The sequence below is a fragment of the Microvirgula sp. AG722 genome (genome assembly GCF_003269145.1).
Classification (GTDB): Bacteria; Pseudomonadota; Gammaproteobacteria; order Burkholderiales; family Aquaspirillaceae; genus Microvirgula; species Microvirgula aerodenitrificans.
In genome coordinates this window covers 57672-171331 of record NZ_QLTJ01000001.1, presented here as the reverse complement: position 1 = coordinate 171331, position 113660 = coordinate 57672, and the positions used below count along the sequence as shown (strand labels likewise).

The following is a 113660-nucleotide window of genomic DNA, read 5'->3' as shown; positions in this document are numbered from 1 at the left end:
GGCTGGATGTGGTGACCGAGCTGTGCGACCGGCTGCTGTCGAATGGCGCGCCGGGCCTGCACTTCTATACGCTGAATGCTGCCGGCAGCGTATCGACGCTGTGCCAGCGGCTCGGGCTGTAGCCCGGTTGATACCGGTCAACGCAATGACATGAAACCGGTCCGGCTGCGACGCTATGTCGCAGGGATGAACGGCCGCATGGGCTTACCATGCGGCCGTTCTTATTCGGATTGATGTCGTCATGTTTTTACGGAATCAGACTATTCTTATCGGCTTGGCTGTTTCGCCGGCTGTTTTTGCAAATTCCCCCGAGGCGGGGGCGGCGACGCAACTGGACGAGGTCGTGGTGACGGCTGCGCCAACCACGGCACCGCTGACGGTGACGCTGGACCCGCGAGCGACCTATCAGCCGGCGCCGGCGGCAGATGGCGCCGGCCTGCTGAAAGCGATTCCCGGCTTCAATGTCACCCGCAAGGGCGGCAGCGGCGGTGACCCGCTGTTTCGCGGCCTTGGTGGCGGGCGGCTGGATATCCAGGCCGACGGTACCGGCCTGTATGGCGGCTGCGGCGGTCGCATGGACCCGCCGACCGCGTACCTGAATCCGGAAACCTTCGATCGCGTGACGCTGCTGAAAGGGCCGCAGACGGTCAAGCACGGGCCGGTCGCCTTTGCCGGTACGGTGCTGTTCGAGCGCGAGGCCCCGGCTTTCGTCGAGCCGGGCATCGAAGGGCAGGCCAGCCTGCTGATCGGTCGTGACGGGCGGGTCGACTCCGGGCTGAACTTCTCCGCCGGCAGCTCGCAGGCCTATGTGCGCATCAGCACCCAGACCAATGACAGCGACGATTATCACGACGGCAACGGCAATGCGGTGCACAGCGAGAGCAAGCGCCGCGCCGGTTCGCTGACGATCGGCATCACACCGACCGAGAACACCACGCTGGAAGCCAGCTACGACATCAGTCGCGCCGAGGCCGCCTATGCCGATCGTGGCATGGACGGCAGCAAGTTCGATCGCAATGCGTGGAATCTCAAGTTCGAACAGCGCAACCTCACCAGCTGGCTGAACAAGGTCGGGGTGCAGGTATTCCGCAGCTACGTCGACCACGTGATGGACAACTACACTTTCCGCAGCACGCCGAAGATGAAGCAGGCGGCGATGAATCCGGACCGCACCGTGACCGGTGGCCGCGCCTATACCCAGTTTGCCGTTGGCGATGGCGAACTGGATGTCGGTTTCGACTGGCAGGATGACCAGCACCGCAGCCGCATGGGCATGATGGGCGCCGACTACCACGACAAGCCGTACGCGGCCGACATGTCGCTGGAACGGCGCGGCGTGTATGGCGAGCTGTCGTACCCGCTGGCCACCCGGACCCGGCTGATCGCCGGCCTGCGCCGTGATCGCGACGAGGCTCGCGACGACAAGCAGCTTGTGAATGGCACGGCCAATCCGAACTACGGGGTGACCCAGCGCAACAATCTGGACAGCGGCTTCATTCGTCTCGAACAGCGCTTCACCGATCCGCTGACGCTGTATGCCGGCTTTGGTCACGCCGAGCGCGGCGCCGACTACTGGGAACGCAATGCGCGCTTCAACCTGAAGCCGGAAACGCTGAACCAGCTCGACGTGGGCGCCTTGTGGCAGGGCGAGAGCCTGTCCGCGTCGCTGTCGCTGTTTGCCGGCCGCATCGATGACTACATCCTGGTCGACTATCGCGCGGCCAAGACCACGGCACGCAATGTCGACGCCAACCGTCGTGGCGGTGAGGCCGATGTGAAATGGCGCTTCCTGCCCGGCTGGACGCTGGGTGGTGCGCTGGCCTATGTCTGGGCCGAGAACGACAGCGAAGGCCGCCCGCTGGGGCAGACGCCGCCGCTGGAAGGCCGGGTGACGCTGAACTACGACAATGACCGCTGGTCGGCCGGTGGCCTGTGGCGGGTAGTGGCAGCGCAGGACCGGGTCGACATCGGTACCGGCAATATCATCGGTCGCGACCTGGGCACGACGCCGGGCTTTGCCACGCTGTCGATCAATGCCGGCTACAAGCCGCTGAAGAACCTGCAGCTGACCGCCGGCATCGACAACCTGTTCGACCGCACTTATGCCGAGTCGGTCAGCAAGGCCGGTGCCATGGTGGCCGGCTATGAGCAGACCAGCCGTGTCAATGAGCCGGGCCGGACCTGGTGGGTCAAGGGCCAGTACCGGTTTTGACTGCCGCCTTTGATGAGCGCGGGGGAGGGGAGTGGCGTCGGTGCACGCCCGACTGATTGCGGGGGCGGTGGAGCACGGCAGTCCCCTGTTTCACCCCGCCACCCTCCGCCCTCGCCGCCGCGAGGGGACCTCGCTGCGCTCGTCCGTTCTTCGTGGTGACCTTTCGGGTACCTGCGCCGTGAGAAGCGTCGGTGCCCGTCCGGCTGACTGCGGCGGCTGCGGTGCCGGGTTTCTAGGCCTGCTCGCAGGGGCGGGGGCACCCGGGGTGTCTCGCTGTCCTGCCGGGGGCAAAGAGGATGAGGCTGCCCAGTGACAGCAGGAAGGCGCTGCCGGCGCCATAGCTCATGACCCAGCCGAAGCCGGATGCCAGGGCGGCGTGGACTGCGTCGCCCGGAACCGTCGACTGCGCCAGCAGGGCTGCCTGTGCCGTCGGGTCGGCGGCCGCAATGATCTTTTCCGCGAACAGGCGCAGTCCGGCGCCATCCTGCATTTTCAGCGTGTCGCGCAGGCTGGCCATGGTGCCTTCCACCAGAATGAACCCTATCAGGGCAATGTTGAAGGCGAGTGAGGTCATGCGCGCACTCATGTCCATGCCGGACGCCATGCCCGCGCGTTCGCTGCATACCGCGGCGGTAATGGTGTTGCTGACCGGTGTGTTGGTCAGGCCAAGACCGATGCCGGCGAGCACGCAGCCGGGCAGGATCAGCCATCCAGGTTGTGCCGACTCGCTGCCAATTTTCATCAACACGAAGCCCAGACCAATGATCGACAGTCCGGCGGGAATCACGATCCCCGGCTGGTAGCGCAGCGACAGGCGCTCTGCCAGCGGCGGAATGAACAGTGTCGGCAGGGTATAGGCCAGCAGGGCAAGCCCGGTCTGCACACTGTCGTAGCCCAGCCCGGCATGGAAATAGATCGGCAGGTAGATGATGAATGGCCAGAAGCTGAAGTTCATCCCCATCGAGCCCAGCAGGGCGCCGGAAAAATTGCGCACCCTGAACACCGCGAAGTCGATCATGGGTCGGCGGCTGGTCCTTTCCGCCAGGACGAAGCCGGCGAGACTCGCGACCGACAGGCTGATGATGCCGAGGGCGGCCGGGCTGTCGAAGCCGAGCACCGGTCCCTGGGTAATGAACAGCACCAGGCAGAAAATGGCGACCGACAGGGTGAGGATGCCGGCCAGGTCCAGACTGTGGGCATGCGGGTCGCGCGATTCGCGCACGCCGGCCCGGGCCAGGAACAGCGTGACAACGGCCAGAACGACATGGACCAGGAAGACCCATCGCCAGTTTGCCAGCGCCAGAATGGCACTGCCGATAATCGGGCCGAAGCCCAGACCGATGCCGAAAATGATGCCCCACCAGGCGAAGGCCCGGCCGCGCTCGCGCCCGGCCCGGAACTGGCTGGACAGGATGGTGACCTGGCAGATCAGCATCAGCGCCGCACTCAGGCCCTGAAGGAAGCGCGCGGCAATCAGGACCGGGGCGCTTTCAGTCAGACCGCATACCAGCGATGTCGCGGCAAAGGCGACGATGCCGGTCAGGAACAGGCGCTTGCGGCCATAGCGGTCGGCCAGCGTCCCGGCGGCCATCAGGATGGTGGTCATGGCGAGGGTGTAGGCCGCCATGACCCACTGGAGCTGCCTGAAGCCGGCATGCATGACCTGCTCGATGATGGGCAGGATGGGCGGTACGCTGGAGATTTCCAGCCCCAGCATGAGGGCGGACAGGCAAACCGAGGCCAGGGCAAGTCGCTCCTGGTGGTGGGGGGCGGGGTTCATGAACAGTCTTCCGGTGAGTGGCTACGGACAAATGGCTCGGAAGTGCATGGTAGAAAGAAGCAAGCTATCGGTAAATGCTATGATTGAGCATATCAGTGACAACAATTCCGGATGGTTGATGAGCAAGCTGACGCTGGATGTGGATGCCGTGCAGGCCTTCGTGACCATTGCCGACTTCCAGAGTTTCACCAAGGGGGCCGAAGTCCTGGGAACGACGCAGGGCGCCATCAGCGTGAAACTGAAACGGCTGGAACAACGGCTGGGCTGCAAACTGATCGAACGGACGCCGCGTCTGGTGCGGCTGTCAGCGCAGGGCGCGGTCTTCATTCACGCCGCCCGCGACTTTATTGCCGCGCACGAGCGCGCCGTGACCGCGCTTGGGTCCGAATGCCGTCATTTCAGGCTGGGTATTGCCGAGCATGTGGCGGGGCCGGAAATCCCGATGCTGCTGGCCCGTCTGAATGCCCGTGATCCGGCGTTGATCATCGAGGTCCGGCTGGAAAATTCCCGCAGCCTGCTGGATGCTTTTGACGGTGGCGAACTGGATGCGGTGATCGTCCGCCAGGAGGACGACCGCCGTGACGGCGAAGACCTCGGGCCGGAATACTTCGGCTGGTTTGCCGCACCGGATTACGAGCAACGGGAGGGAGAGCCATTGAGACTGGCCGCGCTGGCGACCTGCTGCGGTGTGCGCGATGTGTCCACCCGGGCGCTGATCCAGGCTGGTATCGAATGGAACGAGGTGTTCGTCGGCGGTGGCCACGCCGCCGTCATGGCCGCCGTGTCGGCGGGCCTGGCGGTTGCCGCCTGTTCCTGCCGTCTTGCCCCGGCCGACAGCATCGAGGTCAGCCAGCGCCTCGGGCTGCCGCCCTTGCCGTCATCCAGGATCATGCTGCACACGACCCTGTCCGACAGCCGCTCGCGCGAAGTGCTGCGGACACTGGCCGCCATCTATCGCGAGCATCGCCCGGTCAAGCGCCGCGAGGCCGGGCACTGAGCCGTCCGTCACCGCACAAAATGAAAACCGCCCGCGCATCGCTGCAGGGGCGGTTTTTCTTACCCGACCGGCCGGGCAATTCCCAACGAATGGGCGTGACCTGCCGAGAGGTGGTGTGAGCCGAATCCACTCGGCAACCCGCTCAATTACTTGAGCTTGGTTTCCTTGTAGATCACATGCTTGCGCGCAACCGGATCGAATTTCTTGATTTCCATCTTTTCCGGCATGGTGCGCTTGTTTTTGGTCGTGGTGTAGAAATGACCGGTACCAGCGGTCGATTCCAGCTTGATCTTGTCACGCATGATGGTGGCGTTCCTTAACTAAACTTGGGGAGAGGCGAAATCAGAATTCGCCGCGAGCGCGCAGATCGGCCAGCACGACTTCGATGCCGACCTTGTCGATGGTGCGCAGCGCAGCGTTCGACACGCGCAGGCGAACCCAGCGGTTCTCGCTCTCAACCCAGAAGCGACGGTACTGCAGGTTCGGCAGGAACCGACGCTTGGTCTTGTTATTGGCGTGGGAAACATTGTTGCCCACCATCGGACGCTTGCCGGTCACTTTGCAAACTCGCGCCATGATGTTAAATCTCCAGAATCCGGTAAAAGCGGGCTTTATAGCATAAAAAGACCTGCCTGCTCAAGCCTTTGCCAGAGCAGGTGTTGCGGCGGGGGGCTCGGGACGGGGACTGCAGCCCGGCGGTTCGCAACACGACGCGCGGGCGGTTCCGATTGTCGTCTAAAGTCAATGTGTTGACCAGCTGTCAATTGAGTGGCCCGCGCTTTACGGCTACAATCCCGGATTCCGTTGAGTCTGTATTCCCATGACCAAGTTCATCTTTGTTACCGGCGGCGTTGTCTCCTCACTGGGTAAAGGCATCGCCGCCGCGTCCATTGCGGCTATCCTCGAATCGCGTGGTCTCAAAGTCACCATGCTGAAGCTGGACCCCTACATCAACGTCGACCCGGGCACGATGAGCCCGTTCCAGCACGGCGAAGTGTTCGTGACCGAGGACGGGGCCGAAACCGACCTTGATCTGGGCCACTACGAGCGCTTCATCAAGTCGAAGATGCGCAAGTCGAACAACTTCACCACCGGGCAGGTGTACGAGGCCGTCATCGGCAAGGAACGCCGCGGTGACTATCTCGGCGGGACCGTGCAGGTGATCCCGCACATCACCGACGAGATCAAGCTCAAGGTGCGCGAAGGCGCCGGCAATGTCGACGTCGCCATCGTCGAAATCGGCGGCACGGTCGGCGACATCGAGTCGCTGCCGTTCCTGGAAGCCATCCGCCAGATGCGCTCGAATCTCGGCCGCAAGAACACGCTGTACGTCCACCTGTCGTACGTGCCGTTCATTGCCACCGCCGGCGAAATCAAGACCAAGCCGACCCAGCACTCGGTGAAGGAACTGCGCGAGATCGGCATCCAGCCGGACATCCTGCTGTGCCGGATGGACCGCGAGCTGCCGGACGACGAAAAGCGCAAGATCGCGCTGTTCTGCAATGTGGAAGAAAACGCCGTCATCGGCTGCTACGACTCCGATTCGATCTACAAGGTGCCGGCGATGCTGCATGCCCAGGGCATCGACGACATCATCTGTGAGCACATGCAGCTCGATCTGCCGAAGGCCGACCTGTCGGCCTGGGACCGCATCATCGATGCGATCGAGCACCCGTCGCGTTCGGTCAATATTGCCATGGTCGGCAAGTACGTCGACCTGACCGAATCGTACAAGTCGCTGTCCGAAGCGCTGAAGCATGCCGGCATCCACACCCGCAGCGAAGTGAACATCAACTACATCGACTCCGAAGAAGTCGAGCGCGACGGCTGCGCCGCACTGCGCGGCATGGATGCGATCCTGGTGCCGGGCGGCTTCGGCAAGCGCGGCGTCGAAGGCAAGATCAAGGCGGTCCGTTACGCCCGCGAGCACAACATCCCGTATCTCGGCATCTGTCTCGGCATGCAGATCGCGCTGATCGAATACGCACGCGACAAGGCCGGCCTGGCCGGTGCCAATTCGACCGAGTTCGATCCGGAAACGGAATACCCGGTTGTGGCGCTGATCGACGAATGGGTGAACCACGACGGCAAGGTCGAAACCCGCGACGAAAACTCGAACCTCGGCGGCACCATGCGTCTGGGCGGGCAGGAATGCCGGCTGGAGCAGGGCTCGCTGGCGGCACGGGTGTACGGCGCCGACACCATTGTCGAACGTCATCGCCACCGCTACGAAGTGAACAACTACTACGTGCCGCGCCTCGAAGCCGCCGGGTTGAAGATCAGTGGCCGTTCGACCGGTGCCGAGCAACTGGTGGAAACCGTCGAGTTGCCGGATCACCGCTGGTTCTTCGCCTGCCAGTTCCACCCCGAGTTCACCTCGACCCCGCGTGACGGCCACCCGCTGTTCACCGCGTACATCGAAGCCGCACTGGCCTACCAGGCGGAAAAGAACCGCTAATCCGGCACCCCGGGGCCGCTCTCGACTGCGAGGCGGCCGTGCCGTACCGACAAGGACGCTATCCATGAAACTGTGCGGATTCGAAACTGGCCTCGACCAGCCGTTGTTCCTGATTGCCGGGCCGTGTGTGATCGAGGGCGAGCAGTTCGCCATCGACACCGCCGGGCAGATCAAGGAAATTGCCGACAGCCTCGGCATTCCGTTCATCTACAAGTCGAGCTACGACAAGGCCAACCGCAGTTCGGACCAGTCGTTCCGCGGTTACGGCATCGACGAAGGGCTGCGCATTCTGGAGAAGGTCCGCAAGCAGGTTGGCGTGCCGATCCTGACCGATGTGCATACCGAAGCCGAGGCGCCGATCGCCGCCAGCGTGGTCGACGTGCTGCAGACGCCGGCCTTCCTGTGCCGGCAGACCGACTTCATTCGCGCCGTTGCTGCGACCGGCAAGCCGGTAAACATCAAGAAGGGGCAGTTCCTTGCCCCGGGCGACATGCTGAATGTGGTGGCCAAGGCCCGTCACGCGGCGCGTGAAGCCGGCCATGACGGCGATACGGTGATGGTGTGCGAACGCGGTGCGTCGTTCGGCTACAACAACCTGGTATCCGACATGCGCGGGCTGGCGATCATGCGCAATACCGGTTGCCCGGTCGTGTATGACGCGACCCACTCGGTGCAGTTGCCGGGCGGGCAGGGTACCAGTTCCGGCGGTCAGCGCGAGTTCGTGCCGGTGCTGGCGCGTGCCGCCGTTGCGGCCGGCATCTCCGGGCTGTTCATGGAAACCCATCCGGAGCCGTCCAGGGCAATGTCGGACGGGCCGAACGCCTGGCCGCTGCCGCGGCTGTATGAACTGCTGGCCACGCTGGTCGAGCTTGACCGCCTGGTCAAGTCCCGTCCGCTGGCCGAGACCGGTCTGTAATCGGGTATCAGGGTGTTGCCGGTCGGCAATACCGGAACGGGCCGGCGTCATGCCGGCCGGTTTGTATTCTCCGCCTTCGCGTTTGCGAGGGCGTTTGCTGATGCGGCAGCCTGTACCACTCCGGGTGGGCGGCTGCCGCAAATACTGTGTTGCTCTACAACTACGTCCGAAATTGAAGGGGAGTCTTGATGAGTTCGATCGTTGATGTGATCGCCCGGGAAGTGCTGGATTCGCGCGGCAATCCGACTGTCGAGTGCGATGTATGGCTCGACAGCGGCGTGATGGGCCGTGCGGCGGTGCCGTCCGGTGCCTCGACCGGCGAGAAGGAAGCGCTCGAACTGCGCGACGGTGACGGAGGACGCTACCTCGGCCGCGGCGTGCTGAAGGCGGTTGAGCATGTCAACGGTGAAATCTGCGAAGCGCTGATCGGCCTCGATCCCGCCGACCAGGGCTATATCGACCAGACCATGCTGGCGCTGGACGGCACCGACAACAAGGGTCGCCTCGGCGCGAACGCGATCCTGGCCGTCTCGGTGGCGACCGCCAAGGCCGCAGCCCAGGAAGCCGGGCTGCCGCTGTACCGCTACCTCGGCGGCGCCGGTCCGATGAGCCTGCCGGTGCCGATGATGAACGTCATCAATGGCGGCGCGCACGCGAACAACACGCTCGACATCCAGGAATTCATGATCATGCCGGTGGGCGCCGGCAGCTTCCGCGAAGCGCTGCGCTGCGGCGCCGAAGTGTTCCATGCGCTGAAGAAGCTGTGCAACAAGGCCGGCCATTCGACCGCCGTTGGCGACGAAGGCGGTTTTGCACCGAACCTGGCCCGCAATGAAGACGCGCTGAAGATGGTGCTCGACGCGATCGATGCGGCCGGCTATGTGCCGGGCGAAGACGTGCTGCTGGCACTCGACTGCGCCAGCTCCGAGTTCTACAAGGACGGCAAGTACCATCTGGCCAGCGAAGGGCTGCAACTGAGCAGCGAAGGCTTCGCCGACTACCTGGCCACCCTGGCATCGAACTACCCGATCATCTCGATCGAGGACGGCATGAGCGAGCACGACTGGGCCGGCTGGAAGATCCTGACCGACAAGCTGGGCCGTGACGTGCAACTGGTCGGCGACGACGTGTTCGTCACCAACCCGAAGATCCTCGGCGAAGGCATCCGCCAGGGCATCGCCAACAGCCTGCTGGTCAAGATCAACCAGATCGGCTCGCTGACCGAAACGCTGAAGGCGGTGGATCTGGCCAAGCGTTCGGGTTACACCAGCGTGATGAGCCATCGCTCGGGTGAAACCGAAGACAGCACCATTGCCGATCTGGCGGTGGCGACCAACTGCATGCAGATCAAGACCGGCTCGCTGTCGCGCTCCGATCGCATGGCGAAATACAATCAGTTGCTGCGCATCGAAGAGGAACTCGGTGCTGCCGCGTACTACCCGGGCCGCGCCGCGTTCTATCATCTGAAGTAATGTCACTGCAGGCACCACCGGAATACGGTGGTGCCTCTTCAACGCCCATGCGCTCCGTCACCCTCATTCTTGTCGTCGGCATCCTCGTCCTGCAGTGGCCCATGTGGTTCGGCAAGGGCAGCTGGATCCGCGTCATGCAGATCGAAAGCCAGCTGTCCGAGCAACGGACGGTGAACGAGCGGCTGCTCGCGCGCAATACGGCGATGGCGGCCGATGTCCGCGACCTCAAACAGGGGCACGAAGCCGTCGAGGAACGTGCCCGCAACGAGCTGGGCATGGTCAAGCCCGGCGAAGTCTTTTTCCAGGTGCTGGGCCGTCCGTCCGGACGTTGAGTCTCTTGCTGCAGTCCGTCGCGCCAGAGTGTTTTTCGCTGTCGGAAACCGCTTTGCATGAAGACACTCCCCTATAATCGTCTGTCCACATGCTTGTGAAATTTTCCGTTAATGACGCCTACCGAGCTAGCCCGTGAAACCCTGCTGACGCTTGCTGCGCGCAAGCTTCCGCCCACGCCGGAAAACTATCAGCGCGTCTACGACGAAATCGGCGAGTTTCCGGCGCCGGTGGCTCCGCTGTCGGCGCCATTGCTGGCCCGCATGGAGTTGTTGCCCGGTGCCATCGATCTGGCGCCGCGCTTCAGCCGCCTGCAGCAGCAGATCGAACGGCAGCAGTGGGATGAAGCAGCAGACCAGTTGCTCGAACTGATGCAGATGCTGATCGAGCAGCAACTGGCCGGCCAGGACTGGAGCGCGCTGCTGCGCGGTCTGATCCGGGCCTGGGACATGCCGCTGGCGGTGACCCAGAGTCACAAGCGCGATACGCTGGACCGGGTGCTGGCCAGCCGTGGCGCGCGGCCGGCGCAGCTGTATGACAAGCTGCAGGGACTGGTCAGCAGCTGGAGCATGGGCGCGGCAGTGCAGAGCGCCGATGGCGACCTGCTGTTCGACGCCATCGATGCGGTGCCGGCTGCCGGCGGAGCGGCCACCGAGGCGAGCCCGGCCGTGCAGGCCTGTCTGGCCGCGCTGCGCGAAGCGCTGACGCTGGGGGTGCATCCGCGCCTGGCCGGTTATCCGGAGCTGCAGCATGAACTGGTCCAGCTGGCGCAGGGACTGGACAGTGGCGAGCGCGACGAGGATCTGGTCATGGTGTCGCGCCGGCTCAAGCGTTTCTGGATCCGGCTGGAACTGGCGACCCAGCAGGACGAGCGGCTGACCACCGCCATTACCCGCATTCTGGACCTGCTGCTGGAAAATCTGGTCGACTTTATCGGCTCTGACGCGCACGTGCAGGGCCAGATCAGCGCCGTGCGTGCGCTGCTGGCCGATTCGCCGGTGTCGATGCGCAAGCTGTATCAGGTCGAGGCCGGACTGAAGGAAGCGGTCTATCGCCAGGGCCTGCTGCGCCACAGCCTCGACGAGGCGACCGATTCGATGCGGCACATGCTCGACAGCTTTATCCACCGCGTCAGCCTGCTGTCCGAAAACACTGATGAATACCAGACCCGCTTCAGCGGCTATGCCGAAGCGATCAATGCCAGCCGGGACCCGCTGGCGCTGCATGGCATCGTCGACAGCCTGATGGCCGACACGCGTGCTGTCCACCTCGACCTGGTCAATGCCCGTGACGAGCTGGTGGACGCCAGGCTGCAGGTCGGCGTGGTCAACGAACGCATCCGCCAGCTGGAAAGCGAGCTGGTCGAAGCCAGTGCCCGGGTCAAGGAAGACCAGTTGACCGGCGCCCTGAACCGGCGCGGGCTGGATGAGCTGTTCTCGCGAGAAAGTGACCGGGCGCAGCGCGAACGCTCGCCGCTGTCGCTGGCGCTGATCGATATCGACAATTTCAAGCAGCTGAACGACCACTACGGCCACCTGGTCGGCGATGATGCGCTGCGACATGTGGTATCGGTGGTGCAGTCGCGCGTGCGCCCCAGTGACGGGGTGGCGCGCTTCGGCGGTGAGGAATTCATCATCCTGATGCCGGGGACTGACGCGGAAAGCGGCTGTGAAATCATCGAGCGCCTGCAGCGCGAACTGACCAAGACCTTCTTCATGGCCCATGAAGACCATGTGGTGATCACCTTCTCGGCCGGCGTCGCCCGCTGGATGCCGGGTGAAAACGAGCTCGACCTGATCGAGCGCGCCGACCATGCCATGTACAAGGCCAAGGTCGGCGGCAAGAATCAGGTGATGCTGGCGCCGGACGTGCTGCCGACGCTGGACTGAGGCGGGCGCGTCAGCCGGCGGCCATCAACCCGGCCAGGGTCTTGCGCGCAAAGCACAGGTCCTGCCAGGCGCGGGCCTTGTCCGGCAGGTTGCGCAGCAGATAGGCCGGGTGGTAGCTGACGATCAGCGGCACGCCGTGCCAGTGGTGAACCTGTCCGCGCAGCCGCGAGATCGCCTGTTCGCTGTCCAGCAGTGCCTGGGTGGCAATGCGGCCGACGCACAGGATCAGCTTCGGCCGGACCAGCCGCAACTGGTCGGCCAGATAATCGACACAGGCAACCATTTCCGCCTGCTGCGGGTTGCGGTTGCCTGGCGGCCGGCACTTCAGCACGTTGGCGATATAGACATCCCGCTCCGGGTCCCAGCCAGTGGCGGTCAGCATGGCGTCCAGCAGCTTGCCGGCCGGACCGACGAACGGCTGGCCAAGGCGGTCTTCCTGCTCGCCGGGCGCTTCACCGACAATCATCAACGCAGCCTGCCGATTGCCGCGCTCGAGCGCGGTCCGGGTGCGGGTTTCGTTCAGTGAACAGCGCTGGCATGCCGGCACCTGTTGCTCCAGCTCTGCCCAGTCGCGCAGGGCCGGCGCTTCGTGCCGGGTTTCCGGCATGACCGGGAGGTCGGGGACCTCTGCGGGCGCGGCGGGCATGGCGGTTTCAGCGGCCGTAACGACCGGCGCGGGCGTGCCGATGGCGTCCGGCTGCACGTCGTCATCCGGCTCGGCAGCGGTGGCGGCACGGCCGGGGCGCTGGCGCCACACAGTCAGTCCCAGTTCCTTCAACAGCAAGTCGCGGCGGCTCACAGGGCGATCTCCATCAGGATGGCGTCTTCACGGCCGTTATCGGTACGGTAGTAGTCGCGGCGCACACCACAGCGGACAAAGCCGCGGGCGGTGTACAGCGCCAGTGCCGCACCGTTGCCGGCGCGGACTTCAAGCAGCAGTCGGGTCGCCCCTGCCGTGCGGGCTGCGGCGAGTACGGTATCGAGCAGCTGACGACCGAGACCGCGGCGCTGCCAGTCACGGGCAATGACTATGTCATGCAGCTCGGCGTCGTCGAGCACGGTCTGCAGCACGGCGAAACCGACAATGTCGGCGTCAATCTGTGCCACCAGCACCTGGCTGCCACCGTGCAGCGAGCCGGCGATCTGACCGCGCGTCCAGGCGCCGTCCCGGGCGCCGGCGGCAATGGCTGCCAGCCGCTCAGTGTCGGCATCGGTCGCCGGCCGGAACTGCGGATTCATCGCGCTTCCCGTTCGCGGGTGGTCAGTGCCACCTTGTTGCGCAGGTACAGCAGTTCGGCCCGCTCGGGCGGAACCAGCGGATAGCGGCCACTGTCGGCCAGTGCCAGCATGGCCAGCGCCGATGGCTGACGCCCGGGCTCGACGGCCGCCAGCGTGTTGCCAAGCCGGCTTGCCAGCGCTTCGGCATGGGCATCGAAACCACTGCCGGCGCCGACCCAGCGAATGCCGTCGATCACCGGCAGGGCCTCCGGGGCATACAGGCCCATCGGGATCGGCTGGCTGCCGTCGCGGCGGTCGTAACCGGCCGCATAGACTTCGCCCATCCGCGCATCCAGACAGGCCAGCACGCACGGCGTGTCGACCGTTGCCGCCAGTGCGTCGAGCGTCGGAATGCCGATCAGCGATTTGGCACAGGAAAAGGCCAGTCCCTGCGCGAGGCCGCAGCCGATGCGCAGTCCGGTAAACGAGCCCGGTCCCTGACCGAACACGATGGCATCGACGTCGGCCAGCGGCCGTCCGGCTTCGGCCAGCAGTTCGGCCAGTTGCGGCAGGGTTGCTTCGGCGTGTTTCTGGCCGACATGGCTGTGGTGGGCGTGGACCACGCCGTCAAAACGGACGGCGATGGACAGGTATTCGGTCGAGGTATCGAGCGCGATCAGATTCATTATCGGGGCAGCTGAACAGAACGCCGCCGGTCGGGCCGGCCGCGTGGAAACGAAAACGTCCCGCAGGGCACAGGGACGTGTGTGTGGCGATGACGGACAGCGCGTAGCGTAGCACATTGCCGGCCCGGCTCGCCGGCCCCGGCACCTGTCCGGTTAAATCCGCAGCTCTTCCACCCAGCCCAGCGCGGCGACATGGGCGCTGTTCAGGGTCTGGGCCGACAGGCCGAGCGCTTCGGCCAGCACCTGCACATCGCGCAGCGCCGGATCTTCGCAGGCAATGACCAGCTGCAGCAGCTGACCCAGCCAGCCGGACTGTTCCAGCAGCGCATGGCGGGCGATTTCCGGCAGCAGCAGATTGTCGAGTGCCGACTCGAGCGGCATTTCCAGCAGGACATGGATCAGCGAGAACATGCCGACGATAAAGCCGTTGTCGCTTTCATGACCGTGGCCGATATTGCGCGTCAGCAGCTCCATGAAACGGCCGCGGGTGACAGCGGTTTTCAGCAGGGCCGACGGGGCGCCGACTTCCTCGCTGGCCGTGACCAGCAGCAATGTCAGCCAGCGGTAGAGCTTCTGGTAGCCGAGCAGGGTGACGGCCTGGCGGAACGAGGCGACTTCGTTGACCAGTGCGAAGCCGGCCGAATTGATGTAGTGGAACAGCTTGTAGCTCATTGCCACGTCCTGGCGGAAACCGAGTTCGATTTCGTCCAGGTCGGCGTTGCCGCGCAGCATGTTCAGCAGGTTGATGATATTGGCCAGCTGCGGGTGGACGCTGCGGTTGTTAAGGGTTTCGGCGCGGGTGAAGTAGTGGCCCTGGAAACCGTCGATGCCGATCGAGCGACACCAGCGGAAGTCATCATGGCTCTCGACCTGCTCGGCGATCAGGATCACCGGGTGCTGTCGCAGCGTGGCGGCGGTCTTTTCCAGCCGCTCCTGGCCAAGCCTCGCCAGGTTCAGCTTTACATAGTTGATGGCCGGCAGGAAGCTGTCCTGCTCGCCGCCGGGCTGATAGTCGTCCAGTGCCAGCCCGAAGCCGTGCTGCCGCAGATGTATGACGCGGCGGCGCATTTCGGCGCTGGCCGGCAGCGACGGGCACAGCTCGAGAATGACGCGGCGCGGGTGCAGCAGTTCGAGGAATTCGCTGACCAGCAGACCCTGTCCGACCTTGATGAAGGCGAACTTGTTGCCGATCAGTGCCGCCGCATCCATGCTGGACAGGGTGTTGACCAGCACGTGGGCACCATTGGCCGGTTCGTCGTCGGCCGCCGGCATCGGCCCGGTTGCTGCCGGGCGGAACAGCAACTGGTAACCGATGATCTGCTGGTTCCGGTTCAGGACCGGCTGGCGACCGATAAAGGCCGGGGAGGGTTGCATGGCGACTCTGCTGAAATCACTGGAAGGCAAACGACAGCGTCCCGCAGCGGTGCGGGACGGGGAAACGGCCGGGAGATCGCCGGCGAAGCGGTGATCTCCCGGGGCCGGTCAGATGGCCAGGTCGAGCAGGGCCGGGCTCAGATGGCCGCCCTTTTCCTTGGACTCGGCCGACAGCAGACCTTCCATGTCCAGCACCAGCACCACGGCTCCATCGCCGGACAGCGTGGCACCGGCCACCCCCTTCGGACGGATGTTCTGCAGCGGCTTGATCACCACATCGTCCCGACCGACGAAAGCGTCGATGGCGAGGATGAAGGTCTTCTCCGCCGACTGCATCAGTACGCCGAATGCCGGCTCCTGGGTTGCCGGCCAGCCGAGCAGGTCGGCCAGACCGCGCACCGGCAGGATCTCGTCGCGGACGACGATGGTCGGGCGGGCCGAGACTTCCTGGATGCTGTTCGGGTCGATCGGGATGATCTCGCGCACCATGGCCAGCGGCACGGCAAAGGCCTGCTGGCAGACCTTGACCACCAGCACCGGCAGGATGGCCAGCGTCAGCGGCAGCGAGACGCTGAGGCGGGTGCCTTCGCCCGGCACCGAGGTGATGTCGATGCGGCCGTTCAGGCGCTGGATGTTGGTCCGCACCACGTCCATGCCGACGCCACGACCGGAGACGCTGGAAATCTGGTCCTTGGTCGAGAAACCGGGCAGGAAAATCAGTTGCAGTGCCTGCTTGTCGTCCAGTGCCTGTGCGGTTTCGCTGTCGATCAGGCCCTTGTCGACGGCCTTCTTGCGCAGCATGTCGGCACGCATGCCGCGACCGTCGTCGACGATTTCGATGACGATGTGGTCACCGACCTGACGGGCGGACAACTGCACGATACTCTTGACCGGCTTGCCGGCGGCAATGCGCTCCTCGGTGGATTCGGTACCGTGGTCGACCGCGTTGCGCACCAGGTGGACCAGCGGATCGTTCAGATCCTCGATCATGGTCTTGTCGAGTTCGGTTTCCTCACCGGACAGCACCAGTTCCACTTCCTTGCCGAGCTGGCGGGCCAGATCGCGGGCCAGTCGCGGGTACTTCTGGAACAGGCGGCCGATCGGCTGCATCCGCGTCTTCATGACCGCGTTCTGCAGGTCGCCGACCAGCAGGTCGAGCTGGCTGACCGCTTCGTCAAGTGCACGCAGCGTGTTCGTGCCAAGGTTGCCCTGCATGATCTCGGTACGGATCGTGGTCAGGCGGTTCTTGGTCAGGCCGATTTCACCGGACAGGTTCAGCACCTGGTCGAGACGGTGGGTATCGATCCGGATGGTGGTTTCCTGCGGTGCGGCGACCTGGGTATTGGCCTTGGCCGGCGCACGATCGCGGGCGGCCGGCACCGGGGCTGGTGCCGGAGCGGGGGCTGGCGCCACCGGGGCCGAGGTCGGCACGACAGCCGTACCGCCACCGGCAATCTGCGCGACGCTGTCTGCCGGTACGACGACGGCCTGGTACAGCTGCTGCCAGTTCGGCTCGCCCGGGGCGGCCGGGGCGGCCGGCGCTGCCGGGGCCGCTGCCGCAACGGCAGGCGTCTGTCCGGCCAGTGCGGCGTCGAGATTGGACAGGATGGCCGGATCGGCCGGCGACGGCATGCGGCCCTGCGCCATGTAGCTGAACATGTCGCGAACCACGCCGGTGGCGTCGAGGATCACGTCCATGATCTCGCTGGACAGCGTCAGCTCGCCATTGCGCAGCTTGTCGAACAGGTTTTCCGTGCGGTGGCACAGATTCACCAGCGGGGTGGCGTTCAGGAAACCGCCACCGCCCTTGATGGTATGGAAGCCCCGGAAAATGTCGTTCAGCAGTCCCTTGTCGTTGGGACGCTTTTCCAGTTCAACCAGTTTGTTGTCCACATCGGACAGCAATTCGAGAGACTCTGTCAGGAAATCCTGAAGCAGTTCTTCCATTCCGGCGAAGTCGCTCATGACAGCCTCTGCGAGAAAAGTGTTGTGTATGCAGTATGCATCAGAAACCCAGACTTGCCAGCAGGTCGTCGACCTGCTTCTGGTCGGTTACCACGTCGGTGCGGTTGGCCGGATTGACGACCGGGCCGTTTTCCAGCGAGTGGAGCTCGGTCGGGTCCGGCTTGATTTCCGGCTGGTATTCCATCAGGAACGACAGCAGTTCCTGCTCCATGTGCTGGACCATCTCCACGACCTTCTTGATCACCTGACCCGTCAGATCCTGGAAGTCCTGCGCCATGACGATTTCCATCAGCTCGGAAGACGTGGCATGCGTATGTTCGGGCACTTCGGCCAGGTAGCCGCGCGTCGACTTCGCCAGTGCCTTGAAGGCTTCCAGCGACGACTGGTTGGCAAACACCTTGTCCCAGTCGCTGGCGAGGGCAGCGGCGCCGCTCTCCAGACGGGTCTGGTGCGGTTGCGCGCGGTCGGTGGCGTTCAGCACGCGCTCGGCGGCGTTTTCCGTCAGCGTGGCGATATAGGACAGCCGGTCTTTCGCGTCGGGAATGGCACTGGCGGCGCGTTCGAGGGATTTGTCGTAGCCGAGTTCGTGCAGCGCATCATGCAGCTTGCGGGTCAGCTGGCCCACTCGCGAATACATGTTGTCAGCGGAGGCAACGGGTGCCGCAGCGGCTGGCGCGTCTGCGCTGACCGCGGCCTGGCTGGCCACGCTGTCGAACAGCGCCTCGAGTTCCGGGCTGTCGCCGGCGGCGGTCACCTGCGCGACGACCGGGGGCGGGGGCGCGACCGGGGCCACGCTGGCGGCCACGCTGTCGAACAGCGCTTCGAGTTCCGGGCTGTCGCCGGCGGCACTCAGGTCGGGGGCGGGCGTCGGTACGACGGGTGGCGCAACGGGTGCGGCGGCGACACTGTCAAACAGTGCCTGCAATTCGGCGCTGTCGCCATCTGCTGATGGGGCGGGCACGACGGCAGCGATCGGCGCGGCCGGGGCTTCCTGTACATGCGTGTCGTGAGCGACACGATCGAACAGGGCCTCGAGTTCGGGCGAATCGCCGTTTTCCAAGTGATTATCCGGCACGTAGCCTCCCTCGGTTTTCTGCTTACTTGGCCACGCTCTGGAAGACTTTGCCCAGCTTTTCTTCCAATGTGGCAGCGGTAAAGGGTTTGACGATGTAGCCCGAAGCGCCGGCCTGGGCCGCTTCGATGATGTTCTCGCGCTTCGCCTCCGCCGTAATCATCAGGAAGGGGAGATGCTTGAGCTGGGCGTCGGCGCGTACATTGCGCAGAAGCTCGATGCCAGTCATGTTCGGCATGTTCCAGTCGGACACGACGAAATCGAATGTCTGGCTTCTGAGCTTGTGCAGCGCGGCCTGGCCGTCCTCGGCTTCATCGACGTTGGTGAAACCCAACTCCTTGAGCAGATTGCGGAGGATGCGTCGCATCGTCGAGAAATCGTCGACGACCAGAAAGCGTGTGTTCTTGTCTGCTGCCTCGATCATGGGGCGTTGTCCTGCGTATGTGTGGCTTTGTCAAAGCTGCCGGTCATGGGCCCGGAGCCGGTTCTGTCTGGTAGACCGTGGGTCGAGCCGGATCGTAACGATGGCGGCGCTCACTGCGAATGCTGCGCTCAGCGTTGCAGGTACGGCAACATCGTTTCCGCCAGCAGCGCGGGTTCGAACTTGGCGACGTAGTTGTCGACGCCGACGCTCGAGCCCATCGCCCGGTTGGCATTGGACGACAGCGACGAGTGCATGACCACCGGAATATTGGCGAAGCGCTTGTCGCCCTTGATGTGCCGGGTCAGAACGTAGCCATCCATTTCCGGCATTTCGGCATCGACCAGGATCAGTTTCAGTGTGTCGTGCAGCGTGGCGCCATCCATCCACGGACGGTTGGCGAAGGCCTGCAGTCGTTCCCAGGCCTCGCGGCCATTGGTGGCCTGATGGTATTTGACTTCCATCTTGTCGAGCACCTGGGTGATTTCCTTGCGGGCGACCACCGAGTCGTCGACGAAGAAAATGAATTCATCGCTGCCGGTGCCGGCCTTGGGAATGTCGGGGATGCGGGTTTCACCGACGACGCTGGCCAGGATCTGCTCGACGTCGAGGATGGAAACCAGTTTGCCGTCGTCCAGTTCGGAGACGGCGGTAATCATGGCCTGTCCCTGCGGCATCATGTTGTCCGGCGCCTTCATCCGGTCCCAGTCGATGCGGATGATGCGGTCGACCGACTCCACCAGGAACGCTTGCGTGCTCTTGTTGAATTCGGTGACGATCATCGATTCGTACTTGTGGGTGTCCGCATCCTGCGCGCCGGTAAAGCGGGCCAGCGAGATGACCGGGATGATGTTGCCGCGCAGGGAAATCACGCCCTCGACACCGAACGGCATGTTCGGCGACTTGGTGATTTCCGGCGTCTGCGACACTTCGCGCACCTTGAACACGTTGATGCCGAAGGTTTCGCGGGTGCCGAGCGAGAACAGGAGGACTTCCATCTTGTTCGAGCCGGCGAGCTTGGTGCGCGCATCGATGTTATCGATCAGGGATATGTCTTGCATGGCCATTATTCTCGTAGCAGGGTCAGAGCTTCAGCAATTCGCGCATCTTCAGCGACAGCTTCTGCGGCTCGAATTTCGACACATAGTCGTCGACACCGACCGACTGGCCTAAACGCTGGTTCGACTGACCAGACAGCGACGAGTGCATCAGCACCGGAATGCCGGCGAAGCGCGGGTCGCTCTTGATCATCTTGGTCAGCAGGAACCCGTCCATTTCCGGCATTTCAACGTCGGTCAGCACCAGGTTCACCATATCCTTCAACGGCTTCTCTGCCTGCTCGGCCTGACTGGCCATGCGCTGCAGCTCTTCCCAGGCGCGGCGACCGTTGATTGCGTATGCGTAATTCACGTTCATCGCCTGCAGCGTCTTCTCGATCTGCTTGCGGGCCACGGCGGAGTCGTCGGCGAAGAACACCATCCGCGATTCCTTGATCGGCTCGATATTGACGAACTGGAACGAGTCGTCGATATCGGTGGTCTCGGCCAGTACGCGCTCGACGTCAATCATCATCACCAGATTATTGTTGTCGAGCTCGGTCACGGCGGTGACCAGACCGCCCATGCGGTTCGAGATCATTTCCGGCGGCACGCGCATCGCCGACCAGTCCAGGCGCAGGATGGTATCGACCGCCTCGACCAGGAAGCCCTGGGTGTGGCCGTTGTACTCGGTCACGATCATGACTTCCGGGGTCTTCTCGGTGATCACGCCGGTATACTTCGCCAGGTCGATGACCGGAACGAGGTGACCGCGCAGGCTGACCATGCCTTCGACCGAGCTGGCCATTTCCGGCGCCGTCGTGATCTCGGGGGTGCGCATCACTTCACGGACCTTGAATACATTGATGCCGTAAGTTTCCTTACGGCCGGTCCGCTGGTCGACCCCTAGCGAGAAAAGCAGGATCTCCAGCTTGTTTGCACCCGCGAGTTTGGTTCGCGCGTCAATGCTTTTCAGTAGTTCAGACACAAGGTGCTCCGCTCATCTTTGCAAATTCAAATCGCCAGCCCGGGGGGCTGTCAGGAATACTATCGACAACAACTGCAGAATCATAAGTGACTCTAGACGTTCGTTAGGATTTTTCTCGCAGTTGTGCGGAACATTTCCTGAGTAGATTACTACCACATTTCCCTTAGTGCTGTCATAGGGGCTGCCATGAGCCATGAGAATCATCAACTCGGTCCACAGGAGAATTCTCCTGACGTGCAGCAGCTGAAAGAGGCGTTCGGTCTGTTCAGCCGCGCGTCCGGTGAACTGATCCACGCGTACTCCGATCTGCAGAAGCAACTGGCGACCCTGTCGGCGCAACTGGAGATGGCCAATCTGGCGCTGGCCAGCCAGAGCGCGCAGCGTGCCAGCCTGGCCGAGCGGCTGGCGCTGCTGCTCGACGCGCTGCCGGCCGGCGTGGTCGAGCTGGCGGCAGACGGCACCGTGCTGCGGCAGAATCCGGCGGCGCAGGACATGGCCGGGGCCGACTGGACCGGACTGGACTGGGCGCAGGTATCGGCCGCGATGACACCGGCGGATGTCGGCGACGCCTGGCTGCTGCCATCCGGGGCCGCGCCGCGTGAAGTCATTGTCGAGCAGCGTCCGCTGCCGGACGGTTCGACCATCGTGCTGCTGCACGACATCTCGCGCCAGCAGGCGCTGGCGCGGCAACTGGCCGATCAGGAGCGACTGGTGGCGATGGGGCAGATGGCGGCATCGCTGGCGCATCAGCTGCGCACGCCGCTGGCCACCGCCATGCTCTACACCGCCAATCTGGCCCGCGAACCACTGGGCCGGGAAGACCGGGAACGCTTTGCCGGCAAGGCGCTGGACCGTCTGCGCCAGCTCGAAGGCCTGATCCGCGACACGCTCGGCTATGTGCGCGGCGAGGCGTTCGAGTTGCACGACGTCGCCGTGGCCGACGTGCTGGACGAGGTCGAGCATGCGGTGCTGGCCGGAGCCCGCGCCCGCGCCGTGACGTTTGCCTGCCGGCAGGACACGGGCGTGACGCGGGTACGGGCCGATGCCAGGGCGCTGGTCAGCGCTCTGGTCAGCCTGATCGAGAATGCGTTCGCCTACTCGTCCCCGGGCAGCGAGGTCTCACTGGCGGTCCGCCGCGGAGAGGCCGGCGTCGAATTCGCCGTCAGCGACCAGGGACCGGGCGTGCCGGCCGAGATCGCCTCGCGCATTTTCGAGCCGTTCTTTACCACGCGCAGCGAGGGTACCGGTCTCGGGCTGGCCATTGCTGCCCGGGTGGCGCAGCAGCAGGGCGGACAGTTGCGGCTGGATGCGCGCCATGCACCGGGGGCGTGTTTCGTGCTGTCCCTGCCGCTGGCCGACGACTGAATGCAAGCGGGCACCGCGAAGGGATCGCGCAGCGGGATTCCACTGGTCTATATCTAGACAAGCCATACGGATGTCATTGCCTTGCCGGCAGGGCGGCAGTGACCGTTCTTCCCGCAGCCGCGGACCGGTCTCCGGCCCGGTGTCCGCTTGCGGCCACATGCGAGACCACCATGAACACAGGCAATACCAAGACCAGTGCAGCCATGCCAGGAGCCTCCTACTACGACGCCAATTTCCAGCTCGAGGCGGCCAAGGTGCTGCCGGGCGAGTTCATTGCCACCAATCGCGACATGCTGCTGGTGACGGTGCTGGGGTCCTGCGTGTCGGTGTGCCTGCGCGATCCGGTGGCCGGCGTGGCCGGGCTGAATCACTTTTCGTTGCCCGATGGCGTGTCCGATCAGGACGCGCTGACCAATCTGCCCGAACGCTATGGCCAGCATGCGATGGAAGTGCTGATCGACGAAATGGTGCGGCTCGGCGGCGACCGGCGGCGCTTCGAGGCCAAGGTATTCGGCGGCGGCAGCGTGCTGCGCGGGATGCTGAAATCCAATATCGGCGAGCGCAATGTCGATTTCGTCCGGCGCTTTCTTGCCGAGGAGAGCGTTCCGGTGCTGGCGGAGGACCTGCTCGACTGCTATCCGCGCAAGGTCTACTACTTCACCCTCAGCGGCCGCGTGCTGGTGAAGAAGATCAAGGACGTCCACAACCGCACCATCTACGAGCGCGAATGCGCTTACCGCGACCGCTTGCGGCGCCAGCCGTTCAAGGGCTTCCCGTCCTAGCCCCCTGATCGATCGTTCCGGAACCGCGCCACCCTTTTGCACAATTTGGCGAACGGGGGCGTGTGCTGCACTGCGCGACATGCCCAATGTGTGGCATATTCGGCGACTATTCCCGGAACATACAATCGATAGCAGGAGTGACGATGAAGCCGATCAATGTAGGCATCATGGGCGTCGGCACGGTCGGCGGCGGCACCGCGACCGTTCTCAAACGCAATGCGGAAGAAATCAGCCGGCGTGCCGGGCGTGCGATCGTGCTGAAAATGGCGGCCAATCTCGATATTGCCAGGGCGCGCGAAATTGTCGGCGACGGCATCGAGATCGTCAGCGATGCCCGCGTGGTCGCGACCCATCCGGATATCGACATCGTGATCGAACTGATCGGCGGTACCGGCATCGCCAAGGACCTGGTGCTGACCGCCATCGATCATGGCAAGCACGTGGTCACGGCCAACAAGAAGCTGCTGGCCGAGCACGGCAACGAAATCTTTGCCCGGGCGCGCGAAAAGGGCGTGATGGTCGCGTTCGAGGCCGCGGTGGCCGGCGGCATCCCGATCATCAAGGCGCTGCGCGAAGGGCTGGCGGCAAACCATATCGAATGGATCGCCGGCATCATCAACGGGACCTCCAACTACATCCTGACCGAGATGCGCGAGAAGGGGCTGCCGTTCGCCGATGCGCTGGCCGAGGCACAGCGCCTCGGCTATGCCGAAGCCGACCCGACTTTCGATATCGAGGGCCATGACGCCGGCCACAAGCTGACCATCATGGCGGCGCTGGCCTTCGGCATCCCGATGCAGTTCGACAAGTGCTATCTCGAAGGCATCAGCACGCTGACCGCGCAGGACATCCGCTACGCCGAGGAACTCGGCTACCGGGTCAAGCTGCTGGGGATCACCCGCCGTACCGCTGCCGGCATCGAGCTGCGCGTGCACCCGACGCTGATTCCGGAAAGCGTACTGATCGCCAACGTCAATGGCGTGATGAACGCGGTGCTGGTCAAGGGTGATGCAGTCGGCCCGACCCTGTACTACGGCGCCGGCGCCGGCGCCCTGCCGACCGCAAGCGCGGTGGTGGCGGATATCGTCGACATCGCCCGCCTGGCCACGGCCGACCCGGAACACCGCGTCCCGTACCTGGCCTTCCAGCCGGACCGGATCGCCGACCTGCCGCTGCTGCCGATCGAGGCTGTCGAAAGCAGCTATTACCTGCGCGTGTGCGTGATCGACAAGCCGGGCGTGCTGGCCGAACTGACCCATATCCTTGCCGACGAGTCGATCTCGATCGAAGCGCTGATCCAGAAGGGCAGCGAGCGTGACGGCCAGGCGGAGATCGTGCTGCTGACCCATCGCGTGGTCGAACGACGCGTGCAGTCGGCGATTGCGCGCATCGAGGCGCTCGCCAGCGTGACCGACAAGGTGGTGCGGCTGCGCATGGAGGCGCTCAATGGCTGACACCGGCGCCGGGATGCGTGTCCGGCACGCGGTGCGTGCCGACCTTCCCGGCATCGTTGACATCTACAACAGCACGGTGCCGTCCCGCCAGGTGACGGCGGATACCGAGCCGGTGACGGTCGCATCGCGCGAGCCGTGGTTCGACGCCCATTCGCCGGCGCGTTATCCGCTGTGGGTGCTGGAGGACGCCGCCGGCGTCATGCTGGGCTGGATCAGCCTCAGCGCGTTCTACGGCCGGCCGGCCTACGCGGCGACGGCCGAGGTCAGCATCTATCTGGCCGAAAGCGCGCGCGGCCGCGGTCTCGGCCGGCTGGCGCTCGACTACGCGCTCGAAGCCTGTCCGGCGCTCGGCATCCGCACGCTGCTCGGCTTCATCTTCGCGCACAATACCCCCAGCATGGCGCTGTTCGAGCGCCGGGGCTTCAGTACCTGGGGTCACTTTCCCGATGTGGCGGAACTCGATGGTGTCCGCCGTTCGCTCGTCATCCTCGGGCTGGCGCTGCCGCAGCCCAAACCTTAGTCAGACATCATGAAATATATCAGCACCCGTGGCGGCATGGCGCCGGCCCCTTTCTCCGACATCCTGCTGATGGGCCTGGCCCCGGATGGCGGGCTGGTCCTGCCGGAAAGCTACCCGCAAGTGGACCGGGCGACGCTCGACACATGGCGTGCGCTGTCCTACCCGGAACTGGCCTTCGAGATCATCCGCCTGTTTGCCGACGACATTCCGGCCGACGACCTGCGCCGCCTCGTGTTCGACACCTACCGCGAAGACGTGTTCGGCTCGGCCGACATCACGCCGCTGAAAGTGCTGGAACCGGGCCTGTGCATTCTCGAACTGTCCAACGGCCCGACTCTGGCGTTCAAGGACATGGCGATGCAGTTCCTCGGCAACCTGTTCGAGTACGTGCTCGGCCAGCGCGGCGAGTCGCTGAACATTCTCGGCGCCACCAGCGGTGACACCGGTTCGGCCGCCGAGTACGCGATGCGCGGCAAGCACAATATCCGCGTGTTCATGCTCAGCCCGTACGGTCTGATGAGCCCGTTCCAGCAGGCGCAGATGTACAGCCTGCAGGATGACAACATTCACAATCTGGCGGTGCGCGGCGTGTTCGACGATTGCCAGGATATCGTCAAGGCCGTCAGCCGGGATCACGTGTTCAAGGCCCGGCGCAAGATCGGCACGGTCAATTCGATCAACTGGGCGCGGGTCGTGGCGCAGGTGGTGTACTACTTCAAGGGCTATTTCGCTGCCACGGCCGGCAACGACGAGCAGGTCAGCTTCAGCGTGCCGTCGGGCAACTTCGGCAATGTCTGCGCCGGTCACATTGCGCGGATGATGGGGCTGCCGATCCGCCATCTGGTGGTTGCCACCAACGAAAACGACGTGCTGGACGAATTCTTCCGTACCGGCCGCTACCGCCCGCGCGGCACGGCCGATACCCATATCACTTCCAGTCCGTCGATGGACATTTCCAAGGCCAGCAACTTCGAGCGCTTCGTGTTCGATCTGGTCGGCCGCGATCCGAAGGCCGTAGCCGGGATGTGGGCGCGGGTGGATGCCGGTGAAGGGTTCGATCTGGCCGGCACACCGGCATTCGCCCGCATTGCCGACTTCGGCTTCCAGTCCGGCAAGAGCACGCATGCCGACCGGCTGGAGACCATTCGTCGCACCGATGCCCGCTATGGCGTGGTGATCGACACCCATACCGCCGACGGGCTGAAGGTCGGCGAGGAATGGCGGGAGGACGGCGTGCCGATGGTGTGCCTGGAAACCGCGCAGGCGGCGAAGTTCGAGGACACCATCGTCGAGGCGCTGGGGCGCAAGCCGGCTCGACCGGCCGGACTGGACAATATCGAAGCCCTGCCGAAGCGGGTCGAGGTGGTCGATGCCAGTGCCGAGCTGATCAAGCGCTACCTGTCCGAACACATCGACGCCTGACCGGCCGTCGCGGGTTTGAGTCTGCGGCGGCTCGAACGCTACAATCCGCGCATGTCCAGATTGTCGCTGTTTCTGTTGTTGTCGGTTTTCCCGGCACTTCCGGTCCTGGCCTCGCGCCAGGACATCGCCCTGATCGAGGCGCAGGCGCGCGCGTTCGCGCTGCAGGGCTGGCAGGGCGCGGCGGTGCGGCTCAGCTACGGTCAGCTTGACCGCAGGCTGGGCCTGCCTGCCTGCCCGTCGCCGGTCTATGCCTGGGATGGTCCCGGCCGCGAGGCCGCCCGCGGAGTGAAAATTTCCTGCGTGTCACCGAAGTGGTCGATCCGGCTGCCGGTGCGGGCGATTCCGAGCCAGACCGTGGTCATGATCAAGCGCACGGTGGCCACCGGGCAGAAGCTGGTCGCCGAGGACCTGGAGCTGGTCGAATCGCGCGACGGCAATGTGCCGCTCGGCGCGTTCGCCCGGATCGAGGACGTGGTCGGCAAGCCGATGGCGCGCACGGTCGTGCCGGGCCTCATGCTGCGGCGGGAAATGCTGGCCCTGCCGCTGGTCGTTCGCCAGGGGCAGCCGGTCCGCATCGTGGCGGACAACCCGGCATTCAATGTGTCCGCGCAGGGGGTGGCAATGACCGCCGGCAGCGAGGGCCAGTCGGTCGGCGTGCGCATGCCGAACGGCCGGATTCTGCGCGGGACGGCACGCGCGGACGGCAGCGTTGCCATCAGGTATTGAAGAAATGATCTACTGTGTAACGGCAAGACAATAAAGGCTAAAGCTGGATGACAATCCGTCGATAACTGCTGTAACAAGGGCGATACACGGACTCAATGCGATGAAAATCCAATCCAACATGGTGCATACTGCACCCCCGAGCGGCAACGCCGGAAGCAAGCCGGTCAAGCCGTCGCTGACGACGCCGTCTGCTGCCGGCGAGAGTGTGGCCATCAACCCGCTTGCCAGCCAGATTCAGTCGCTGGCCCAGGACGGCGCCGGCGAAATGACTTTTGATGCTGCGAAGGTTGCGTCGCTGAAAGCCGCCATTTCGAATGGCGAGTACAAGATCAATCCGGAAGGCATCGCCGACGGTCTGGTCCGCAGCTCGCAGGAACTGCTGTCCACGCAGAGTCAGGGCTGACAGCGTTCCGTTTTTTGTAAGTTGTCCACTTCATGACCGATACCCAGATCCAGTCACTGACCGAGTTGGTCGTTGCCGAAACCCGGCAGTTCGAACAGATGCTCGAACTGCTGGATGAAGAGCAGCGTGCGCTGATCGGCGGCAACATCGCCGATATCGAGAAGTTCGCCTCCGGCAAGCTGGAGCTGCTTGAGCAGATCGATCACAGTGCCCGTCTGCGTGCCGAGGCACTGCGCGCCTTCGGCATCGACAGCCGTACGGCACTGTACCGCTGGCTGTCCGACCGGCTGGAACTGCTGTCGATCTGGCAGCACCTGGAACTGGTGTCGGAAAAAGCCCGTGCCGCCAATGACCTGAACGGCAAGCTGATCTCGGATCGCCTGCTGAATGTCAATCAGGCGCTTTCGGCGCTGATGTCGTCCGAGGGCAGCACGCTGTCCTATGGCCGCGATGGCGGCAAGCAGAGCATTGTCGGCGGTGGCCGCAACCTCGGCGCCGCCTGATCCCGTCTCACCGAACGCCGCCGTCTATGGCATGATGGCGGCTGTTTTCATTTTGGGCTGCCCCCGATGAACTGGAACGTTGTCGCGCTGCTGCTGGTTGCCTTTCTGGCGGCGAATCTTCCCTTTGTCTCCAGGAAACTGTTCGGCGTCGTGACGCTGGCCAGGGCCAAGCATGCCGGCTGGCAGGCGCTGGAACTGCTGGTGATGTTCGGTGTGGTCGCCGTGCTGGCCTACGGTCTCGAGGCCCGGCAATCGGCCGTGCATCCGCAGAACTGGCAGTTCTATGTAACCAATCTGGCGCTGTTCCTGGTGTTCGCTTTCCCGGGCTTTGTCGGTCGCCATTTCTGGCACCGCCGTGGCATGCGCCTGGGCTGACCCGTCCGCCTCTGGCGGAATTGAAAAAAGCGCCCCGCGGGGCGCTTTTTCCGTGACTGCGTTTCAGATCTTCGACTGCAGATAGTTTTCCAGACCCATCTGGTCGATATGGCGCAGCTGCTGTTCCAGCCAGCGGGCATGGTCCATTTCGGTATCGTCGAGCATCTTCAGCAGAATGTCGCGGCTCACGTAATCATGTTCCTGTTCACAGGTCCCCATGGCTGCGCGGACATCGCGGACGACCTGATATTCGAGTTCGAGGTCGCTTTTCATCATCGACGGCACATCGCTGCCGATATTCAGTGCCGACGGCACCATGGCCGGCGTGCCGCCAAGGAACAGGATGCGGCGGATCAGCCAGGCCGCATGCTCGGTTTCTTCCTGCATTTCGTGCTCGATGCGCTCGAACAGCTTGCCGTAGCCCCAGTCCTCATACATGCGGGAGTGAATGAAGTACTGGTCGCGAGCGGCGAGCTCGCCAACCAGAAGGTGGTTGAGGGCGCCAATGACTTTTGCACTGCCTTGCATGGTGTTCTCCTTATTCGTTGTCGCCGGTCAGGCTTTGCAGGAAGTTCGGCAGGCCGACGGCGCCGATCAGGCCCAGATGGGTTTCGGTCCAGTCCAGCTGCTCTTCTTCGCTTTCCAGCAGCTCGGTCACGATGTCGCGGGTCACGTAGTCCTGCTCGCTTTCCGCCAGTGCGATCGCCTTGCGCATGTCGGCCAGGCCGCCGTGGATCAGCTTCTCGTCACAGGACAGCATTTCCGGCACGGTTTCACCGATGAACAGCTTGCCGAGTTCCTGCAGGTTGGGCAGGCCGTCGAGGAACAGGATGCGTTCGATCACTTCGTCGGCGTGCTTCATCGCCTTGATCGACCACTTGTATTCGGCGCGGTCGAGGAGCTTGTAGCCCCAGTTGCGGCCCATGCGGGCATGCAGGAATGACTGATTGATCGCCGTGAGCTGGTACTTGAGCACGCCGTTGAGGGCGGCAATGACTTGCGGGTTGCCTTGCATAGTGTTCTCCCATCCGGAAATCCAGCATGCATTATCAGTCATTACGGCACACACAGCCATGCCCGCACTCACGAAGGGTCAGTGCGGGCACAGGAATGGGGGGGGGGGGGGGGATCAGGCAGCCAGTGGCAGGCGGGCGCCCATGGGCTGCAGCAGAACAGTCTGGCGTGACGATTGCTGTTGCGCTTTCGCTTCGCACAGCACCGAATGGGCGCATTTCGCGCATTTTCCACACTGGGTGGCGACGCCGAGATCCTGGGCCAGTTCGCGCAAGGTGGACGCACCGTTCTCGACTGCCCTGTGTATCTGGCGATCGGTTACCGCTTTGCACACGCACACGTACATGGAGGCCACCCAGTGAATGAAATACGTTCTCATTCTTGCATGAGTGAGAACGGTTTTCAATAGCCACTTATCGGGTTTGAATACAAGAGCTAACGGGCGGGATTCACCTTTTCGGCCAGGGCGTAGGCACGGGCCGTGGCCGGTCGGGCGGCGATGGCGTCAAACCAGCGCTGCACGTGCGGATAGTCGGCCAGATCGATGTGCTGCTTCTGGTGCGGCACGGCCCACGGGTAGCAGGCGATGTCGGCGATCGAGAACTCGTCGGCCAGAAACTCGTGCAGTGCCAGACGCCGGTTGAGAACGCCGTACAGGCGCTCGGTTTCCTTCTGGTAGCGCTCGATGGCGTACGGCACTTTCTCGGGTGCGAACTGGCTGAAATGGTGATTCTGTCCAAGCATCGGCCCGAAGCCGCCCATCTGCCAGAACAGCCATTCGGTCGCGGCGAGCCGCCGGTGCGGGTCGGCCGGCAGCAGCTGGCCGGTTTTCTCCGCCAGGTACATCAGGATCGCACCGGATTCGAACACGCTGACCGGGCCGCGGCCGAAGGCCGGTGCGTGGTCGACAATGGCCGGAATGCGGTTGTTCGGGGCGATGGCGAGGAAGTCGGGCGCGAACTGCTCACCGGCGCCGATGTTGATCGGCTTGATGGTGTAGTCGAGACCGGTTTCCTCGAGGAACAGGGTGATCTTGTGGCCGTTCGGGGTGGTCCAGTAGTACAGGTCGATCATGGCGGCTTCCGTTTCGCGGGGCGTGATGTCAGTAGAACGGCTTGTCGCCGTCCGGCCGGGTCTTGAAGCGCTTGTGCAGCCAGAAGTACTGCTCCGGCTGCTCGCGGACGCGCGCTTCGATAAACGCATTCATGCGGGCGGCGTCCTCGGTCTCGTCGCCGCACGGGAAGTCGTCCCACGGCGGGAAGACTTCCAGTTCGTACCGGTCCGGCGAGACCCGGCGCGGGATGACCGGCACGATCCTGGCCCGGGTCAGGCGGGCGATGCGGCTCATCGCGGTAATGGTGGCTGCCGGTACGCCGAAGAATGGCACGAAAACCGCTTCCTTGGCGCCCATGTCCTGATCGGGCAGGTACAGCAGTGGCGTGTGGTCCTTCATCGCCTTCAGCAGCGGGCGCAGCCCTTCGGTGCGGGAAATGATCTTGGCGTTGCTGAAGCGCTGCCGGCCCTGGTAGATGCGCCGGTCGAGCACTTCGTTCTTCTGCCGCGCGTAGATGCTGACCAGCGGCACATCCTGGTTCAGCCGGTAGACGCACATTTCAAAACCGACAAAGTGCGGGTACAGGATGATGACGTTCTCGTCCTTCAGGTCGGTCAGGTAGTGCAGGTTCTTGTAGCTGACCAGTTCCCTGAAGCGTGCATCGGGGGAGTACCAGACGATGCCGTATTCGAGCATGAAGCGCGCCATGGCGTGGAAGTGATCGCGCAGCAGGCGGTCGCGTGCAGCCGGGGTCCAGTCGGGAAAGCAGGCCTCCAGGTTGCGGCGGCCGACGCGGCGACGCGGCGCGACCAGGTGGTAGGCAAGCCAGCCGACCGGCCGGGCGATGGCATTGATGGCGGACAGCGGCAGAAAATGCAGCAGCCAGAGAATGAAAAAGGCAAAACGCACGTGGCGGTTACTCCAGAGGGACGTCCGTGGTCGGGCGCTCGTCGGCGCCGGCCGGGTGTTTGAAACGACTGTAGCCCCACAAATATTGTTCGGGCGCTTCACGCACCAGCGCCTCGACCTCGGCATTGATGCGGCGGGTGTCCTGGTAGCGGTCGCCGGTGAACGGCACGCTCAGCGGCCGGATGCGGACCTCGAAGCCTTCGCCGATCTGCAGCCGGCGACCGTAGAAGAAATAGGTGTCGACGTCTTTCATCTCGCCGAGGCGCGAGGCCAGCGTCATGGTGTAGGCCCACTGGCCGAAGAACGGCACCCACAGACCTTCGCCGCTGCCAGGCACCTGGTCCGGCAGCACGATGGTCGCCTCGCCGTGCTTCAGCGCCTTCATGATCTGGCGCACGCCGGCCGGCGTGGCCGGTGCGGTATTGCCGTTGTCGCGGATCCGGCCACGCTGCATCAGCGGCTGCAGCCACTTGACCTTGGGCGGGCGGAACATGGCGGTCAGCGGCACCGGCAGCCGGCTGGCCAGATAGCGGCCGGCGATGTCGTAGGCGCCGAGGTGCGGGGTGATGAACAGCAGACCGCGACCGGCGGCGATCGACGCCTCGACCGCGTCCCAGCCCTGGCACGCACGGACCATGCCGGCGACCCGGCGCGTGTCCTGGCACCAGGCCGCTGCCAGCTCCAGCGCCGACATGCCGGTATGGGCTGCACTGTCGCGAATTAAACGCCTATAATCGGGCGCATTTTCTGCGAAACCCGCCAGTTTCAGACTGTTGCGGGTTTTCTGTCCGAAGCGCGGAGAGAGGACGAGTGCCAGTCTTCCGCTGACCCAACCGATGCGCTGAAGCGCACCCAGCGGGAGACGGCTGATCAGCCAGACCAGGGCAGAGAGCAGGTTTGACATGATAGGGGAGCGTGACGGATACGAATCAAACCACGTATTCTAAACGTTCCGATCTCCCGATTTCAGGAAATCCTTGTGAGCGAATACCTCTTTACCTCTGAATCCGTTTCCGAAGGACACCCGGACAAAGTCGCCGACCAGATTTCCGATGCGATCCTGGACGCGATCTTTACCCAGGACCGTCACGCGCGTGTCGCGGCCGAAACCCTGGTCAATACCGGGCTGGTAGTGCTGGCCGGCGAGATCACCACGCATGCGAACATCGACTATATCCAGGTCGCCCGCGACACCATCCGTCGCATCGGCTACAACAGCTCGGACCTCGGCTTCGATGCCAAGGGGTGCGCGGTGCTGGTCGCCTACGACAAGCAGTCGCCCGATATCGCCCAGGGCGTGAATGAAGGCCAGGGCCTCGATCTCGACCAGGGTGCCGGTGACCAGGGACTGATGTTCGGCTATGCCTGCGACGAAACGCCAACGCTGATGCCGTTCCCGATCTACTACGCGCACCGTCTGGTGCAGCGTCAGGCCGAACTGCGCAAGGACGGCCGCCTGTCGTGGCTGCGTCCGGATGCCAAGAGCCAGATCACTTGCGTCTATGACAGCGAGACCGGCCTGCCGAAGTCGATCGACACCGTGGTGCTGTCGACCCAGCACTCGCCGGATATCGATCATGCCATGCTGACCGAAGCGGTTATCGAGGATATCGTCAAGCCGGTGCTGCCGGCTGAAATGCTGACCCGCGACACCAAATTCCTGATCAACCCGACCGGCCGTTTCGTCATTGGCGGCCCGATGGGCGATTGCGGCCTGACCGGCCGCAAGATCATCGTCGATACCTATGGCGGCGCTGCGCCGCACGGTGGCGGCGCGTTCTCGGGCAAGGATCCGTCCAAGGTCGACCGCTCGGCCGCCTATGCCGGCCGCTACGTGGCGAAGAACATCGTCGCCGCCGGTCTGGCCCGCCAGTGCCAGGTCCAGGTGTCCTACGCGATCGGCATCGCCCAGCCGACGTCGATTTCGGTCGACACCTTTGGCACCAGCCGCATTCCGAACGAGCAGATCGTCGAACTGGTCAAGCGCCACTTCGACCTGCGCCCGAAGGGCATCGTGCAGATGCTGGACCTGCTGCGCCCGATCTACACCAAGACCGCCGCTTATGGTCACTTCGGCCGTGAAGAGCCGGAATTCACCTGGGAAGCGACCGACAAGGCCGCCGCGCTGCGCGCCGACGCCGGCCTGTAAGCGGATAAAGGCGGGCGCCGGGGGCACCGTGACCCCGGCACCCTCCGCCCCCGCTTCGCCCGTCCGCTCTTCATCGCGGGAGGTGCGGGCAGACTGACGGCACCCTTTGTGGTGCCGTTTGCCTTGACGGCGTGCGTCCGCAGCCGTTGACAGCAGCGCATGCCATGATAGGCTCGGCCGTTTTCTTCAGGGCCTGCCATCGTGGATGAGGACATGCTGCTTACCCGTTCTCTGCCGGCCGTGCCGGACCTGCTCGCGCTGACCGCTGGCGCACCGCAGTCATTTCCTTTCCTGCTGCAGTCGTCCGCCGACAGCGGCTTCGATATTCTGTTCGCATTGCCGCAGGCGCAGCAGTTGTATTTTGATGGTGACGGCGCCCGCCTGCTCGCCGATCTGGCCGCGCTGGAATTGCGGGCGATCGAACGGCCGGACCCGCGCCTGCCGTTTGTCGGCGGCTGGTTCGTCTATCTCGGCTACGAAATGCTGCACACCTTCGAGCCCCGCGTGCCGGCACCGATTGCCGATGCCTTCCCGCTGGCAGCGCTGGTGCGTGTGCCTGCCGCCATCGTGGTCGACCGTGCCGCCGGCACGGCGACGCTGGTGGCGGAAACTGCTGCGCAACTGGCCGAGCTGGCCGCACAGGTCGACGCGGCGCCGGCCTGGCAGCCCGCCCCGCTGCAGTTGCTGGCGCTGGAGGAGGATGCGCCGGGGCGTTATGTCGATGCGGTCGAACGCATCAAACACTATATTCGTGAAGGCGATGTCTTCCAGGTCAATGTGTCGCGCGAGTGGCGCGCCCGCCTGAATGCTGACGCCAGTGCCGCCGATGTGTTCGCCGCGCTGCGCCAGGCCAATCCGGCACCATTCTCGGCACTGGCCGATTTTGGCGACTGGCAGATCGTCAGCTCGTCACCGGAACGGCTGGCCCGGGTGTCGCCGCAACGGGTCATCGACACCCGGCCGATTGCCGGCACCCATCCGCGCGCGACCGATCCGGTCGAGGACGCCGCGCTGAAGGCGCGGCTGATTGCCGACCGCAAGGAGCGCGCCGAGCATGTGATGCTGATTGACCTCGAACGCAACGACCTGGGCCGGGTCTGCGTGCCGGGCAGTGTCGAGGTCGACGAGTTGATGAGCGTGGCCAGTTACGCGACTGTCCACCATATTGAATCCAGCGTGCGCGGCCGCCTGCGTGATGCGGTCGGACCGGCCGGCGTATTTCGCGCCCTGTTTCCCGGCGGCACCATCACCGGTTGCCCGAAAGTGCGCTGCATGCAGATCATCCGCGAACTGGAAACCGCGCCGCGCCGCGCCTATACCGGCAGTCTCGGCTACATCAATCGTGACGGCAGCCTCGACTGCAATATCCTGATCCGCAGCTTCATGCGCGAAGGCGACCGGCTGCGCTTCCGGGCCGGCGGCGGCATCGTCACCGATTCCGATCCGGAACGTGAATTGAACGAGACGCGGCACAAGGCGCGCGGCCTGTTGCGCGCACTGGGGATTGAATCATGAGCGCCTTCGCCACCCGTCTTGTTGACTGGCAGCGCCGGCACGGCCGCAGCGGGCTGCCATGGCAGGTCGCCGACCCGTACCGGGTCTGGGTGTCGGAAATCATGCTGCAGCAGACCCAGGTTGCAACCGTACTCGATTACTACCCGCGTTTCATGGCGCGCTTCCCGACCGTGGGCGAGCTGGGCCGTGCGGCACTGGACGAAGTGCTGGCGCTGTGGAGCGGACTCGGCTACTACAGCCGCGCACGCAATCTGCACAAGGCGGCGCAGCGCATCGTGACCGAACATGATGGCGTGTTTCCCCAGCGCTTCGAGCAGGTGCTCGATCTGCCGGGCATCGGCCGTTCGACCGCGGCGGCGATCTGCGCGTTTGCCCGGGGTGAGCGGCGCGCGATTCTGGACGGCAACGTTCGTCGCGTGCTGGCACGCTGGGGCGGCATCGAAGGCTTTACCGGCGGGAAGGCGGTCGAAAACCGGCTGTGGACGCTGGCGGAGTCGCTGCTGCCTGCGGCATCGGCCGATATGGTGGCCTATACCCAGGGCCTGATGGACCTGGGCAGCCTGGTCTGCACCCGGGGCAAGCCGGCCTGTGGCCGCTGTCCGCTGGCGGCCGACTGTGTCGCACTGCGGGATGACCGGGTCGGCAGCCTGCCGACGCCCAGACCGAAGAAAGCGCAGCCGACACGGGATGCGGTGTGGCTGCTGGCGCGGGACAGCCGCGGACGCGTTCTGCTGGAACGGCGGCCTGAAAGCGGCATCTGGGGCGGGCTGTGGAGTCTGCCGGAGCTGGCGTCCAGCGATGCCGTCGACGCAGCCTCCGCGCAGTATGATTTTAAAGTCGACCAGATCGAACCGGCCTGGCACGAAATCGAGCATGTGTTCACCCATTTCCGCCTGCTGGCCTTGCCGCTGCCGGTACGGGTTGCCGCACACGGAGAACGGCAGGATGGGCGGCAGGGCTGGTTCCTGCCGGCGGAAGCGCTGACCATGGGCCTGCCGGCGCCGGTACGCCGCCTGCTTGATGCGCCATCCGGCACGCTGTTTTGACACCGTCTGGCGTGGTGCGGGCCATGAACCGCCAAAGGGATTAAACTGCCGGAAGCGGGATTCCCGTCCTACAATGGCAACCTTTTTTACCTAACGTGGTGGGCTTGCGGCGCGACCGGAAACGGCGCCCGCACCGGCCGGCTGCGTTGTACCCAGGGCCAATGCCTGACTTGCGCAGGATACGCATAAGCACTCTATGGTTTCCGTCACACGCCCGCTTGCAGATTCTTTAGCCGATGCCGCCGATCCCAACGCCTGGCTGGCCGGAGTCAAGTCCGGACTGTCTCCCGACGAGCTGGTGGTCCTCGAACGCGCCTTCCGCGCCGCCCGCGAGTTGTACGCCGGCAAAATCATCCCGCTGACCGGTGAGGATGCCTTTGGTCATGCGGTGTCGTCCGCCGCGATCATCGCCGACCTCAACCTGCCGGCCTCGACCATCGCCGCCACCCTGCTGGCCGGTGCACCCCAGTATCGCGACGATTGCCTGCCATGGCTGACCCGGGAATTCGGCAAGGAGATTGCCGATCTGGTCGACGGTGTCGGCCGCCTGTCGCGCATTGCCGAGCTGGGCCGCCGCGACGAGCACGTGTCGCCCGAGGCGCGCTCGCAGCAGGCCGAGGTCATGCGCAAGATGCTGCTGGCGATGGTAGCCGACATCCGCATCGTGCTGATCAAGCTGGCCTGGCGCACCCAGACCATGCACTGGCTGTCCAAAGTGGCGGACGAACGTTCCCGCCGGCTGATCGCCCAGGAAACCTACGATATCTTCGCGCCGCTGGCCAACCGCCTCGGGGTCTGGCAGATCAAGTGGGAACTGGAAGATCTGGCTTTCCGTCACCTGGAACCGGACAACTACAAGAAGATCGCCCGGCTGCTCGACGAGCGCCGGGTCGAGCGCATCCAGTATATCGAGGATGTGCTGTCGACCCTGCGGCAGGAACTGCAGAAGGCCGGCATTACCCATTCCGACGTCGCCGGGCGGCCGAAGCACATCTATTCGATCTGGAAGAAGATGCGCAAGAAGCATCTGGATTTCAGCGAGCTGTACGATATCCGCGCCGTGCGGGTGCTGGTCGACCGTACCGTCGACTGCTATACCGTGCTCGGTCTTATTCACAGTATCTGGCAGCCGATTCCCGGCGAGTTCGACGACTACATCTCCCACCCGAAGGCGAACGACTACAAGAGCCTGCATACCGCCGTGATCGGCCCGCAGGACAAGGTGGTCGAAGTGCAGATCCGGACCTTCGACATGCACGAGCATGCCGAGTTCGGTGTGGCTGCGCACTGGCGCTACAAGGAGGGCGGGCAGGGCGATGCGCAGTACGAGGCCAAGATCGCCTGGCTGCGCCAGCTGCTCGACTGGCGGGAAGAAGTCGGCGAGAAGGAAGAAGGGCTGGCCAATGCCTTCCAGACTGCGCTGTTCTCCGACACCATCTATGTGATGACCCCGCAGGGGCGGGTGCTGAGCCTGCCGGCCGGTGCGACGCCGATCGACTTTGCCTATGCCGTGCATTCGGACCTCGGCCACCGCTGCCGCGGAGCGAAGATCGACGGCCAGATCGTGCCGCTGTCGACGCCGCTGGAAAACGGCCAGCGCATCGAGATCATGACGGTCAAGGAAGGCGGGCCGTCGATCAACTGGCTGCACGATGGCTGGGTCAAGAGCTCGAAGGCGATCGGCAAGATCCGTCAGTACATTCGCCAGCAGAACGCGCACGTGGCGATCGACGCCGGGCGCACGCTGTTCGAGAAGGAACTGTCCAAGCTGCCGCCGGCGGTCAACCCGAATATCGAGGCTGTGGCCGACCGGCTGAATTTTGCCCATCCGGAAGAGATGTACGCCGCGCTCGGCCATGGCGAGCTGTCGATGCGCGCGGTGCAGAACGCGATCAATGCCTTCGTGCCGGTAACGCCGGGCGAGATGGCGCCGGAAGACCTGGTGCACAAGAGCCGGGCCGAGCATGACGCTGGCGGCATCCTGATCGAGGGCGTCGACAACCTGATGACGGTACTGGCCAAATGCTGCAAGCCGGCTCCGCCGGACCCGGTGGTCGGCTTCGTGACCCGCGGACGCGGGGTGTCCATCCATCGCGCCAACTGCGTCACCCTGAAGCGGTTGTCGGCCAGCGTGCCCGAGCGGCTGATCGCCGCCGACTGGGGGCGTCAGGAAGGCAGCGTGTTCGCCATCGACCTCGAAGTCATGGCCATGGACCGCCCCGGCCTGCTGCGCGACATTTCCGATGTGCTGTCGCGCGAAAAACTCAATGTCACCGCGGTCAACACGCTGAGCCGCGACCACCACGCCCGCATGCGGTTCACGCTGGAAGTCAGGCAGGTGGCGGATCTGCAACGGGTGCTGGCGCGGGTGCAGGACGTGCCCGGCGTGCTGGAGGCCAGGCGGGTCTGAGCCGGCAAAGGGCACGAATCCGGTGAAACGGAGACAGTTATACTGCACTGCACAAAAAAGCCTTGCCAAGTGCGTAAGGCATTACCATAATTTGCAGTGCATCAAGACGTTCCATGCAATATGGCGTTTTGGTGTTGTCTCCTCCATCCTCCTTATTTAGGTGGAACTTATGCGCAGCTGGCAACGCCGGTTGCGCTTTTTTTTCCCGCCATTCCGGGGCGGTCATGCTGCGGTATCGACGATGTTGCGTCGCGAAAGCGCCCAGCGGGCGGCGTTGACGGGCGATCGCCCGCAAGCCCGCGATTTTTCGGGCAATTTCCCTGTTTCCTTCTCTCGTCGCGGTTTGACAGTGGCAGGGCGGCTGTATAGAATCGGCAGCTTTCAAGAATTTCGACTGGAAGAGATCCATGAAGACCTTCTCTGCCAAGCCGCATGAGGTGAAGCGCGACTGGTTCGTCGTCGACGCTACTGACCTGGTGCTCGGCCGCCTGGCCGCCGAGATCGCCCACCGCCTGCGTGGCAAGCACAAGCCGGAATACACTCCGCACGTCGATACCGGCGACTACATCGTAGTCGTCAACGTTGACAAGCTGCGTGTGACCGGCAACAAGGCACTCGACAAGAAGTATTACCGTCACACCGGCTACCCGGGCGGCATCTACGAGCGCAACTTCACCGAACTGCAAAACCAGTTCCCTGAGCGCGTTCTGGAAAAAGCCGTCAAGGGCATGCTGCCGAAGGGTCCGCTTGGTTACGCAATGATCAAGAAACTCAAGGTGTACGCTGGTACCGAGCACCCGCACACCGCGCAGCAGCCCAAGGCGCTGGCAATCTGAATCTGAGGCTCAGTAAATGAACGGCAAATACTACTACGGCACTGGCCGCCGCAAGAGCGCGGTAGCACGTGTGTTCATGATCAAGGGTTCGGGCAAGATCACCGTCAACGGCAAGCCGGTTGACGAATACTTCGCCCGCGAAACCGGCCGCATGGTGATCCGCCAGCCGCTGACCCTGACCGAACATCTCGACTCGTTCGACATCCTTGTCAACGTCGTCGGTGGTGGCGAAACCGGTCAGGCCGGTGCTGTGCGTCACGGCATCACCCGTGCTCTGATCGACTTCTCGACCGAACTCAAGCCGACCCTGTCGGCCGCCGGCTTCGTGACTCGCGATGCTCGTGAAGTTGAACGGAAGAAAGTCGGTCTGCACAAGGCCCGTCGCCGCAAACAGTTCTCCAAGCGTTAATCGCTCGCAGAATGCGGGACACCAGAAAAGCCACCTCCGGGTGGCTTTTTTCATTGCCGATTGCGCGTTACTATTGCTTTTTTACGACGCAAATTTACTTTTCAAGGACATCAGATGATCAAGGTCGGCATCGTCGGCGGCACCGGGTATACCGGAGTCGAACTCCTGCGCCTGCTTTCCAGGCACCCCGGGGTCGAGTTGAAAGCCATTACCTCGCGCAAGGAAGCCGGCCTGCGAGTCGATGCCATGTTCCCGAGCCTGCGCGGCCGGGTCGATCTGGCGTTTTCGGCGCCGGAGTCGGCCGGGCTGGCGCAGTGCGACGTGGTGTTCTTCGCCACGCCGAACGGCATCGCCATGAACGAGGCGGTGGCCTTGCTCGATGCCGGCGTGCGCGTGATCGACCTGGCTGCCGACTTCCGCATTCGCGATATCGCTGAATGGGAAAAGTGGTACGGCATGACGCATGCTGCGCCGTCGCTGGTGGCCGAAGCCGTGTACGGGCTGCCGGAAGTCAACCGCGAGGCCATCCGCGATGCGCGGCTGATTGCCAACCCGGGGTGTTACCCGACGGCGGTGCAACTGGGCTTCCTGCCGCTGATCGAGGCTGGCGTCATCGATACCGCGACGCTGATCGCCGACTGCAAGTCCGGCGTGTCCGGCGCCGGGCGCAAGGCGGAGGTCGGTGCGCTGTTTGCCGAGTCGACCGACAGCTTCAAGGCCTATGGCGTTGCCGGGCACCGCCACCTGCCGGAAATCCGTCAGGGCCTGTCGCGGGTGTCGGGCGCGCCGGTCGGGCTGACCTTCGTGCCGCACCTGACGCCGATGGTGCGCGGCATCCACGCCACGCTGTACGGCCGGCTGGACCGGGACATCGACCTGCAGGCACTGTTCGAGCTGCGCTATCACGATGAACCGTTCGTCGACGTACTGCCGGCCGGCAGTCACCCGGAAACGCGTTCGGTACGCGGCGCCAACCTGTGCCGCATTGCCGTGCACCGGCCGCAGGGCGGGGATACCGTGGTGGTGCTGTCCGTCATCGACAATCTGGTCAAGGGCGCGGCCGGGCAGGCAGTGCAGAACCTGAACCTGATGTTCGGCTTCGACGAGGCGGCCGGGCTGGATATCGTGCCGCTGATGCCCTGAGCCGGGGCACCATCGGGGCTACGGCGCTAAGCCGTTGTCCTGATGGCAAAACCCTACTGCCGGCCTCGTTGCTTTTGCCAGATCGACAGCGGATAATCCATCTTGACGTTTACTGGAGATGGAACACATGAACGCTGTAACCGAAATGCCGCTGCCGCTCGTTTTTACCGACAGCGCGGTGTCCAAGGTGAGCGAACTGATCGCAGAAGAAGGCAACCCTGATCTGAAGCTGCGCGTCTTCGTGACCGGCGGCGGTTGCTCCGGTTTTCAGTACGGTTTCACTTTTGACGAAATCGCCAACGAAGACGACTCCCAGTTCGTGAAGGGTGGCGTCACGCTGCTGATCGATCCGATGAGCTACCAGTATCTGGTCGGCGCGGAAATCGATTATCAGGAAAGCATCGAGGGCTCGCAGTTCGTGATCAAGAATCCGAATGCCACCTCGACCTGCGGTTGCGGGTCGTCGTTCTCGGTGTAAGCCTCTTACTGACTGGACATCAAGGGGATATCATTCGTGGTCGATATTCCCTTTAGCAAAGCCCAAGCTTGCTTGGGCTTTTCGTTTGTGATCGTTGTCTAACCGGGATCGAACCGCCTGTATGAATGCCTCTTCCCTGCCGTCCGCCTCGTCCGCTTTTTCGCGTGAGTTCGATTTTACCGAGCGTGATTTCGAACGCATCCGCAACGCCATTCGCCACTATGCGGGCATTTCGCTGAACGTCAGCAAGAAGGACATGGTCTATGGCCGGCTGGTCAAGCGCATCCGCAGCCTCGGGCTCGGCGGCTTTGCCGTCTACCTGGATCTGCTGGAATCGCCGGCCGGTCGTAGCGAACTGGAGCTGTTCGTCAACGCGCTGACGACCAATCTGACCTACTTCTTCCGCGAAGAGCATCATTTCCCGCTGCTGGCCGAACACCTGAAGGCCCGTGCGGCCGCCGGCGCCACCGAGCTGCGCATCTGGTGCAGCGCGGCGTCGACCGGTGAGGAACCGTACTCGATCGCCATCACCGCGCTGGAAGCCGTCTCCGGCATGGCGCGGGCGCCGCGCATCGAAGTGGTCGCCTCTGACCTGGATACCCAGGTGCTGAAGACGGCAGCGGAAGGCGTGTATGCCGCCGACGTGCTGGCCAAGCTGCCGCCGGGGCTGTCGGCCCGCTACTTCGACCGCCTGCCCGATGGCCGTGGCAAGGCAAAGGCGGCGCTGCGCGAGCGCCTGCGCTTCTGCCGCATCAACCTGATCGAATCACCGGTGAGCTGGGGACTGAAGAGCGGCTTCGATGCCATCTTCTGCCGCAACGTGATGATCTATTTCGATCGCGCGACCCAGCTGGAAGTCCTTAACAAGTTTGCGCCGCTGCTGCGCCCGGATGGCCTGCTGTTTGTCGGCCACTCGGAGAATTTCCACCAGGCCAATCCGCGCTTCCGTCTGCGCGGCAAGACCGTGTATTCGCTGGAGCCGGCGGCGGGCAGTGCCCCCCGGTAACGCGGACAAGGTTTACGGACAAGGAATGAAAGTCATCGTGATGGGCGCCGGCGTGGTCGGCGTATGCACAGCCTGGTATCTGTCCCGGGCCGGGCACGAGGTGGTCGTGATCGACCGCCAGGGCGACGCCGCGCTGGAAACCAGCTTTGCCAATGGCGGCCAGATCTCGGTCAGCCAGTCGGTGCCGTGGGCCTCGCCGGACGCGCCGCTGCAGATCCTGCGCTGGCTGGGGCGGGCTGATTCACCGCTGCTGTTCCGGCCGAAGCCGGACCCGCGGCAGTGGGACTGGGGCGTGCGCTTCCTGCTCGAGTGCCGCGACAGCCGCCTGCGGCGGAACATGAGCCAGATGCTGGCGCTCGGCCTGTACAGCCGGCAGAGCCTGCAGGCGCTGCGCGAGGAAACCGGCATCCACTATGACCAGTGCACCCGGGGCATTGTCTGCCTGTACCAGACCCGCAAGGAACTGGACCACGCCGCCGAATGCGCCGAGTGGATGCGCCCGTTCGGCATCGACCGTCGCCTGGTCGAACCGGGGGAACTGGCCGCGCTCGACCCGGCGCTGGCGAACGTTGCACCGACCCTGGCCGGCGCGACCTACTGTGCGGACGACGAGAGCGGCGACGCCGGTCTGTTCACCCGCAAGCTGGCTGCCCTGTGTGCCGACAACGGGGTCCGCTTCCTGTTCAACACCCGCATCAATGCGCTGGAGCATGACGGGCAGCAACTGACCGGCGTGTCGGTGACCGGGCCGGACGGCTTCTATCGCAGCGAACATGCCGATGCCTACGTGCTGGCGCTGGGCAGCCATTCACCGCTGCTGGCGCAGCCGCTGGGCGTGCACCTGCCGGTGTATCCGACCAAGGGCTATTCGGCCACCTTTGCCGTGAGCGACCCGTCGCGGGCGCCGCAGCTCAGCATCACCGACGAATCCCACCATATCGTGTTCTCGCGGCTTGGCGACCGCCTGCGCGTGGCCGGCACGGCAGAACTCAGCGGTTACTCCAGTCACCTTGACCCGGTGCGCTGCGCGGCGCTGACCACCCGGGCGCAGGCGCTGTTCCCGGATGCGGCGGACTACACCCGGCCGCAGTACTGGACCGGACTGCGGCCGTCGACGCCATCGAATGTGCCGCTGATCGGCAGGGTGCGCCGCTATGGCAACCTGTTCCTGAATACCGGCCACGGCACGCTCGGCTGGACCGAGGGCCCGGGGTCCGGCCGCCTGCTGGCCGACATCATCAGTGGCCGGCCGGCCGGCATCGACTTCGCCCTGTTCCGCTAGAACGAGGCGACGACAGGCGCGTGGTCGCTGGGGCGCTCCCAGCGACGCGGCGTCTTGTCGATCACGCACGCGTCGAGTCCGGCCGCCAGCGGCGCCGACAGCAGCACATGGTCGATGCGCAGCCCCTTGTCGCGGCGGAACATGCCCTGGCGGTAGTCCCACCACGAGTAGCAGCCGGCCTCGTCGTTCAACTGCCGGAACGCATCACTGAGTCCCAGACCGAGCAGGCGCTGGAAGGCGGCCCGCTCCGCGTCCGAACACAGCACCTGACCGGCCCAGCCGGCCGGATCGTACAGATCGCGATCGTCCGGTGCGATATTGAAGTCGCCGGCCAGCGCCAGCCGCGGATGCCGGCTCAGCTCGTCGGCAACGAAATCTGCCAGCCGTGCATACCAGTCGAGCTTGTACGCATACTTGTCGCTGCTCAGCGACTCGCCATTGACGCAGTAGGCCGAAATGACGCGCACGTCGCCGACGGTGGCGGCGAGCAGGCGGCGCTGCGGGTCGTCATAGCCGGGAATGCCGGCGATCACGTCCTGCGGCTGCTGCGGGGCGCGGGTGAGGATGGCGACACCGTTGTAGGTCTTCTGCCCGGACCAGGCGGCGTGATAGCCGACGGCTTCCAGTTCGGCGACCGGAAACTTGTCCTGGTCGAGCTTCAGCTCCTGCAGGCACAGCGCGTCGACCGGGTTGTCGGCGAGCCAGTCGATGACGTGCGGCAGGCGCACTTTCAGGGAATTGACGTTCCAGGTGGCGAGTTTCACTAGTCTGCTTTGTCTGTCGGGGGTGAAATGAACAGCATATCAAGCCTGTCCGGTTTTGGCCGGGCAGCGCTCTTGCTTTCGGAGGGAATGGCGATGCCCTCTCAGGGCTGCAGTGCATCCAGCGCATCGGTGCAGATGGCGTCCACGCCCAGCCGGAACAGGCTGGCGGCCCGCGCCGGGTCGTCCACGGTCCAGCACATCAGGGCCAGCCCGGCGTCGTGGATGGCTGTGACAAGGTCGGCATCGACCAGGGTGTGGTCGATGTCCAGTGCGATCACGCCGAGCTGTTGCGCAGTGGTGAGCCAGTCGGACGGCAGCGTGTCCTCGATCAGCCAGGCATAGTTCAGCGGTGGCGCGGCCTCGCGCGCGGCTGACAGCGCGTCGGCCGAGAATGACGACAGCAGCGGCGGGATAGTGGCGCGTCCCCAGCGGCGCAGGCATTCCTGGGCGACCAGCTTGCCGGTCTGCACTTCCCGGCCGGGGCAGGGCTTGATCTCGACATTGGCGTGGATGCCGTGCTCAAGGCAGATGCGCGCGGCATCGGCCAGCGTCGGCAGCGGCTCGTCGGCAAAGCGGGGATCGAAACCGCTGCCGGCATCAAGGGTGGCCAGCTCGGCCCAGCGCCAGTCTGCCGCCGGGCCGCAACTGTTGGTGGTGCGGTCCAGCGTATCGTCGTGCAGCAGGAAAGCGATATTGTCGCTGCTGAGCTTGACGTCGAATTCCGCCATCCGGTAACCGAACACCGAGCCGGCCAGCAGGGCGGCGGCAGTGTTTTCCGGCGCGAAGCGCCCGCCGCCACGATGGGCGATCAGGTGCGGGTAGGGCCAGCGCAACATGTTCATAGCAGTTTCCCGGGGTTCATCAGGCCGGCTGGGTCGAGCGCGGTTTTCAGCGTGCGCATCAGGCTCATCGAGGCCGGGTCGTGGAAGCGGGCCAGCCAGTGCCGGCGCAACTGGCCGACGCCGTGTTCGGCCGACAGCGTACCGTCGAATGCATAGGCACACGAGAAGACGATTTCGTTCACGCGCTGCTCGTCGTCGAACAGCGCGGCGTTGCCTGGTCGGGTGTGGCTGATGTTGTAGTGCAGATTGCCGTCGCCGAGGTGGCCGAAGGTGACGATGCGGCAGCCGGGGAAAGCCGTTTCCAGCTGCCGGCCGCAACTGTCGAGAAAGGCGGGGATTGCCGAAACCGGCACGGCGATATCGTGCTTGATGCTTGGGCCATCGCGCCGCTGTGCTTCGGAAATCTCCTCGCGCAGCCGCCACAGTTCGCGCCGCTCCCGCCCGCTTTGCGCCAGCACGGCATCGACAAAGGCGTCGCGGCCATCGAGCCAGTCGAACAGTTGTGCGTCGAGCGCGGCCTGCTCGCCGCCGTCGGACAGTTCGAACAGCACTGACCAGGCGCAATCGAACGGCAGCCGCACCTCCGGAACATGGTGGGCGACCAGGCTCAGGCACTGGCCGGAAATCAGCTCGAAGGTGGTCAGGCGGTCGCCGAAGCGATCATGCAGTTCGTGCAGCAGGGCAACGGCCGCTGCCGGGGAGTCGATGCCGACCAGTGCGGTCGCACGGGCATTCGGCTGCGGATACAGCTTCAGTGTGGCGGCGGTGATGATGCCGAAAATGCCTTCTGTGCCGATAAACAGCTGTTTGGCGTCAAAGCCGCTGTTGTTCTTGCGCAGCCCCTTCAGGGCATGAATGACCTGGCCGTCAGGCAGCACCGCCTCGATACCGAGCGTCAGCTCGCGGGTGTTGCCGTAGCGCAGCACGGCCAGGCCGCCGGCATTGGCTGCAAGATTGCCACCAATCTGGCAGCTGCCCTCGCTGGCGAGGCTCAGCGGATACAGCAGGCCGTGTCCGGCGGCGGCGGCCTGGACCTCGGCCAGCGTGCAGCCGGCCTCGGCAGTCACGGTCGCATTGTCGCGGTCGACGGCGCGGATGGCGTTCATGCGCCGCAGTGCGATGACCAGGGCCCGGCCGCTGGCATCCGGCGTTGCGCCGCCGACGGTACCGGTATTGCCGCCCTGCGGCACCAGCGGCGTGCCGGTGTCGCGGCTCAGTTGCACCAGGGCGGCGACCTGCCCGGTGGTGGCAGGCAGGGCAACCGCCAGCGGCCGGCCATGGAAGCGCTGGCGCCAGTCGGTGGTATAGGCGGCGGTATCGGCCGTGTCGGTCAGCAGGTGGGCGGCGCCGACGATATCGGCCGCGCGAGTCAGAATGCTCATCGTTGCCAGAATGTCTTTACATTGACGAATTCATACAGCCCGAACTCGGACAGCTCCCGCCCGTAGCCGGACGCCTTGACGCCGCCAAAGGGCAGGCGCAGGTCAGAGCTGGTATGGCGGTTGATGAACACGCTGCCAGCCTCGATATCGCGTGCCAGTCGTTCGGCTCGGAGCAGATCCTGACTATAGACGGCGGCGCCAAGGCCGAACGGGGTATCGTTGGCCAGCCGGACCGCATCGGCTTCGTTCTCGGCGCGCAGGATGCTGGCGGCAGGGCCGAACGCTTCTTCATGATAGATGCGGCAGGCCGGGCTGACGTGGTCCAGCACCGTGGCCGGATAGTAGAAACCGGGGCCGTCAGGCAGTTGTCCCCCGCTCAGGCAGCGGGCGCCGTGCCGGCAGGCATCGGTGATCTGGTCATGCAGCTGGGCGCGCAGATCGGCGCGGTGCAGCGGGGCCAGCGTGGTGCCGGGCAGTCGCGGGTCACCCGGCGTCAGCCGGGTGACTTCGGCCATGAACGCCTGCAGGAAGTCGTCGGCGATTTCCGGCACCACGATCAGGCGCTTGGCGGCATTGCACGACTGGCCGGCATCGCGGAAGCGGCTCATTGTGCATTCCTGGGCGGCCGTGGCCAGATCGGCATCGCGCAGGATCAGCACCGGGTTGCTGCCGCCCAGTTCCAGCACGGTCTTCTTGATGTGTTTGCCGGCCAGGCTGGCGATCAGGCGGCCGGTGCGGGTCGAACCGGTGAACGCGACGGCATCGCAGCCGGCGATGGCGGTCTCGACCGCATCGACATCGATCCATGCCACATCGAACACCGGGATGTCGGCTTCCTGCATCAGTTCCAGCAGCAGCGCGGTCGACTGCGGCACGGTCGGGGCCGGCTTCAGCAGGCAGCCGTTGCCGGCGGCCAGCGCCGGCACGGCGAAGCGCAGCGCCTGCCAGACCGGGTAGTTCCACGGCATGACCGCGAATACCAGTCCCAGTGGTTCGAAGCTGACGCCGGAGCGGCTGGCGCTGGTCGGGATGGTCTGCGGCTGCAGCAGGGTCGGGGCCAGATCGGCGTAGTAGTGGCACAGGCGGGCGGTCTTTTCCAGCTCGGCACGTGCCTCGTGGATCAGCTTGCCGACTTCGAGCGTGATTACCGGTGCCAGCCGGTCGACATTGGCCTCGATCAGTTCGCCGAGCCGGCGGATGCGCGCGACGCGCTCGTCAATCGGCCGGCCGCGCCAGGCGTGCTGGTGTTGCCGGAGTCGGGATATCGCCTGTTGCAGCCGGTCGACAGACCAGCCGGGGCGGGTGTAGACCGTTTCGCCGGTCGACGGATCACAGCTTAGGAATTCCATGCCGAAAGTGTACCGTTCCGCCGCCATCGCGGGGAGGGGGAATCCATGGGCGCGGGCATGAAAAAAGACGCCAGGGGCGTCTTTCCGACCGTCCGCAAATCTTGCGGCCAGGCATGGGCAAGCGTCAGCAAGCTCTCTTTGCTGCAGCGGGGACGGCAGGGGTCGGAGCCAGGCCGGAAGCCTGCCGCACTCTCAACGTGGCCAGCCCCCCCCGGTATCTGGCGCTCAGGCCCGCTGCGGCAGGTCAGCCGGACGCAGGCCGGTGGTCAGGTAGTCGAGCAGCTCCTTGACCGAGCGGATTGCACTGTCGAACGGCAGCGCTTCCGAGCCGCGGAAGAACAGGCCCTTGCTGACTTCACCGCGGTAGGCGGCGGCCAGCTTCAGGTCGATGCAGAACTGGCCGACCTTGGACAGGCCGTCACGCAGGCCGCACACCGACAGGCAGTTCAGTGCCTGGGTGCAGCGGGCCGGATCGGCCTTGGCATTGGCCTGCAGGGTCGATTCGCGCTTCAGGTAGCTTTTCAGGAACGGCGTCATCACGCCGCGTGCCGGCAGGCCGGCCACGCTCATGAATTCGACAATGTCTTCCTTCTTTGCACCGGCCAGCACGCTCTTGAAATTGTCGTGCGCATCGCCCTCGGTGGTGACGGCGAAGGCGGTGCCGACCTGGACGCCGCTGGCGCCGAGGCCGAGGTAGTGCTTGACCTTCTCGAAGCTGTTGATGCCGCCGGCGACGATCAGCGGGACTTTTTCCCGTTCCAGGCCGAGGCTCTTGAACACTTCGAAGGTTTCTTCCAGCACGCGGGCGAAATCGAAGCGGGCGTCGTTGACGTCTTCCTTGCGGGCGGCGCCGAGGTGACCGCCGGCGTGGCCCGGGTGCTCGATGACGATGGCGTCGGGCAGGCGGTTCTTCTTCATCCAGCGCTTGAGCACGATGCCGATGCCGCGCGATTCGCTGAGAATCGGCAGCAGGGCGACGTCCGGGTGGTTGGCGGTCATGTCAGGCAGGTCCAGCGGCAACCCTGCGCCCATGGTGATCGCCTGGGCGCCGGACTCGCACGCCTGGCGCACGTATTTGGCGTGGGCGTCGACCGCCTTCATCACGTTGACCGATACCATGCCGTTGCCGTCGGCCAGGGTCAGCGCCTGCTTGATCTCGCGGTCGAGCGCAATCAGGTTCAGACGGTCATAGTCCTCGGTACCGGTCGCATGCTTCGATTCCTCGACCAGGTCCTCGTGCAGGTGACGCAGGTCGACACTGGCGATGGTGCCGACCGCACCCTCCCGCGCCACGGTACCGGCCAGCCTGTGGGCGGAAATACCCACCCCCATGCCCCCCTGGACAACGGGCTTGAGCGAATGGCTTTTCAGTACCAACGGGGATAACGGGGTCTCGGTCATAGGTCTTCTTGGCAAGGAGAAAATTAGAGTAATTATTCGATGATACCCGAAATTAGGCGCGCAGCCGTCGTCGACGTCAAGGGGAACGGTCCGGCGCGACCAGCGGTTTCACGGTAAAATCGCGCAATTCGCTGAATTTGCTGGTGGCTGGACATGACTGATACCTCACTCTCCGCGGCGGACACGCCGGCGCAGAAAGCCGGGCGCAACGCGCTCAAACTCGCCAAACGGCTGCGGCACGAAGTCGGCGACGCAATCAACGACTTCAATATGATCGAACCGGGCGACCGTGTCATGGTCTGTCTGTCCGGCGGCAAGGACAGCTACGCGCTGCTCGACATCCTGCTCGGGCTGCAGAAGTCCGCGCCGATCGATTTCTCGCTGGTGGCGGTCAACCTCGACCAGAAGCAGCCGGGCTTCCCCGAAGACGTGCTGCCGCGCTATCTGGCATCGCTCGGGGTCGAGTATCGCATCATCGAGGAAGACACTTACAGCATCGTCAAGCGACTGGTGCCGGAAGGCAAGACCACCTGCAGTCTGTGTTCGCGGTTGCGGCGCGGCATCCTGTACCGGGTGGCCGACGAGCTGGGCGCGACCAAGATCGCCCTCGGCCATCACCGCGACGATATTGTCCACACGCTGTTCCTGAACATGTTCTACGGCAGCAAGCTGAAGGCGATGCCGCCGAAGCTGATTTCCGACGACCGCCGGCATATCGTCATCCGCCCGCTCGCCTACTGCCGCGAGAAGGACCTGATCCGCTACGCCGAGCAGAAGGCGTTCCCGATCATCCCGTGCAATCTGTGCGGCTCGCAGCCGAACCTGCAGCGGCAGGTGATCCGCGACATGATCAACGACTGGGACCGTCGCTTCCCCGGCCGGATCGAGAACATGTTCCGCAGCCTGCGCAATGTGGTGCCCTCGCATCTGGCCGATACCCGGCTGTACGATTTCGCCGGCCTGCGTGTCGGCGCAGCCCTGCCGGACGAGGGCGGTGACACCGCGTTCGACAGCGAAACCTTCAGCGATCCGACCGCTCCGGTGTTCGATGACGAGGAGGCGGCGCCGGCCACCGTGCGCCGGCCGGTCATCAATATTCTCGATACGCGCGTTGCCGGGGGCTGTGGTGAGTGATTTCCTGGCGTTGCGGCGGCGCAAGGCGCGCCCCGCGCAGGCGGACCTGGCCGAGGTGATGGTCAGCGAGGCCGACGGCATCCGGGCGATGTATCTCGGCTCCGACACCATGCAGTCGGCCATGCGGGTCAAGGACCCGTGCGATCTGGTGCTGGCCTATACCCGGGCGACCATGGCATTCCTGCTGTTCCAGCCCGATCCGCGCCGCATCCTGCATGTCGGGCTCGGCGGCGGCTCGCTGCCGCGTTTCTGCCATGCCAGGCTGCCGCGGGCGGAGAACGTCGCGGTCGAGATCAATCCGCAGGTGGTGGCACTGTGCCGCTCGCAGTTCGCATTGCCGGACGACGAGCGCATGCAGGTGGTGGTGGACGACGGCATCGACTATGTCAGCCGGCAGACACAGGCATTCGACGTCATCGTTATCGATGCCTTCGATGGTCGCAACATCATTACCGCCATGGTGGCGGAGCCGTTCCTGCACGATTGCCGCATGGCGCTGCGCGAAGGCGGGGTGCTGGCGGTGAACCTGTGGAGCCGCCATCCGCGCTTCCACGAGCATGTCGAGGCGATGCGGCTGGCGTTCGACGGCAAGGTGCTGACGCTGCCGGCAGAAACGCACGGCAATATCGTCGCCTTCGCGCTGGGTGGCCTTTCCGGCAATGCATTGCGCTTCGATGCGCTGACCGAGCGGGCGCAGGCCGCCGGCGCTGCCGTTGGCCTGGACCTGGCAGCGATGGTGCCGGCGATGAAAAAGCACAATCCGCACTCGGGGGCGCGGCTGATGCTGTAGCTCAGAGGCCGAGGTCGCGCCACATGGCGTCGACCCGTGCCTTGACCGCCGCATCCATGACGATCGGCGTGCCCCATTCGCGCGCGGTTTCGCCCGGCCACTTGTTGGTCGCGTCCAGTCCCATCTTGCCCCCCAGGCCGGAAACCGGGCTGGCGAAGTCCAGATAGTCGATTGGCGTATTGTCGACCAGCACCGTGTCGCGGACCGGGTCCATGCGGGTGGTGATGGCCCAGATCACTTCTTTCCAGTCGCGGGTGTTCACGTCGTCGTCGACCACGACAATGAACTTGGTGTACATGAACTGGCGCAGGAAGCTCCAGCAGCCCATCATCACCCGCTTGGCATGGCCGGCATACTGCTTGTTGATCGATACCACCGCCATCCGGTAGCTGCAGCCTTCCGGCGGCAGGTAGAAGTCGACGATTTCCGGGAACTGCTTCTGCAGGATCGGCACGAACACTTCGTTCAGCGCCACGCCGAGCACGGCCGGCTCGTCGATCGGCTTGCCGGTATAGGTACTGTGGTACAGCGCGTTCTCGCGCCGGGTGATACGGTCGACGGTAAAGACCGGGAACCAGTCCTGCTCGTTGTAGTAACCGGTATGGTCGCCGTACGGGCCTTCCAGCGCATGCAGATAGCCGTCGATTTCCTTGACCGGAATGCCGTGCTCGCTGACACCGGCATGGCCGGGTTCGGCCGGGGTCAGCGCGCCTTCCAGCACCAGCTCGGCATAGGCCGGTACCGACAGGTCATTGCCGATGCAAGTGGTCAGCTCGGTGCGTGCGCCGCGCAGCAGGCCGGCGAACTGGTATTCCGACAGCGTGTCCGGCACCGGCGTGACCGCACCGAGGATGGTTGCCGGATCACAGCCAAGCACGACCGAGACCGGATACGGCTGGCCCGGATTCACCCGGCGCCAGTCGCGGAAATCCAGTGCGCCGCCGCGGTGGGCGAGCCAGCGCATGATCAATTGGTTCCGGCCGATGACCTGCTGGCGGTAGATGCCGAGATTCTGCCGCTTCTTGTGCGGGCCGCGGGTGACGGTCAGGCCCCAGGTCACCAGGGGAGCGACATCGCCGGGCCAGCAGTGCCAGATCGGCAGGCGGCCGAGATCGACGTCGCCGGCTTCTTCCACAATCTGCTGGCAGGGCGCATGGCGGATCTGCTTCGGCGCCATGTCGAGCACCTTCCGGTACAGCGGGAACTTGTCCCACGCATCGCGCAGCCCCTTCGGCGGCTCCGGCTCCTTCAGCATCGCCAGCAGTTTGCCGATCTCGCGCAGCGCCAGCACATTGTCCGCGCCCATGCCCAGCGCCACCCGCTGCGGCGTGCCAAACAGGTTGCCGAGCACCGGGAAGTCGTAGCGCCGGCCGTCATGTTCAGGGTGTTCAAACAGCAGCGCCGGCCCGGCAGCTTTCAGCGTGCGGTCGCAGATTTCGGTCATTTCCAGTCGCGGAGAGACCGGGTGGCTGATGCGCCTGAGTTCGCCGCGCTGTTCCAGCGTGGTGATGAAGTCGCGCAGATCTCGGTATTGCATGCCGAACCTTATGGGAATGGTGTCATTTCGGAATGCGCGGGAGGCTAGGCGCTCGGGTGCGGGTGTGTCAATTCACGCCGCGCCGCTGCCGCCGGCGAAGGCAGAAATCGGCGGCCGGTGCGCCGGAAAACAGAATTGTATTTGACTGGGATCAGAACAATCGCAGATCAGGACCATGATGTGCGCATGGGATGTTTCCGTTTTGAAAACCATGGGGTAGATTGCGCGAATATTAAGAAAAAAGCCGTTTTGCGACGGCACGACACTTCTTTTTTTGCAGACTTATCCTGGAGATAAAGCCATGAAAAAACTGGCGATTGCGCTTTTGGTGGGGGCGGCGTTCGCGCCGGTGGTGGCGATGGCCGATGCGGGCGACATCATTGCCCGTTTCCGTGCGATCAATGTGAACCCGGACGTCAGCACCTCCGGGCTGCTGAGCAACCCGCTTGATGCCGATGTCAAGGACGCAACCGTCCCGGAACTCGACTTCACCTACATGATCACCAACAACATCGGCGCCGAACTGATCCTGGGTACGTCGCGTCACAAGGTTTCGGCCAACCGTACCGCCCTTGGTGGTGGTAGCGGCGATATCGGCAAGGTCAGCGTGCTGCCGCCGACCCTGACCCTGCAATGGCACTTCATGCCGCAACACGATGTGTTCCGTCCGTACGTGGGCGCCGGTGTGAACTACACCCGCTTCTACAATGTCGGCCTGAACACCGAAGTGGGCCGCGTTGACGTGGACCGCAACAGCTGGGGTGGTGCACTGCAAGTTGGTGCCGACTTCCCGATCGCCAAGAATGTGTTCATCAACGTCGACGTGAAGAAGCTGTGGATCAGCACCGACGTGCGTGGCACCAGCGGCGCGATCAATGGCGTCAAGCTCGGCACCCTGGACATCAACCCGTGGGTGTTCGGCCTCGGCGTTGGCATGAAGTTCTGATTCAACGGCGGTGCCGGCGACAGGGCAGGGACGGTGGGCTGCCGGACCTGTTCGCAATGCTCGCCAAACACCGCCCTGGGCCGGCCTTGCGCCGGTCCGCCAACCGAATATTCGGTTCCTCTCGTGTTGTCCTTTCCGGCGCATTCCTGCGCCGTTTTTTATGGCCGACAGCCAGCGGCCGGCGGCCGGCACGACGTCGGACAAACGGCGTGCATTCATTACTACCAATTGCGTTGACGGGTATTAGAATAGCGTTTTTTGAAATATAAGAGAACGCTGAATCATGAACGCCTGGGTCAATGCCGCGCTGTCGAAGATCGAAGCGGATTTCAACCGTTCGTCCGATACGCACCTGATTCCGCTCGCCATTCCGGCGCTGCCGGGCATCCACCTGTATTTCAAGGACGAGTCGACCCACCCGACCGGCAGCCTGAAGCACCGGCTGGCGCGCTCGCTGTTCCTGTACGGGCTGTGCAATGGCTGGGTGCGCGAAGGTACGACCATCATCGAGGCGTCGAGCGGTTCGACGGCAGTTTCCGAGGCGTATTTCGCCCGGCTGCTCGGCCTGCCGTTCATTGCCGTGATGCCGCGCGGCACCTCGCCGGAGAAAGTGCGGGCGATCGAGTTTCAGGGGGGGCGCTGCCATCTGGTCGACGATCCGAAGTCGATCTACGCCGTCTCGCGCCAGCTGGCACAGGAACTGAACGGCCACTACATGGACCAGTTCACCTATGCCGAACGCGCTACTGACTGGCGCGGCAACAACAATATCGCCGACACCATCTTCCATCAGATGGCGCTGGAGCCGCATCCGGTGCCGGACTGGATCGTCTGTGGCGCCGGTACCGGTGGCACCTCGGCGACCTTTGGCCGCTATGTGCGCTACCAGAAGTGTTCGACGCAGATCTGTGTGGTCGACCCGGAAAATTCGGTGTTCTATGACAGCTACTACACCGGCGACGACCACCTGACCTGCGAAGGCGGCTCGGGGGTGGAGGGGATTGGCCGGCCGCGCGTCGAGCCATCGTTCATTCCCGAAGTCGTCGACCGGGTGATCCAGGTGCGCAATGCGGCCAGCTACGGTGCCATCCATTTTCTCGAGTCGGTGCTCGGGCGCAAATGCGGCGGGTCGACCGGCACCAACCTGTTCGGCGTCTGCGAACTGGCGGCCGGGATGCACCGCAACGGACGTGAAGGCGCGATCGTGACGCTGATCTGCGACTCCGGCGAACGCTATCTGGACAGCTATTTCAATCAGGACTGGCTGGCCGCGCAGGGGATCGACATTGCGCCGTGGGTCGAGCGCTATCAGCGCTTCTTTACCACCGGCGAGTGGGACGGCTGAGCCACCGGACCGGCCGGGCAGCGTCATGTCGCCGCCCGGCACTTTTCCTGTTGCGGCAATCTGCGCTCAATTTTCGCTCAGGTTTGCAGCAATTTTTTGTTTTTCATGCTTTCTGGTTTAGGATGGGGGTCGCGCCGGTTTTGCATCATTTTCGAGTGAATAATGGCCAAGGCCCATCTCCGTAACACGATCCTCGGTCTGCTGCACCAGTTGGCGTCGGCAGGCCATCCCGATGTCACGCCCCGGGAAATCGTTTTCCAGGTCGGCGCATCCGCCGCGACGGTTCGCCGCTATCTCGACCGCCTGGTCGACGAGGGCCTGGTCGAACGGCACGGGCGGACTGCGGCGACCCGCTACCGCCTGCCGGCATCGCCCGGTGCGCGCGCTCCGGTCGCCTTCCAGCGGCGCTTTATCGACGACTACCAGCCTAACCAGACCTTCCTGCTGCCGGAAAGCCTGGCCGGCACCCTGTACGACGAGGCGAGACTGACGGGGCGGCAGCCGGCCGGCACCTATGCCAGCGCCGTGCTCGGTCCGCTGCTGACCGATCTGTCCTGCTCGTCATCCCGGCTCGATGGCGGTCGGCACACGCTGCCGGCCACGGAGGCGCTGTTCCGGGCGGTCCGGCCCGACGTGCTGGATCGCGACACGATCATGCTGCTCAACCACAAGGCGGCCATCGAGTTCCTGGTCGACAGCGTCCCGCGCTACGGCATGACCACGCTGGTGGTGCGCAATCTGCACGCGGTACTGATGCAGGGGCTGCTGGCCGACGAGGACGGGCTCGGCACGATTCGCGAGAAAGTGATCTGCATCGGCGATAGCGTGTACATTCCGTCGCATGCGCCGCTGCTGCTCGGCGAGATGTTCGAGCAGATCCTGGAAAAGGCGCGGCGTACCCGCAACCCGGTGGAAGCCGCCTTTTTCCTCTGGGTGTCGCTGGCCTATCTGCTGCCGTTCGAGGATGGCAACGAGCGTACCAGCCGGCTGGCCGCCAATATCCCGCTGATGCTGTGCAACTGTGCGCCGCAGGCGTTTCTGGACGTGGCCCCGCATGACTACGCGCAGGCGATGGTGGCGATCCGCGAGCAGCAGGACCCGTCCGCCGCTGGCGAGCTGTTCACCCGCAGTTATCGTCGTTCGATTCGCAAGTATGCGGCCCTGATGGCTGCCATCGGCCAGCCGGACCCGTTCCGGGCCGGGTACCGCGAGCAGGCCGGCGAGGTCGTGCGCAGGGTGGTGCGCGACCGCGTTGCGCTGTCGCAGGCGGTGGACGAGGTGGCGGTGCCGGCGCAGGACCGTGCGGCGTTCGAGCGGATGGCGCGCGCGGACCTGGAGCGGCTGGGCGAGCACAACTGTGCACTGTACCGGCTGACCATGCGCCAGGCCGGTGGCTGGATCGAGGCGGGCCGGCCGCTGTACGAAAAGGGCTGAGCACGCCGTGCATTTCCGGCCTGCGATTCGTGCTCTGGCGTCGTCCGGCAGGGTGTCGCGGCAGGAAAAATGTGCGAATCCATGGGGTAATGGGAAAATAAAGTGTAAATCAATGGAATTGCAATAAATTTGCGGTTTCATCCGCGGGGGTTTTTGCCTACAATTTCGACCTTTTTGGGCGGGGGAAAACATGGCTCTGCTTGAGATCCGCAACGTCGTCAAACGGTTTGGCGACTTTACTGCAGTCAATGGCGTCAGCATCTCGGTGGAAGCGGGCGAATTCTTCACGCTGCTGGGTCCGTCGGGATGTGGCAAGACCACCTTGCTGAGGATGCTCGCGGGCTTTGAACAACCCGATGCCGGGCAGATCCTGCTCGACGGCCAGGATGTGTCGACCGTGCCGCCGGAAAAGCGCCCGGTGCATACCGTGTTCCAGAGTTATGCGCTGTTTCCGCACATGACGGTGCGCGACAACATCGCCTTTCCGCTCAAGATGGCCAAGTGGCCGGCCGACAAGCTGCAGGCCCAGGTCGACGAACTGCTGGAGGACGTGCGCCTGACCCAGTTTGGTGCCCGTTTCCCGCACGAGCTGTCCGGTGGCCAGCGTCAGCGCGTGGCGATCGCCCGTGCCCTGGTCGACCGTCCGCGCCTGCTGCTGCTCGACGAGCCGCTGTCCGCACTGGACGCCAAGCTGCGCGAGCAGATGCAGATCGAACTGATCGACCTGCAGAAGGAAGTCGGCGTGACCTTCGTCTACGTGACCCACGATCAGGGCGAGGCGCTGGCGCTGTCGCACCGGATCGCGGTGATGAACGCCGGCAAGGTCGAACAGCTCGACATCCCGGAAACCATCTATTCGTACCCGAACAACCGCTTCGTGGCCGACTTTATCGGTCAGTGCAACGTGCTGGCCAGCGAGATCGTCGCCCTGCACGGTGATGGCACCATGACCATCGCCATCAACGGCTGCGGGGAAATGAAGGCCCTGGCCCGCGACGGTCTGACCGTCGGCCAGAAGGGCTGGTTCTCGATGCGCCCGGAAAAGATCAAGCTCGACCGCGAGCTGCCGGGCGGTGTCGATGGCGAAGCGCACTTCAAGGGCCGCGTGCATGACTGCCTGTATCTTGGCGACGTGACCATCTACATCGTCGAGGTCGGGGATGGCGTGAAGATCGAGGCCATGCTGCCGAACTCGGCACCCGGCCTGGCCAAACTGTTTGATGACGACGATCCGGTCGAGATCACCTGGCGTTACGACGCCGGCAGCTTCCTGGCGGAGTAAGCAATGAACTGGGTTAAAAGGAATCTGGGCAAGTGGCTGCTCAGCTGGCCGCCGCTCGTCTATCTGGTCGTGTTCTTCCTGGTCCCGTCGGTGATCATGGCGCTGGCGGCATTCCGCTGGCCGGGCGACTACGGCGGGCTGTATCCGCTGTGGAGCACGGACGACGCCGGTGTGACCACCGTGCTGATCAACCGCGACAACTGGCACGACTTCTTCACGCTGGACAACTTCAGCCGGCTGTTCGAGGAACCGCTGTATCTGGAGCTGTTCCTGAAATCGGCGCTGTACGCTGCCGTGACCACCGTGGCATGCGTGGTGATCGGTTATCCGCTGTCGTGGCTGATCGCCCGCAGTTCGAAGAAATACCGCGACCTGCTGCTGCTGCTGGTGATCCTGCCGTTCTGGTCGAATTTCTTGATCCGCATCTATGCGTGGATGATCATCCTTGGCCCGTCGTCGGCGTTCACCAAGGCGATCAATGCCGTGCTGGCAGTATTCGGCGCCGGACCGGTGTCGCTGCTGTTCACGCCGTTCGCGGTGATCCTCTGCCTGGTCTACGTGCACCTGCCGTTCATGGTGCTGCCGCTGTACGCGAATCTGGAAAAGCACGACATGGCGCTGCTCGATGCGGCGCAGGATCTGGGGGCGTCGGCCTGGCAGCGCTTCTGGCGCATCACCTGGCCGCTGAGCCTGCCCGGCGTGTATGCCGGCGGGGCGCTGGTGTTCATTCCGGCGCTCGGCATGTTTGCCATTCCGGACATCATTGGCGGTACCGAAGGCATCATGATCGGCAACCTGATCAAGCAGCAGTTCCTGGAAACGCGTGACTGGCCGTTCGGTTCGGTGCTGTCGATCATGCTGACGGTCGGCGTGCTGGTCATCGCCGGGCTGGGCATGGCGGTGGCGCGCGGAGGAAAGAAGAAACATGGCTAGAAAGCAATCGCTATGGCTGTGGGGCGCGGCGTTCGCGGCCTACCTGTTCCTGTACCTGCCACTGGTGATCGTGGTCGTGTATTCGTTCAACGACTCCAAGCTCAATGCGGAGTGGGTCGGCTTCACTACCAAGTGGTACGTGATGCTGCTCGAGGACGCGGCCATGCTGAAGGCGGCCGGCAACTCGCTGATGATCGGTCTGGTGTCGAGCTTCTTCGCCACCATTTTCGGCACGCTGGCCGGCATCGCCATGCATCGCTTCAGGTTGCGGCTGCTGCCGTTCCTGGTGCTGACGCCGATTGCGATTCCCGAGCTGCTGACTGGCGTGTCGCTGCTGATCTTCTTCGTGCTGATCAACATGACACTGGGCCTGGTGTCGATCATCATTGCCCACGTGGCGTTCAGCATCGGCTTTGTCGCCATCGTGGTGCGGGCGCGGATGCAGGGCATGGATGACAGCCTGGTCGAAGCCGCACGCGACCTCGGCGCGTCGCCGTGGCAGGCGTTCCGGCTGATCACGCTGCCGCAGATCCTGCCCGGCATCATCGCCGGTGCGCTGATGGCGTTCACGCTGTCGATCGACGACTTCGTCATCACCTTCTTTGTAGCCGGGGTCGGTGCCTCGACGCTGCCGCTGCAGATCTACTCGATGATCAAGATTGCCGTGACGCCGGAAGTGAACGCGATCAGCACGCTGCTGATGCTGCTGACGCTGGCGCTGATTGCAATTGCGACCAAACTGTCTCCGTCGGCCATGAAGACCAACGCCTGACGGATGACGATTCGGCCCCGCTGCGGGCCGGTGCAGTACACGGGGTGGCCAGACAGGACACCCCGTTTTCAAGGGCCGCTACAAACGCGAGCGTCGGGAAACCGGTGATCGTCACAACAAGCCGCTTCGCCCCTGACGGGCGCGGGGTGAAAAAGGCCCGCTGTCGCCCCGTGCGGCGGCCACGACGCCGCGCGGTTTTCCTTCCACCCAATGCAAGGGGGAAATGTACATGTGGAAAAAATTGGTGATGGCCGCGTCGCTCGCGGCAAGCTCGACTGCTTTTGCCGCGAACGAACTGCATCTCTACAACTGGAACAACTACCTGTCCGATGCGACGGCGAAGCGTTTCGAGGCGTCGTGCAAGTGCAAGCTGGTGCAGGACTACTACGGCGACAATGAAGAAATGCTCGCCAAGCTCGCCGCCGGCGCCAAGGGCTACGACCTGGTCGTGCCGACCGGCTTCGCGGTGCAGACGCTGATCGGCAAGGGAGCGGCGCAACCGCTCGACCGTGCGCAGATCAGCAACTTCAAGAACCTGAACCCGGGTTACCTGGGCGGCTTCTTCGATCCGAAGAACCAGTACTCGATCCCGTACGCAGTGACGACCACGGTGCTCGGCTACAACGAAACCGCGCTGAAGAAGGCTGGCGTGGCCGACAAGGTCAACAGCTGGGCGCTGATTTTCGATCCGGCGGTGCTGGCGAAGATCAAGGGCAAGGTCATCGTGCTCGATTCGCAGCGCGAACTGATGGCTGCTGCGCTGATGTATCTCGGCAAGTCGGCCAACTCGGCCGATCCGAAGGACTGGGCCGCTGCCCGCAACGTGATCCTGAAGGCGAAGCCGTACTGGGCCGCGTTCAACAACCAGAGTTATATCAAGGAACTGACGGTTGGCAACATGTGGGTCGCGCTCGGCTACTCGAACGACCTGTACCAGGCGGAACAGGATGCGCTGAAGGCCCGGCGCCCGTTCAAGATCGGCTTCGGTCTGCAGAAGGAAGGCAACACGATGTCGATCGACAACTTCGTGGTGCTGAAGGACGCGCCGCGCAAGGACCTGGCGTACAAGTTCATCAACTTCATGCTGGAAGGCAAGAACGGCGCCGAGCTGTCGAACGAGATGGGCACCGGTTCGCCGAACCAGGCAGCGATGGCCTATGTGAAGAAGGACCTGGCGAAAACCGCGGCCATCTTCCCGGACAAGGCATCGCTGGGGCGCCTGCAGCAGCTGAAGGACCTGAACACCAAGCAGCGTCGCGACCTGAACCGCATGTGGTCGGAGATCAAGCTGAAGTAGGACCGGTCAGCCGGGCGGGTTCGACCCGCTCCTGCACACAAGGGAGGCTTCGGCCTCCTTTTTTGTATTGATTCGGTGCAAATTCGTTAAAAAATGCGCGAATGCAATAAATTAAACTGTTGTTGTTTGACTTGGCGATGTTTTTGACCAAAGAATTACCGGTTGTTCGCAATTGATACTTCCGGAGGCAGATGGTCGCGCGTATCCCCTTTCCGCTGCAGATGTGGCACAAGATCCTGATCGGGCTGCTGCTGGGCGTTCTGGCCGGCCTGGCGCTGGGCGAGTCGGCCCGGCTGTTGCAGCCGGTCGGCACGATATTCATCACCCTGATCCGCATGGTGGTGATGCCGGTCATTTTCGTCTCGCTGGTTTGTGGCGTGACGGCGATGAAGAATGTGCGCCAGATGGGGCGCGTGGCCGGCAAGACCCTGTTCCTGTACATGCTGACCATGGCGTTCGCGGCCAGCAGTTCAATGCTGCTGGCCGATCTGCTCAATATCGGCGCCGGGCTGAACTACAGCCTCGGCAGCACGGCCGGCAGCGTACCGACGCCGCCGTCGATGCTCGACACGATGCTGAACCTGTTTCCGGCCAACCCGTTCAAGTCCTTCGTCGACGGCAATGTGCTGCAGGTGATCGTGTTTGCGCTGTTCTTCGGCATGGCGATCAACCTGTCCGGCGAGACGGGGGAGCCGGTCCGGCGCCTGTTCGATTCGCTGAACCAGGTCGTGTTCCGGCTGATCAGCATGGTGCTCGCGTTTGCGCCCTACGGCGTCTTCGCGCTGATGGCCTATGTGACCGCGGACAACGGCTTTGCCGTCATCGAACAACTGGCGGCCCTGGTCGGCTCGATCTGGCTGTCCTGCCTGTTGCTGCTGACGGTGTGCTACAGCCTGCTGCTGATGCTGGCCGGACTGCGGCCCTGGCCGTTCCTGAAGAAAATGCTGCCGGTGCAGCTGTTCGCCTTCTCGACCACCAGTTCGAACGCGACCCTGCCGCTGGCGCTGGACACGGCGGAAAGGCGGCTCGGCGTCCACAACAGCATTGCGTCCTTCGTGCTGCCGCTGGGGGCGACCATCAACATGAACGGGCTGGCGACCTATCTGGGGGCGGTGGCGATTTTTGCCGCCAATGCCTACGGGATCGAGTTGAGTCTGATGCAGAAGGTGACCGTGGTGCTGACCACCACCCTGTCGGCCATCGGTGCGGCCGGCGTGCCCGGCACCGGGCTGGTGGTGATGAGCATGGTTCTGGGCTCGGTGGGGCTGCCGCTGGAAGTCATCGCCGCCATTGCGGCCGTCGACCGCATCATCGACATGGCCAATACCCCGACCAATGTTTCCGGCGATACCCTGGCCGCGGTGCTGGTCGCCCGCAGCGAGGGTGAACTGGATCTGGCGGTGTATGACAGCCCGACCGGCGCCGTGGCGCCGGTCACTGCAAAGGGCTGAAAGCGCTGGCTCAGAAGTAGTTGAGTCCCATGGCGCGCTTGACGTCGCCCAGCGTCTGCGCGGCGGCCTCGCGGGCGCGGGCGGTGCCGTCCTTGAGGATGGCCATCACCTGGGCCGGGTCGCGCGCATAGTCTTCGCGGCGGGTGCGGATCGGTTCCAGCAGTGCCTGCAGGCGGGCTTCGAGCTGTTTCTTGATCACCATGTCGCCCAGGCCGCCGCGACGGTAGCGTGCCTTCAGGTCCTCGACCATGGCCGTGTCCGGTTCGAACGCGTCCAGATAGGTGAACACCACATTGCCCTCGACCTGGCCCGGGTCTTCGACCCGCAGGTGATTGGGGTCGGTGTACATCATCTTCACAGCCTGGCGGATCGCATCCGGGCTGGCACCGAGCGGCAGTGCATTGCCGAGCGATTTGCTCATCTTGGCCTTGCCGTCGAAGCCGGGCAGGCGGCCGACCTTGGGCACCACGGCCTTGCACTCGACCAGGATTTCCTGGCCGACACTGGCATTGAAGCGGCGCACGATTTCATTGGTCTGCTCGATCATCGGGATCTGGTCCTCGCCGACCGGCACCACGGTGGCCCTGAACGCCGTGATGTCTGCGGCCTGTGCCGCCGGGTAGGTAAGGAAGCCGGCCGGGATGTCGCGCTCGAAGCCGCGCAGGCGGATTTCGTCCTTGATGGTCGGATTGCGTTCGAGACGGGCGACGGTCACCAGATTCAGGTAGTACGACGCGAGCTCGGACAGCTCGGGCACCAGACTCTGGATGAAGATCGTGCTTTTGGCCGGGTCGATGCCGACGGCGAGGTAGTCGAGTGCGACCTGCAGCACGTTGTCGCGCACTTTCAGGTAGTTGCCCATGTTGTCGGTCAGCGCCTGCGCGTCGGCCAGCAGCAGGAACTGGCGATGGCTGTCCTGCAGTGCGACGCGGTTGACCAGTGAGCCGATGTAGTGGCCGAGGTGCAGCGGGCCGGTGGTCCGGTCACCGGTCAGGACGATGGGGCGGGAATCTGTCATGGGCTTGCTCCGGGTAGAAAGGGGGAGCCGCCGCGAGAGGGGGAAAAAACAATGCCGCCTTTCGCGGCGGCATGGTTTTTGATGCACGAAAACGCACGCCGCTGTCAGGGACGGCGCCACCAATGGAACGTGCGTTGCAATGCGGTAGTCATGACCGCATCGTCGCGCCCGCCGCCCGGCTTGTCAACCGTCAGAAACGACGGGAGATGCCGGTCTTGTGCAGAATGGTGCTGGCGATCTCCTCGATCGACTTGTGCGTGGTGCTGATGAACGGCACGCCATGGTGGCGGAACATCGACTCGGCCTCGTTGACTTCGCGCCGGCAGTTGTCGATCGACGCATAGCGGCTGTCAGGCCGGCGTTCGCTGCGGATGTGGTGCAGGCGCTGCGGATCGATGGTCAGGCCGAAGATCTTCTGCTTGAACGGCAGCAGGATGCGCGGCAGCGTCGGGCTGTCCAGGTCTTCCGGCGTCAGCGGGTAGTTGGCGGCCTTGACGCCGTACTGCAGCGCCAGATACAGGCAGGTCGGGGTCTTGCCCGAACGCGACACGCCGACCAGGATCACGTCGGCCTCGTCGAGGTCCTTGAGCTTGACGCCGTCGTCGTGGTTCAGCGAGAAATTCACTGCCTCGATGCGGTGGTCGTACTGCTCGTTGTCGACGATGCCGTGGCTCTTGCCGACCGTCTGCGTGGCCTTGTGACCCAGCTCGGTTTCCAGCAGACCGATGAACGAGTCGAAGAAATCGATGACCAGCGCGCTGTCCTCGACGTGCAGCGAACTGCGCACCTTGGCATTGACCACCGAGATGAACACGATCGGCTGGTGCTGGTCGCTCTCCGCCCGTGCGCAGATATGGCGGGCGACTTCTTCGGCTTTTTCTATCGTGTCGATGAACGGTATGGTCTCGCGCTTGAACTCCAGCATGTCGAACTGGGTCAGCAGGGCATTGCCCAGGGACTCCGCGGTGATACCGGTCCGGTCGGAGATGAAGAAGGCGGAACGACGGTGCGGCATGGAAACAATCTCCGTGTGGCGATGGTCGGGAGTATAACGAACGCCGTGCGCCGCGAAACGCTAGCGATGCATGTTGCCGGCGGCGGTCAGAACGTCGTCATTGTGCTGGGCCGGACTGTACGCCTGTCGCCGCGAACGTGCTGCGCTGCGGCAGAGCAATATTTTTTTTGTCATCTTTCGGCTAGAATCCGGCCTTTACCGATTCCCACCCCTCCCAACAGGAATTTTCAGTAATGGCAGAGAATTACGTTGTCTGGTTCGACAAGCTGCGCATGACCGACGTCGAACACGTTGGCGGCAAGAACGCGTCGCTTGGCGAGATGATCAGCCAACTGGCGGAGTCCGGCGTGCGTGTCCCCGGTGGTTTTGCGACGACCGCACAGGCCTATCGCGATTTCCTCGCCCATAACGGCCTGTCCGATCGCATCAATGAGACGCTGGCCAAACTGGATGTGGATGATGTGACCGAGCTCGCCCGCGTTGGCAAGCAGATCCGTCAGCTCATCGTCGACACCCCGTTCCCTGCCAAGCTGGAAGACGAGATCCGGGCCGCCTACGAAAAGATGCTGGCAGATGCCGGCAGCGACATCTCGGTCGCTGTCCGCTCGTCGGCGACTGCCGAGGATTTGCCTGACGCTTCGTTTGCCGGTCAGCAGGAAACCTTCCTCAACATCCGTGGCTTCGAACACGTGATGGACGCCATCAAGCATGTGTTCGCGTCGCTGTACAACGACCGTGCCATCTCGTATCGCGTCCACAAGGGCTTTGCCCACGACGTGGTCGCGCTGTCGGCCGGCATTCAGCGCATGGTCCGTTCGGACTGTGGCGCCGCCGGCGTGATGTTCACCATCGACACCGAATCGGGCTTCGAGGACGTCGTGTTCGTCACGTCGTCGTACGGCCTGGGCGAAACCGTGGTGCAGGGCGCCGTGAACCCGGACGAGTTCTACGTGCACAAGCCGACGCTGCGCGCCGGCCGCCCGGCCATCCTGCGCAAGAACCGCGGCTCCAAGCTGATCAAGATGGAATTCACCGATGCGTCGCAGGCCGGCCGTTCGGTGCGCACCATTGATGTCGATCCGGCACAGAGTGCGGTGTTCTCGCTGGAAGATGCCGAGATCGAAGAACTCGCCCGTTACGCGCTGATCATCGAGAAACACTACGGTCGTCCGATGGACATCGAGTGGGGCCGTGACGGCATCGACGGCAAGCTGTACATCCTGCAGGCCCGTCCGGAAACGGTGAAGTCGCAGGAAGGCCGTGTCGATACGCTGCGCCGCTATCGCCTGAAGAACAAGAGCACCGTGCTGGTCGAAGGCCGCGCCATTGGCCAGAAGGTCGGCCAGGGTGTGGTGCGTCTGGTGCGCGATGCGTCCGAAATGGACAGCGTCAAGGCCGGCGACGTGCTGGTGACCGACATGACCGACCCGGACTGGGAACCGGTCATGAAGCGTGCCGCCGCCATCGTCACCAACCGTGGCGGCCGTACCTGCCACGCGGCGATCATCGCCCGCGAACTCGGCATCCCGGCCGTGGTCGGCTGCGGCGACGCCACCAGCGTGCTGAAGGAAGGCATGAAGGTGACGGTCAGCTGCGCCGAGGGCGACACCGGCAACATCTATGACGGCCTGCTCGACATCGAAATCATCGATCTGGCACTGGATTCGATGCCGAAGAGCCCGGTCAAGATCATGATGAACGTCGGCAACCCGGAACTGGCGTTTGATTTCGCCCAGCTGCCGAACGATGGCGTTGGTCTGGCACGGATGGAATTCATCATCAACCGCCAGATCGGCATCCACCCGAAGGCGCTGCTCGAATTCGACAGCCTGCCGGCTGACCTGAAGGCGACCATCACCGATCGCATCGGCGGTTACGCTGGCCCGGTCGACTTCTATGTCGACAAGATTGCCGAAGGCATCGCCACCATCGCTGCCGCGTTCTACCCGAAGAAGGTGATCGTGCGCATGTCCGACTTCAAGTCGAACGAGTACGCGAACCTGATCGGCGGCAGCCGCTACGAACCGCATGAAGAAAACCCGATGCTGGGCTTCCGCGGTGCCGCACGCTATGTCGCTCCGGAATTCCGCGACTGCTTCGAGCTGGAATGCCGTGCGATCCGCAAGGTGCGCGACGTGATGGGCCTGACCAACGTCGAAGTCATGATCCCGTTCGTTCGCACGCTGAATGAAGCGTCGACCGTGGTCGACATCATGAAGGGCTTCGGCCTTGAGCGTGGCAAGAACGACCTGCGCCTGATCATGATGTGCGAACTGCCGACCAATGCCGTGCTGGCCGAACAGTTCCTCGAGCATTTCGACGGCTTCTCGATCGGCTCGAACGACATGACCCAGCTGACGCTGGGCGTGGACCGCGACTCCGGTGGCCCGATTGCGTCGACCTTCGACGAACGTGACCCGGCAGTGAAGGCCATGTTGTCGATGGCAATCCGCACCTGCAACAAGCTGGACAAGTATGTCGGCATCTGCGGTCAGGGCCCGTCCGATCACCCGGATCTGGCCAAGTGGCTGATGGATGAAGGCATCCAGACCATCTCGCTGAACCCGGATACCGTGGTTGAAACCTGGCTGTACCTGGCCAGGGAAGCCGCCGCCGGCAAGTAAGGCGGCAGGGCAGTACAGAGAAAGCCTCCGACTGGAGGCTTTCTTCGTTTCAGACTGCTGGCAAAGGTGGGCACCGACGGTCAGCGTGGCGTCGGTACACGCCCGACTGACAGGATCTGTCGTGAGCACGGCAGTCTGCCTGTTTGAATCCTGCCCCTTCCGTCCCCGCCGCTGCGGGGAAACCTCGCTTCGCTCGTCCGTGCTTCGTGGCGAAGGGGAGTGCTTGCAAAGGTGGGTACCGACGGTCAGCGTGGCGTCGGTACACGCCCGACTGACAGGATCTGTCGTGAGCACGGCAGTCTGCCTGTTTGAATCCTGCCCCTTCCGTCCCCGCCGCCGCGGGGAAACCTCGCTTCGCTCGTCCGTGCTTCGTGGCGAAGGGGAGTGCTTGCAAAGGTGGGTACCGACGGTCAGCGTGGCGTCGGTGCACGCCCGACTGACAGGAGCTGTCGTGAGCACGGCAGTCTGCCTGTTTGAATCCTGCCCCTTCTGTCCCCGCCGCTGCGGGGAAACCTCGCTTCGCTCGTCTGCTCTTCGTTTCCCGGCTGTGCGAAAATCCGAGTTTGCTGTCAAACCGGAGCTGTCCATGAAGCCGCTATCGCGAATCTGCCTGTCCCTGACCGTATTGTTGCTGGGCGCCTGCGCCAGCACGCCCGACAGCGGGCCTTCCGCGCAGGTGATGCCGCTGGCGGCGAAGGACATCGATGTCAAGGGTTGCGGGCTGACGCTGACCCAGCCCAAGGGCGGCACGCTGTTCGTGGTCAGCCAGAGCGGGGATGCGCGCATCCGTCTGGGCAAGGAACTGCTGAAGCTGAAGCGCAAGTCGGCTGACGGCGACACGCTGCCGGGTGGTCAGCGCGAACGGCAGTCGTTCGTCGATGCAACCGGCATGGTCAGCGTCCACCTGACGCTGACGCCGACCGGGATCGTCGATGACAAGGCGCGCACGGTCACGGCCAAGGTCGAAGTCGATACCCCGTCCGGCTTCAATCTGCTGGACATGGCAGGTCTGACCGGCTGCTGAGACGGCGCGCGATTAATCCATGGTTAAATCCCCCGCGCGTTAATGTCGGCATCAACAATGAGATGACCGACGGGAGGATCCCATGGGCAAGTGGCTGGCGGGACTGATCGCCATCAGTGTGGCGATGTGGGCGGGCAGTGTGGACTGGTCCGTGCTGATGGCGGCTGATTTCTGGGCCTGGCGCAAGCAGGCGGTGCTGTTGAGCGGACTGGTACTGTTCTCCGCCATGGCCTTCAGCCTGGTGCTGGCCGTGCGTTCGCGCTGGCTCGAGCGCCAGGTCGGCGGGCTGGACCGTATTTACCGGCTGCACAAGTGGACCGGCATCGGCTGTGCCGTGCTGCTGTTCCTGCACTGGGGCGCGGAAAAATTTCCCAAGTGGATGGTGCAGGCCGGCTGGCTGTTCCGTCCGGCGAAAAAGGGCGGCGGTGGCGAACCGGCGCTGCTGCACGAACTGGCCAAGGGCATCGGCGAGTGGGGCCTGTATCTGGTTGCCGCCCTGCTGCTGATCGCGCTGCTGAAGCTGGTGCCGTACCGCTGGTTCCGCTACGTGCACAAGGTGTTTCCGCTGGTGTTCATTGCCTTCGTGCTGCACGGGCTTGAACTGATGCCGTCGGCGTGGTGGAGCCAGCCGGCCGGCCTGTGGACGCTGGCCTGTGCGCTGGCGGGCTCGGTGGCGGCATTGCTGTCGCTGTCCGGCCGTATCGGCCGCCAGCGTCGTCATGCCGGCCAGGTGGTCGCGGTGCGGCATGCCCCGGCGGCCGGCATGCTGGAGGTCGAGGTCGATCTGGACTCGCAGGCATTCGCTCACGCGGCCGGTCAGTTCGCTTTCGTGACCTTCGATCCGGCCGAGGGTGCTCACCCGTTCTCGATTGCATCGGCAACCCGTGAGGACGGCCGGCTGCGCTTCGGCATCAAGGCGCTCGGCGACTACACCGGCACATTGTCGGACCGGATTCGCCCCGGCCAGCCGGTCGAGGTCGAAGGCCCGTATGGCGGCTTCGATTTCAGCGGTCCGGCCCGGCAGGTGTGGGTGGCCGGTGGCGTGGGCATCACGCCGTTCCTGGCACGGCTGGAGGCGCTGTCCCGCGAAGGCGGCAGTCAGGGAGTGGTCGATTTCTACTATTGCTGCCGCAGCCGCGAACAGATGTGGCCGGCGGATCTCGATGCGCGTTGCCGGGCTGCCGGCGTGAACCTGCACCTGTGCATTGCCGGCGACGGTCAGCGGCTGGATGCCACGCATATCGCCAGCGGCTGGCGGGATGGCGAGCGGCCGCCGGTCTGGTTCTGTGGACCGGCCCCGTTTGCCGAGCAGTTGCAGAACGGACTGGCCGCGCTTGGCCTGCCTCCGGCGCATTTCCATCGCGAATTTTTCGCCATGCGCTGACAGGCAGCGGGCGGCAACGGTATAACTCACTTATCGTTGTCGCCCGGAGGCCATCATGAAATACGCGCTGCTGTTTTGCCTGCTGCCACTGGCGGCCGCGGCCGCGCCGGTGCGCTATGACATCGAATCGACGCACAGCTATCCGACTTTCGCCGTCAGCCATTTCGGCTTTTCCGAACTGATCGGGCGCTTCAACCGGACCCAGGGCTTTATCGTGCTCGACCGCGAGGCGCAGCGCGGCGAGATCGAGGTGAGCATCGACGCCGCGTCGATCGACACCGGCCTGCCGGCGCGCGATACCGTACTGCGCAGCAAGGATTTCTTCCAGGTCAGCCAGTATCCGGTGCTGCGCTTTCATTCCACGCAGTTGCGCTTCGACAAGGATCAGCCGGTGGCCGCGGACGGCGAGCTGACCCTGACCGGCATCACCCTGCCGGTCGCGCTGAAAATCGAGCGGCTGACTTGCGGCCGGCATCCGTACTGGGGCCGCAATGCCTGTGGCGCCAAGGTCACGACCGAGTTCAGGCGCTCGGCGTTCGGCATGAAGTATGGCCTGCCCTTCGTCGGTGACACCATCCGCATCCGCATCGATCTGGAAGCGCTGGAAAGCCCGGCCGACTGAGGCCGCTGCGACGACGGCCGGCGCCGGCAGTGCATTGACGGCCCGCGCCGCTGGCCGCACAATCGGCGCTCGTTTCAACCGTGACTCGGGGTGTCGACGGCGTTTGCCGTCGGCTGAGATAGTCCCGCAATCACCTGATCTGGGTCATGCCAGCGTAGGGAGGTCACGATGCCGCGCCGGCTTTCGCCCGTGCGCCGCTCGCGCTTCCGCTGTCATGCTGCCCGAAGGGACCGCATGTCGGAATCGACGCCACTCACTTCCGCCCGTGCCGCGCACGAGATCGCCCGTGTCCGCGCCGCGGCGCCTCTGGTCCATTGCCTGACCAATTCCGTGGTCACCCCGTTTACCGCCAATGTGCTGCTGGCGTGCGGGTGTGCGCCCGCCATGGTGGTTGCCCGCGAAGAGGTTGCTGCGTTCGCCGCCGTGGCCTCGGCACTGTCGGTCAATGTCGGGACGCTGGATTCGCACCAGGCCGAGGCGATCCTGCTGGCGGTTCGCGCCGCTGCCGAGGCCGGTACGCCGTGGACACTGGACCCGGTCGCCGTGGGCGCGCTGGCCTATCGCACGGCATTCAGCCATGAGCTGCTGGCGTTTGCGCCGGCGGCAATCCGCGGCAATGCGTCGGAAATCATCGCGCTGGCCGGACTCGGTCATGGCGGCCGCGGCGTCGACAGCACCGCCGGCAGCGACGAGGCGGTCAGTGCCGCCGTGGCACTGGCGCGCCGGACCGGCGCCGTCGTCGCGGTGACCGGTGCCACCGACTACATTACCGATGGCGAACGACTGCTGTCGGTCGCCAATGGCCACCCGCTGCTGCAACGGGTGACCGGTACCGGCTGCTCGCTGTCGGCGCTGGTCGCCGCCAGCATGGCCGGGGCGCCGGACCGGCTGCATGCCGCCGCCAGTGCCTGCGCATGGATGGCCATTGCCGGCGAACAGGCTGCCGAACAGGCCGCCGGTCCCGGCAGTTTCGCCGTGGCGCTGCTTGATGCGCTGGCCGGGCTCGATGCCCCGACCCTGGAACGGAGGCTGCCGGCATGAGGCGCGAACTCGATCTGACCGTCTATCTGGTACTCGACCCCGACCTGTGCGGCGGCATCGACGGCATGTGCCGGGTGACCGAGAGCGCGCTGGAAGGCGGCGTCACCCTGGTGCAGCTGCGTGCGCCGCAGTGGAAGAAACGGCAGTGGGTCGACGCCGCGCGCGCGCTGTTGCCGCTGTGCCGCTGTGCCAATGTCCCGCTGCTGATCAATGACCAGGTCGATGTGGCGCTGGCGGTCGACGCCGACGGTGTCCATGTCGGCCAGCAGGACCTGCCGGTGGCAGAAGCCCGGCGCCTGCTCGGTCCGTCGCGCATTGTCGGCCTGTCAGCGTCGAATGCCGCCCAGCTGGCCGCCGTCGATGCCGGGGTGGTCGACTACGTGGGCGTCGGTCCGGTCTACCCGACCGGCACCAAGCCGGATGCGTCGCCGGTGATCGGCCTGGCCGGCTTTGGCGAGCTGATGCGGCAGAAAACGCTGCCGGCGGTCGCCATTGGCGGCATCGGCCCCGCCAATGCCGCCGCCGTCTATGCGGCCGGTGCCGACGGCATTGCCGTGGTGTCGGCCATCTGTGCCGCCGCCGACCCGCGTGCCGCTGCTGCCGCCCTGCGGGCGCTGAGCCACGTTTCCGCCACCCCGTCCGCCAGCGAGTCCTGATGTCCCTGCCCGAACATCCCGCCTTCATTCCGCATGCCCTGACCATCGCCGGCTCCGATTCCGGCGGCGGCGCCGGCATCCAGGCCGACCTGAAAACCTTTTCCGCGCTTGGCGCCTATGGCCTGTCGGTCATCAGCGCGCTGACTGCGCAGAACACGCGCGGTGTCACCGGTGTGCACGCGGTGCCACCGGCCTTTGTCGCCGCCCAGCTGGACGCGGTGTTCAGCGATATCCGCATCGACGCCGCCAAGTGCGGGATGCTGGCCACGGCCGACATCATTCATGCCGTTGCTGCCAGCGTCCGCCAGCACCGGCCGAAGTGGCTGGTGCTGGATACGGTGATGATCGCCAAGGGCGGCCATCCGCTGCTGGCCGCCGACGCCGTGGCGGCGCTGCGCGACGAATTGCTGCCGCTGGCATCGCTGATCACCCCGAACCTGCCGGAGGCCGCCGCGCTGCTGGGCGAGCCGGTGGTGCGCGACGAGGACGGCATGCTGGCCCAGGCCGAGCGCCTGCTGGCGCTGGGGGCTGACGCGGTGCTGATGAAGGGCGGTCATCTGGAGAACACGGCGGACAGCCCGGACTGGCTGGTGACCCGCGATGGCGCCGAACGCTTCCCGGCGGTACGCGTTGTCACCCGCAATACCCACGGTACCGGCTGCACCCTGTCCGCCGCGCTGACGGCGCTGCGGCCGCAGCGACGCAACTGGGCCGAGACCGTTCACGACGCCAAGCACTGGCTGACCGAGGCGCTGACAGCGGCCGACCGGCTGCAGGTCGGACACGGTATCGGCCCGGTCCATCATTTCCATGCCTGGTGGTAACGCCATTCCGACGCCCGGCCGGCCGCGCGACAGCGCATCGCGAACTGCTGGCGTCTGCAAACCGGGTGGCCTGAACGCCACCCAGAAACCGAGAGAGAACTGCCCATGACCGCCCGCGATTTCCGTGCCGACGACGCCCATGTCGACCAGGCCGCCATCCAGCCGCTGCCCGCGTCGAAGAAAATCTATGTGCAGGGCTCGCGTCCCGACCTGCGCGTGCCGATGCGCGAGATCAGCCTGACCGATACCACGCTGAACGGTGGCGTCGAAGCCAATCCGCCGGTGACGGTCTATGACACGTCCGGGCTCTATACCGATCCGGATGCGCGCATCGATATCCGCAAGGGGCTGCCCGAGCTGCGTGCACCGTGGATCGACGAGCGCGGTGACACCGAGCGGCTGGCGCAACTGACCAGCGCCTTCGGCCGCAGCCGGCTGGCCGATGCCAGTCTCGATCCGTTGCGCTTCGAACTGGTGCGCACGCCGCGCCGCGCCCGCGCCGGCAGCAATGTCACCCAGATGCACTATGCGCGCCAGGGCATCGTCACCCCGGAAATGGAATTCGTCGCCATCCGCGAGAACCTGCGCCGCCGCGAGTATCTGGAAAGCCTGCGCGCCAGCGGCCCGCAGGGTGAAAAGATGGCGGCCTTCATGACCCGCCAGCACCCGGGCGAAAGCTTCGGCGCCAGCATTCCGGCCGAGATCACGCCGGAATTCGTGCGCGACGAGATCGCCCGCGGCCGCGCCGTCATCCCGGCCAACATCAATCACCCGGAAGTCGAACCGATGATCATCGGCCGCAATTTCCTGGTGAAGATCAATGGCAATATCGGCAATTCGGCCGTCACGTCGTCGATCAACGAGGAAGTCGACAAGATGACCTGGGGCATCCGCTGGGGTGCGGACACCATCATGGATCTGTCGACCGGCAAGCATATTCACGAAACGCGCGAGTGGATCATCCGCAACAGCCCGGTGCCGATCGGCACGGTGCCGATCTATCAGGCGCTGGAAAAGGTGAACGGCAAGGCCGAGGACCTGACCTGGGAGCTGTTCCGCGACACGCTGATCGAGCAGGCCGAGCAGGGGGTCGACTATTTCACCATCCACGCCGGCGTGCGCCTGGCCCACGTGCCGCTGACCGCCAACCGCATGACCGGCATCGTCAGCCGCGGTGGCTCGATCATGGCCAAGTGGTGTCTGTCCCACCATCAGGAAAATTTCCTGTACACCCGCTTCGACGATATCTGCCAGATCATGAAGGCCTACGACGTCAGCTTCAGTCTTGGCGACGGCCTGCGTCCGGGCTCGGTCTGGGATGCGAACGACGAGGCACAACTGGCCGAACTGAAGACTCTGGGCGAACTGACGCAGATTGCCTGGAAACATGATGTGCAGGTGATGATCGAAGGCCCGGGCCATGTGCCGATGCAGCTGATCAAGGAGAACATGGACAAGCAGCTGGAATGGTGCGACGAAGCGCCGTTCTACACCCTGGGCCCGCTGACCACCGACATCGCCCCCGGCTACGATCACATCACGTCGGCGATCGGTGCCGCGCAGATCGGCTGGTATGGCACGGCGATGCTGTGCTACGTGACGCCGAAGGAGCACCTGGGGCTGCCGAACAAGGCCGACGTCAAGGAAGGCATCATCACCTACAAGCTCGCCGCGCACGCCGCCGACCTGGCCAAGGGCCATCCCGGCGCGCAGATCCGCGACAATGCGCTGTCCAAGGCCCGCTTCGAGTTCCGCTGGGAAGATCAGTTCAACCTCGGCCTCGACCCGGACCGCGCCCGCGAGTTCCATGACGAAACCCTGCCGAAGGACAGTGCCAAGGTCGCGCATTTCTGCTCGATGTGCGGCCCGCACTTCTGCTCGATGAAGATCACCCAGGACGTGCGCGATTTCGCCGCCCGTCAGGGTATCGCCGAACAGGACGCGCTGCGCCAGGGCATGGAGACCAAGGCCATCGAGTTCAAGAAGGGCGGCGGCAAGCTGTACGACAAGGTGTAAGCGGGCAACTGCCATGTCCTGACACAGAAACGCCACCCCTCGGGGTGGCGTTATTGCGTGGGCCGGCGATGACGCTCAGTGCTTGCGGGCGGCCTTGTCTTCCTGCATCTGCTTGACCGACTCGGCCAGCGCGGCCTGCAGGCGCGGCACGATGACGCTCATGCGCTCCTGGATCTGCGCCGTGGTCCGCTTCGAGACTTCCGGCATTTTGGTGGTCAGCATTTTGCCGGTCGGCGTGCGGTAGAAGGCGATCAGCTGGTCGATCTCGTCCTGGGTGAACACTTCCTGGTACAGCTTCACATAGCCAGGGCGCAGCGCCTCCCAGCTCAGTTCGGTACGGATCGTTTCCAGCGACTTGCTGGCATACAGGCGCAGCGCCTTTTGCTGGTCGGCATCGAGCTGCATTTCCGTGATCAGCTCCTGGTTGATGTTTTCCAGCACCTGGCCGGCCTGGTCGGACATCTGCACGGCCAGCTGTCTGGCACCGGTGACATCCAGCAGGGTGTCGATGGACTCGACACTGGGCGTGGCGGCCAGCGCGGGGCGGATCAGGCAGGTGGCGAACAGGACAATGGCGAGCAGACGGCGCATGGCGTAATGACTTTTGGATTGAGGTCCGCGCATTGTGCCATGTCCGGGCCGGATTGCATGCCGATTGCCATTGTCGGCCGCAGGGGTCAGGGCGGCGCAGGATGACCGGCAAAGCTGACGTGCACCGTCAGCCCGCCGCCTGGCGTATCGTCGAGCCGGATGCGGGCCGCATGGCGGTGGGCGATTTCGCGCACGATGGCCAGCCCCAGTCCGCTGCCGTCGGCCCGGGTGCCGGCCACGCGGTAGAAACGGCTGAAGACCTTGTCGCGTTCGGCCGGCGCGATGCCGGGGCCGTTGTCGATCACGGCCAGCCGGGGCCCGTCGGAACTGGTGGTGACGGCGACGGTGAGGCGCGGGCCGGCGTGGCGGATGGCATTGTCGATCAGGTTGCCGATCATTTCCTGCAGCAGGGCCGGCTGGCCCTCCATCCAGGCGTGCTGCGCGCCGTCGTAGCCGAGGTCGATGCCATGCCGGCGGGCGACCGGCGACCATTCCAGTGCCACGTCGCGCGCCAGCGCCGCCAGATCGACCGGCTCGCTGGTGGCCACCAGACCGCTGTCCGGCTCCAGTCGTGATAGCGACAACAGTTGCTGGACGCCGTGGGAGGCCTGATGCAGCGTGTGCAGCTGGCCGCGCAGCCGCTGATGCAGCACGGCCGGGTCCTGTTCGCGCAGTGCCAGTTCGGTCTGGGCCTGGATGACCGCCAGCGGTGTCTTCAGCTGGTGGGCAGCATCGTCGAAGAAGCGCCGGCGCGCGCTCAGCATCTGCTGCATCCGTTCCACATGCCGATTCAGCGCGGTGACCAGTGGGCGGATTTCGGTCGGCAGATCGCGGGTGTCCAGTGCCTGCAGCCTGTCGCCCCGCTGCGCGCCGAGCGCTGCCGACAGCCGGTCCAGCGGCTTGAGGCCATGACCGATGGCGAACAGCACGATGGCCAGCGCCAGTGAGACCAGTACCACTTCCTGCTGCAGCGAGCCGATCAGGATTTCGCGCGCGAGCTGGCGGCGCAGTTCCGGGGTTTCGCCGACCAGCACCCACACGCTGCGGTGGCTGCCGCGACTGACGTCGTAGACCGGCTGGCGCAGCGCGATCAGGCGCAGGGTGTCATCGCGAAACGGGGCTTCGTAGTACTGCGGGCGGAAGTCGGGCGGACCGTTGCCGGCCGGCAGCGGCAGGTCGGCGTAGCCGGTCAGCGTGCTGCCGTTGTCCTCGGCCACCCGGTAGAACACCCGCCCCTGGGAATTGGCTTCGAACAGCTCCAGTGCCAGATAGGGCAGATCGACCTGCAGGCGGTTGCCATCCAGCCGCACCCCTTCGGCGATGGCCTTGGCCGAGGTGAACAGCGTACGGTCGAAAGCCATGTTTGCCGTGCCCATGGCGCGCTGGTAGGTCAGCCAGGCGTCGAAACCGAGCAGGACCAGCAGCGGCAGCAGCAGCCAGACCGCCAGCTTCAGGCGCAGGCTGGACAGTGTCATTTCGCTTCCAGCAGATAGCCGAGGCCGCGCAGGGTGACGATGGCGACCGGGGCGTGGCCGAGTTTCTTGCGCAGCCGGTGGATGTAGATCTCGATGGCATCGGCGCTGCTGGACTCGTCCAGTCCGAAGATCTTCTCCGACAGCGTGTCCTTGCTGACCGCCTTGCCGTCGCGCAGGATCAGCACTTCCAGTACCGCATGTTCGCGCGGCGTCAGCTGCAGTCGCTCACCGGCCAGCGTGAACTGGCGGCCGGCACTGTCGTAGCTGAGCGGGCCGCAGTGGTGGACATTGCTTTCCTGGCCATGGCTGCGGCGGATCAGTGCCCGGGCGCGCGCTTCGAGCTCGGCCAGCTCGAAGGGCTTGGGCAGGTAGTCGTCGGCACCGAGGTCCAGCCCGCGCACCCGGTCGCCGACCGCGCCGTGTGCGGTCAGGATCATGACCGGCACCCGGTTGCGACGTGCGCGCAGCCGGCGCAGCACTTCCCAGCCGTCCAGCCGCGGCAGCGCCAGATCGAGGATGACCAGTGCGTAGTCCTGGGTGTGCAGTACATGGTCGGCGTCGGCGCCGTTGTGCATGCAGTCAACACTGAAGCCGGCCTGGCTCAGGGCGCGGGTCAGCGATTCGGCCAGTGGCAGGTGGTCTTCGACAAGCAGGATGCGCATGGTGACGGAGCGATGGAAAAACGGGAAATCCAGTGTAGCGACTCCCGCAATGCACAATGAAAATAATCCGCAGGCGGGCCGGGTTGAAAGCGAATCGAAAGCGGCGACTGCCTATTCTCGAGTCACACAACTGACATTCCGGGCGGCGCTGGTGCCGCCGGGGCCGCGATCGCCGGGCACAACGGCGGCCGGTCGTCAGCCCACAAGGAGATTCTGCATGAAGCGATTCAAGCAACTCGCGCTGGCCGCTGCGCTGGCCTGTACCGCCGCCACTGCCCTGGCCGATCCGCTGCCGCCCGGCTATCCGGCCAGCTACAGCAACCAGATCGCCGCCGCCCGCAAGGAAGGCAAGGTCGTGGTCTACTCGACGACCGATACCGCCGCCGTCCGTCCGCTGATCAAGGACTTCGAAGCGCTCTATCCGGGCGTCCGGGTCGAATACAACGACATGAACAGCACCGAGCTGTACAACCGCTTCATCAGCGAGGCTGCCGCAGGCGGCGGCTCCGCCGACGTGCTGTGGAGTTCGGCGATGGACCTGCAGGTCAAGCTGGTCAATGACGGTTTTGCCGCCAGCTATGCGTCGCCGGAAGTGGCAAACCTGCCGGGCTGGGCGCATTACCAGGGCCTTGCCTATGGCACCACCTTCGAGCCGATTGCCATCGTCTACAACAAGCGGTTGCTGACCGCTGCCGAAATTCCGCAGACCCATGCCGATCTGGCCCGCATTGTCCGCGCCAATCCGAAGAAATTCGCCGGCAAGGTCACCACCTACGATATCGAGAAGTCCGGCGTCGGCTTCAACTACCTGACCCAGGACTATCGCGTGGCCGGCAATGCCACCTGGGATCTGATCCGCGCGCTGGGGGCGACCGGTCTCAAGGTGCAGTCGAGTACCGGGGCGATGCTGGAACGCATCTCGTCCGGCGAGAACCTGATCGGCTACAACATCATCGGTTCCTATGCGTTCACCAAGGCCAAGAAGGACCCGTCGATCGGCTATGTGTATCCGAAGGACTACACGCTGGTGGTCAGCCGGCTGTCGGTGATTTCGAAGAGCGCACGTTCGCCGAATGCGGCGCGGCTGTGGACCGACTACCTGCTGTCGAAGCGCGGACAGACCCTGCTCGCCAACCAGGCCGACCTGTTTGCCATCCGTGCCGACGTGACCGGCGAGACGTCGATGGCGGGCCTGACGCGCCAGCTTGGCAACAGCCTCAAGCCGATCCAGGTCGGCACCGGACTGCTGGTGTATCTGGATCAGGCCAAGCGTCTGGAATTCCTGAAGACCTGGAAGCAGGCTCTCGCCAAGTAATACCGATCGACGCCCGCCGCGCGGCCGGATGCCCGCGGCGGCGTCCACCAGGAACACACCCATGACTTCCCCTCTCCCGTCGGCGCCGACCCTGGCGCCTGCGCAGGCCCCGCTGCGCCTGCCGCCCGTTCTGCGGCAGCTGACCCCCTCGCGCTGGCTGACCATCGGCCTGGTGCTGGTGGCGGTGCTGATGCCGCTGTCGCTGATCGTGTACCAGAGCCTGCTGTCCGCACCGTTCTTCATGCCGGACAAGACACTGAGTCTCGATGCCTACCGTTTCATTTTCGATGACCCGGACTTCTGGTCGGCGCTGGGCAATTCGGTCGCCATTGCCGCCGGCATGCTGGTCATCGCCGTGCCGCTGGGCGGGCTGCTGGCCTTCCTGATGGTGCGCACCAATCTGCCCGGCCGTCGCTGGCTGGAACCGCTGCTGCTGACGCCGGTGTTCGTGTCGCCGATGGTGCTGGCATTCGGCTATGTGGTCGCCACCGGTCCGGTCGGCTTCTACTCGCTGTGGTGGCGCAATCTGTTCGGCGACGTGCCGTGGAACATCTACACCCTGTCCAGTATCGCGCTGATCGCCGGCCTGACCCATGTTCCGCACGTGTACCTGTATGCCTCGGCCGCGCTGCGCAATCTCGGCGCCGATGTCGAGGAGGCGGCGAGAATCTCCGGAGCGACGCCGTTCCGGGTGGCGCGCGATGTCAGCCTGCCGATGGTGATGCCCTCGCTGATGTTCTCCGGCGTGCTGGTATTCTTCCTCGGCTTCGAGATTTTCGGCCTGCCGCTGGTGCTCGGCGACCCCGAGGGGCACCTGGTGCTGGCGACCTATCTGTACAAGCTGACCAACAAGCTCGGCATTCCGTCCTATCACCTGATGGCGGCGGTGGCGATGTGCATCGTGGCGGCCACTTTCCCGCTGGTGCTGTTGCAGCGCCGGCTGCTGCGCAGCGCCAGCAAGTATGTGTCGATCAAGGGCAAGGCCGCACGCCAGCAGCCGCTGCCGCTCGGCAACTGGCGCTGGCTGGCATTCGCCATCATCGGCCTGTGGCTGGCAGTGACCGTGCTGGTGCCCCTGTCCGGCATCGTGCTGCGCGCTTTCGTCAGCCACTGGGGCGATGGCGTATCGCTGCTCGACTCGCTGACGCTGTCCAATTTCACTGACCTGTTCGAGCAGGACAATATGGTGCGCGCCATCACCAATACCCTGGGGGTCGGCGTGATCGGCGGGCTGGTGGCGGTGGCCGCGTATACCGCGATCGGCTTTGCCGGCCACCGGCGTGCCGATGGCGGCAGCCGGCTGCTCGACTACATCGTGCTGCTGCCGCGCGCAGTGCCGGGCATCCTCGCCGGCCTGGCCTTCCTGTGGGTGTTCCTGTTCGTGCCGGGGCTGAAGGAGCTGCGGAACTCGATGTTCTCGATCTGGCTGGCCTACACCGTGGTCTGGCTGGCCTACGGGATGCGGCTGGTCCAGGGCGCGCTGATGCAGGTCGGACCCGAACTGGAAGAAGCCGCGCGCAGCGTCGGCGCCAGCCGCGGCCGTACCAGCCGCGATATCACGCTGCCGCTGATCCGCTACGGGCTGCTGGCCAGCTGGCTGCTGATCTTCATGATTTTCGAGCGGGAATACTCGACGGCGGTCTATCTGCTGTCGCCGGGCACCGAGGTGATCGGTTCGCTGCTGGTGTCGCTGTGGGCAACCGGCGCGGTCGATCAGGTCGCTGCCCTGTCGGTCATCAACATTGCCATGGTCGGCGCCGGTCTGGCGGTCGCCCTGCGTTTCGGAGTGAAACTTCATGACTAAGCTTGTTGTCGAAAATCTGCACCTGAGCTACGACGCCCATCCGATTCTCAATGGCGTGTCATTCCAGCTCAAGGCCGGAGAAGTGGTGTCGCTGCTCGGCGCGTCCGGCAGCGGCAAGACCACGCTGCTGCGCGCCGTGGCCGGGCTGGAACAACCGTCGGATGGCAAGATCCTGCTCGATGGCAAACTGCTGTATGACGGCGCCAGTGCGCACAACCTGCCGGTCGAGCAGCGCGCACTCGGGCTGGTGTTCCAGTCCTATGCGCTGTGGCCGCACCGTTCGGTATTCGACAACGTGGCCTATGGCCTCAAACTGCGCCGGGTCGGCACGGCCGAAATCCGCCAGCGCGTCGACCAGGTGCTGACGCAGCTGGGGCTGGCGCAACTGGCCGGGCGCTTTCCGTTCCAGTTGTCGGGGGGCCAGCAGCAGCGGGTCGCCATTGCCCGTGCGCTGGTCTACAACCCGCCGGTCATCCTGCTCGACGAGCCGCTGTCCAACCTGGACGCCAAGCTGCGCGAGGAGGCCCGTGCCTGGCTGCGCGCGCTGATCATCGAACTCGGGCTGTCGGCGCTGTGCGTGACCCATGACCAGACCGAGGCGATGGCGATGTCCGATCGCATCCTGTTGCTGAAGAACGGCCGCATCGAGCAGGAGGGCACGCCGGCCGAGCTGTATGCCACGCCGAAATCGCTGTACAGCGCCGAGTTCATGGGCAGCAACAACAAGCTGACAGCAAGGGTGGTCGCGGTCGATGGCCACCGGGTGCGCATTGCCGGCGCGGACTGGGAACTGGCCGGGCAGGCGATCGACCATGTCACCGTCGGCGCCGGTGCGCAGGCGGTGATCCGGCTCGAACGCGTCAGCGTGGCCGACGGCCCCGGCGAAAACCGGGTCCGTGCCCGGCTGGTGACGGCCATGTACCTCGGCGACCGCTGGGAGTATCTGTTCGACCGTGGCGACCTGCGCTTCCGCGCCTTTGGCCACACGCCACGAGAGGCCGGAGAGTACTGGGTCGAGTTTCCGGCCAACGACTGCTGGGTGTTTGCGGCGGCGTAGCCGTGCAGGGCGCTGGTGGCGTTACGCTGCCAGCTCCTTCAGCAGTTCCTTGACCCGCACCGCACGCATGGCCGGGTCGTTCAGCGTGGCTTCGACCCGCAGCTTGTCCTGGCCGGCGAGCTTGTAGTTCCGCTTGCTCTGGATCAGACCGATGATTTTCATCGGCTCGACCGGCGTCTGGCTGGAGAAGGTCAGCTGGATCGCCGTGTCCGACGCGTCGCAGCGGCTGACGCCGAGATCGCGCGCCAGCAGGCGCAGGCGGTGGCTGTCGATCAGCAGTTTGACCGGCGGTGTCGGCAGGCCGAAGCGGTCGATCAGCTCCTCGTGGATTTCGTCGATGTCGGCACCGGTGTCGCAACTGGCCAGCCGCTTGTACAGCACCAGCCGTTCATGAACGTCCGGGCAGTAGTCGTCCGGCAGCAGTGCCGGGGCGTGCAGATTGATCTCGGTCGTCACGCCCAGCGGCTGGTCGAGATCGGGCTCCTGGCCCTTCTTCAGCGCCTTGACCGCCGCCTTCAGCATCTCGGTGTACAGGCCAAAGCCAACTTCCTGCATTTCGCCGGACTGGCCTTCGCCGAGCACTTCGCCGGCGCCGCGGATTTCCAGATCGTGCATGGCCAGGTAGAAGCCGCTGCCGAGGTCTTCCATCGCCTGGATCGCCTCCAGCCGCTTCTGCGCATCGCGGCTGATGTTCTCCGGTGTCAGCAGGTAGGCATACGCCTGGTGGTAGGAGCGGCCGACCCGGCCGCGCAGCTGGTGCAACTGCGCCAGACCGAACTTGTCGGCGCGGTGGATCAGGATGGTGTTGGCATTCGGGATGTCGATGCCGGTTTCGATAATGGTCGAGCACAGCAGCACGTTGAAGCGCTGCTGGTTGAAGTCGCGCATCACCTGTTCCAGCTCGCGCTCGCGCAGCTGGCCGTGGGCGACGCCGACCCGGGCCTCGGGCAGCAGCTCGACCAGCTTCTCGCGCATGTTCTCGATGGTTTCGACCTCGTTGTAGAGGAAGAACACCTGGCCGCCACGCTTGAGTTCGCGCAGCACGGCTTCGCGGATCACGCCATTGGACAGCGGGCTGACGAAAGTCTTGACCGACAGCCGGCGGCTTGGCGCCGTGGCAATGACCGAGAAGTCACGCAGTCCTTCCAGCGACATGGCCAGCGTGCGCGGAATCGGCGTTGCGGTCAGCGTCAGCACGTCGACATTGGCGCGCAGCCGTTTCAGCTGTTCCTTCTGGCGCACGCCGAAGCGGTGCTCCTCGTCGATGATGACCAGCCCCAGACGCTTGAACACCACGTCCGGCTGAACCAGCCGATGGGTGCCGATGACGATGTCGACCGAGCCGTCGGCCAGCCCGGCCAGGGTGGCCTTCTGCTCTTTGGCCGAGCGGAAGCGCGACAGTTCGGCGACCTTGACCGGCCAGTCGGCAAAACGGTCGGCAAAGCTCTGTGCATGCTGTTCGGCCAGCAGCGTGGTCGGTACCAGCACCGAGACCTGGCGGCCGGCCATGGCGGCGATAAAGGCGGCGCGCAACGCGACTTCGGTCTTGCCGAAGCCGACGTCGCCACAGACCAGCCGGTCCATGGGCTTCTCCGCGCTCATGTCGGCGATGACCGCCTCGATGGTGGCCTGCTGGTCGGCGGTTTCCTCGAAGCCGAAGCCGGCGGCGAAGGCGTCGTAGTCGTTGGGGCTGATGGTGAAGGCGTGGCCGGCACGGGCGGCACGCTGGGCATACAGATTCAGCAGTTCGGCCGCGGTGTCGCGCGCCTTTTCGGCCGCGCGCTTGCGCGCCTTGTCCCACTGGCTGCTGCCGAGCCGGGTCAGCTGGACATTGTCGCTGGCCGAGCCGGCGTAGCGGCTGATCATGTGCAGTTGCGCCACCGGTACGTACAGCTTGGCGCTGTCGGCGTACTCGATGGTCATCATCTCGGTCAGCCCTTCGCCGAGATCGAGTGACTCCAGCCCCAGGTAGCGGCCGATGCCGTGGGTTTCATGCACGACCGGATCGCCGACCTTGACCTCGGCCAGATCGCGCAGCATGGCGTCGGTGTTGCTGCGCTTGCGCTGCTGGCGCGGCGTGCGTGCCACGGTCTGGTACAGGTCGGATTCGGTGATGAAGGACAGACCGGCCGCGCGGTCGACAAAGCCGCGCGTCAGCGTGCCGGCCAGCAGCGCGCAACGGACGTCGCCGGCGATGAAGTCGGCCAGGCTGTCCAGCGGAGTCGGCTTCAGCCCGTATTCGGCCAGCAACTGGTAAATGGTTTCGCGTCGGCCCAGGCTTTCCGCGATCAGCAGCACCCGGGTATCGGTGCTGTCGACGAACTGCTTGAGGCGGGCGACCGGCACGTCGGCGCGGCGGTCGACGTTCAGGTCCGGCAGCAGGGCGACATCGTCCGGCAGCGCGCCTTCGGTGTCGATGGCCAGCCGCGGATACGGCTTCAGCGCGCTCATCAGTGCATCGGGGCGCAGATAAAGCTGGTCCGGCGGCAGGCACGGGCGGGCGGTTTCGCCGCGCAGCAGGTCGTAGCGGCTCTGTACCTCGCGCCAGAAGCCCTCGGCGGTCGCCAGCGTGTCGGCGTGCATGGCGATGGCGGCGTTGTCGCCGAGATAGTCGAACAGCGTCGAGGTGGTGTCGAAGAACAGCGGCAGGTAGTACTCGATGCCGGCCGGCACGCTGCCGGCCGAGATGTCCTTGTACAGCCGGCAGCGCGACGGATCGCCCTCGAACGTTTCGCGGAAATGCTGGCGGAAGGTGGTGACGCCGTCGTTGTCGGTCGGGAACTCGCGCGCCGGCAGCAGGCGGATATCCTGCACCGGGTAGACGGTGCGCTGGGTGTCGACGTCGAAGGTCCGCAGGGTTTCGATTTCGTCGCCGAACAGGTCGATGCGGTACGGCAGATTGCTGCCGGTCGGGAACAGGTCGACCAGCCCGCCGCGAATCGAGAACTCGCCCGGTGCATAGACCTGGGTCACATGGGTATAGCCGGCCCGCGTCAGGTCGGCGCGCAGGCGCTCGACATCGAGCGTGTCGCCGACCTTGAGGAAGAAGGTGCGTCCGGCCAGGTATTCGAACGGCGACAGCCGCATCATCGCCGTGGCGGCCGAGGCGATCACCACGTCGGCCTGGCCCTGGCGCAGTTTCCACAGTGTCGCCAGCCGCTCCGACACCAGGTCGGCGTGTGGCGAAAAGTGGTCGTACGGCAGGGTTTCCCAGTCCGGCAGATAAGCGATCCGCAATGACGGCGCGAAGAACAGCATTTCGTCGGCCAGCCGGCGCGCGCTGTGCGCGTCGGCGGTCAGGACCAGCAGCGGGCGCCCGCCATCGCGGGCGATGGCCGCCAGCCGGGCGCTGTCGGCGCCGGGAGGCAGATGACCTAGGGAATGTTTCTGACCGGGAACGGGAAGGACTGACGACATGGGCTGCGATTCTGGACCGGGTAGGGCGGACGAAGCGGGGATTATACCGATGCGGTCGCCCGCGACCGCGCATCGGACCAGTACATCATGGGGTCGCCGGCGGGGATATCCAGTCGGGGAGTTGCGGCGGGTTCTCTTCGTCGGCACCGGCTGCCTGCCGTTCCAGGTAGTAGACGAAGGCGAGCACCTCCGCCACCGCCTGGTACAGCTCGGACGGGATCTGGCTGTCGAGATCGACCTGCATCAGCAGATTGACCAGTTGCGGCGACTCGTGGACGAAGACATCGGACGCCCTGGCGCGTTCGATGATGCGGGCGGCCATCTCGCCCCGGCCCTTGGCCACCACGCGCGGCGCGACCGAGCCCTGGCGGTAGGCCAGCGCCACGGCGCTCTGGCGTTCGGCGTCGCGGCGGCTCATGTTGCCTCCCGGTTCACGGAGTACTGCAGCAGGGTAAGTCCGGTTTCGCTCAATTGATGCTGGAGGCGGTCGCGCTCGGCGGCGATGCGGGCTGCCGTGCGCGGGTCGAGCGCATCCATGCGGATCTGTACACCCTGACCGTCCAGCGTGATGCGTGCCTCGATGGCGCCGAGTGACGGCAGGTTCAGTGCCAGCCGGCTGACCCAGCGGCGCGGGGCCTCCTCGCGGCCGTCGGCTTCGCGGTCCGGCGCGGTCTTGTCTTCCTCGATCAGCCACTCGAACGGCTGCTCCGGCCAGGCCGCGCCCTGCATCAGCACCTGGCGGTGTTCCAGCGTGTCGAGCTGGCGTGCGACCAGCTGTCCGAGGGCGGCATTGGCATTCTGGTGGCGGGCGCTGTCGACCTCATCGCCGGCCTTGCCGGTGGCCTGGGCCGGATCGTCGTCTGTGCGTTGCTGGTGCAGCAGTGCCAGTGTTGCCTTTGGCAGTTCCAGCTTCGCCTGTGGCTCGGCCCGGACCTGCTCCAGCGTGCGCTTGCCCTGCACCCACTCGGCCAGATGCGCCTCGTAGAAGGTGCCGCTGCCGGACAGCATCTGCTGCAGCGCGCCGGCCAGTGCCCGGGTGTTGACCTGGCCGTTGGCCAGCATGATCGGCCCCAGTTGCGTGGCTGCCGGCGTCGGCGCGGCATTGGCGCCGCCGGCCGCCGGGCGCTGGCCCGGTTGCGGCAGCAGCGGTTCGCGCACCGCCGGCTCGGCGCCACGACTGGCCTGGGTCAGCAGGGCACCCAGATAGCGCGAAGCGCCGGACAGGGTCACCCGCGACAGCTGTCGGTCGCTCTGCTCCTGGACCGGTTCGCTTTCCAGCCGGAATGACAGCCGCGGCGTGACCTGCGCCACGGTCAGTTTCAGCGTGGCGCCCGGTTCGGCCGCCAGCATCTGGCCACGGCCGAGGTTCAGGGTCAGTAACTGGTTTTTGACCAGCACCAGGAAACGGTTGCCGGCGAGGTTGTCCACCACGCGTGCCGATACCTGCTCGCCCGGTTTCAGGTCGGGCAGGCGGGCCGGCGTCGGATTGACCTCCAGGATCGGCCGGACGTCGCGAAGGACTTGGCCGAGCTGGCCCGGGGACAAGTCCCGGATGGTCAGGGTGGGCTGGATCGGTAGCATGGCGGGCGGTCAGAGTCAGGTGCCGGGATTGTACTGGTCCGGGCGGTCCGCGGCTAACCCCGGGGCGGACGACGGGTATCGGGAGAGGCCGCCGCGCAGGCGGCCTTCCCGGTAGTTTATCGACTCCCGCGCGGGGAAGTTCAGCCGTTTCCGGTTTACGCGTGCACGGCCAGCGTGCCCATCATGCCGAGATCCTCATGTTCGAGGATATGGCAGTGGTACAGGCGCTCGCCCGGGGTGTCGAAGCGCACGCGCAGGGTCAGGCTGGCACGCGGTGCCAGATTGACCGTATCGCGCCAGCTCGGCGGCTGTGGCTTGCCGTTGCGGGCGATCAGCTGGAACTGGCCGCCATGCAGGTGGAACGGATGATCCATATGGCTGTCATTGACCACCTCCCATTCCTCGATCTGCCCGACCTTGCCGCTCAGGTCGACACGGTTCATGTCGTAGGTTCTGCCGTCGATCAGGAACATGTTTTTCATCATGGCCATCATGCCGCCACCGGCCATGCGGTGGTCCATCGGCCGCTCCGACAGCACCACGCGGCGGCGGATGTCCGGCCGGCCCAGCGGGGCGATCGTCGCCAGCTGCGCCGGCAGGCTGAAGGCCGCTGCCGGTGCACGGTCGGCGACGGCGACGGTCATCAGCGGCAGTGCCGCGGTCTGCTCCGGCTGCATCATCTTGCCGCGCGCATACGGCAGCGAAACCAGTTGCAGCGACTGGCCGACCCGGGCCGGGAAGGTCACCAGCAGTTCGGTGCGTTCGCCCGGGGTCAGCAGCAACTGCGACAGACCGGTTTCCGGCCGGGCCAGCGCGCCGCCATCGGTGCCGACCCGGGTCAGGGTCGCGCCGGGCAGCGACAGCAGCAGATAGCGTGCCGCGCAGGCATTGAGCACGCGCAGGCGGCGGGTTTCGTTCGGCGCGACATCAAGTCGCGGCCGGTACTGGCCGTTGACCAGCACCACTTCGCCTTCGCGGCCGTCCATCCAGTCGGCCGGCGTGTGCGCGGCCACCTGGTTGTCGCGATCGAAGCGCTGGTCACTGATGACCAGCAGCGACTCCGGCAGGCCGGCGAACGGATCGTTGCGATGGCGGATGATGACGGGACCGGCCAGGCTCATCGCCACCTGGCGCGCAGTCAGGCCATGCGGATGCGGGTGATACCAGAAGGTGCCGGACAGGTTGTCGGGGAGGGTGAATCCGGCACGGAACGAGCCGCCCGGTGCAATGGCATCGCGCGGATGGCCATCGACGCGCGGATCGACCGGCAGACCGTGCCAGTGCACGGTCGTTTCTTCGGGCAGGCGGTTGTTCAGCGTGATGGCGACCCGGTCGCCGGCATTCAGTTCGATCAGCGGGCCAAGCGGCCCGGCGTTGTAGCTCCACAGCCGGGTCGGCGCCCCCGGCAGCAGTGCATGCCGGGTTTCCGCGATATCGATGACGCCGCTGAACGTGCCGGCCTCGGTGCTGCGGTTGGCCAGCCGGGGCAGGGTAGCCAGTGGCTGCCCCGCCGGCGGCAGGGCGTCCGGCGACGACGAGGGCGCATGCATGGCGGCCATGCCGTTCATCGGCATGCTGTCGTGCATCGGCATGCCGTGACCGGCGTGCGGATTGGCGCGGGCGGCCAGCGGCCACAGCGGAGCGCTCGCCAGGGCGGCGAGGAGAGTGCGTCTTTGCATGATCATTCCTTTCAGAGTCGAATCCCTGCCGTCAGGACGGCAGGCAGTGGCAGGCAGGAAAGATCAGGCGCGGGGTGGTTCGTCCGGCGGCGGCAGCGCGCGCGAGCGCAGCGGCGGGGTCGGGGCCGTGCGCCGCTGCGGGGTGAAGGGCAGCGAGACGGCCATGCCGCCCGCCATCGGTACCGCCTGCGGGCAGCAGGCGTGGGTGCCGCCACCGGCATGGGTCGCGCAGGATGACGGCGTGGTGTCGTCCGCCGCCATGGCCGACGGGCTGTGGCAGCGGCCGGCGGCCTGGGGGTGCCCGATCTGCGTCGACACCGATGCGCGGGGCATCGGCTGCATGCCGGCAAACGCGTCGGGCGCGATGGCCAGCGCCGCCAGCCACACGATGGCGGCCAGCAGCATGACGGGATCGAGAAGGCGTTTCATGGCTTCAGTATGGCTCAGCCGGCGGCCAGTACGCGCTGCCGGCGCGATTCGCTGAGTACCATGCCGGTGGCGACCGACACGTTCAGGCTTTCCACCGTGCCGAACATCGGGATGCTGACCAGCAGATCGCAATGTTCGCGCGTCAGGCGGCGCATGCCTTCACCTTCCGAGCCCATGACCCAGGCCAGCGGACCGGCGGCATCGCAGTGGTAGAGGTCGGTGCTGGCGTCCATGTCGGTGCCGGCGATCCAGATGCCGCGGTCCTTGATGTCGCGCAGGCAGCGGGCCAGATTGGTCACCTGCACGTACGGCACGACCTCGGCCGCGCCACATGCCACCTTGCTGACGGTGGCGTTCAGGCCGGCGGAGCGGTCTTTCGGCGCGATGACGGCGTGGACGCCCATCGCATCGGCCACGCGCAGGCAGGCGCCGAGATTGTGCGGGTCGGTCACGCCGTCGAGGATCAGCAGCAGCGGCGGTTCGTTCAGCGTGTCGAGCACGTCGTCGACATTGACGATGCGGTGGCTGACGTCGATGACCGCTGCCACGCCCTGGTGGCGCGCGCGGCCGGTCATGGCGTCGAGCCGGGCGGTATCGACGCTGATCACGCGCACGTTCTCGCTGGCGGCCTTGTCGAGCACGTCCTGCATGCGACGGTCGTCACGGCCGGCGGCGACGAACAGCTCGACCAGGCTTTTCGGCGACTGGAACAGCCGGGCGTTGACGGCGTGGAAGCCGTGAATGAGTTTTTTCTGCGACATGGGCGGACGATCCTGCGTGATGGCCGGCGGGGCAGGGCCCCGCCGGGCGGTAAAGCCGGCATTGTACGTGCTGCGGCTGGCCGTTGCTCAGAGATCCATCCGGGTGGCACTGTGCCGCGAGGTGCCGCTGCGGATATAGGCGGCGAGCGCTTCCGGCGGCAGCGGCCGGCTGTAGTAGAAACCCTGGATCAGGTCGCAGCCACAGGCGGCGAGGAAATCGCGCTGTTCGATGGTTTCCGCCCCCTCGGCCACGACGGTCAGCGCCAGCTTCCGGGCCATGGCGACAATGGCCTCGGTAATGGCGACATCGTTCGGGTCGTTCGGCACGCCGTCGATAAAGGTCCGGTCGATTTTCAGCGCGTCGAGCGGCAGGTTCTTCAGCTGCGACAGGCTGGAGTAGCCGGTACCGAAGTCGTCCAGTGCCAGATGCACGCCCAGTGCTTTCAATTCGTTCAGCAGGGCGACCGCCGCGTCGGGCTGTTCGATCAGCGCGCTTTCGGTCACTTCCAGCTCGATCCGCTGCGGGGCGATGCCGGCACTGGTCAGCGCGTCGGTCAGGACCTGGCACAGCGAGGAGTCGGCAAACTGGCGTGCGGACAGGTTGACCGCCACCCGGGGCACGCGAATGCCGGCGGCGTCCCAGCGGGCGATCTGTTCGCAGGCGGCACGGATCACCCAGTGGCCGAGCACCAGCACCAGACCGGTTTCTTCCGCCAGCGGGATAAAGCGCGACGGCGGGATCATGCCCCATTCCGGGTGGTGCCAGCGCGCCAGCGCCTCGACCGCGACGATCAGCCCGGAGTCCGGATCGACCTGCGGCTGGTAGTGGAGTTCGAGCTGCTGGCGGGTGATGGCGTTGCGCAGCGCATTTTCCATGGTCAGCCGCTCGCTGGCCTGGCTGACCATGCTGGCATTGAAGAACGCATAGGTATTCTTGCCGGCGGTCTTGGCACGGTACATCGCCACTTCCGCATGGCGGAGCAGCGTCTGGGCGTTGTGGCCATCCTCGGGGTAGACGGCGATGCCGATCGAGCCGGTGACGGTCAGTTCCTTGCCGTCGAGCACGCTGGGCTGGGCCAGTTCGTCCAGCAGGTGCTCGACCTGCAGCGCCAGCTTCGCGCGATCGCCGGTATTGGTCAGCACGGTGAATTCGTCGCCGCCGACCCGGCTCAGCAGTGCATCCTTGCCGACCGCATAGTTGAGCCGGGCGGCGATCACGCGCAGCAGGTCGTCGCCGCCGCTGTGGCCGAAGCCGTCGTTGACCAGCTTGAAGCGGTCGAGATCGATGAACAGCAGGGCGAATGCCGTGGCCGATGTCCCTTCGCAGGTGGCCTGCAGCCGGGTGAGAAATTCGGCGCGGTTGGTCAGCCGGGTCAGCGGGTCGTGGGTGGCGAGGAAGACCAGCCGGTCCTCGGCGTCCTTGTGCTGGCTGATGTCGTTGAATACGCAGACGTTGTTGATCAGCTCGCCTTCCGGGTCATGCACGGCGCTGATCGACAGCCGGACCGGATACAGGCGGCCATTGCGATGGCGATCGAGGAACTCGCCCTGCCAGCAGCCCTGCTCATCCAGGGACTGCAGCATCTGGCGGTTGATCGCCCGGCCCATGTGGTCGACGCGGAACAGGCGCGAACGGCGGTTGACCACCTCGTCGGCCTCGTAGCCGGTAATGCGGGTGAATGCGCGGTTGACGGCGATGATGCGTGCATCGCCATCGGTCAGCAGGATGCCTTCGGCGGCGTTGTCGAACACGATGTCGGACAGGCGCTGCTTGTGCTCGGCCTCGGTCCGGTCGCTGACGTCGATCATGATGCCGATGGTGGCGTCGGCGCCGCGGTATGGTGCGAGCCGGCTGTGGACCTCGGTGTCGATGCGGCGGCCGTTGCGATGACGCAGGCGGAGCTGAAAGCGCATGTCGATGATCTGGTCCCGCCGGCGGCGCTGCAGCTGGAGGCGGACCCGTTCGCGCTCTTCCGCGTCCAGCAGCGCGGAAGTCGGCAGGCCGGTCATTTCGTCCTGGGTATAGCCGAGCATGTCGGCAGCGCGCGGGTTGCAGTAGACGACAATTTCGTTCTGCACGATGTAGATGCCGGCCAGCGATTGCTCGATCAGCGCGTCATGGTTGGTCTGCAAATCGCCCAGCCGCTGCCCCTGGTGGCGCAGGTACAGCAGCGTGGCGGCCAGCAGCAGGGCGAGAACGGCGGACAGCGAGATCCATGTGGTCAGGGGGGCAGTGGACAAATCGTCGGCGAAAACCGGGGTGGACAGAGTCGACAGGACGGCGAGACAACAGCGTCGCATGGCCTGCGAGACATCTAACATAGCTTTCCTCCAGAGTGCCGGGCGCGGAACGGATTTGTCACGATAATGTCATGGGATGAGGCCTGCGTTCAGGGCGACCGCATCGGACAGAGACGGATTGTGGTGAAAAATGACGCGACTGCCTACCCTTTGCGTGAAGCCGGGTCACCGTCAGCAGAAAACGGCAGGGGGGAAGCGCCGGTCCGGACTGGCCCTGGCCCTGCGACGGCGGGGACGGAAAGGACGGAATTCCATCCGGCGGGCTGCCGTTTGCACGCCATCCCGGGTCCCGGCGCTGCGCTGACCGCCTGCCTCCTGCCCATGAGCAGTCCGGAAGCCTGCTTTGTCTGTATCCGCGTCCTCCGTGATAATGCGGAATCCGTCGTCGCCGGGAACTGCCGGCACGACCCTGACGTCCCCCGGAGATTGATCGATGATAGCGACTCGCGCCCGATTCATGCTGCTGATTGCCGCACTGGCTGGCGGGCTGGCCCTGCCGGCGCAGGCCTTGCCGCCACCGCAGGCGGGGCAGCTGCTCAATGTCGGCGCCGACGCCGTCGTGGCCGTTCGCCTCGATGCCGTTCGCCGCGACGGTCCGTCATGGACGATCTGGGCGACCGTGGACGAAGTCTTTCGCGCGCCGCTGCGGCGCGGCGACGTGATCCAGATCAGCGGCTTCGGCGGCGATCGCGCGCCGCAGGTCGGCGCCCGCCTCGTTGTGGCGCTGGAACGTCGCGGGGCATGGTGGTCGCTGCCGTCCCAGGACCAGGCCTTTCCCGATTCTCCCGCCCTGCGTGCCGCGTTGCGGCGCGGCTGACGGCATTCCTTTCGGGTTTTCCGGCTGGCGTCTTATGACGCAATGCAAAAAATTCTTTGCCGCTGACCCTGTGAAGCGATTACATTTTGCAGATTGTTGCGTATGTCACATAAAGGAAAGCGTCCATTGAAGCGCGCCGTCTATGCGGGCAGTTTCGACCCGGTGACCAATGGTCACCTGTGGATGATCGAGCAGGCGGTCGAGCTGTTTGACGAACTGGTCGTTGCCATCGGGGTCAACCCGGACAAGTTCTGCACGTTCAGCGCCGAGGACCGCGCGGCCATGCTGCGCGAGACCACCCGCCAGTACAACAACCTGCGGGTGGAGCTGTTCGACAACCAGTTTCTGGTCAATTACGCACAATCCATCGGTGCCAACTACATCGTGCGCGGCATCCGTACCGCAAGCGATTACGAATACGAACGTGCGATGCGTTATGTGAATTCGGACCTGTATCCGAACATCACCACCATCTTCCTGCTGCCGCCGCGCGAATACGCCGAGGTCAGCTCGACCATGGTGCGCGGACTGGTCGGCCCGAAGGGCTGGGAAGACGTCATCCACCAGTACGTGCCGGAACCGGTTTACCTGCGGCTGCGCGAATACGAGCGCCGCCGGCTCGAGGGCAAGTAAGCAGCATGCGCAAATGGACACAGGTCGTCGCCGGGGTGCTGGTCAGGCCCGACGGCGGCTTTTTTCTTTCCAGCCGCCCCGAAGGCAAGCCGTATGCGGGGTACTGGGAGTTTCCCGGCGGCAAGATCGAAGCCGGCGAGACCCCGTACGCGGCGCTGTGCCGCGAGCTGGACGAGGAACTCGGCCTGACCGTCACCCACGCCACACCGTGGCTGACCCAGCATTTTCACTATGAACACGCCGATGTCCGGCTCGACTTCCACCGGGTGACCGGCTGGAGCGGCGAGCCGCAGGCGCGCGAAGGACAGACCTGGGCCTGGCAACGGGCAGCCGATGCGCTGAGCGTGTCGCCGGTGCTGCCGGCCAATACGCCGATTTTTCGCGCGCTGTCGCTGCCGGCCACGCTGGCGATCACCTGTGCGCAGGAACTTGGCCGTGACACCGTGATTGCCCGCGTCGCGGCCGACCCGGCCGCATTCGGGCTGATCGTGGTGCGCGAACCCGGCTGGAGTACCGCACAGCAGCATGCACTGGCCGCCGAGCTGGCCGCCCTGACCCGCCCGCACGGCGGACGGGTGCTGCTGGCCGGGGCCAGCGATGCGGGGCCGTTCGACGGGCTGCACCTGAACAGCCGCCAGCTGCATGCGCTCGACGCGCGTCCGGCCGGTGACTGGGTCGGCGCCTCGGTACACGGTCAGGCTGATATCGAACAGGCTGTCGGCCTGGGACTGGACTACGTGATGCTCGGCCACGTGCTGCCGACGCCCTCGCACCCGGACCTGCCGCCGCTGGGCTGGGACCGCTTCACCGAACTGGCCGGCGGCCGCTGGCCCTTGCCGGTCTACGCGCTCGGCGGTCTGTCCGTCACGGACCTCGATCGTGCCCGCGAAGCGGGCGCGCACGGCGTCGCCTGCATGCGGAGTGCCTGGCGATGAGCGGCCCGGTTCCAAGACGCAAACTGCTGCTGGTCGCGCTGGCCCTGATCGTGCTGGCGCTGATCAAGGCCGGTGTCGCCTGGTACTGGTGGCACAACCGCACCGACACGGTCGCTGCGGTCGAACTGCGCTGCCCGGATCTTGCGCAGGCCTGTGCGCTGGGGGACAGCGGCGCAACCCTGACCTTCGTGTCGCCGCCACAGCACAGCGCGCCGTTCGTGGTCGAGATCGCCGGCGCCGACGCGACGCCGACCGCCGGTTTCGACATGGTCGGCATGAGCATGGGCGTTGCCCGCTACCGCTTCGTGCCGGCGGGAGACGGTCGCTGGCGCGCCAGGATCACGCTGCCGGTCTGCGTGACCGGCTCCAGCGACTGGATCGGCAGCTTCGTGGTAGACGGGCACGAATACCGCCTGCCGTTCACTGTCGGCCGGTGAGTCTCAGCCGCGATCGAGCTGGTCGAACTTGTCCCTGACCTGTGCCCACTGCGCGGCGTCGGGCAGTGGCGGCTTCTGCAGCGTGATCGGTTTCCATTTCGGATTGGCGGCCAGTTCGGCGTTCAGCGCAATGAAGTGGCGCTGGTCGGCCGGGACATCGTCGTCGGCATAAATGGCGTCCACCGGGCATTCCGGCACGCACAGCATGCAGTCGATGCACTCGTCCGGGTCGATGACGAGGAAATTGGGCCCTTCGTGGAAACAGTCGACCGGACAGACCGTGACGCAGTCGGTGTACTTGCAGCGGATACAGGCTTCGGTGACGACATAGGCCATGGTTGCGTATCCTTTACGTTCTCGCGTGCGGGCATCCTGCCGCACGCCGTGACCGGAACAACTAAAGTGACTCACCTTCCCAGACAGTGTAGCCGCCCGTGTGGCGGCTGCCGTTGCCTTCGTCCCCGGACGGACGGGGGCGGCAGCCGATGACGCCCGCCTACCGCGGGCGTTTCGCCCCCAGCCCGACCGGCCGGCTGCACGCCGGCTCCCTGCTGACCGCCGTCGGCAGCTACCTCGATGCCCGCGTCCAGGGCGGCGAGTGGTGGGTGCGGATCGAAGACCTCGACCCGCCGCGCGAAATGCCCGGTGCCAGCGCCGACATCCTGCGCACGCTGGAAGCCTTCGGCTTCGAGTGGGATGGCGAAGTGGTCTACCAGCATGACCGCCATCCGCGCTACGCCGCTGCGCTGGCGCAACTGGTCGCCAGCGGCGATGCCTATCCGTGCGCCTGCACGCGCAAGGAGATTGCCGCCGTCGCCCGACGCGGCGTGGATGGTCATGTGTATCCCGGAACCTGCCGTGACGGGCTGCCGGCCGGTCGCCAGCCGCGCGCCTGGCGGCTGCGGGTGCCGGCGGGCGAGGTGAGCTTCGAGGATCGCGTGTTCGGCCTGCAGCGGCAGGACGTGGCGCAGGAGGTCGGCGATTTCGTGCTCAAGCGTGCCGACGGTTTCTGGGCCTACCAGCTTGCGGTGCTGGTCGACGACCACGCACAGGGCATGACCGACGTGGTCCGGGGGGCCGACCTGCTCGATTCGACGCCGCGCCAGCTGGTGCTGATTGACGCGCTCGGCCATGCGCGACCCCGCCATGCCCACTTGCCGCTGGTATGCAATGCCGCCGGCGAAAAACTGTCCAAGCAGACGCTGGCGCCGGCCATCTCCACCGACCATGCCGCGGACGAGCTGCGCCGGGCACTGTGCCGGCTGAATCACCGGCCGCCGGCCGATTGCGCCGGGCTGGACGAGCTGTGGGCCTGGGCGCTGGCATCATTCCGCCTCGACCGCGTCGGCCGGACGGTTCAGCGCGACGGCGTATAGAGATCGAAACGGGTGCTCTTGCCGACCAGCTGCGTCGACGGCTTGTCGTCACCGAGCAGCACGCCGAGGCGCGGCCGTTTGACCACCACCCGTTTTTTCGCCGCGCCGCGTGCGGCGGCGACCAGCTTGCCGGCATCGGTATCGTCACCGATCACGACCTGAAAGGCCTGCATGTCCTTCTTGGCCGCCGCGCTCTTGCCGGTATCGGGGAACATCGGATCGAGGTAGACCACATCGGGGCGCACCGCCGGGTCCAGCGCGGCCAGCCAGTCGGCGGCATCGGCATGCACCAGCCGCATGCGCGCCGCGATCGCGGCGGTAGCCGGATCGGCGGCGGCGCGCGACAGCGCATCGTCGAGCAGTGCGGCGGCGACCGGTGAGCGTTCCAGCAGCGTGACCTCGCAGCCCAGGGTGGCCAGTACGAACGCGTCGCGGCCAAGACCGGCAGTGGCATCGACCACACTCGGACGATTTCCGCCCTTGATGCCGATCGCCCGCGCCACCGGCTGGCCGCTGCCGCCGCCGTGCTCGCGCCGGTGCCGGGCGGCACCCTCGACAAAATCGGCGTAGACCGCGCCATGGCCATGGGCCGTCACCAGTTCCAGCCGCGTGTCGCCGAGCGCCAGCCAGTAGCCGTCGGCGGGCGGCGCGCTCAGGCGCGGCAGCGCGAAGCGGGCGGCGAGGTCGTCGGCGCGCGCGGCGTCGGCGTCGGGAAGGGCATACAGACCGTGGAACATGATGGGGGCGACGGGAATGGCGTAAGGCCGGCATTGTGACGGGAAAGCCACAGTGCAGGCAAAGCCGATTAGGCGGGCGGCGATCGCTGGCGTGAAATGGAGCGATGTTTCTGCCCGGAGCACGGCATGTATCCCCTGCTGCTGTTCACGCTCGGCATGGCCATCCCGCCGTGGCTGCCGGCACCGCTGCCGTGGCACGCGCCGGCCGCCGTGGCCGTACTGGCGCTGTCCGGTCGCTGGCCTGGCTGGCGCACCGGCCTGCTGGTCGCACTGTGCGCCGGACTGGCATTGAGCGCGCTGCGCATCCGGCTGCGGCTGGATGACATGCTGCCGCCGGCCTGGGAGAACCGCTCGCAGTCGGTCGAGCTGCAGGTAATCGGTCTGGCCCATTACGGCCTGATCTCGACCCGCTTCGATGCGCAGCGGCTGCAGCTGCATACGCCGGACGCCGCGCTTCCGGCCACCTTTTCGGTCGCCGACCGGGAGCGGCGGGCCTGGCCGGCCGGCTCGGTCTGGCGTGCCGAACTGCGCTGCAAGCGCCTGCATGCGTATGCCAATCCGCATGCCGCCGATACCGAGCGCTGGCTGATCGCCCAGCGGCGGCTGGCGAACTGCAGCGTCAGACAACGGCGGGCGCTGCCGGCACGGTCGTCGCTGCAGGCCGGCATCGGGCAGATGCGGGAGCGCCTGCGCGACCGGTTCGACCGCGTGCTGGGCGACCATCCGGCAGCCGGCGTGCTGATGGCACTGACGCTCGGTGAGCGGACCGGCATCGACCGTGCACAGTGGGACGTGTTCGCCCGTACCGGCACCACCCATCTGGTCTGCGTCTCCGGCGTGCACCTGGGCTTTGTCGCCGCGCTGGCCGCCTGGGGCGCGCTGCGACTGGCCCGCCGTTTTGGTCGTGGCCGGTGGCCGCCGCGACTGCTTGCCTGCGCCGCCGGTCTGACGGCAGCCGGCGCCTACGCGCTGCTGGCCGGTTTTGGCGTGTCGGCGCAGCGGGCGCTGCTGATGCTGGCTGCCTGCGGGCTGGCGCTGGCGCTGCGGTCGCGCTGGCCGGCGCGAAAAATCTGGCTCAGCGCGCTGGCGCTGGTCACGCTGGCCGACCCGTGGGCGGTCACCCTGCCGGGTTTCTGGCTGTCGTTCGGCCTGGTTGCGGCCTTGCTGCTGGCCGGCAGCGGCCGCCTGTGTCGCCCCGGCTGGCTGGCGGGAAACCTGCAGGCACAGGGCGCGGTCAGTGTCCTGTCGGTGCCGCTGCTGGCCGGCTGGTTCGGCCAGCTGCCATGGGTGTCGCCGCTGGCCAATGCCTGGGCGCTGCCGCTGATCGGCCTGCTGCTGACCCCGCTGTCACTGCTGGCGGTCGCCCAGCCGTTCGACCCGCCACTGCGCTGGGCTGCGGACCTGATCGGGCTGGCGATGTCGCCGCTGGACTGGCTGGCGCAGTGGCCGCCGTGGACACTGCCGACGCCACCGGTCTGGACCCTCTGGCTGGCCGGCATTGCCGCGCTGCTGATGCTGCTGCCGCTGTGGCCATTGCGGCTGTTGCTGCTGCCGTGCTGGCTGCCGTTGCTGCTGGCGCGCGCCGAGCGGCCGCCACCGGGCGAGGTGTGGGCGACCGTGCTGGATGTCGGTCAGGGACTGGCGATGGTGGTGGAAACCCGGCGCCATGTGCTGGTGTATGACGTCGGGCCGGGCAACGCCGACTGGAATGTGGCCGACAGCACGCTGCTGCCGTATCTGGCCGGACGCGGGATCACCGCACCGGACCGGGTCATGCTGTCGCATGCCGATGCCGACCACGCCGGCGGCTGGCCGGCGCTGGCGCCGCGCTGGCCGCACAGCCAGTGCCAGGTCAGCCAGCCGGAAGCGCTGGACGCGCGCTGGCCCTGCGGCGCATGTCGGGCCGGGCAGCGCTGGCACTGGGACGGGGTCGATTTCGAGGTGTTCTGGCCGGGGAACGACGCGGCGGCGCTGGAAACCAATGCATCCAGCTGCGTACTGAAAGTGACCGGCGCGGCGGGCCGGTCGATACTGCTGACCGGCGATATCGGTCGCGCCAGCGAGGCGGCGCTGCTCGGTCTGCCGCTGCGCGCCGATGTGCTGATCTCGCCACACCATGGCAGCCGCACCTCGTCCGGCGACGATTTTCTGGCCGCCGTGGCGGCGCAGCATGTCGTGGTCAGCGCCGGCTATCTGAACCGCTATCGCCATCCGCAGGCCGCCGTCTGGCAACGCTATGCCGATCACGGCATGACCCGCTGGCGCACCGACCGCCACGGTGCGATCGACATCCGTCTCGGACGCGAGGTCGGGGTCAGCGCCTGGCGGCAGCGCGCGCCGCGCTACTGGCAGCCGCGCGACAAAGACTGAGCCGGACTGGCGCTGAGCCCGTCCCGGCCTACAGCACCATGGCGGCGATCCAGCCAGCCACCAGCACCGGCAGGTTGTAGTGCAGGAAAGTCGGCACCACGGTGTCCCACATGTGGTCGTGCTGGCCGTCGACATTCAGGCCGGAGGTCGGGCCGAGGGTCGAGTCCGAGGCCGGGCTGCCGGCATCGCCCAGCGCGCCGGCGGTGCCGACCAGACTGACGATGGCCAGTGGCGAGAAGCCCAGTGCCATCGCCAGCGGCACATAGATCGCGGCCAGAATCGGTACGGTCGAGAACGACGAGCCAATGCCCAGCGTCACCAGCAGACCGACCAGCAGCATCAGCAGCGCGGCCAGCCCGCGGCTGTTTCCGATCACCGACACCGACTGCTCGACCAGCAGCTGGATGTCGCCGGTCGCCTTCAGCACTTCGGCGAAGCCGGCGGCGGCAATCATTACCAGACCGATGGTCGCCATCATCTTCATGCCGCTGGAAAACACCGTGTCGGCTTCGCGCCAGCTGACCACACCGCCGAGCACGAACACCAGGAAGCCGGCCAGAGCGCCGATCAGCATCGAGTCGACCCACAACTGCACGCCGAAGGCGACCGCGACCGCCAGCAGCGACACGGTCAGCGAGCGGCGGCTGTAGCGGATGTCTTCGCGTTCGACATCGCGGATGCGCGCCTCGTCGTAGTCGCGCGGCTTGCGGTAGCTGACAAACAGCGCGATCAGCAGGCCGGCCAGCATGCCGAGCGCCGGGATCAGCATCGCCTGGCTGACATCGAGCCCGGTCACGTCGAGCCCGGACTTGGCCACATTGCCGAGCAGGATCTGCTTGAGGAAGATTTCACCGAAGCCGACCGGCAGCACCATGTACGGCGTAATCAGACCGAAGGTCAGCACGCAGGCCACCGCGCGGCGGTCGAGCCGGAGACGGGCGAACACATACAGCAGCGGCGGCACCACCAGCGGAATGAAGGCAATGTGGATCGGCAGGACGTTTTGCGACGAGATCGCCAGCAGGGTCAGCGAGCCGAGCACCCCCCACTTCAGTCCGCTGCCACGACCGTGGCGAGCCTTGCCCAGCAGCCAGTCGGCCAGCGCATGCGGCAGGCCGGACTGTGCCAGCGCCAGGGCAAACGCGCCGAGCAGCGCATACGACAGCGCCACGCCGGCACCACCGCCGATGCCGGCGTTGAAGGCTTCCAGCGTGCGGGCGATGGTCAGGCCACCGGTCAGGCCACCGACCAGACTGCCGACGATAAGGGAGATAACGACATTCACGCGGGCGAGACTCAGCGCCAGCATGACGACAACGGCAATGACAACGGCGTTCATGCACGGATTCCGTAAATAGAAAGCAACGCCGGCCACCTTTCGGGTTGGCCGGGCGGATCGAAGTAATGAGGCCGGCATTCTACCGGCAAGTGGGTCGAAAGGCCCGCCGGCTGTGGTATTTCGCCCACGCGGGCGGCCCGGCGGCGTGGGCGGGTCGTTGCCGTCGTCGCCATCCGGGCATGATGGTGTGGTCCCGTTCCAGGAAGACAGTCATGCGCGTCGACCCTGCCCGGTGGCAGCGCGGACAGGTGCTGCTGCCGATGCTGTTCGTGTTGCTGGTCACGCTGGCGACATCATGGCTGTACGCGCTTGCCGGCGAGGCGCGCCGGGCGGCGGTCCTCCACGATGCGCGGCTGCTGGGCATGTTGCGCCAGCGACTGCTGGATGTGGTGCGCGGCGGCAGCACGCTGGAGAAGCGCACCTGGTCCGGCTGGCTGCGGCGGCCCTATGTCGGCGGCAACTGCCTGGTCTCGGGGGCGCGGCAGGACTGCAGCCACAATCTCTACAAGCCGCCTTACCCGTTCGGGCTGGGTCTGTATCCGCTGGCCGATCTGGCGCCGTCTGCCCGTCCCGGCAGCGGACGTACGGTCTGGTATGCGGCGGTGAGCATGCTGGTCAGGACGCCGGGTGACATCGTGCTGACCGCGCAGGCGGTGAAAGAGGCACCGGCCCTGCAACTGCCCGACCATGGCATCGATGACGCCATGGTCGTACTGGTGATTGACCAGCAGCCTGTCGGCATTCATGAACGCAACCTGAATGCGCACGATATTCCCGACTGGGCCAGTCGGGCTGGAGGACTGGAGATCGGCAGGAAGCTGGCGCCGCCGTCCGGCCGCTGGGCGGTGATCCGCCGCCACGAGTACCTGGCCGCGCTGACACCGATGGCCGATGCGGCAGCCGCCGCGCTGGTCGCCTGCCGCAACTGGGCGGCACAACAGGTGGACAAGCCGCGCGGCTGCGTTGACGGGCAGGGTTATGACGCCTGGCTGGATGCCGTCGCCAGAGACCGGAGCGACCCGTGGCTGGCCGCGCTGCCAGCGTCGTGCCGCACAGATCAGGAACTGGGGAACAACAAGCCGGGGCGCGGTTGCCTGTGGCCACTGGCGTGGCGGGACACGCTGCAGGAGGTCGTCGGGCAGGATGGCTTCCGCTTCAAGGGCTGCCGTCGCCGCTATACGCTGCAGGCGGAGGACGGCACGGTGGCGCGCTGGTCGGGTCCGGCGGCGGGAAACGATCAGCTGGGGCACGATGGCACGCCCTGCTGAGCCGGTCCCGCGCGGCTTCACGCTGATCGAGCTGGCGATCAGCCTGGCCATCGTCGGTCTGCTGCTCGGCATGTTTGCCCTGCCGGCGCTGAACCTGCTGCGGCACCGGACCGGTACCGCCGCGTTCAGTCTGCGCGCGGATGACGCGGTGGCGGCGCTGGAGCAGTTCGCGATCGAGGCGTGCCGGCTGCCGTGCCCGGCCCGCGCGGGGGGGGCCGCCGGCATGGAGAACAAGGGGGAATGCGCCGGTATCGGCATCCTGCCGTGGAGGACGCTGGGGCTGCCGTATGGTCATGACCGGCATGGCAATCTGTACAGCTATGTGGTCAGTCCGGCGTATGCCGAAGCGGGCGGACTGCACGGCAAGCCGGCCGCCTCGATCCGGTTCTGGCCGCTGCCGGAGCCCGCCAGTTACACGCCGGTCACGGTGGCGGCGGCACTGATCTCGCATGGCCCGAACGGGCATGGCGCATGGGGACGTGACGGCAGGCAGCGTCCGAAGGACGCGGCATCGGTGTCCGAGGCGAAACAGTGGCGGGTGCCTGGCAGCGTGTACGCCGGTCCGTTTGACGTCGAGCCGGGTTTCGATGACGAAGTGGTGGCGCTGCCGGCGCTGATCATCAGGAACCTGGCCTACGGCCGGGGCCATTGTGCGGAAAAGGCGGACGCAAAAACGCCCGCGCAAGCGGGCGTCGTCCAGAACCGTTAGGCGGTATCAGTCGATGTATTCGTAGCCCGGCAGGGTCAGGAACTCGACGAAGTCATCCGCCGTGGTCAGCAGGTCGAACATCCGCGCGGCGTCCTGGTACTGCTTGGTCCACTTGGCGCCGTAAGCGACTTCCAGCTGGGCCACTTCATCGGCCAGCAGTTCGCGGAACAGCTCGGTGGTGACCTTGCGACCGTCTTCCAGCTTGCCCTTCGGCGAGCGGATCCACTGCCAGATCTGCGAGCGGGAGATTTCCGCCGTGGCCGCATCTTCCATCAGATTGTGGATCGGCACGCAGCCGTTGCCCGAGATCCAGGCACCGATGTACTGGATGCCGACGTTGATGTTCATGCGCAGGCCGGCTTCGGTGATCGGGGCTTCCGGACGGAAGTCGAGCAGTTCGGCGGCGGTGACATTGATGTCGTCGCGCTGCTTGCCGATCTGGTTCGGACGGTCGCCGAGCACGGCGTCGAATTCGGCCATCGCCACCGGCACCAGGCCCGGGTGGGCAACCCAGCCGCCGTCGTAGCCGTCGGTTGCGTCGCGGTTCTTGTCGGCACGGATGCCGGCCATGGCGGCTTCGTTCTTGACCGGATCGTTCTTGATCGGAATCAGCGCGGCCATGCCGCCGATCGCCGGCGCATTGCGCTTGTGGCAGGTCTTCAGCAGCAGCAGCGCATAGGCACGCATGAACGGCACGGTCATGTTGATTCTGGCGCGGTCGGCCAGGCAGAAGTCGCGGTTGGTGCGGAACTTCTTGATGCAGCTGAAAATGTAGTCCCAGCGGCCGGCGTTCAGGCCCGAGCTGTGTTCGCGCAGTTCGTACAGGATTTCGTCCATCTCGAACGCGCCGAGAATGGTTTCGATCAGCACCGTGGCCTTGATGGTGCCCTGCTTGATGCCGAGCGCGTCCTGGGCGGCGACGAAGATGTCGTTCCACAGCCGGGCTTCCAGATGGCTTTCCATCTTCGGCAGGTAGTAATAAGTGGCGGAGCCGTTGGCAACCAGATAGTCGATGTTGTGGAAGAACGACAGCGCAAAGTCGAAGATCGAACCGGAGATGATCTCGCCGTCGACCTTGATGTGCTTCTCGGTCAGGTGCCAGCCACGCGGGCGCAGCACCAGAGTGGCGATCTGCTCGTTCAGCTTGTAGACCTTGCCTTCCGGCGAGGTGAAGGAAATCGTCTTGCGATACGCATCACGGACGTTGATCAGGCCTTGCAGCTGGTTGTCCCAGCTCGGGCAGTTCGAGTCCTCGAAGTCGGCCATGAAGCTCTTGGCGCCGGAGTTGAACGCATTGATCATCATCTTGCGTTCGACCGGGCCGGTGATTTCCACCCGACGGTCGAGCAGGTCATGCGGCAGCGGCGCAATGGTCCAGTCGCCGGCGCGGACGGCGGCGGTTTCCGGCAGGAAGTCCGGCAGCTTGCCGGCGTCGAGTTCCTTCTGGCGCACATCGCGGGCAGCCATCAGTTCGCGGCGACGGCCTTCGAACTGGCGATGCAGGCTGGCGATGAAGGCCAGCGCTTCGGGGGTCAGGATCTCGGCATAGGCCGGGGTGATTTCGGCAAGGACTTCCACGCCTGCGGGCAATTGCGACATGACACTTTCTCCTGTTGTAGTCGTATTGGCGCATGCACAGCGGCGGGGAACCGGTCAGACAGTCGGTGCGGGGCGCTGTGATGCGATGAATGCAGTCTATAGCTATGGCGAGTACAGAAAAATGGCTAGAATCGCATCACACTTTTTACTTTTAAGTAGCTAATGAGTGATTTTCGCCAGATGCAGACCTTTGTCGACGTGGTCAACCTCGGCAGCCTGTCCGCGGCGGCGCGGGCCGAGGGCGTCGTGCCGGCCGTCATCGGCCGCCGCATCGACGCGCTGGAAGAACGCCTCGGCGTCCGGTTGCTGGTGCGCACCACGCGCCGGGTCACCCTGACGCAGGAGGGTGGCGCTTTCCACGAAGACTGCCAGCGCCTGCTTGGTGAACTGGCGGCGGCCGAGGCGGCCGTCGCCAGCGGTTCCAGCCGCGCACGCGGCCATCTGCGCGTCAGCGCGCCGGCCGGGTTCGGTCGACGGCATGTCGCGCCGCATGTGGCTACCTTTCAGCAGGCGAATCCGGACGTGCGCGTGACCATCGACCTGTCCGACCGGCTGGTCGACCTGGTGGCCGAGCGCGTCGACGTCGCCATCCGCATCAGCGACCTGGCCGACTCCAGCCTGGTCGCAGTGCGGCTGGCGGAAAACCGCCGGGTGGTGGTGGCGTCACCGGCCTATCTGTCGCGGCGCGGCATTCCGGCCTCGCCGGCCGATCTCGACCAGTTCGACTGCCTGACCCTGGGCTCGAGCCGCGCCCGGGGCTGGACCTTCATGATAGACGGCCGGCTGGTGAACTGGCGGGTTCAGGGGCGGCTCGAATGCAATGATGGCGCGGTACTGCACGACTGGGCGCTGAAAGGTTACGGGCTGGCGTGGCGTTCGCTGTGGGAAGTGAAGGACGACCTGACCGACGGGCGGTTGATGACGGTACTCGATGCCTACTCGTCACCCGACTATCCGGTCTGCGCCGTGGTACAGCAGCGCAAATTCCTGCCACAGCGGGTACGCGCCTTTGTCGATCATTTGCGGGCGGTCTATGCCGACCCGGACTACTGGGACTGAAACCATGGGAAGCAAGCGATATGGCTGGCTGCTGCTGGCGGGTCTGCTGGCGGGTCTGCCGGAAGTGGCCGCTGCCGACAGCGGGGCACCGACTTATGCACTGCGCTGTGCGCCGTCGGCCGGCTATCAGTTCGGCGAATGGATCAAGACCCGACTGGCACTGCGTGGCTGGCGCGAGGACAACGCGCATCCGGCAGTCAGCCTGTGCTTCGGTCTGCAGAGCGAAACCGCCTGGCGTTCGGTGCCGGCACCCACCGTCTACGGTGGTTACGGCGGCTGGCGTGGCGGAGGTGGCTGGGGCTATGGCGCCGGTCTCGGTTATCCGGGCGACTATCGCGAGCCGGTCCGGGTCGGGGTGATGACCCTGCGCGTGACCGCCGGCGGCGCCAGCCCGATGTCCAGCGACGACCGGCAGACACTGGCCGGTGACGGCCGGCAGGACATGGAGGATGCCGCCACCGCGCTGATCGAACGGCTGCAGTGGCCGTCGCTCAACCGCGGCGCAGATTGACCAGCACGATGCCGGCGAACACCAGTACCGCGCCGGCGACAAAGCGCGGGTCCAGCGGGTCGTTCATCAGCAGCACGCCGAGGGCGACGCCGAACAGCGGGGTCAGGAACGAGAACGCCGACAGTCTGGATGCCAGATAGCGGCGCAGCAGCCAGAACCAGGCCAGGAAACTGGCGAAAGCAATGACGAAGCCCTGGAACAGCAGGCTGGCCCAGGCGATACCGTTCATGTCCGCCCCGCGCCAGTAACCCATGATGGCACTGGTGGCCAGCAGTGACAGCGACGCGACGCCGAGCTGGTACAGCAGCGTCTGCGTCGGTGGCGCCTCGGACAGCACTGACGCGCGGATCAGCACGGTAGTGCCGGCCCACAGCATGCCGGCACCCACACCGAACGCGTCGCCGAGCAGCATGTCCGGGTCGACGCCGGTCGAAAAACCGTTGGAGAACGCCAGCGCCATGCCGGAGAAAGCCAGCAGCACGCCACTCCACTGGCTGAACGACAGCCGCTCTCCGGGCACCAGCAGGTGCAGGCCGAGCGCGGTGAAAATCGGTGCGGTATAGAGAAATACCACCATGTGCGAGGCCGTGGTGTGCAACAGACCGAGCGCGACCAGCAGAAACTCGCCGCTGAACAGCAGCCCGGCGCCAATGCCCGGCCAGAAACGGCCGTCGCGGAACGAGAAGCCCTGCCGTCGCCAGCGCATGACGCCGACGATCAGCAGCGCGGCAATCAGCGAGCGCAGCCCGTTCTGCAACACCGGATGCAGGAACGGGGAGGCGGCCTTGATCGCTACCTGCTGCATGCCCCAGCAGGCGCACAGCAGAATCATCAGGCCGATGGCGGTGCCATCAAGCGGTTTGCGGATCGGGGACATGAGACCGTGACAGAGGGGCGGAAAGGTCAGCATCATTGCCGCTGCCCGCCGGGGGTGGCAAGGGCTTCTTGCCTCAGCCGAGCAGCAGGCCGATGCCGAGCGCCATCAGCAGCGCACCGGCCAGCCGCTCCAGCTTCCACTGCCAGCGGTGCAGGCCGCGCCGGCTGGCCGGCCGGCCGATCAGCCACGCCATGCCGACATCCCACACCCAGACCAGTGCGAACATCCACAGCCCGTACAGCGCCTGCTGCCACGACGGCGTACTGGCGGCAATACCGATCGAGAACAGGCCGGTGTAGAACAGCCCGTTCTTCGGATTGCCGAGACCGGATGCCAGGCCGAGCAGGAACGGTGCGGGCGACGCGGACGCGGCGAGCGGCGTGGCCTCGTCACCGCCGTCCGGGCGGGCGCGCAGGAAATGCCAGCCGACATACAGCAGGAACAGCGCACCGCCGGTCTGCATGATGCGGGTGGCCGCCGGCCAGCGCTGCAGGTAGCCGACGCCGGACAGCGCCAGCACGATCCAAAGGCCGTTGGCGACGGCGATGCCGGCGGCGACCCGGGTGCCGGGACGAAAGCCGTGGCGCAGCGTGGTGCGGCTCAGCAACAGGAAATCGGGACCGGGGCTGAGCAGTGCCAGCCAGTGCGCCAGCGCCATCAACAGGAATTCATGCATCGGGACCGCCATCGGAAGGACAAGGGGTGCCCAGTGTGTGATGGCGGCTGCTGCGGGTCTTGAACGAAATTGCGCGTTCAGGCCGTGCGCAAGGCCTGGCGGTAGCCCCCCGGGGTCAGGGCGGTCTGGCGCTTGAACTGGCGGGTGAAATGGCTCTGGTCGGCAAAACCGGCCTGCTGGGCGGCGTCGGCCGGCGCCATGCCCTGGCGCAGCCAGACCCGGGCGCGCTGGATGCGCAGGTTCAGTTGCAGTGCATGCGGTGTCAGCCCGGTCTGGCGACGGATTGCGCGGATCAGCTGCCACGGACTCAGGCCGGCGAGATCGGCCAGCGTGGCCAGATCGACCGCATCGCACGCATGCTCATGCAGGTAATCGCAGGCGCGGCCGACCTGGTGCGGTTGGTCGCGAGGCCGCGACGGGACGGCGGGCGCCAGTGGCCGCAGCAGGCGATACAGGATCTCGTCGATGGCCAGCCCGCTGTCCTGCCGTTCCAGCGCGGCGACCAGTTGCTGGAAGCCATCGTGGATGCCGGGCGCGTCCGGCTGCAGGGCCGATGCCGGTTCGTTCAGTGCCAGACGCGCCAGCCAGGCCGGGTCGACATGCAGCATCCGGTAGCTCCACGGCCGGCCCGGATCGGGATTGCACGCATGCACGTCACCGGCGCGGACCAGCACCGCCGCTCCGGCCGCAATAGGACGGACGAGGCCGTCGATCAGGCACTGGCTGGCGCCGGCCACGATCTGTCCCAGCGAGAACGTGTCGTGCACATGCGGGGCGTAGCAGGCGGCGGAATCGCTGACATCGCGCAGCTCCCACTGGCCGGCGTGATGCCAGATGCGGGGGGAGGGAACGCGTGGACTATCCGGAGCAGGTTTCATCGGTATTGCTGTCACTTTCCCACGACAAAGGTGTGCGCCGGCGCGAATGAAAAACACGAAGGATGTGAACTTCGTGATCAAAGAGGCTGAAATGAAACAGGGGACTACCGTTCCCGGCAGCCCCCTTACACTACGTCGGGCGTGTTCCAGCGGCGCACGCACCGCCGGTACCCGAACTATGCCACTCTCAATGGAACTGTTCTTCCTCGGTGGAACCGGTCAGTGCGGTCACGCTGGAGGCGCCGCCCTGAATCACGGTGGTCACGTCGTCGAAGTAACCGGTGCCCACTTCCTGCTGGTGCGACACGAAGGTGTAGCCACGATCGCGAGCGGCGAATTCCGGCTCCTGCACCTTCTCGACATAGGCCGACATGCCGCGCTGCGCATAGTCCTGTGCCAGATCGAACATGTTGTACCACATGCTGTGGATGCCAGCGAGGGTGATGAACTGGTACTTGTAGCCCATGGCGCCGAGCTCGCGCTGGAACCTGGCGATGGTCGCATCGTCGAGGTTTTTCTTCCAGTTGAACGACGGCGAGCAGTTGTAGGCCAGCAGCTTGCCCGGGAACTGGGCGTGGATCGCTTCGGCGAAGGCACGGGCGAACTCGAGGTCCGGCGTGCCGGTTTCGCACCAGATCAGATCGGCATACGGGGCATAGGCCAGGCCGCGGCTGATCGCCTGTTCCAGACCCTTCTTGGTCTTGTAGAAGCCTTCGGCCGTGCGCTCGCCGGTCATGAACGGCTTGTCGTTGCTGTCGACGTCGCTGGTACACAGGTCGGCGGCTTCGGCATCGGTACGGGCCAGGATCAGTGTCGGCACGCCGAGCACGTCGGCGGCGAGACGGGCGGCGATCAGCTTCTGCACGGCTTCCTGCGTCGGCACCAGCACCTTGCCACCCATGTGGCCACACTTCTTCACCGAGGCGAGCTGGTCTTCGAAGTGAACGCCGGCCGCGCCGGCCTTGATCATCGACTTCATCAGTTCGTAGGCATTCAGCACGCCGCCGAAGCCGGCTTCGGCATCGGCCACGATCGGGGCGAAGTAGTCGGTGTAGCCCTTGTCGCCTTCGGCGATCTGCTTGGCATGCTGGATCTCGTCAGCGCGCTTGAAGGTGTTGTTGATGCGCTCGACCACGGCCGGTACCGAATTGACCGGGTACAGCGACTGGTCCGGGTACATCGACATGTAGCTGTTGTTGTCGGCGGCGACCTGCCAGCCGGACAGGTAGATGGCCTTGATGCCGGCCTTGACCTGCTGCATCGCCTGACCGCCGGTCAGGGCGCCGAGGCAGTTGATGAACGGTTCGTCGTGGACCAGGTTCCAGAGTTTTTCCGCGCCGCGGCGTGCCAGCGTGTACTCGATCGGGAAGGAGCCGCGCAGACGCTCCACGTCGGCGGCGGAGTAGCCGCGCTTGATGCCCTTCCAGCGCGGGTTTTCGGCCCATTCTTTTTCGATGGCTGCAATGCGTTGTTCGCGAGTCGTCATGACAGTTTGACCTCTATTATGTTTTGTACGTCCGGCGGGGTGACCCCGTCTCCCTGGCCTTCGCCATGCACCCGCGCCGGTTCCGGCGGGGCGGGTGGGCGCACCGCGGATAGCGATGCGCCGGTGGGAGCGTAACCGGCCGTTTTTGCCGGCGCTGGCACGCTCCCGGTGGGGATGTGCAAATGATTCAAGCATAGTTGTGTGCAATGCAGCAAACCCTTTTTGCCTTCTGTTCGCAAGTGAAAAATCTTGGACTTTTAATGGGTTGCTCACGACCAGTCATGCGCGGAAAGGAGCCGGGCAGGCGGTCGTAAACGAACCCTGCCGCCAGGGCGGCGGCGGGCGGGATGGCGACTGTCCGGCTGTCGATTGTTGCAGTGCGCGGCCCGGGCGGGGCTTGAAAGCGGCGGGGATGTCCCTACTTAGGGTGCGACTTTCCGATTTGAGGTGAATCATGCAGAACCAGGATCAAGTGACGCCGGAAGAACTCGTGGACAACACCGCCGCCGACGAGGGCACGCAGCAACCGGACGCCCGCATTGCTGAACTGGAAGCCCAGATCGCCGAGCTGAAGGACCAGTTCCTGCGCGCGAAGGCGGATACCGAGAACATGCGCCGCCGCGCCGCCGAGGACGTGGCCGCCGCCGGCAAGTACGCCGTCGGCAAGATTGCCGTCGAACTGCTGCCGGTAAAGGACTGCCTGGAAATGGCACTGCTCGACACGTCGGGCAATATCGAAGCGATGAAGATGGGCGTCGACATGACGCTGAAACAGCTGGTCACGGCCTTCGACAAGGCGCAGATCATCGACATCAACCCGGAAGTGGGCGAGAAGCTCGATCCGCACCGTCACCAGGCGATGAGCATGGAAGACAGCGAACAGGATGCGAACACCGTGGTGCGCGTGATGCAGAAGGGCTATCTGATCGCCGACCGCGTGCTGCGCCCGGCAATGGTCATTGTCGCCAGACCGAAAGCATAAACGGCGCAATGTCCCGCCAGCGGGGGGCTTGAAAGCGCAAATCGCCTCCCCATATCCCGAACATGGTTAATGAGATGCGGCGCGCATGGCGCCGTACCAAAAGCAAAATTCTAGGAAGGATCGAACAATGGGCAAAATCATCGGTATTGACCTCGGCACCACCAACTCCTGCGTGTCGGTGGTCGAAAACGGCCAGCCGAAGGTGATCGAGAACGCCGAAGGTGCACGCACCACGCCGTCGGTCATCGCCTACATGGAAGATGGCGAAATCCTGGTCGGCGCCCCGGCCAAGCGCCAGGCAGTCACCAACGCCAGAAACACCATCTACGCATCGAAGCGCCTGATCGGTCGCCGGTTCGAAGAAAAGGAAGTGCAGAAGGACATCAGCCTGATGCCGTTCTCCATCGTCAAGGCCGACAACGGCGACGCCTGGGTCGAAGTGCGCGGCAAGAAGATGGCACCGCCGCAGATCAGCGCCGAAGTGCTGCGCAAGATGAAGAAGACTGCCGAAGACTACCTCGGTGAAGAAGTCACCGAAGCGGTCATCACCGTGCCGGCCTACTTCAACGACAGCCAGCGTCAGGCGACCAAGGATGCCGGCCGCATCGCCGGTCTGGACGTGAAGCGCATCATCAACGAACCGACCGCTGCCGCGCTGGCGTTCGGCATGGACAAGAACGAGAAGGGCGACCGCAAGATCGCCGTGTATGACCTCGGCGGCGGCACCTTCGACGTGTCGATCATCGAGATCGCCGATGTCGACGGTGAAAAGCAGTTCGAAGTGCTGGCCACCAACGGTGACACCTTCCTCGGTGGCGAAGACTTCGACCAGCGCCTGATCGACTACATCGTGACCGAGTTCAAGAAGGAACAGGGCGTCGACCTGAAGCAGGACGTGATGGCGCTGCAACGCCTGAAGGAAGCGGCGGAAAAGGCCAAGATCGAACTGTCCAGCTCGCAGCAGACCGAAATCAATCTGCCGTACGTGACCATGGACGCCAGCGGTCCGAAGCACCTGGCGATGAAGATCACCCGCGCCAAGTTCGAATCGCTGGTCGAAGAGCTGGTCGAACGCTCGATCGAACCGTGCCGCGTGGCCATCAAGGACGCCGGCCTGAAGGTCAGCGACATCGACGACGTGATCCTGGTCGGCGGCCAGACCCGCATGCCGAAGGTGATCGACGCCGTCGAAGCCTTCTTCGGCAAGGCGCCGCGCCGTGACGTGAACCCGGACGAAGCCGTTGCCGTTGGTGCGTCGATCCAGGGCTCGGTGCTGTCGGGCGACCGCAAGGACCTGCTGCTGCTGGACGTGACCCCGCTGAGTCTCGGCATCGAGACGCTGGGTGGCGTGATGACCAAGCTGATCCAGAAGAACACCACGATTCCGACCAAGGCATCGCAAGTGTTCTCGACCGCCGACGACAACCAGAACGCAGTGACGATCCACGTGCTGCAGGGCGAACGCGAAAAGGCCGGTGCCAACAAGTCGCTGGGCCAGTTCAACCTGTCGGACATTCCGCCGGCACCGCGCGGCATGCCGCAGATCGAAGTCACTTTCGACATTGACGCCAACGGCATCCTGCACGTATCGGCCAAGGACAAGGCGACCGGCAAGGAAAACAAGATCACCATCCAGGCCAGCTCGGGTCTGTCCGAGGAAGAGATCCAGCGCATGGTCAATGACGCCGAGGTCAACGCCGAGGAAGACAAGAAGCTGGTGGCGCTGGTGCAGGCCAGGAACCAGGCCGAAGCCCTGATCCACAGCGTGAAGAAGTCGCTGACCGAATACGGTGACAAGATCGCCGCCGACGAAAAGGCCAAGATCGAGGACGCGCTGAAGGAAACCGAAGCCGTGGCCGGTGGCGACGACAAGGACGTGATCGAAGCCAAGACTGAAGCCCTGGCCAAGGCCAGCCAGAAGCTGGGCGAACTCATGTACGCCCAGGCCCAGGCCGAAGGCGCCGGTGCGCCGGGTGCGGAGAAGGCCGAAGCCGGTCACAATGACGACGGCAATGTGGTCGATGCCGAGTTCGAAGAAGTGAAAAAAGACAAGAACTGATCTTGTCCGAGTCAAAGAGGCACGGAGTCTCGGGGTCGTTGGTCCCGGCCTCTGTGCCTTTCTTTGTTGGTCAATCTCATGCATGGAGCGACAGCACGCGCTTCGTGACTCCGTGGTGAATGAAGCGATGGCGAAAAAAGATTGCTATGACGTACTGGGCCTGAACCGGGATGCGTCAGAAGAAGAAATCAAGAAGTCTTACCGCAAGCTGGCGATGAAGTATCACCCGGACCGCAATCCGGACAGCAAGGAAGCGGAAGAGAAGTTCAAGGAAGCCAAGGAAGCGTACGAGATCCTGTCCGACGGACAGAAACGCGCGGCCTATGACCAGTATGGCCACGCCGGGGTCGACCCGCAGGCTGGCGGGGCGGGCGGTGCCGGCTTCGGTGGCTTTGGCGATGCCTTTGCCGACATCTTCGGCGACATCTTCGGTGGCGGACGTGCCGGCGGCGGTGGCGGCGGGCGCAGCAATGTGTACCGCGGCTCCGACCTGCGCTACAACCTGGAAATCACGCTGGAAGAAGCGGCGCGCGGCTGCGAGAAGCAGATCCGCATTCCGACCATGGATGAGTGCGATGTCTGCCACGGCAGCGGCGCCAAGCCGGGCACCGAGGCCAAGACCTGCTCGACGTGCGGCGGCGTGGGCCAGGTGCGCATGCAGCAGGGCTTCTTCTCGATCCAGCAGACCTGCCCGACCTGCCATGGCAGCGGCAAGCAGATTACCGATCCGTGCCGTGCCTGCAATGGTGCCGGACGGGTGAAGAAGCAGAAGACGCTGAACGTGAAGATTCCGGCCGGCGTCGACGATGGTGACCGCATCCGCCTGGCCGGAGAAGGCGAGCCGGGCACCAATGGCGGCCCGCATGGCGACCTGTACGTGGTCACGCAGATCCGCCAGCATGCGGTATTCCAGCGTGACGGCACCGACCTGCATTGCGAAATGCCGATCTCGTTCACCAGCGCGGCGCTGGGGGGAGAGATCGAGATCCCGACGCTGGATGGGGCGGCCAAGATCCGCATTCCGCCGGAAACCCAGTCCGGGCAGGTATTCCGCCTGCGTGGCAAGGGTATCAAGGCGCTGCGCGGCAGCCAGCATGGCGACCTGATGTGCCATGTGCTGATCGAGACGCCGGTCAAGCTGACCGAGCGGCAGAAGGAACTGCTGCGCGAGTTCGAGTCGATCAGCCTCGATGCGCCGGGTACGCACAACCCGAAGGCGAAGTCGTTCATGGACAAGCTGAAGGATTTCTTCGGCTGACGGTGGCGATCAGCGGGTGCCTGCGACCGCAGACACCCCGAAAAGAAGGCCCGGCGAATGCCGGGCCTTCTCTTTATTGAGGC

At 65.2% G+C, this 113660-nt stretch carries 106 protein-coding genes and 1 riboswitch (1 of these 107 only partly in view); of the genes, 61 read left to right on the top strand and 45 right to left on the bottom strand.

The window, feature by feature from the left end:
• Both metF and DFO50_RS00785 read left to right on the top strand, forming a co-directional pair.
• On the top strand, window positions 1-122 hold the end of the coding sequence (metF, locus tag DFO50_RS00790) for a methylenetetrahydrofolate reductase [NAD(P)H] (protein WP_028497999.1). 715 nt of this gene lie to the left of the window's left edge; the window shows 122 of its 837 coding nt (coding positions 716-837); its start codon lies off the left edge, out of view; it ends in the stop codon at window positions 120-122.
• Window positions 123-346: 224 nt separating this feature from the next.
• The gene (locus DFO50_RS00785; protein WP_158537383.1) at window positions 347-2212 is read left to right on the top strand and encodes a TonB-dependent copper receptor; all 1866 of its coding nucleotides are present in this window, start codon (window positions 347-349) and stop codon (window positions 2210-2212) included.
• 232 nt (window positions 2213-2444) lie between these two features.
• Here the strand turns inward: DFO50_RS00785 and DFO50_RS00780 are convergent, their stop codons facing one another.
• Window positions 2445-3992: an MFS transporter gene (locus tag DFO50_RS00780; protein ID WP_112691910.1), complete on the bottom strand. Its 1548-nt coding sequence runs from the start codon at window positions 3990-3992 to the stop codon at window positions 2445-2447.
• Between the two features lie 118 nt (window positions 3993-4110).
• On the opposite strand from DFO50_RS00780, the gene DFO50_RS00775 reads away from it, so the two are divergent.
• Complete coding sequence (locus DFO50_RS00775) at window positions 4111-4989, top strand: LysR substrate-binding domain-containing protein (RefSeq protein ID WP_107888781.1); 879 nt, start codon at window positions 4111-4113, stop codon at window positions 4987-4989.
• A gap of 146 nt (window positions 4990-5135) precedes the next feature.
• On the opposite strand, the gene rpmG is transcribed toward DFO50_RS00775, so the two are convergent.
• The gene (gene rpmG, locus DFO50_RS00770; RefSeq protein ID WP_028453358.1) at window positions 5136-5291 is read right to left on the bottom strand and encodes a 50S ribosomal protein L33; all 156 of its coding nucleotides are present in this window, start codon (window positions 5289-5291) and stop codon (window positions 5136-5138) included.
• A gap of 40 nt (window positions 5292-5331) precedes the next feature.
• Window positions 5332-5565 (bottom strand): 50S ribosomal protein L28, encoded by a 234-nt coding sequence (gene rpmB / locus DFO50_RS00765; protein ID WP_028497997.1) that lies wholly within the window; start codon window positions 5563-5565, stop codon window positions 5332-5334.
• A 244-nt stretch (window positions 5566-5809) separates the two neighbouring features.
• Here rpmB and DFO50_RS00760 point away from each other — a divergent pair, with 244 nt between their 5' ends.
• The 5 genes from DFO50_RS00760 (at window position 5810) to DFO50_RS00740 (ending at window position 12054) form a co-directional block, all read left to right on the top strand.
• Window positions 5810-7447, top strand: a complete 1638-nt coding sequence (locus tag DFO50_RS00760) for a CTP synthase (RefSeq protein WP_028497996.1) — start codon at window positions 5810-5812, stop codon at window positions 7445-7447.
• A 64-nt stretch (window positions 7448-7511) separates the two neighbouring features.
• The gene (kdsA, locus tag DFO50_RS00755; protein WP_028497995.1) at window positions 7512-8363 is read left to right on the top strand and encodes a 3-deoxy-8-phosphooctulonate synthase; all 852 of its coding nucleotides are present in this window, start codon (window positions 7512-7514) and stop codon (window positions 8361-8363) included.
• A 188-nt stretch (window positions 8364-8551) separates the two neighbouring features.
• Entirely contained in the window at window positions 8552-9835 is a 1284-nt protein-coding gene (gene eno, locus DFO50_RS00750; RefSeq protein ID WP_028497994.1) for a phosphopyruvate hydratase, read from the top strand.
• 47 nt (window positions 9836-9882) lie between these two features.
• On the top strand, window positions 9883-10167 hold the full coding sequence (gene ftsB, locus DFO50_RS00745; protein ID WP_028497993.1) for a cell division protein FtsB: 285 nt from the start codon (window positions 9883-9885) through the stop codon (window positions 10165-10167).
• Between the two features lie 111 nt (window positions 10168-10278).
• Entirely contained in the window at window positions 10279-12054 is a 1776-nt protein-coding gene (locus DFO50_RS00740; RefSeq protein ID WP_028497992.1) for a diguanylate cyclase, read from the top strand.
• Between the two features lie 10 nt (window positions 12055-12064).
• Here DFO50_RS00740 and DFO50_RS00735 read toward each other — a convergent pair whose 3' ends face one another.
• The 9 genes from DFO50_RS00735 to DFO50_RS00695 form a co-directional block, all read right to left on the bottom strand.
• Window positions 12065-12853, bottom strand: a complete 789-nt coding sequence (locus DFO50_RS00735) for a uracil-DNA glycosylase family protein (RefSeq protein WP_107888780.1) — start codon at window positions 12851-12853, stop codon at window positions 12065-12067.
• Window positions 12850-13293 (bottom strand): ribosomal protein S18-alanine N-acetyltransferase, encoded by a 444-nt coding sequence (gene rimI, locus DFO50_RS00730; protein ID WP_112691909.1) that lies wholly within the window; start codon window positions 13291-13293, stop codon window positions 12850-12852. The genes DFO50_RS00735 and rimI overlap by 4 nt, the downstream gene beginning before the upstream one ends.
• On the bottom strand, window positions 13290-13958 hold the full coding sequence (gene tsaB, locus DFO50_RS00725; RefSeq protein ID WP_112691908.1) for a tRNA (adenosine(37)-N6)-threonylcarbamoyltransferase complex dimerization subunit type 1 TsaB: 669 nt from the start codon (window positions 13956-13958) through the stop codon (window positions 13290-13292). Before tsaB ends, rimI begins: the two co-directional genes overlap by 4 nt.
• 153 nt (window positions 13959-14111) lie before the next feature.
• Window positions 14112-15332: an EAL and HDOD domain-containing protein gene (locus DFO50_RS00720; protein WP_107888777.1), complete on the bottom strand. Its 1221-nt coding sequence runs from the start codon at window positions 15330-15332 to the stop codon at window positions 14112-14114.
• A 108-nt stretch (window positions 15333-15440) separates the two neighbouring features.
• Window positions 15441-17297 carry a chemotaxis protein CheA gene (locus DFO50_RS00715; protein WP_107888776.1) on the bottom strand — a complete coding sequence of 619 codons (1857 nt, stop codon included), beginning with the start codon at window positions 17295-17297 and terminating at the stop codon, window positions 15441-15443.
• 40 nt (window positions 17298-17337) lie between these two features.
• Entirely contained in the window at window positions 17338-18357 is a 1020-nt protein-coding gene (cheZ, locus tag DFO50_RS00710) for a protein phosphatase CheZ (RefSeq protein WP_233495154.1), read from the bottom strand.
• 37 nt (window positions 18358-18394) lie between these two features.
• Window positions 18395-18793 (bottom strand): chemotaxis response regulator CheY, encoded by a 399-nt coding sequence (gene cheY, locus DFO50_RS00705; protein ID WP_028497985.1) that lies wholly within the window; start codon window positions 18791-18793, stop codon window positions 18395-18397.
• Window positions 18794-18921: 128 nt separating this feature from the next.
• The gene (locus DFO50_RS00700) at window positions 18922-19857 is read right to left on the bottom strand and encodes a chemotaxis protein (protein ID WP_107888775.1); all 936 of its coding nucleotides are present in this window, start codon (window positions 19855-19857) and stop codon (window positions 18922-18924) included.
• 16 nt (window positions 19858-19873) lie between these two features.
• Entirely contained in the window at window positions 19874-20815 is a 942-nt protein-coding gene (locus tag DFO50_RS00695; protein ID WP_028497983.1) for a chemotaxis protein, read from the bottom strand.
• Between the two features lie 234 nt (window positions 20816-21049).
• On the opposite strand from DFO50_RS00695, the gene DFO50_RS00690 reads away from it, so the two are divergent.
• From DFO50_RS00690 to DFO50_RS00650, 9 genes are all read left to right on the top strand, one after another.
• Entirely contained in the window at window positions 21050-22180 is a 1131-nt protein-coding gene (locus DFO50_RS00690) for a PAS domain-containing sensor histidine kinase (protein ID WP_028497982.1), read from the top strand.
• Window positions 22181-22350: 170 nt separating this feature from the next.
• Window positions 22351-22962: a chemoreceptor glutamine deamidase CheD gene (gene cheD / locus DFO50_RS00685; protein ID WP_084299777.1), complete on the top strand. Its 612-nt coding sequence runs from the start codon at window positions 22351-22353 to the stop codon at window positions 22960-22962.
• A gap of 143 nt (window positions 22963-23105) precedes the next feature.
• Window positions 23106-24416, top strand: a complete 1311-nt coding sequence (locus DFO50_RS00680; RefSeq protein WP_028497980.1) for a homoserine dehydrogenase — start codon at window positions 23106-23108, stop codon at window positions 24414-24416.
• Window positions 24409-24936 carry a GNAT family N-acetyltransferase gene (locus DFO50_RS00675; protein WP_233495153.1) on the top strand — a complete coding sequence of 176 codons (528 nt, stop codon included), beginning with the start codon at window positions 24409-24411 and terminating at the stop codon, window positions 24934-24936. Before DFO50_RS00680 ends, DFO50_RS00675 begins: the two co-directional genes overlap by 8 nt.
• Window positions 24937-24945: 9 nt before the next feature.
• On the top strand, window positions 24946-26358 hold the full coding sequence (thrC, locus tag DFO50_RS00670; protein ID WP_028497978.1) for a threonine synthase: 1413 nt from the start codon (window positions 24946-24948) through the stop codon (window positions 26356-26358).
• Window positions 26359-26409: 51 nt separating this feature from the next.
• A complete protein-coding gene (flgA, locus tag DFO50_RS00665) occupies window positions 26410-27084 on the top strand; it encodes a flagellar basal body P-ring formation chaperone FlgA (RefSeq protein WP_146744996.1) in 675 nt (224 codons plus the stop codon).
• A 100-nt stretch (window positions 27085-27184) separates the two neighbouring features.
• Complete coding sequence (gene flgM, locus DFO50_RS00660; RefSeq protein ID WP_233495152.1) at window positions 27185-27487, top strand: flagellar biosynthesis anti-sigma factor FlgM; 303 nt, start codon at window positions 27185-27187, stop codon at window positions 27485-27487.
• A 32-nt stretch (window positions 27488-27519) separates the two neighbouring features.
• A complete protein-coding gene (locus DFO50_RS00655) occupies window positions 27520-27990 on the top strand; it encodes a flagella synthesis protein FlgN (protein ID WP_028497975.1) in 471 nt (156 codons plus the stop codon).
• Between the two features lie 66 nt (window positions 27991-28056).
• Complete coding sequence (locus tag DFO50_RS00650) at window positions 28057-28365, top strand: DUF2818 family protein (RefSeq protein ID WP_028497974.1); 309 nt, start codon at window positions 28057-28059, stop codon at window positions 28363-28365.
• 63 nt (window positions 28366-28428) lie between these two features.
• Here the strand turns inward: DFO50_RS00650 and bfr (DFO50_RS00645) are convergent, their stop codons facing one another.
• From bfr (DFO50_RS00645) to DFO50_RS00620, 6 genes are all read right to left on the bottom strand, one after another.
• The gene (gene bfr / locus DFO50_RS00645; RefSeq protein WP_028497973.1) at window positions 28429-28893 is read right to left on the bottom strand and encodes a bacterioferritin; all 465 of its coding nucleotides are present in this window, start codon (window positions 28891-28893) and stop codon (window positions 28429-28431) included.
• Window positions 28894-28903: 10 nt separating this feature from the next.
• On the bottom strand, window positions 28904-29380 hold the full coding sequence (gene bfr, locus DFO50_RS00640; protein WP_028497972.1) for a bacterioferritin: 477 nt from the start codon (window positions 29378-29380) through the stop codon (window positions 28904-28906).
• A 114-nt stretch (window positions 29381-29494) separates the two neighbouring features.
• Window positions 29495-29725, bottom strand: coding sequence for a bacterioferritin-associated ferredoxin (locus DFO50_RS00635; RefSeq protein ID WP_028497971.1), 231 nt, complete (start codon window positions 29723-29725; stop codon window positions 29495-29497).
• An 89-nt stretch (window positions 29726-29814) separates the two neighbouring features.
• On the bottom strand, window positions 29815-30453 hold the full coding sequence (locus tag DFO50_RS00630; RefSeq protein WP_051528628.1) for a glutathione binding-like protein: 639 nt from the start codon (window positions 30451-30453) through the stop codon (window positions 29815-29817).
• Between the two features lie 28 nt (window positions 30454-30481).
• Window positions 30482-31342 carry a lipid A biosynthesis lauroyl acyltransferase gene (locus tag DFO50_RS00625; RefSeq protein ID WP_028497970.1) on the bottom strand — a complete coding sequence of 287 codons (861 nt, stop codon included), beginning with the start codon at window positions 31340-31342 and terminating at the stop codon, window positions 30482-30484.
• A gap of 7 nt (window positions 31343-31349) precedes the next feature.
• Window positions 31350-32246, bottom strand: coding sequence for a lysophospholipid acyltransferase family protein (locus DFO50_RS00620; protein ID WP_028497969.1), 897 nt, complete (start codon window positions 32244-32246; stop codon window positions 31350-31352).
• A 75-nt stretch (window positions 32247-32321) separates the two neighbouring features.
• Here DFO50_RS00620 and metK point away from each other — a divergent pair, with 75 nt between their 5' ends.
• The 4 genes from metK (at window position 32322) to DFO50_RS00600 (ending at window position 38462) form a co-directional block, all read left to right on the top strand.
• On the top strand, window positions 32322-33491 hold the full coding sequence (gene metK, locus DFO50_RS00615; RefSeq protein ID WP_028497968.1) for a methionine adenosyltransferase: 1170 nt from the start codon (window positions 32322-32324) through the stop codon (window positions 33489-33491).
• Between the two features lie 213 nt (window positions 33492-33704).
• Window positions 33705-35006 (top strand): aminodeoxychorismate synthase component I, encoded by a 1302-nt coding sequence (locus tag DFO50_RS00610; RefSeq protein WP_036385144.1) that lies wholly within the window; start codon window positions 33705-33707, stop codon window positions 35004-35006.
• Window positions 35003-36052 carry an A/G-specific adenine glycosylase gene (gene mutY / locus DFO50_RS00605; protein WP_233495151.1) on the top strand — a complete coding sequence of 350 codons (1050 nt, stop codon included), beginning with the start codon at window positions 35003-35005 and terminating at the stop codon, window positions 36050-36052. The genes DFO50_RS00610 and mutY overlap by 4 nt, the downstream gene beginning before the upstream one ends.
• Window positions 36053-36248: 196 nt before the next feature.
• Window positions 36249-38462, top strand: coding sequence for a bifunctional (p)ppGpp synthetase/guanosine-3',5'-bis(diphosphate) 3'-pyrophosphohydrolase (locus DFO50_RS00600; RefSeq protein ID WP_112691906.1), 2214 nt, complete (start codon window positions 36249-36251; stop codon window positions 38460-38462).
• A 37-nt stretch (window positions 38463-38499) separates the two neighbouring features.
• Here the strand turns inward: DFO50_RS00600 and DFO50_RS18755 are convergent, their stop codons facing one another.
• Window positions 38500-38871, bottom strand: coding sequence for a hypothetical protein (locus DFO50_RS18755; protein ID WP_146744995.1), 372 nt, complete (start codon window positions 38869-38871; stop codon window positions 38500-38502).
• On the opposite strand from DFO50_RS18755, the gene rplM reads away from it, so the two are divergent.
• From rplM to DFO50_RS00570, 6 genes are all read left to right on the top strand, one after another.
• Window positions 38870-39298, top strand: coding sequence for a 50S ribosomal protein L13 (gene rplM / locus DFO50_RS00595; protein WP_028497964.1), 429 nt, complete (start codon window positions 38870-38872; stop codon window positions 39296-39298). The two genes, DFO50_RS18755 and rplM, sit on opposite strands and share 2 nt — an antisense overlap.
• 16 nt (window positions 39299-39314) lie before the next feature.
• Complete coding sequence (gene rpsI / locus DFO50_RS00590) at window positions 39315-39707, top strand: 30S ribosomal protein S9 (protein ID WP_028497963.1); 393 nt, start codon at window positions 39315-39317, stop codon at window positions 39705-39707.
• A gap of 114 nt (window positions 39708-39821) precedes the next feature.
• Window positions 39822-40850, top strand: coding sequence for an N-acetyl-gamma-glutamyl-phosphate reductase (argC, locus tag DFO50_RS00585; RefSeq protein WP_107888771.1), 1029 nt, complete (start codon window positions 39822-39824; stop codon window positions 40848-40850).
• A gap of 127 nt (window positions 40851-40977) precedes the next feature.
• Complete coding sequence (gene erpA / locus DFO50_RS00580; protein WP_028497961.1) at window positions 40978-41328, top strand: iron-sulfur cluster insertion protein ErpA; 351 nt, start codon at window positions 40978-40980, stop codon at window positions 41326-41328.
• A gap of 121 nt (window positions 41329-41449) precedes the next feature.
• A complete protein-coding gene (locus tag DFO50_RS00575) occupies window positions 41450-42334 on the top strand; it encodes a CheR family methyltransferase (protein ID WP_051528627.1) in 885 nt (294 codons plus the stop codon).
• Window positions 42335-42359: 25 nt separating this feature from the next.
• Window positions 42360-43616, top strand: coding sequence for a D-amino acid dehydrogenase (locus tag DFO50_RS00570; RefSeq protein WP_028497959.1), 1257 nt, complete (start codon window positions 42360-42362; stop codon window positions 43614-43616).
• On the opposite strand, the gene xth is transcribed toward DFO50_RS00570, so the two are convergent.
• The 5 genes from xth to DFO50_RS00545 all read right to left on the bottom strand — a co-directional run bounded on the left by xth (window position 43613) and on the right by DFO50_RS00545 (window position 49354).
• Window positions 43613-44380 (bottom strand): exodeoxyribonuclease III, encoded by a 768-nt coding sequence (gene xth, locus DFO50_RS00565; protein ID WP_028497958.1) that lies wholly within the window; start codon window positions 44378-44380, stop codon window positions 43613-43615. The genes DFO50_RS00570 and xth overlap by 4 nt on opposite strands.
• Before the next feature lie 101 nt (window positions 44381-44481).
• Window positions 44482-45222, bottom strand: coding sequence for a glycerophosphodiester phosphodiesterase (gene ugpQ, locus DFO50_RS00560; protein ID WP_028497957.1), 741 nt, complete (start codon window positions 45220-45222; stop codon window positions 44482-44484).
• Entirely contained in the window at window positions 45219-46604 is a 1386-nt protein-coding gene (locus DFO50_RS00555; RefSeq protein ID WP_112691905.1) for an FAD-binding oxidoreductase, read from the bottom strand. The genes ugpQ and DFO50_RS00555 overlap by 4 nt, the downstream gene beginning before the upstream one ends.
• A complete protein-coding gene (locus DFO50_RS00550; protein WP_112692027.1) occupies window positions 46601-47953 on the bottom strand; it encodes an NAD-dependent succinate-semialdehyde dehydrogenase in 1353 nt (450 codons plus the stop codon). Before DFO50_RS00550 ends, DFO50_RS00555 begins: the two co-directional genes overlap by 4 nt.
• Window positions 47954-48178: 225 nt before the next feature.
• A complete protein-coding gene (locus DFO50_RS00545; RefSeq protein WP_028497954.1) occupies window positions 48179-49354 on the bottom strand; it encodes a nitronate monooxygenase family protein in 1176 nt (391 codons plus the stop codon).
• Window positions 49355-49507: 153 nt separating this feature from the next.
• Between DFO50_RS00545 and ttcA the strand changes: the two genes are divergently transcribed.
• Complete coding sequence (gene ttcA, locus DFO50_RS00540) at window positions 49508-50488, top strand: tRNA 2-thiocytidine(32) synthetase TtcA (RefSeq protein ID WP_107888769.1); 981 nt, start codon at window positions 49508-49510, stop codon at window positions 50486-50488.
• On the top strand, window positions 50481-51278 hold the full coding sequence (locus tag DFO50_RS00535) for a polyamine aminopropyltransferase (RefSeq protein ID WP_051528626.1): 798 nt from the start codon (window positions 50481-50483) through the stop codon (window positions 51276-51278). The genes ttcA and DFO50_RS00535 overlap by 8 nt, the downstream gene beginning before the upstream one ends.
• 1 nt (window position 51279) lies before the next feature.
• On the opposite strand, the gene ubiD is transcribed toward DFO50_RS00535, so the two are convergent.
• A complete protein-coding gene (gene ubiD / locus DFO50_RS00530) occupies window positions 51280-52815 on the bottom strand; it encodes a 4-hydroxy-3-polyprenylbenzoate decarboxylase (protein WP_107888767.1) in 1536 nt (511 codons plus the stop codon).
• Between the two features lie 301 nt (window positions 52816-53116).
• Between ubiD and DFO50_RS00525 the strand changes: the two genes are divergently transcribed.
• From DFO50_RS00525 to DFO50_RS00490, 8 genes are all read left to right on the top strand, one after another.
• Entirely contained in the window at window positions 53117-53761 is a 645-nt protein-coding gene (locus DFO50_RS00525) for an OmpW family protein (protein WP_028497950.1), read from the top strand.
• A 283-nt stretch (window positions 53762-54044) separates the two neighbouring features.
• Window positions 54045-55106, top strand: coding sequence for a PLP-dependent cysteine synthase family protein (locus DFO50_RS00520; protein ID WP_028497949.1), 1062 nt, complete (start codon window positions 54045-54047; stop codon window positions 55104-55106).
• A gap of 162 nt (window positions 55107-55268) precedes the next feature.
• Window positions 55269-56540, top strand: coding sequence for a Fic family protein (locus tag DFO50_RS00515; RefSeq protein ID WP_112691904.1), 1272 nt, complete (start codon window positions 55269-55271; stop codon window positions 56538-56540).
• 190 nt (window positions 56541-56730) lie between these two features.
• Complete coding sequence (locus DFO50_RS00510; RefSeq protein WP_036385064.1) at window positions 56731-57822, top strand: ABC transporter ATP-binding protein; 1092 nt, start codon at window positions 56731-56733, stop codon at window positions 57820-57822.
• Window positions 57823-57825: 3 nt separating this feature from the next.
• A complete protein-coding gene (locus DFO50_RS00505; protein ID WP_028497946.1) occupies window positions 57826-58755 on the top strand; it encodes an ABC transporter permease in 930 nt (309 codons plus the stop codon).
• Window positions 58748-59527 (top strand): ABC transporter permease, encoded by a 780-nt coding sequence (locus DFO50_RS00500; RefSeq protein ID WP_051528625.1) that lies wholly within the window; start codon window positions 58748-58750, stop codon window positions 59525-59527. The genes DFO50_RS00505 and DFO50_RS00500 overlap by 8 nt, the downstream gene beginning before the upstream one ends.
• A 229-nt stretch (window positions 59528-59756) precedes the next feature.
• Window positions 59757-60824 (top strand): PotD/PotF family extracellular solute-binding protein, encoded by a 1068-nt coding sequence (locus DFO50_RS00495; RefSeq protein ID WP_028497944.1) that lies wholly within the window; start codon window positions 59757-59759, stop codon window positions 60822-60824.
• Between the two features lie 191 nt (window positions 60825-61015).
• On the top strand, window positions 61016-62275 hold the full coding sequence (locus DFO50_RS00490; protein WP_112691903.1) for a dicarboxylate/amino acid:cation symporter: 1260 nt from the start codon (window positions 61016-61018) through the stop codon (window positions 62273-62275).
• Between the two features lie 10 nt (window positions 62276-62285).
• Here DFO50_RS00490 and trpS read toward each other — a convergent pair whose 3' ends face one another.
• Both trpS and DFO50_RS00480 read right to left on the bottom strand, forming a co-directional pair.
• Window positions 62286-63293: a tryptophan--tRNA ligase gene (trpS, locus tag DFO50_RS00485; RefSeq protein WP_112691902.1), complete on the bottom strand. Its 1008-nt coding sequence runs from the start codon at window positions 63291-63293 to the stop codon at window positions 62286-62288.
• A gap of 190 nt (window positions 63294-63483) precedes the next feature.
• Window positions 63484-64308, bottom strand: a complete 825-nt coding sequence (locus DFO50_RS00480; protein WP_028497941.1) for a pyruvate, water dikinase regulatory protein — start codon at window positions 64306-64308, stop codon at window positions 63484-63486.
• Between the two features lie 233 nt (window positions 64309-64541).
• Between DFO50_RS00480 and ppsA the strand changes: the two genes are divergently transcribed.
• The 8 genes from ppsA to thiC all read left to right on the top strand — a co-directional run bounded on the left by ppsA (window position 64542) and on the right by thiC (window position 74499).
• The gene (gene ppsA, locus DFO50_RS00475; protein WP_028497940.1) at window positions 64542-66932 is read left to right on the top strand and encodes a phosphoenolpyruvate synthase; all 2391 of its coding nucleotides are present in this window, start codon (window positions 64542-64544) and stop codon (window positions 66930-66932) included.
• Between the two features lie 586 nt (window positions 66933-67518).
• A complete protein-coding gene (locus tag DFO50_RS00470) occupies window positions 67519-67956 on the top strand; it encodes a hypothetical protein (RefSeq protein WP_028497939.1) in 438 nt (145 codons plus the stop codon).
• Between the two features lie 82 nt (window positions 67957-68038).
• Window positions 68039-69340 (top strand): ferric reductase-like transmembrane domain-containing protein, encoded by a 1302-nt coding sequence (locus tag DFO50_RS00465; RefSeq protein WP_107888763.1) that lies wholly within the window; start codon window positions 68039-68041, stop codon window positions 69338-69340.
• Between the two features lie 55 nt (window positions 69341-69395).
• Entirely contained in the window at window positions 69396-69962 is a 567-nt protein-coding gene (locus tag DFO50_RS00460; RefSeq protein ID WP_107888762.1) for a YceI family protein, read from the top strand.
• A gap of 76 nt (window positions 69963-70038) precedes the next feature.
• A riboswitch (TPP riboswitch) is annotated at window positions 70039-70140 on the top strand.
• A gap of 56 nt (window positions 70141-70196) precedes the next feature.
• The gene (gene thiM / locus DFO50_RS00455) at window positions 70197-71003 is read left to right on the top strand and encodes a hydroxyethylthiazole kinase (RefSeq protein ID WP_112691901.1); all 807 of its coding nucleotides are present in this window, start codon (window positions 70197-70199) and stop codon (window positions 71001-71003) included.
• Entirely contained in the window at window positions 71000-71659 is a 660-nt protein-coding gene (gene thiE / locus DFO50_RS00450) for a thiamine phosphate synthase (protein ID WP_112691900.1), read from the top strand. The genes thiM and thiE overlap by 4 nt, the downstream gene beginning before the upstream one ends.
• Complete coding sequence (thiD, locus tag DFO50_RS00445; RefSeq protein ID WP_107888759.1) at window positions 71659-72483, top strand: bifunctional hydroxymethylpyrimidine kinase/phosphomethylpyrimidine kinase; 825 nt, start codon at window positions 71659-71661, stop codon at window positions 72481-72483. The genes thiE and thiD overlap by 1 nt, the downstream gene beginning before the upstream one ends.
• A 105-nt stretch (window positions 72484-72588) precedes the next feature.
• The gene (thiC, locus tag DFO50_RS00440; RefSeq protein ID WP_028497933.1) at window positions 72589-74499 is read left to right on the top strand and encodes a phosphomethylpyrimidine synthase ThiC; all 1911 of its coding nucleotides are present in this window, start codon (window positions 72589-72591) and stop codon (window positions 74497-74499) included.
• Between the two features lie 75 nt (window positions 74500-74574).
• On the opposite strand, the gene DFO50_RS00435 is transcribed toward thiC, so the two are convergent.
• The 3 genes from DFO50_RS00435 to DFO50_RS00425 form a co-directional block, all read right to left on the bottom strand.
• Window positions 74575-75090 (bottom strand): DUF2059 domain-containing protein, encoded by a 516-nt coding sequence (locus tag DFO50_RS00435; RefSeq protein WP_028497932.1) that lies wholly within the window; start codon window positions 75088-75090, stop codon window positions 74575-74577.
• 86 nt (window positions 75091-75176) lie between these two features.
• Window positions 75177-76565 carry a sensor histidine kinase gene (locus tag DFO50_RS00430; protein ID WP_107888757.1) on the bottom strand — a complete coding sequence of 463 codons (1389 nt, stop codon included), beginning with the start codon at window positions 76563-76565 and terminating at the stop codon, window positions 75177-75179.
• A complete protein-coding gene (locus DFO50_RS00425) occupies window positions 76562-77227 on the bottom strand; it encodes a response regulator (RefSeq protein WP_107888756.1) in 666 nt (221 codons plus the stop codon). The genes DFO50_RS00430 and DFO50_RS00425 overlap by 4 nt, the downstream gene beginning before the upstream one ends.
• Before the next feature lie 217 nt (window positions 77228-77444).
• Here DFO50_RS00425 and DFO50_RS00420 point away from each other — a divergent pair, with 217 nt between their 5' ends.
• The 3 genes from DFO50_RS00420 (at window position 77445) to DFO50_RS00410 (ending at window position 81403) form a co-directional block, all read left to right on the top strand.
• Window positions 77445-78542 (top strand): ABC transporter substrate-binding protein, encoded by a 1098-nt coding sequence (locus tag DFO50_RS00420; protein WP_028497930.1) that lies wholly within the window; start codon window positions 77445-77447, stop codon window positions 78540-78542.
• 61 nt (window positions 78543-78603) lie between these two features.
• Entirely contained in the window at window positions 78604-80346 is a 1743-nt protein-coding gene (locus DFO50_RS00415) for an iron ABC transporter permease (RefSeq protein ID WP_112691899.1), read from the top strand.
• The gene (locus DFO50_RS00410) at window positions 80339-81403 is read left to right on the top strand and encodes an ABC transporter ATP-binding protein (RefSeq protein ID WP_112691898.1); all 1065 of its coding nucleotides are present in this window, start codon (window positions 80339-80341) and stop codon (window positions 81401-81403) included. Before DFO50_RS00415 ends, DFO50_RS00410 begins: the two co-directional genes overlap by 8 nt.
• 21 nt (window positions 81404-81424) lie before the next feature.
• Here the strand turns inward: DFO50_RS00410 and mfd are convergent, their stop codons facing one another.
• The 7 genes from mfd to DFO50_RS00375 all read right to left on the bottom strand — a co-directional run bounded on the left by mfd (window position 81425) and on the right by DFO50_RS00375 (window position 91592).
• Window positions 81425-84820 carry a transcription-repair coupling factor gene (gene mfd / locus DFO50_RS00405; protein ID WP_112691897.1) on the bottom strand — a complete coding sequence of 1132 codons (3396 nt, stop codon included), beginning with the start codon at window positions 84818-84820 and terminating at the stop codon, window positions 81425-81427.
• A gap of 85 nt (window positions 84821-84905) precedes the next feature.
• The gene (locus tag DFO50_RS00400) at window positions 84906-85238 is read right to left on the bottom strand and encodes an EscU/YscU/HrcU family type III secretion system export apparatus switch protein (RefSeq protein WP_107888755.1); all 333 of its coding nucleotides are present in this window, start codon (window positions 85236-85238) and stop codon (window positions 84906-84908) included.
• Complete coding sequence (locus DFO50_RS00395) at window positions 85235-86401, bottom strand: flagellar hook-length control protein FliK (protein ID WP_107888754.1); 1167 nt, start codon at window positions 86399-86401, stop codon at window positions 85235-85237. The genes DFO50_RS00400 and DFO50_RS00395 overlap by 4 nt, the downstream gene beginning before the upstream one ends.
• Window positions 86402-86556: 155 nt before the next feature.
• Window positions 86557-88080, bottom strand: a complete 1524-nt coding sequence (locus tag DFO50_RS00390) for a multicopper oxidase family protein (protein ID WP_158537382.1) — start codon at window positions 88078-88080, stop codon at window positions 86557-86559.
• Window positions 88081-88143: 63 nt separating this feature from the next.
• On the bottom strand, window positions 88144-88509 hold the full coding sequence (locus DFO50_RS00385) for a hypothetical protein (RefSeq protein ID WP_146744994.1): 366 nt from the start codon (window positions 88507-88509) through the stop codon (window positions 88144-88146).
• Window positions 88510-88523: 14 nt separating this feature from the next.
• Window positions 88524-89270, bottom strand: coding sequence for a 23S rRNA (guanosine(2251)-2'-O)-methyltransferase RlmB (rlmB, locus tag DFO50_RS00380; RefSeq protein WP_107888752.1), 747 nt, complete (start codon window positions 89268-89270; stop codon window positions 88524-88526).
• Window positions 89271-89357: 87 nt separating this feature from the next.
• Window positions 89358-91592, bottom strand: a complete 2235-nt coding sequence (locus DFO50_RS00375; RefSeq protein WP_107888751.1) for a bifunctional diguanylate cyclase/phosphodiesterase — start codon at window positions 91590-91592, stop codon at window positions 89358-89360.
• A gap of 412 nt (window positions 91593-92004) precedes the next feature.
• Between DFO50_RS00375 and DFO50_RS00370 the strand changes: the two genes are divergently transcribed.
• The 4 genes from DFO50_RS00370 to DFO50_RS00355 all read left to right on the top strand — a co-directional run bounded on the left by DFO50_RS00370 (window position 92005) and on the right by DFO50_RS00355 (window position 94393).
• A complete protein-coding gene (locus tag DFO50_RS00370) occupies window positions 92005-92388 on the top strand; it encodes a hypothetical protein (RefSeq protein WP_146744993.1) in 384 nt (127 codons plus the stop codon).
• 102 nt (window positions 92389-92490) lie between these two features.
• Window positions 92491-93021, top strand: coding sequence for a pantetheine-phosphate adenylyltransferase (coaD, locus tag DFO50_RS00365; protein ID WP_107888750.1), 531 nt, complete (start codon window positions 92491-92493; stop codon window positions 93019-93021).
• 5 nt (window positions 93022-93026) lie between these two features.
• The gene (locus DFO50_RS00360) at window positions 93027-93956 is read left to right on the top strand and encodes a Nudix family hydrolase (protein ID WP_107888749.1); all 930 of its coding nucleotides are present in this window, start codon (window positions 93027-93029) and stop codon (window positions 93954-93956) included.
• Window positions 93953-94393 carry a hypothetical protein gene (locus DFO50_RS00355; protein ID WP_036385054.1) on the top strand — a complete coding sequence of 147 codons (441 nt, stop codon included), beginning with the start codon at window positions 93953-93955 and terminating at the stop codon, window positions 94391-94393. The genes DFO50_RS00360 and DFO50_RS00355 overlap by 4 nt, the downstream gene beginning before the upstream one ends.
• A 3-nt stretch (window positions 94394-94396) precedes the next feature.
• On the opposite strand, the gene fdxA is transcribed toward DFO50_RS00355, so the two are convergent.
• Complete coding sequence (gene fdxA, locus DFO50_RS00350) at window positions 94397-94729, bottom strand: ferredoxin FdxA (RefSeq protein ID WP_107888748.1); 333 nt, start codon at window positions 94727-94729, stop codon at window positions 94397-94399.
• A gap of 149 nt (window positions 94730-94878) precedes the next feature.
• Between fdxA and gluQRS the strand changes: the two genes are divergently transcribed.
• A complete protein-coding gene (gene gluQRS, locus DFO50_RS00345; protein WP_112691895.1) occupies window positions 94879-95769 on the top strand; it encodes a tRNA glutamyl-Q(34) synthetase GluQRS in 891 nt (296 codons plus the stop codon).
• Here gluQRS and DFO50_RS00340 read toward each other — a convergent pair.
• Window positions 95751-96506 (bottom strand): class I SAM-dependent methyltransferase, encoded by a 756-nt coding sequence (locus tag DFO50_RS00340; RefSeq protein ID WP_112691894.1) that lies wholly within the window; start codon window positions 96504-96506, stop codon window positions 95751-95753. The two genes, gluQRS and DFO50_RS00340, sit on opposite strands and share 19 nt — an antisense overlap.
• 126 nt (window positions 96507-96632) lie before the next feature.
• Between DFO50_RS00340 and DFO50_RS00335 the strand changes: the two genes are divergently transcribed.
• Complete coding sequence (locus DFO50_RS00335; protein ID WP_158537381.1) at window positions 96633-98876, top strand: DNA internalization-related competence protein ComEC/Rec2; 2244 nt, start codon at window positions 96633-96635, stop codon at window positions 98874-98876.
• 28 nt (window positions 98877-98904) lie between these two features.
• Here the strand turns inward: DFO50_RS00335 and DFO50_RS00330 are convergent, their stop codons facing one another.
• Window positions 98905-100215, bottom strand: coding sequence for a Na+/H+ antiporter family protein (locus DFO50_RS00330; RefSeq protein WP_112691892.1), 1311 nt, complete (start codon window positions 100213-100215; stop codon window positions 98905-98907).
• Between the two features lie 212 nt (window positions 100216-100427).
• Between DFO50_RS00330 and DFO50_RS19060 the strand changes: the two genes are divergently transcribed.
• Both DFO50_RS19060 and DFO50_RS00320 read left to right on the top strand, forming a co-directional pair.
• On the top strand, window positions 100428-101483 hold the full coding sequence (locus DFO50_RS19060; RefSeq protein ID WP_158537380.1) for a hypothetical protein: 1056 nt from the start codon (window positions 100428-100430) through the stop codon (window positions 101481-101483).
• Window positions 101467-102192 carry a type II secretion system protein gene (locus DFO50_RS00320; RefSeq protein WP_158537379.1) on the top strand — a complete coding sequence of 242 codons (726 nt, stop codon included), beginning with the start codon at window positions 101467-101469 and terminating at the stop codon, window positions 102190-102192. The genes DFO50_RS19060 and DFO50_RS00320 overlap by 17 nt, the downstream gene beginning before the upstream one ends.
• A 6-nt stretch (window positions 102193-102198) precedes the next feature.
• On the opposite strand, the gene aceB is transcribed toward DFO50_RS00320, so the two are convergent.
• Window positions 102199-103791: a malate synthase A gene (gene aceB / locus DFO50_RS00315; RefSeq protein WP_028497913.1), complete on the bottom strand. Its 1593-nt coding sequence runs from the start codon at window positions 103789-103791 to the stop codon at window positions 102199-102201.
• 162 nt (window positions 103792-103953) lie between these two features.
• Here aceB and DFO50_RS00310 point away from each other — a divergent pair, with 162 nt between their 5' ends.
• Window positions 103954-104850, top strand: a complete 897-nt coding sequence (locus DFO50_RS00310; protein ID WP_028497912.1) for a LysR family transcriptional regulator — start codon at window positions 103954-103956, stop codon at window positions 104848-104850.
• A gap of 4 nt (window positions 104851-104854) precedes the next feature.
• Window positions 104855-105361, top strand: coding sequence for a hypothetical protein (locus DFO50_RS00305; RefSeq protein WP_112691889.1), 507 nt, complete (start codon window positions 104855-104857; stop codon window positions 105359-105361).
• On the opposite strand, the gene DFO50_RS00300 is transcribed toward DFO50_RS00305, so the two are convergent.
• The 4 genes from DFO50_RS00300 to aceA form a co-directional block, all read right to left on the bottom strand.
• On the bottom strand, window positions 105342-106238 hold the full coding sequence (locus DFO50_RS00300; RefSeq protein ID WP_107890272.1) for a DMT family transporter: 897 nt from the start codon (window positions 106236-106238) through the stop codon (window positions 105342-105344). The genes DFO50_RS00305 and DFO50_RS00300 overlap by 20 nt on opposite strands.
• A 73-nt stretch (window positions 106239-106311) precedes the next feature.
• Window positions 106312-106914 (bottom strand): LysE family translocator, encoded by a 603-nt coding sequence (locus tag DFO50_RS00295; RefSeq protein ID WP_158537378.1) that lies wholly within the window; start codon window positions 106912-106914, stop codon window positions 106312-106314.
• A 77-nt stretch (window positions 106915-106991) separates the two neighbouring features.
• Window positions 106992-107792, bottom strand: a complete 801-nt coding sequence (locus tag DFO50_RS00290) for an AraC family transcriptional regulator (RefSeq protein WP_112691888.1) — start codon at window positions 107790-107792, stop codon at window positions 106992-106994.
• Window positions 107793-107979: 187 nt separating this feature from the next.
• Window positions 107980-109278, bottom strand: a complete 1299-nt coding sequence (gene aceA, locus DFO50_RS00285; RefSeq protein ID WP_028497907.1) for an isocitrate lyase — start codon at window positions 109276-109278, stop codon at window positions 107980-107982.
• A gap of 454 nt (window positions 109279-109732) precedes the next feature.
• Here aceA and grpE point away from each other — a divergent pair, with 454 nt between their 5' ends.
• From grpE to dnaJ, 3 genes are all read left to right on the top strand, one after another.
• The gene (grpE, locus tag DFO50_RS00280; protein WP_028497906.1) at window positions 109733-110260 is read left to right on the top strand and encodes a nucleotide exchange factor GrpE; all 528 of its coding nucleotides are present in this window, start codon (window positions 109733-109735) and stop codon (window positions 110258-110260) included.
• A 127-nt stretch (window positions 110261-110387) separates the two neighbouring features.
• Window positions 110388-112319 carry a molecular chaperone DnaK gene (gene dnaK, locus DFO50_RS00275; protein ID WP_028497905.1) on the top strand — a complete coding sequence of 644 codons (1932 nt, stop codon included), beginning with the start codon at window positions 110388-110390 and terminating at the stop codon, window positions 112317-112319.
• A 127-nt stretch (window positions 112320-112446) separates the two neighbouring features.
• Complete coding sequence (gene dnaJ / locus DFO50_RS00270; protein ID WP_028497904.1) at window positions 112447-113577, top strand: molecular chaperone DnaJ; 1131 nt, start codon at window positions 112447-112449, stop codon at window positions 113575-113577.
• Window positions 113578-113660: the final 83 nt, after the last annotated feature.

Coding starts and splice junctions, on each gene's coding strand:
- DFO50_RS00780 (WP_112691910.1), bottom strand. CDS start 3,992: ATGAACCCCGCCCCCCACCACCAGGAGCGACTTGCCCTGGCCTCGGTT.
- DFO50_RS00775 (WP_107888781.1), top strand. CDS start 4,111: ATGAGCAAGCTGACGCTGGATGTGGATGCCGTGCAGGCCTTCGTGACC.
- rpmG (WP_028453358.1), bottom strand. CDS start 5,291: ATGCGTGACAAGATCAAGCTGGAATCGACCGCTGGTACCGGTCATTTC.
- rpmB (WP_028497997.1), bottom strand. CDS start 5,565: ATGGCGCGAGTTTGCAAAGTGACCGGCAAGCGTCCGATGGTGGGCAAC.
- DFO50_RS00760 (WP_028497996.1), top strand. CDS start 5,810: ATGACCAAGTTCATCTTTGTTACCGGCGGCGTTGTCTCCTCACTGGGT.
- kdsA (WP_028497995.1), top strand. CDS start 7,512: ATGAAACTGTGCGGATTCGAAACTGGCCTCGACCAGCCGTTGTTCCTG.
- eno (WP_028497994.1), top strand. CDS start 8,552: ATGAGTTCGATCGTTGATGTGATCGCCCGGGAAGTGCTGGATTCGCGC.
- ftsB (WP_028497993.1), top strand. CDS start 9,883: ATGCGCTCCGTCACCCTCATTCTTGTCGTCGGCATCCTCGTCCTGCAG.
- DFO50_RS00740 (WP_028497992.1), top strand. CDS start 10,279: ATGACGCCTACCGAGCTAGCCCGTGAAACCCTGCTGACGCTTGCTGCG.
- rimI (WP_112691909.1), bottom strand. CDS start 13,293: ATGAATCCGCAGTTCCGGCCGGCGACCGATGCCGACACTGAGCGGCTG.
- tsaB (WP_112691908.1), bottom strand. CDS start 13,958: ATGAATCTGATCGCGCTCGATACCTCGACCGAATACCTGTCCATCGCC.
- DFO50_RS00720 (WP_107888777.1), bottom strand. CDS start 15,332: ATGCAACCCTCCCCGGCCTTTATCGGTCGCCAGCCGGTCCTGAACCGG.
- DFO50_RS00715 (WP_107888776.1), bottom strand. CDS start 17,297: ATGAGCGACTTCGCCGGAATGGAAGAACTGCTTCAGGATTTCCTGACA.
- cheY (WP_028497985.1), bottom strand. CDS start 18,793: ATGATCGAGGCAGCAGACAAGAACACACGCTTTCTGGTCGTCGACGAT.
- DFO50_RS00700 (WP_107888775.1), bottom strand. CDS start 19,857: ATGGCCATGCAAGACATATCCCTGATCGATAACATCGATGCGCGCACC.
- cheD (WP_084299777.1), top strand. CDS start 22,351: ATGAACACAGGCAATACCAAGACCAGTGCAGCCATGCCAGGAGCCTCC.
- DFO50_RS00680 (WP_028497980.1), top strand. CDS start 23,106: ATGAAGCCGATCAATGTAGGCATCATGGGCGTCGGCACGGTCGGCGGC.
- DFO50_RS00675 (WP_233495153.1), top strand. CDS start 24,409: ATGGCTGACACCGGCGCCGGGATGCGTGTCCGGCACGCGGTGCGTGCC.
- thrC (WP_028497978.1), top strand. CDS start 24,946: ATGAAATATATCAGCACCCGTGGCGGCATGGCGCCGGCCCCTTTCTCC.
- flgA (WP_146744996.1), top strand. CDS start 26,410: ATGTCCAGATTGTCGCTGTTTCTGTTGTTGTCGGTTTTCCCGGCACTT.
- flgM (WP_233495152.1), top strand. CDS start 27,185: ATGAAAATCCAATCCAACATGGTGCATACTGCACCCCCGAGCGGCAAC.
- DFO50_RS00655 (WP_028497975.1), top strand. CDS start 27,520: ATGACCGATACCCAGATCCAGTCACTGACCGAGTTGGTCGTTGCCGAA.
- DFO50_RS00650 (WP_028497974.1), top strand. CDS start 28,057: ATGAACTGGAACGTTGTCGCGCTGCTGCTGGTTGCCTTTCTGGCGGCG.
- bfr (WP_028497973.1), bottom strand. CDS start 28,893: ATGCAAGGCAGTGCAAAAGTCATTGGCGCCCTCAACCACCTTCTGGTT.
- bfr (WP_028497972.1), bottom strand. CDS start 29,380: ATGCAAGGCAACCCGCAAGTCATTGCCGCCCTCAACGGCGTGCTCAAG.
- DFO50_RS00635 (WP_028497971.1), bottom strand. CDS start 29,725: ATGTACGTGTGCGTGTGCAAAGCGGTAACCGATCGCCAGATACACAGG.
- DFO50_RS00630 (WP_051528628.1), bottom strand. CDS start 30,453: ATGATCGACCTGTACTACTGGACCACCCCGAACGGCCACAAGATCACC.
- DFO50_RS00620 (WP_028497969.1), bottom strand. CDS start 32,246: ATGTCAAACCTGCTCTCTGCCCTGGTCTGGCTGATCAGCCGTCTCCCG.
- DFO50_RS00610 (WP_036385144.1), top strand. CDS start 33,705: ATGCTGCTTACCCGTTCTCTGCCGGCCGTGCCGGACCTGCTCGCGCTG.
- mutY (WP_233495151.1), top strand. CDS start 35,003: ATGAGCGCCTTCGCCACCCGTCTTGTTGACTGGCAGCGCCGGCACGGC.
- DFO50_RS00600 (WP_112691906.1), top strand. CDS start 36,249: ATGGTTTCCGTCACACGCCCGCTTGCAGATTCTTTAGCCGATGCCGCC.
- rplM (WP_028497964.1), top strand. CDS start 38,870: ATGAAGACCTTCTCTGCCAAGCCGCATGAGGTGAAGCGCGACTGGTTC.
- DFO50_RS18755 (WP_146744995.1), bottom strand. CDS start 38,871: ATGGATCTCTTCCAGTCGAAATTCTTGAAAGCTGCCGATTCTATACAG.
- rpsI (WP_028497963.1), top strand. CDS start 39,315: ATGAACGGCAAATACTACTACGGCACTGGCCGCCGCAAGAGCGCGGTA.
- argC (WP_107888771.1), top strand. CDS start 39,822: ATGATCAAGGTCGGCATCGTCGGCGGCACCGGGTATACCGGAGTCGAA.
- erpA (WP_028497961.1), top strand. CDS start 40,978: ATGAACGCTGTAACCGAAATGCCGCTGCCGCTCGTTTTTACCGACAGC.
- DFO50_RS00575 (WP_051528627.1), top strand. CDS start 41,450: ATGAATGCCTCTTCCCTGCCGTCCGCCTCGTCCGCTTTTTCGCGTGAG.
- DFO50_RS00570 (WP_028497959.1), top strand. CDS start 42,360: ATGAAAGTCATCGTGATGGGCGCCGGCGTGGTCGGCGTATGCACAGCC.
- ugpQ (WP_028497957.1), bottom strand. CDS start 45,222: ATGAACATGTTGCGCTGGCCCTACCCGCACCTGATCGCCCATCGTGGC.
- DFO50_RS00555 (WP_112691905.1), bottom strand. CDS start 46,604: ATGAGCATTCTGACTCGCGCGGCCGATATCGTCGGCGCCGCCCACCTG.
- DFO50_RS00550 (WP_112692027.1), bottom strand. CDS start 47,953: ATGGAATTCCTAAGCTGTGATCCGTCGACCGGCGAAACGGTCTACACC.
- DFO50_RS00545 (WP_028497954.1), bottom strand. CDS start 49,354: ATGACCGAGACCCCGTTATCCCCGTTGGTACTGAAAAGCCATTCGCTC.
- ttcA (WP_107888769.1), top strand. CDS start 49,508: ATGACTGATACCTCACTCTCCGCGGCGGACACGCCGGCGCAGAAAGCC.
- ubiD (WP_107888767.1), bottom strand. CDS start 52,815: ATGCAATACCGAGATCTGCGCGACTTCATCACCACGCTGGAACAGCGC.
- DFO50_RS00525 (WP_028497950.1), top strand. CDS start 53,117: ATGAAAAAACTGGCGATTGCGCTTTTGGTGGGGGCGGCGTTCGCGCCG.
- DFO50_RS00520 (WP_028497949.1), top strand. CDS start 54,045: ATGAACGCCTGGGTCAATGCCGCGCTGTCGAAGATCGAAGCGGATTTC.
- DFO50_RS00515 (WP_112691904.1), top strand. CDS start 55,269: ATGGCCAAGGCCCATCTCCGTAACACGATCCTCGGTCTGCTGCACCAG.
- DFO50_RS00510 (WP_036385064.1), top strand. CDS start 56,731: ATGGCTCTGCTTGAGATCCGCAACGTCGTCAAACGGTTTGGCGACTTT.
- DFO50_RS00505 (WP_028497946.1), top strand. CDS start 57,826: ATGAACTGGGTTAAAAGGAATCTGGGCAAGTGGCTGCTCAGCTGGCCG.
- DFO50_RS00500 (WP_051528625.1), top strand. CDS start 58,748: ATGGCTAGAAAGCAATCGCTATGGCTGTGGGGCGCGGCGTTCGCGGCC.
- DFO50_RS00495 (WP_028497944.1), top strand. CDS start 59,757: ATGTGGAAAAAATTGGTGATGGCCGCGTCGCTCGCGGCAAGCTCGACT.
- DFO50_RS00490 (WP_112691903.1), top strand. CDS start 61,016: ATGGTCGCGCGTATCCCCTTTCCGCTGCAGATGTGGCACAAGATCCTG.
- trpS (WP_112691902.1), bottom strand. CDS start 63,293: ATGACAGATTCCCGCCCCATCGTCCTGACCGGTGACCGGACCACCGGC.
- DFO50_RS00480 (WP_028497941.1), bottom strand. CDS start 64,308: ATGCCGCACCGTCGTTCCGCCTTCTTCATCTCCGACCGGACCGGTATC.
- ppsA (WP_028497940.1), top strand. CDS start 64,542: ATGGCAGAGAATTACGTTGTCTGGTTCGACAAGCTGCGCATGACCGAC.
- DFO50_RS00470 (WP_028497939.1), top strand. CDS start 67,519: ATGAAGCCGCTATCGCGAATCTGCCTGTCCCTGACCGTATTGTTGCTG.
- DFO50_RS00465 (WP_107888763.1), top strand. CDS start 68,039: ATGGGCAAGTGGCTGGCGGGACTGATCGCCATCAGTGTGGCGATGTGG.
- DFO50_RS00460 (WP_107888762.1), top strand. CDS start 69,396: ATGAAATACGCGCTGCTGTTTTGCCTGCTGCCACTGGCGGCCGCGGCC.
- thiM (WP_112691901.1), top strand. CDS start 70,197: ATGTCGGAATCGACGCCACTCACTTCCGCCCGTGCCGCGCACGAGATC.
- thiE (WP_112691900.1), top strand. CDS start 71,000: ATGAGGCGCGAACTCGATCTGACCGTCTATCTGGTACTCGACCCCGAC.
- thiD (WP_107888759.1), top strand. CDS start 71,659: ATGTCCCTGCCCGAACATCCCGCCTTCATTCCGCATGCCCTGACCATC.
- thiC (WP_028497933.1), top strand. CDS start 72,589: ATGACCGCCCGCGATTTCCGTGCCGACGACGCCCATGTCGACCAGGCC.
- DFO50_RS00435 (WP_028497932.1), bottom strand. CDS start 75,090: ATGCGCCGTCTGCTCGCCATTGTCCTGTTCGCCACCTGCCTGATCCGC.
- DFO50_RS00430 (WP_107888757.1), bottom strand. CDS start 76,565: ATGACACTGTCCAGCCTGCGCCTGAAGCTGGCGGTCTGGCTGCTGCTG.
- DFO50_RS00425 (WP_107888756.1), bottom strand. CDS start 77,227: ATGCGCATCCTGCTTGTCGAAGACCACCTGCCACTGGCCGAATCGCTG.
- DFO50_RS00420 (WP_028497930.1), top strand. CDS start 77,445: ATGAAGCGATTCAAGCAACTCGCGCTGGCCGCTGCGCTGGCCTGTACC.
- DFO50_RS00415 (WP_112691899.1), top strand. CDS start 78,604: ATGACTTCCCCTCTCCCGTCGGCGCCGACCCTGGCGCCTGCGCAGGCC.
- DFO50_RS00410 (WP_112691898.1), top strand. CDS start 80,339: ATGACTAAGCTTGTTGTCGAAAATCTGCACCTGAGCTACGACGCCCAT.
- mfd (WP_112691897.1), bottom strand. CDS start 84,820: ATGTCGTCAGTCCTTCCCGTTCCCGGTCAGAAACATTCCCTAGGTCAT.
- DFO50_RS00400 (WP_107888755.1), bottom strand. CDS start 85,238: ATGAGCCGCCGCGACGCCGAACGCCAGAGCGCCGTGGCGCTGGCCTAC.
- DFO50_RS00395 (WP_107888754.1), bottom strand. CDS start 86,401: ATGCTACCGATCCAGCCCACCCTGACCATCCGGGACTTGTCCCCGGGC.
- DFO50_RS00390 (WP_158537382.1), bottom strand. CDS start 88,080: ATGCAAAGACGCACTCTCCTCGCCGCCCTGGCGAGCGCTCCGCTGTGG.
- DFO50_RS00385 (WP_146744994.1), bottom strand. CDS start 88,509: ATGAAACGCCTTCTCGATCCCGTCATGCTGCTGGCCGCCATCGTGTGG.
- rlmB (WP_107888752.1), bottom strand. CDS start 89,270: ATGTCGCAGAAAAAACTCATTCACGGCTTCCACGCCGTCAACGCCCGG.
- DFO50_RS00375 (WP_107888751.1), bottom strand. CDS start 91,592: ATGTTAGATGTCTCGCAGGCCATGCGACGCTGTTGTCTCGCCGTCCTG.
- DFO50_RS00370 (WP_146744993.1), top strand. CDS start 92,005: ATGATAGCGACTCGCGCCCGATTCATGCTGCTGATTGCCGCACTGGCT.
- coaD (WP_107888750.1), top strand. CDS start 92,491: ATGTCACATAAAGGAAAGCGTCCATTGAAGCGCGCCGTCTATGCGGGC.
- DFO50_RS00360 (WP_107888749.1), top strand. CDS start 93,027: ATGCGCAAATGGACACAGGTCGTCGCCGGGGTGCTGGTCAGGCCCGAC.
- DFO50_RS00355 (WP_036385054.1), top strand. CDS start 93,953: ATGAGCGGCCCGGTTCCAAGACGCAAACTGCTGCTGGTCGCGCTGGCC.
- fdxA (WP_107888748.1), bottom strand. CDS start 94,729: ATGGCCTATGTCGTCACCGAAGCCTGTATCCGCTGCAAGTACACCGAC.
- gluQRS (WP_112691895.1), top strand. CDS start 94,879: ATGACGCCCGCCTACCGCGGGCGTTTCGCCCCCAGCCCGACCGGCCGG.
- DFO50_RS00340 (WP_112691894.1), bottom strand. CDS start 96,506: ATGTTCCACGGTCTGTATGCCCTTCCCGACGCCGACGCCGCGCGCGCC.
- DFO50_RS00335 (WP_158537381.1), top strand. CDS start 96,633: ATGTATCCCCTGCTGCTGTTCACGCTCGGCATGGCCATCCCGCCGTGG.
- DFO50_RS00330 (WP_112691892.1), bottom strand. CDS start 100,215: ATGAACGCCGTTGTCATTGCCGTTGTCGTCATGCTGGCGCTGAGTCTC.
- DFO50_RS19060 (WP_158537380.1), top strand. CDS start 100,428: ATGCGCGTCGACCCTGCCCGGTGGCAGCGCGGACAGGTGCTGCTGCCG.
- DFO50_RS00320 (WP_158537379.1), top strand. CDS start 101,467: ATGGCACGCCCTGCTGAGCCGGTCCCGCGCGGCTTCACGCTGATCGAG.
- aceB (WP_028497913.1), bottom strand. CDS start 103,791: ATGTCGCAATTGCCCGCAGGCGTGGAAGTCCTTGCCGAAATCACCCCG.
- DFO50_RS00310 (WP_028497912.1), top strand. CDS start 103,954: ATGAGTGATTTTCGCCAGATGCAGACCTTTGTCGACGTGGTCAACCTC.
- DFO50_RS00305 (WP_112691889.1), top strand. CDS start 104,855: ATGGGAAGCAAGCGATATGGCTGGCTGCTGCTGGCGGGTCTGCTGGCG.
- DFO50_RS00300 (WP_107890272.1), bottom strand. CDS start 106,238: ATGTCCCCGATCCGCAAACCGCTTGATGGCACCGCCATCGGCCTGATG.
- DFO50_RS00295 (WP_158537378.1), bottom strand. CDS start 106,914: ATGCATGAATTCCTGTTGATGGCGCTGGCGCACTGGCTGGCACTGCTC.
- DFO50_RS00290 (WP_112691888.1), bottom strand. CDS start 107,792: ATGAAACCTGCTCCGGATAGTCCACGCGTTCCCTCCCCCCGCATCTGG.
- aceA (WP_028497907.1), bottom strand. CDS start 109,278: ATGACGACTCGCGAACAACGCATTGCAGCCATCGAAAAAGAATGGGCC.
- grpE (WP_028497906.1), top strand. CDS start 109,733: ATGCAGAACCAGGATCAAGTGACGCCGGAAGAACTCGTGGACAACACC.
- dnaK (WP_028497905.1), top strand. CDS start 110,388: ATGGGCAAAATCATCGGTATTGACCTCGGCACCACCAACTCCTGCGTG.
- dnaJ (WP_028497904.1), top strand. CDS start 112,447: ATGGCGAAAAAAGATTGCTATGACGTACTGGGCCTGAACCGGGATGCG.